Raw genomic sequence first — 115343 nt, forward strand, 5'->3', positions numbered from 1 at the left:
TTTCCAAGCTGTCGACTTGTTTGTCGCTGACTGGCTCATCAATGAGCGTGCCGTCTCTGTCGATAAATAAAATGGGTTGCTGTTTATTCATTAGAGTTCTTTTTCCAATATCGCTTTAAGTGCGTCTAATTCTTGTTCTGAGCCAATACTGATGCGCAGGCAATCTGCAAGTTGTTGTTGCTTTGACTGGTCTCTTATTAATATGTTGTGTTTAAGCAGTAGATCAAACACTTTGTTTTTTTTGCTTGTTCTAAACAACACAAAATTAGCATCAGATGGGAAAACACCTGTGCACCATGTTTGTTGGTTTAGCCACGTCGCTAAACTTTTTCGTAGCTGGTTCGAATCATTAACGCGATATTCCATTTCCATAATGCCTTGTGCATCAAGTGCATGGCTCGCAATTTCGGCAACAGGCGCAGCAATGGGATAGGGCGCGATAACCTTGCTTAACAATTCAATAACTGGAGTATTTGCTAAAGTAAAACCACATCGTAAACCTGCTAAGGCGAACGCTTTTGATAAGGTTCGTAACACGACAAGGTGAGGGTATTGTTCAATGAATTTAGCCATCGTGTGCTCTGGCGCAAACTCAATATAGGCCTCATCAACAACTACGATTGCTTTACCTTCGCTTGCCTCTAACACGGCAATCAGATCTTGTTGCGCTAGCAAGTTACCTGTTGGGTTGCCCGGTGAACATAAAAAGAGCAATTTACACAACGGCAGTTTCTCTATGATATCAGGCACATTCAATTGCCAATTGGCTAAAGGCACTTCTATCACACCGGCGCCGTGGTTTTCTGCTGAAATCGCATACATACCATAGGTAGGTGGACAAATAAGAATATTGTCCTTATAGCTTTCGCAAAAGGTGCGAATCAATAGCTCTATGCCTTCGTCTGCACCACGAGTGGCAAGAATATTTTGTTCTGAGATAGCGGCGTAGTCGCTGTAGGCAGAAATCAAGTTTTTGGGTTGAAAATCGGGGTAACGATTTACGCATTGGCTATTAAGTTGGTAGTGACCATCACCAGGCGATTCGTTGGCATTAAGCCAAATTTTTTCATTGAATACGCCTTCGCCTGCTTGCAGTCTGCGCGCCGATTGATAAGGCACCATGTCGATCAATTCAGCTCTCGCTAATTGCGTGACTTTATTGCTCATTATTAGTCTCCAATCGAATGCTTACTGCGTTTCCGTGTGCGTCTAACCCTTCTGCGTCGGTGAGTTCTAATATACAAGGGGCTATATTTGCTAGGCCTTGTTTACTCAAAGTTTGTACCGTATATCTGCGAGAAAAATCGGCTAATGACAGGCTTGAATATACTTTGGAGTATCCATACGTGGGTAACACATGATTTGTGCCACTAGCGTAGTCTCCAGCAGATTCTGGTGAATAGGCACCTAAGAAAATCGAGCCTGCATTGCGTAATTGGCCGATTAATTGCTGCGGCGACTCGGTTTGAACAATTAAGTGCTCTGGCCCATAACTATTAGAAACTTCAACAGACTCTTGGAGCGACTGTGTTTTAATGTAGCGGGCATGAGTCAGCGCCTGTGCCGCAATATCTTTGCGAGATAAACGCGTCAGTTGTTTACTTATGGCAGCTTGTGTTTGTTCGATTAAACGCTGGCTTTCACTCACCAGAATAACTTGGCTGTCAGGGCCGTGCTCAGCCTGTGACAGCAGGTCTGCAGCCACAAATTCTGGATTAGCCTTGTCATCTGCAATCACTAAGACTTCACTTGGGCCTGCAGGCATATCAATGGCAAAGCCAGGGATTTGTTGAGACAACTGTTTTTTAGCTTCTGTCACGTATTTGTTGCCGGGGCCAAACACCTTATTAACCGCTTTAATGGTATTTGTACCAAGCGCAAGTGCCGCGATAGCTTGTGCGCCACCTACTGTATAGATCTCGTTTACGTTACAAAGGTTGGCTGCCACAATGATTTCATCAGCAATATTACCGTTTTTATCGGGCGGACAAACCAATACTACACGGTCGCACTGGGCAATCTTTGCGGGTACACCCAGCATGAGTACGGTAGACGGAAGCGGCGCGCTACCGGCAGGAATATACAAACCAACAGACTCAATTGCTTCACTTTTTAGCGTACAAACCACGCCCGGACTCGTTTCTACCGTGATATCACTAAATTGTTGCGCGTTGTGAAAAGCAAATATCTGGTCATAGGCTTGCTGCAGGCTTTGTAAGCGTTTGGCGCTTAAACGGGCTTTTGCTTGTTCTACCTGTTGCTCTGTTATCGCTAATTGCTTAAGCGCTACACCATCAAATTTTTCAGTCAAGGCGAACAAGGCTTGATCACCTTCTTCTTGAACCTTTTCTACAATACTAGCGACTTGCGCTGACAAGATTTCACTACTAGCCAAGACAGGGCGCTGAAGCACGTCTTTTCGTGCATTTTCATCTAGCGCCTGCCATTGCAGCGTGTCATAACTTGGCGTCATCATGTTAACCCATCATCTTTTCTATTGGCATCACAAGGATTGAGTTACATCCCAATGCGTTTAGGGCTTCCATGGTTTCCCAAAAGAAAGTTTCTGTTGCTACAACGTGCACAGCAACTAAATCATCTCTACCAGCTAGAGGTAAAATTGTAGGTGTTTCTTTGCCTGGCATGAGTGCGCTGACTTGCTCTATTTTGTCTTTAGGCGCATGTAACATGATGTACTTACTTTCTTTAGCTTTCATTACGCCCTGAATTCTTGGCAGTAATGTATCTAAAATTGATTGTTTACTTTCACACAAGGCATCTGTTTTTTGAATAAGAGAGGCACGAGACGTAAAAATAGTTTCTACTTCTTTTAGTCCGTTTGCTTCTAATGTTGCCCCTGTCGAGACTAAATCACATATACCGTCAGCTATACCAACGCGAGGTGCGACTTCTACTGAGCCTTTTAGCAAGCAAAATTCCATATCAAGATTGTTTGCTTTTGCCCAGCGCGACAATAGCTGTGGGTAGGTTGTTGCAAAGCGCAAACCTTGAAGCGACTCGATACCCGTATAATTAAATTCATCTGGCATGGCGAGAGATAACCGGCAACTACCAAAGTTTAATCCAGTGTTTTTTTCATATTGATAGTTGTTGCCCATCAGCTGTCGCTCGAGCGCCGACTCTTCTAATGTATTGTCACCAACGATACCTAGGTCACACACGCCGTCCATCACTAGACCAGGAATGTCACTGGAGCGCACACGCATGATGTCTATGGGCATGTTAGCTACGTGAGCGAGCAGTCTTCTATCCGCCACATTTAATTTCAATCCACAACGTTTTAATAACGCCATGGTGTCATCGCTTAAGCGTCCCGATTTTTGTATCGCAATTCTTAGTCTTGCTTCCGTTGTCATAATTAATGTCCAAATTAAGTAAAATAAAACCCCCGAAGAGAGACTCTTTCGGGGGTTCTAATACTTTTCATAACACCGCTGAAAGAGTCATAACCCCTCAGCGAACAAACCTGAGCGGCTAATCCGAATGATGATGATGTAAATGGATAATGCTTAGGTTTTGCTGTGTCATAAATATTCCTAATTGTTTCTGTGTTACGTATTCGTTACTTGCTACTAACAATAATAAGAACGAATCAATAATACAAGAATAATGTATTCTTTATTTATAGCCATTAGTTATAAAAGCGAGTAATAAATAATCAGTCGATATCTTTTATTAAAAGCTACGGGAATACCTATCGTATTAGTTTGCACTTGATACGTATCATCGTCTCGATTAGATTAGTTGTTGTCTGCAGTTTTTCGATTTTATCTCAAGATGAGCTCTATAAAAAAAGCGTTCTTAAAAAATGGGCTCTTGGCGAAACACCTCCCTGATTTTGTGCCGAGGCATGAACAAGTCGCGATGGCACAAGCGGTGCAATCAGCGATTGATTCTCATACCGATTTGATTGTTGAAGCGGGCACAGGAGTAGGGAAGACCTTTGCTTATCTATTGCCTGTTTTATCCTCACTAGCTCAAAATAAATCTGATGGATACTTCAAAAAAGTAGTAATTTCTACGGGCACCAAAGCATTGCAGGAGCAACTTTTTTACAAAGACTTGCCCCGTCTCATGCCGCTTTTTCCTGAAGGGATTACCATGGCCATGCTAAAGGGGCGGAATAACTATTTGTGCATTCATAAATTTGAGCAATTTGAACACACAAGGGGAACCTTGGATGCGCAACAATTAAATGAACTTGTCGCACTAAAGCAATGGAGCGTGCAAACAGATACGGGCGATTTTGCTGAAATAGAACAGCAAAAGGGCGACAACTCTCTACAACAGTCTTTCACGGCAAGGCAAGAGTACTGCAGTGGCAAGGCATGCGCCGACTTCGAACGCTGTTACTTAAAAAAGGCGCGAGATAAGGCTCAACAAGCTGATATCGTTATTGTAAATCATCATTTGTATTTTGCTGATATCCAGGTTAAACAAGCTGGCTTTTCGTCTGTCGTTGATAGTATGGATTTGGTGGTGTTTGATGAAGCTCATCAATTACCCAATGTTGCCCAACATGCTTTTAGTGAATCTATCTCCTCGTGGCATATGATGTACTTTGGTCAATCCTTGCTTGATTTTAGTCAGTTGCTTTCAGCCGATACTCGCCAGTTATTTGCTGCGGCAAATACATTACGTCTTCAGTCTGTAGAGCTTAGGGCATATTTTCCTGCGCAAGGTGACAATGGACTTTGGCAGGATGAGCCTTTGCTTAGCAGCGCTATAGATGCATTGACTAACTTAGGTTCAACGCTGGCACAGCTAAAAGAAATTTTGCTTTTGCTCAGGGAATTAAATGACGATGTTGCGCCTTTTCTCTCAATTCTCGAACAATTAGAATTAAACGTTGGCTTGTTTTTGACAAAGCCACGAAAGGGGGTGTTTTCATGGTTTCAATGCACTAAAAATCACGTAGTTTTGCGACAAACGCCGCTTGATATTGCCCACTTATTTAATGATTGGCTTGCCAACATTCAAACAACGAATGTATTTACGTCGGCAACGTTGAGTGTAGAAAATAACCTAAATTATTTTACCCGATTGCTGGGACTGAAAGACGCTAAAGAACTTGTGCTTAATAGCCCATTTGATTTTCAGCAACAAAGTTTACTGTATGTCCCAAGGCATATTCCTGCCATCGAAGATGATCGCAGAGCACAAGCTATCGCAGCCTTATTGCTGGAGATGACAAATGAGACTTTAGGAGGTTGTCTCGCGTTATTTACCAGCTACAAAATGCTCTATCGCGTTGCCGAGATTCTCGATGAACAAGGAGCAGGTTTTTTAATTCAAGGACAGCAAAGCAAACAAGATATACTGACAGCGTTTAGGCAAAAGCAAGAGAGCATTTTGCTAGCGACGGCAAGCTTTTGGGAGGGTGTCGATATTAGAGGCGATGCGTTAAGCTGTGTTATGATAGATAAATTGCCATTTACTTCACCTGCTGACCCCAAATTGCAAGGCCAGTTATTGTTCGCACAATCTACCCAGGACAATATTTTTGAAAGCCTTCAATTACCGCAAGCAGTGATGGCATTAAAGCAAGGAGCAGGGCGCTTAATTCGCCATGAATTAGATCGTGGTTTATTGATAGTTTGCGATGATAGACTAGTTACTAAACCTTATGGGCAGTCTTTTTTGGCAAGCCTACCCAATATGCGCAGAACTCGATGTTTAGACAAAGCGAAACAATTTATTTCGCGTGTTGATGTTAAAGAGAAAGATATTGAACCTATTAGCAATTGATACTTCTACAGAGGCAGGCTCTGTAGCCTTGACCGTAAATGAGCAAATATTCAGTGATTTTGAGCTGTGTCCGCAATCACACAGTGTACTTATATTGCCTATGGTTGATAAATTGATTAAACAAGCAGATTGCACCTTATCGCAATTCGACGGGCTAGTGTTTGGACGAGGTCCCGGTAGTTTCACCGGTGTACGTATAGGTATTGGTGTGGCTCAAGGGTTGGCCTATTCAGCAGAGTTGCCTGTATATGGCGTATCTACGCTACAGGCCATGGCGCAACAAGCATACCGCCTACACAATAAGAAAAGAGTATTAGCCGCCATTGATGCGCGCATGGCTGAAATATATGTTGGCTTGTTTGAATGTGATGATGCCGGAGTAATGCAGCCACTATCGCCAGAGGTCAATATAAAACCCGAGGATATTGCCGCATTGATAGAACAGCACAATGGCGAATTTTATGGCGTCGGCACTGGGTTTGAGACGTATCAAACATTACTCCAATCATTTGTCAGCAATACCACGTTTGACGTGCTGTATCCTAATGCTCTTGATATGCTAACGTTGGCAAAAACACCGATGGAAAATGGTGAAGGGGTTGATGCTGAAAATGCGCAGCCTGTTTATGTGCGCGACACTATTTCTTGGAAAAAATTGCCCGGCAGAGAATAACTATTAGACGTAAGAAGGTAGTAGATGATGAATAGACAGGTTAAATGGATGTTATTGGTCTCCACGCTAGCATTAGTAGGCTGCGCGGGTATTCCAGATAAACTCGTTGTTGCTGATGAATATAGTTTAACACCATATCGTCAGCTAGATGGCGCGACTCCTGCTATTTATGGCCAAGAAGCCAGATGGGGCGGCGTAATAGCGGCAATAAATGTTAAAGAATCTACCACAGAGCTAGAAGTAGTTAATTTTCCTTTGTCATCTTCAACACGCCCACAAAAAGACAAAGAAACGCTAGGGCGTTTTAAACTAACGTTTACTGGTTTACTCGACCCTATGGTTTATAAAGTAGGACGTTCAATAACTGCCTTGGGCACATTGTCAGGTGTTGAATCGGGTAAAATAGGTGAATTTCCGTATCAATTTCCTGTGCTACAAGCAAACTATGTTCACCTATGGAAAGACGTCAATAAAATAGATATGCGCGTGAGGCAGGATCCTTATTGGTATAATTCAGGCTTTTGGCCATATTATCCACCATACTACTATCGACCTTACCCTCGCACAGTTGTTGTTAGTGGTGAATCAAAAATACACTTGCCACCCAGAAATATTAGTAAAACAGCAGAAAAATAATGGGCATTAAAGAGCAAAGCTTTCATTTGGCTGACGGGCTGGCACTTAGTGCACTAGTTACTGGCGAAGAGACTGGTGAAGTAACCCTATGTCTTCACGGGTGGTTAGATAATGCAGCAAGCTTTTTACCTCTGCTTAAACATCTCAGTCAGCCCTATGTGGTTGCAATAGATTGGCCAGGTCATGGAAAATCGTCTCATAAATCGCTGGATAACCAATATCATTTTGTTGATTACATCGAAACCCTATATCAATTATGCCAAGGTAATCATTGGCAAAAAATTAATGTAATTGGGCACTCTATGGGTGCAATGATTGCTACTGCTTTTGCTGCGGCATTTCCTGAAAAGGTCAATAGATTGGTATTAATTGACGCGCTAGGGTTTGTTTGTGCAAAAGAAGAAGAGGCTACAGCGCTACTAAGAGATGGCATTAAAAGCCGTGAGAAAAGGCGTAAAAAGCAGAAAACCTATTATCAAAACAAAGAAGAAGCGATAGAGGCTCGTGTGGCGGTGTCTGATTTGCAGAAAAATACCGCTGCATTAATCGTGGAAAGGTCCTTAGCACAAGACGAAAATGGTATCTATTTTCAAAACGATGCAAAATTAAGAAATAAATCCTTGATCAGATTATCAATGAAGCAGGCGAAGCAACTAGTTTCTGACGTTAAATGTTCTACACTACTTATCAAAGGTGATAAAGGAATGGATATGGTAAATAAAGGTATCGTATTGTTTGCAGACACCTTTTCGCAGTTAGATATAATCTCTTTGTCTGGAGGTCACCATGTACATATGGAGCAGCCAAAAGAGACAGCAGAGGCAATAAACAATTTTTTTACAATTTAGCTTTTTTAAGGATTTTAGATACAAAAAGCTAGGATTTTGATTAAAAATATGGAATTATTCGGAACTTTCGAGTAAAAACTCAAGTTTTGTATGTTTAATAATCATTAGTAAAGATTGGTAAAAATACAAAGTTTTCAGTATGAATAAAGTGACGTTGCGGCATAGATATAATAACAATCGCATGCGTTGTAAAAATAAGAATGTCTTGGAGGAGATGCACTGTGGAAAAAATTTGGCTTGAGAAAAGTTATCCACCTGGTGTTCCGTTTGAAATTGACCCGGATAAATATCAGTCATTGGCTGCTTTGTTCGATAAGTATGTCGAACAATACGCAGATAAAACCGCCTTTATCAATATGGGCGTTGAAATAAGTTATCAAGAATTAGCAGAGCAAGCTCGCGGTTTCGCTGCATATTTGCAAAATGATTTAGGCCTTAAGAAGGGTGATCGATTCGCTATTATGGTGCCAAATACTTTGCAGTATCCTATTGCATTATTCGGTGCATTAATCGCAGGTCTAACGGTGGTTAATGTAAACCCACTTTATACGGCGAGAGAACTTGAGCATCAATTAAATGATGCCGGCGTAAAAGCAATGTTAATCATCGAAAACTTCGCTCATACGCTAGAGCAAGTTATCGATAAAACGCCAGTAGAACATGTAATCTTAACGTCTCTTGGCGATAGATTAGGCACTGCGAAAGGCGCTATCGTTAATTTTGTTGTGAAATACATCAAAAAAATGGTGCCTAAGTTTTCACTTAAAGGCACAACGCGTTTTAATAAAGCATTAGCTAAGGGCTTAACGCAACAATATACGCCAGTGGATATTAGCGGTGAAGATTACGCTTTCTTGCAATATACCGGTGGTACTACGGGTCTTTCAAAGGGTGCAATACTGACGCACCGCAACTTAGTTGCAAATCTAGAGCAAGCTAAAGCAGCGATATTGCCATTACTTAATGAAGGGGAAGAGTTGGTTGTTACCGCATTACCGCTCTATCATATCTTTGCATTAACAGCGAACTGTCTAACCTTTATTACGTTAGGCGGTACCAACCTACTTATTACCAATCCTCGCGATATGCCTAACTTTGTTAAAGAATTATCAAAGTATAAGTTCACTGCAATTACTGGTGTTAATACCTTATTTAATGGTTTGCTAAACACTCCAGGCTTTAAAGATTTGGATTTCAGTGCGTTAAAGATGTCGCTAGGTGGTGGTATGGCTGTACAACGTCCGGTGGCGGAAAGATGGCAGCAAGTCACTGGCACGCGACTGTTAGAAGGCTACGGCTTAACTGAATGTTCGCCGATGGTGTCATTGAGTCCATACAATCTTGCAGGCTACGACGGGACTATTGGTATCCCAGCATCTAGCACTGACGTGAAGATCATGCGAGAAGATGGTACTGAAGCTGATATTGGCGAATCGGGCGAAATGTGGGTCTATGGTCCGCAAGTAATGAAGGGCTATTACAACCGTCCTGACGCTACTGCTGAAGTCATCAAAGACGGTTGGTTAGCAACAGGTGATGTCGCATGTATGGATGACAGAGGCTACTTCAAAATTGTTGATCGCAAAAAGGACATGATTATTGTTTCTGGCTTCAATGTATTTCCAAATGAAATCGAAGAAGTCATCATGATGCATGAAGGCGTGCTTGAAGCAGCAGCGATTGGTGTTCCACATGAAGTGTCAGGTGAGATTGTTAAAGTGTTTATCGTGGTTAAAGAAGATCACGAAGTGACTGAAAAAGCACTTATCGAGCACTGTCGTGAAAACTTAACAAACTACAAAGTACCAAAGTTAGTTGAGTTTAAAGATGAACTACCAAAAACAAATGTTGGTAAGATTTTGCGTCGCGAACTTCGCTAAGCAACTTTAGTATTCAAAAAAAGCGCCTAATGGCGCTTTTTTTATAGGTGAAACAAAAGTTGTTACTTGTGTTAATTAAACGGCGAAGTATCTTTGTCTGCAACTCGAAGCTCGAAGCTCGAAGCCCGCGAGCTTGCGCTATTGTGCTTTTAAGACTTCACCATTAATGTCAGCACTATCATCAGACATCAAATAGACATATAACGGCATAATATCTAGTGGCGTTGCAAGAGTTTCTTTGTCTTCTGCAGGGTAGGCACTAGCACGCATGCTCGTGCGAGTAGCACCAGGATTAATCGCATTGCAGCGCAGATTGCTAGCCTCATATTCGTCAGCAATAATTTGCATCATACTTTCGGTAGCAAATTTTGACATTGAATAAGCACCCCAAAAAGCGCGACCTTTATTACCAACACCCGAAGAGGTGAAAACTAAAGAGGCTTTTGGCGCAAGTTTAAGTGCTGGCAAGATCCCTTGAGCGAGTAAAAACTGCGCTTTAACATTAACTTGCATTACTTCGTCAAAGATTTGCTCATGTATTTGGCTGAAAGGTGTTAGTTCGCCAAGCATTGACGCATTAAGCAGAGCGCCGTCTAATTGACCAAATTGCTCAACAATCGTTTGACCCATATCGATGTAGTGCTGCTTAGTCGCGCCTTTTAAATCAAGCGGAACAATTGCAGGCTCTGGTCCACCTTGAGCAATAATCTCGTCATACACTTGCTCTAGCTTGTTCACTGTGCGTCCGAGTAGTATAACGGTTGCACCTAGTTGACTATATGTTAGCGCCGCTTGCTTACCGATACCGTCGCCGGCACCTGTGATAAGGATTGTTTTACCTGTTAAACAATTTTCTTCGTATTGATATTCAAACATCGTGTTTTATTACTAAATAAAAGTAGTGCAATTCTACTCTTCTTAAGCTGCGCTGACGAGTGCAATTTGTCGCTAAAATAATCAATAGTCGTAATTTTTGTTATGAAAATGCAAAAAAATGTAGCGCTTTTCGGGAAGTTGGGTTAACGTTGACTGGTCTTACTAGTTAACAAGTCTCTTACTATAAAGAACCAGTTCATTGTTTGAACAGTAATAAATTTAGAGACTAGCAGTTGGGGAGAAATGATGAGAAAGCTAGCTTTAAGCCTCGCTATCCTTACATCACTTGGTCTAAGTGGTTGTGATAGTGAATCTATAGAAGACGTAAAAAATGATGTAGAACAGAACGGTCCTGTTGTTGAAACAGTGAAAGCTCGTGTTTTATTTGATCCTTCGAACGGTGTTGTTTCCGTTCCTAATGACCTTTTATTTTCTGGCACAACAGACGGAACGTTAAACCTTCCAGTTGCTGATCCAACTGATGTAAGTGACCCTTTCGTTGCGCTAAGTGCACTTGATGGTTGGTCTACAACTAATCCGTGGGTGATGGACTTTGATTTTCCAGAAGGTCTAAGCCTAGACGGTAGTACGGTATTTAGTACTAGAGGATTACGCATTTTTGAAGCAAAAATGGGTGGTGATCCTGGCTGTGAAGACGTAACCCGTGGTTTAGCCTGTCAAATCGTAGGTGAACTAACTTACTCTGAAGATTTTGTTACGCAAAAATCAGGTAATAGCATTTTAGTTGCACCGATGAAGCCACTAAAGGCAAAAACATCTTACATCTTGGTGATGACAGATCATTTAGCAGATTCAAATGGTAACTCTATTGAACCATCTGTGACCTATGGTTTGGTTCGTCAAGATATCAACACGCATCCATTAGCAACGCCTGATCAGCTTCAACTGCAAGGCTTAGTTAATAGCTTCGAGGCAGCTGTTGTGTCTGCTGGTGTTGAAAAAGATTCAATTATTTACACTGCTGCTATTACCACGCAATCAACAACAGATAGTTTGTTTGCACTTAAAGGTATTATGGCGCAGCAAATGGCAGCATTGAGCGCAGGTGATACAACTGCTATTTCGCCAATTTATGTTCAAGATACTGGCCTAACAGCGGCTGATGCCCTTGCTGGTCGTATTCCAGCTGAACTTGTCGGTTTATATTCAGCGGCGAAGCTTTATGGCGGTCAAGTTGAATTGCCTTACTATTTAGGTGTTCAAGACACTTCATCTATGGAAGCTGCTCAAGCAACTGCATTAAATTCTGTAACGGTTCCTTGGAAAGCGAAATGTGACTCAGGTGCAATGTTAGCAGCTGCGTCAGCGGCAGGTGCGGTACCGGCTGATCCGGTATCTCAAAACGACGCTGAGTGTATGGCATTTGGTTTACGTGATATCGGTATTGATGCTGAGCGCAACATTACTAAGTTCAACCCAATTCCAGCTAAAACAGCTGACATGAACGTTGAAGTATTGATGACAATTCCTGATGTGGCAACAGCAAATGCTGTTCGTGGCGCGTTAGGTATTCCAGGTGCTATTGCAAAACCTGATAGTGGTTGGCCGATTGTTATTCTTCAACACGGTATTACTTCACGTAAAGAAGACATGCTTGCGTTAACAGGTATGTTATCAATCAATGGTATTGCATCTATTGCTATCGACCAACCGATGCACGGTTCACGTGGCTTTGATGTAAACTTCGACGGCACAGACGACATTAACGCGTCAACAGTAACGCCAATCCACTACATGAACCTTGCTGCGCTGCTAAATACGCGTGACAACTTACGTCAAAGTGCGATTGATTTACTAGGCCTACGTGCTCGTTTAGCTTACATGATTGATGCAGGTGCATTAGCGCCATTTGGTGAAATTGATGCGACTAATGTTCACTCATTAGGTATTTCTTTAGGTGCCATGACTGCAATTAACTTTGGTGCAATCGCTAATACATCGTTAGCAAGTGTTGTAGGTGAAGAGACTGCGGCAATGATTGACCCAGTGTTTGAATTGAAAACAAACGTGTTGTCAGCGCCAGGTGGTATGCCAGCGAACTTCTTAATTGAATCAGCAGCATTTGGTCCAATTGTTAAGTCGCAGTTAACCTTTGCTCAATCTGCAGATTTCCAAAACTTTGTAGCCTCTGTTCATGACATGGCTGGTGGCGCACCGTCAGATGCGCAATTAGCGCAATACTTTGACTTGTTCTTATCTGCGTTAACGCCAGAGCAAATCGGTGCGATTGAATCAGTATTCTTACAATTTGCCTTCGCAGCGCAAACAGTGACGGATTCTGGTGACCCAGTTAACCATTTACAATTGCATGCGGCGTCTGGTATTCCAACATTGCTACAACAGATTAACGGTGACACGGTAATTCCAAATACAGTATCAACAGCACCATTTGGTGGTACTGAAGGTGCAATTGCTTTACTTGGTCTTCCAAACATCACTGAGCTAACGCAAAGTGCTGAAGGTCCAGTATCAGGTGCTATTCGTATAGACAATGGTAGCCATGGTTCACTTGCTGACCCAACAGCTAATGCAGCGTTGACACAAGATATGCAAATGCAGGCAATCGGTTACATTCTTTCAAATGGCCGTATGATTTCAGTCAGCGACACTATGTTTGCTAACTAATCAGCCAAGACATTTTAAAAGCCCTTCTCGTAAGGGCTTTTTTTTACCCAAAAATAAAAAAACAACAACAATTACAACAGGAAAACAGTATGAGAACAAAAAAACTGTTGCCACTCTTTGTGGCTTTAGGACTTGTCGGCTGTGATGGTGCAGACGCGCCAGAACCCAAATTTTTTGAGCAACCCCAATTACCCGTAATTACGGATACTGGCTTAAAAGCCTTTGATCCAGACGGGGTATTGTCTGCTGATATCAAATACACCAGCTATGGTGTGCCGCATATTACCGCTGATAATTTGCAGAGTTTAGGCTTTGGTTCAGGTTACGCTTACGCCAAAGAGAATGCCTGCATTTTACTCGACCAAATGGTTAAAGTGCACAGCGAGCGCAGTAAATATTTTGGTCCAGATAAAGTGTTAGGTTCAGGTGATAATGGCAACTTGATTTCAGATTTTGGTCACCTTGCCATGCGCGTGATGGAAGATGCCGAATCATTGTATCCGTCGCTTTCGGATAACACTAAAGCCTTGTTAGAAGGGTATTCTGTTGGTTTTAACCAATATATGACAGAAGTAGGTACAGACGGATTGGCACCAGAGTGTGCGGGGCAACCATGGGTTGCGCCTATTGATCCAGTCTCTATGCTTGCTTATGTATTTTCAACATCGCAAATGGCGAGTAGTTTAGAATTTTTATCTTTAGCGTTCTTAGCTAATCCTGGTAATGGCGGCGAATATCTGCCATACGTTGGCACGCGAGGAAAGTCAGCGAATGTGTCTAGTGCAGAAGCTAATGACATTAACTTAAATTTCACTAACACCTACAAAGAAATGAATGAATTTAAAGTTGATTTAGGTCATTTAGGTTCAAACGGTTGGGGTGTTGGTAAAGAAGCAACGGCAAACGGCAAAGGTATTGTTTTAGCCAATCCTCATTTTCCATTTACAGGTCACCTAAGATTTTTCCAAACTCACCTTACTATTCCAGGTCAACTGGATGTAGCCGGTGCCGGCCTGCAGGGTTTACCTGGTATTGTAAACATTGGTTTTAATCAGCACCTTGCTTGGACGCATACAGTGTCAACATCGCGTCGTTTTGTTGTATATCAATTGCTACTAGATAGTGAAAACCCAATGCAATATATCGTCGATGACGAAAAACGAGACATTGAAAAGCGTACTTACTATGTAGAAGTTAACGCTGGCAGTACATCTATCGTGCTAGGAAAAGACTTTTTCTATAGCCATCATGGCTTAATGATTGAAACACCTGCGTCAATGAACTTCCTTGATTGGACAGAATCAAAGGCTTATACGCTGCGAGATTCTGCAGAGAAGAATCTTGATTTGATAGACCATTGGTTAGCAATGAATATGGCGACCAACCTAGAAGAATTCCAGCAAGCGTTTAAAGACTACGATGGCATTCCATGGACAAACACTATGTACGCTGATGATCAAGGTAATGCATTCTACATTGACAAGACGCGTGTACTAAACCTTAGTGATGCAGCAATGCAAGCTATGCGCACTGACCCTGTGTTAGTCGGCACAAGACAACTTGCGGGTTTTGATATATTGCCTGGTCATTTATCATTGTTTGAACCAGATGGTTTGAATAGCTATGAACAAGCGCCTAAGTTACTCCGTGATGACTACGTGCAAAACTCAAATAACAGTTATTGGACAACCAATGCAAACGAGCTATTAACCGGATACTCTCTGCTTTATGGTGACGATGTCGCACCTATTACTTATCGTAGCCGCATGGGGTTAACCCTTGTTGAAGAGTTAGTTAACGCTAAAGACGTTACACCGGAGCAAGTTGAGGCGGCGCTATTGAGTAACCGTGCTTATCTTGGTGAAGCCGTTTTAGCGGACTTGTTGACTCAATGTCAGGCACAAGGCTCTACACCTGTTGTCATTAAAGATAGCAATAACCTAGATGTCTCTGTTGATATCAGTGCAGGTTGTGCCGCACTAGGTCAATGGGACGGGTTAATGAACAAGGACAGTATTGGTGGACACGTGTTTAGAGAATTCTCGATGCAGTTTAATGCCAATGTTCACTTCACAACACCGTTTGATCCAACAGATCCAATTAACACGCCTAATAACTTAGCAACAGACGGCAGCGCACTAATGGCACTGGCAGCGGCAATCAAAACCATTGAGAGTGCAGGGTTACCGTTAGATGCCACTATGGGCGATGTCCAGTTTACTGAAAAAACGTTACCTAATGGTACGGCGCAGGGAGTTAAGTTCCCATGGGCTGGCGCGAAAAACCAAGAAGGTGGTTTTAATGTGTTTGCCGATGCTAGGTTAGATGACACGCTGTATCCAATTCATCAATACCCAGCGGCAATCGATATCACTCGTGGCGCACCAGCGCGCTCAGGTTTAACCACTGAGGGTTACCATATCAATTATGGTTCTAGCTGGATGTTTGTTGTTGGCTTTACCGATGAAGGTCCTAAAGCACGCGGTATTCTGAGTTACTCACAATCTGCGGATACTTCATCGGTACACAATACCGATCAAAACCAATTGTATTCAGATACATCAGGTTTTAGACCACTGTTGTTTACTGCAGAAGAGATAGAAGCTGATTTACAACAAGAAATCACTGTAGTGTCTCAATAAATTTTTACACTTTATTTGATGTAAAGCCCTCATTAGAGGGCTTTTTTATTGGTTTTACCGTCAATTCATGTAAAAATTTGGCTATCTGTACTAAAACACTTAGGAGTTAGTGTTGGAATTTTTATATGAATATGGACTTTTTCTAGCAAAAGTCGTTACGTTTGTTCTAGCAATCGTCATTATTATTGGTGTAGCAGCAGCCTCTGCGATGAAGCAAAAGCATAAAAAAGGCGAGCTTGAAATCACCGATTTGTCAGAACAAATTGAAGATACTCAGCGTGATATCAATCATCAATTACTGTCAAAAGAAGCGCTGAAAGCTGAAGAAAAATCAGCGAAAGAAGATGAAAAAGCCAAAGCAAAAGCGGCCAAAAAATCAGGTGAAAGAGAAGAAGACAGCAAAGCACGCATGTTTGTGCTTGATTTTAAAGGCAGCATAGATGCTAAAGAAGTTGCGTCCTTACGTGAAGAAGTTTCAGCTGTTTTAGCCGTTGCCAAGCCAGAAGATGAAGTGTTCGTTCGTTTAGAGTCGGGTGGTGGCATGGTTCACGGATATGGCCTAGCGAGTTCACAACTTGATCGTATTCGTCAAAAGGCTATTCCTTTAACGGTGTCTGTTGATAAAGTCGCAGCGAGTGGTGGTTATATGATGGCTTGCGTTGCTAATCAAATAATCTCAGCGCCTTTTGCTATTTTGGGATCAATAGGTGTTATCGCTCAGTTACCTAATTTTAATAAAATATTGAAAAAGAACGATATAGAATTTGAGCAACTAACGGCAGGTGAATTTAAGCGAACGTTAACGATGTTCGGCGAAAACACCGATAAAGGTCGCGAAAAGTTCATAGAAGAACTTGAAGAAACGCACCAATTATTCAAAGATTTTGTGACTGAGCATAGACCTTCGCTAAATATTTCAGAAGTGGCGACAGGTGAACATTGGTTTGGCACTAAAGCGTTATCTTTGGGTCTAGTTGATGCCATTCAAACAAGTGATGATTATATTTTTGAAGCAGCTAAAGATAAAAAAGTTGTCGCGATTAAATATGTCACTAAAAAAGGACTCGCTGAGAAATTTGGTAAGGCCGCATCTTTATCTTTTGACGCAGTGGTCAATAAAGTGTGGCAAAGTAACCGCCAGTTTCCGAGTTAATGGACGCACAGTTTTGGCATGATGTTTGGCACCGTGATTCTCTTGGTTTTCATCAAGACACGGTGCATCCTTTATTAAGTCAGCAACTGACTAAATACCTTCCTGATGCCAATAGCCATATTCTAGTGCCACTATGTGGCAAATCCTTAGACATGCTGTTTCTAGCACAGCGACATCAAGTCACTGGTATTGAGCTAAGTGACATAGCATGTCGCGACTTTTTCAAAGAAAACAAACTCGCTTATAGCACTGACAATCATGGGCCGTTTAAGCGCTATAGCAGTGAAAAGATAGTGTTGCTGCAAGGTGACTTCTTTGAGGCGGGTAGACAGTGGCTGAGCGGCGACTTTCCACAATATAACTATGTGTATGACCGAGCGGCGCTTATAGCCTTGCCAAAGCATATGCAGCAAGATTATGTTGATAAACTTATACAGCTATTGCAACCCGGGGATCAGATTCTTCTTATTACACTAGAGTATCCTGACAACGAGCTACAAGGGCCGCCATTTTCAGTTACTGAAGAACGGGTGTCAGAATTATTTTTAAACCATAAAGTATTAAAAATTAGTCAGACATCATTGCCTGATGGCGTGTTTGCGCGTCGCAGGTTCAATGTGTCCTATTTAAAAGAAACAGCTTATCTCATTACCGTAAACGCATAAAAAAAGCCGCTAAATAGCGGCTTTTTGTTATTGGTTTATCAGATTACACTTTTGACTTTTTTAAATGATGAAAATCAATATCTTCGTCTTTTTTAGCCGCGTCTCTGTCATTGAACACTTGCTCATCGAAACCATCGACACTTTTGCCAACAATCACCGACACCATGCTATCACCGGTAACATTTACAGCGGTTCTTGTCATATCAAGTAGTCTGTCTACACCGATAATCAAGGCAATACCTTCAACAGGTAGGCCCACTTGGTTTAGTACCATGGCTAACATGATCAAACCAACACCTGGTACACCTGCTGTGCCAATAGACGCTAAGGTCGCCGTTAGAATCACCATTAAGTAGTCTGTAATGGTTAGGTCGACATTAAACACTTGTGCGATAAATACCGTGGCAACACCTTGCATAATAGCGGTGCCATCCATGTTTATTGTTGCACCCAGCGGTACGGTAAAAGAGGCGATAGAGTTTTTAACGCCCATTTTTTTAGTTACCGTTTCAAGCGTAACCGGAATAGTCGCATTTGAACTTGAGGTAGAAAATGCAAAAATTGCTGTTTCTCTCATTTTTCTTAAAAAGATTAACGGATTTAGGCCCGTCAACGCTTTTAATATTACCGGGTAGGTAACTAATGCGTGGATCAGTAGCACCCCGAAAACCACCATAAAGTAATAGGCCAAACTTAGCAGTTCTCCCAATGGCAGATCGGTAAAGGTTTTGGCTAACAAACAAAAAACACCATAAGGCGCCAAGTTCATTAAAATGGTAACAAGGCGCATGATCACTTCGTTTAGATCTTCAAAAACAGCCGCTACGCGTTCGCCAGCTTCACCTGATAGTGCCATTGCGATACCAAAGAGTAACGCAAACACGATGATTTGTAGCATATTACCTTCAGTAAAGGCCGCGAAAGGGTTGCTTGGGAACATGTCTATAAATACCTTAGCAAGAGACGGCGCCTCTTTTGCTGTATAGGTTGCATCTGAGGTCATATTGACACCTTCACCCGGTGCAATAAGGATAGCGATAGTCATGGCTAAGCTGATAGCAATAGCGGTTGTTATTAGATAGAGTCCAACGGCTCTACCACCGATTTGACCGAGCTTTGAGGTGTCGCTAATGGAACAGGTACCACAAATAAGCGATACAAATACCAGTGGGACAACGAGCATCTTTAAGCTTGAGATAAATATTTGCCCACCAACTTCAAAGAAGAAATCGACAAACACGCCTCGAATTGAAAAATCGAAGAAATAGAGCGGGATAATTAGATCACCATCTTTTGGCAGAATCCATTGCAGTAGGCCACCAGCGGAAATACCGGCGACCATACCAATGATGATGCGAGCGGTTAAACTCATGGGTTTCTTTTCAGTCATGTTGCTTTTATTTATTTTAATGTTGCATTTATTATAGTGCTATTGTTGCTATTTGTTTGTTCAGACTCAAGATTTATTTATAGCATCAAGCAAGAAGGCAGAAATTTCACCGGCATGTTGCAGCGTTGTGTCAGTGTTTTCTATACCTTTGCCGGTACTGTCGGTAAACGGTGCAATTTCCATCATATCTGCGCCAGTAATTGGATAGCGCGCGTTTAGCACCTCTAGTATTGTTAACGCCTGTTGTGGTGTCATACCATCTGGTTCAGGCGTGCCTGTAGCTGATGCAAATTGTTGATCTAGCGCGTCAATGTCAAAACTCACGTAAAGTTCGTCAACGTTATCGCTGTCTAGTTGCGTCAATATCTGCTGGGCAATTTCATGTGCACCTAATTCGTTGATTTCTTGCGCCCAGTATTGCACGACACCAAACGTATCTTGCCAATGAGACTTAGGTCTGCCACTTGAGCGAATACCTAACTGAATAAGATGATTTGGCGCAGGAAGGTCTTCTAATATATGTGTGCACCAACTGCCAAAACATAAATCAATGCCAAGACGCTCTTTTAGTAAGTCGGTATGCGCATCGAAATGGATTATCGCAACTTTCTTACCTTGTGCTTTTTTTGCTTGTAAGTAGGGTTTAGTCAGTGCGTAGCTAATAGAGTGGTCGCCGCCTATACCAAACAGGCCTTTGCCTGGGAATTGGTCATAAAAACTGGTCGCTATGTCTTCGGTGATGGTTAGCGGACTCACGGCATAATCGTTATCGGTATCGCCATATAGTGCTTTCTTACAATTGTTGATAGTGGCGGTGTTAAGGTATTTGTCATGTAACAAATGTGGAATGACTCGCACATCACCCAGATCGAAATATTGATCGTAACCGTATTGTTCAACAAGGTGGGTTCTTAAAAACAATGGGCCCCAGTTGGCACCGCGCAATATGCCGCCGCCGCAATCACTTGCTATACCCAATATGACGGCATTACCGCTGTCGGCTAATTTAGGAAGTTGTTGTTGCCATATTTGTTCAACATAGGTTAGTTCAGTTTCTTGAAAAAGTGCCTGATGTAAAACAGCTTTTCTTTCTTTTGCGGTGTTTACGGTGAATACACCATTTCCGGGAGGACATAAACAGGCTTGAAATTGTTCAATATAGGCCATATTAATTTGACTCATATACATTCCTTTACAATGCTTAGTACGCAAACTGTGTTGTAATTTATTGGTTTAAAGCCTTTTATTTTTGCGCTAACTTCTATTATAGTGTCGCCGCTAAAAAGGCCGACGCATTATATAGAAATAGTAGGTAAGGTTAAATAAGTGCTTGTCAGATAGGCATTTTATAGATATACCTAAAAAAGAAGGGTACAGCATAACTATCCAAAATAGTCGCAAGGTTAATGCAATATGTGTTATTCAGCGGCATTTTTATGCGCTATAAAAAGACAAAATTTTTTTTAAATTTTTTCACTCTCGCAGTGAATGAAAGCAGGAAATTAAATTAAAATGGCAAAATCTCTGGTTATCGTAGAGTCACCAGCTAAAGCTAAAACCATTAACAAATATCTTGGTAAAGACTACATCGTTAAATCGAGCGTGGGTCATATTCGTGATCTTCCAACGAGCGGCACAGGCAAAAAAGTACCTGCAAAATCGCCTGCAGAAGTCAGAAAAATGTCGCCAGAACAAAAAGCGAAGTACAAAGCCAAGCGAGACAAGCAGGCGCTTGTTAATCGCATGGGTATAGATCCTGAAAAAGACTGGAAAGCGACATACCAAGTATTACCTGGCAAAGAAAAAGTCGTTGCCGAATTGAAAAAAATAGCCGCAGATGCTGAATACGTCTATCTCGCAACCGATTTGGATAGAGAAGGGGAAGCAATCGCTTGGCATTTAAAAGAGATCATCGGTGGTGATGACAGCAAATTTAAACGCGTCGTTTTTAATGAAATAACCAAGAACGCAATCCAACAGGCGTTCTCTGCGCCGACAGAACTGTCTATGCCGGGTGTTAATGCACAACAAGCAAGACGTTTTCTAGATCGCGTTGTTGGTTTTATGCTAAGCCCATTGCTATGGAAGAAAGTTGCCAGAGGTTTATCTGCTGGTCGCGTTCAGTCTGTGGCGGTTAAGCTTGTGGTAGAAAAAGAACGCGAAATTAAGGCGTTTAATCCTGAAGAATATTGGGAAATCGAAGCGTTAACAAAAGATACCGATGGCAGTGACTTGTTATTGGATCTTGCTAGAGAAAACGGTAAAACGTTTAAAGCGACCAATGAAGCACAAGCTTCAGCAGCAGTAGCTGCCTTGCAACAAGCAAATTATCAAGTAACAAAACGTGAAGACAAACCTTCGAAAAGTTCACCTTCAGCACCGTTTATTACATCTACTTTGCAACAAGCCGCAAGTACACGCTTGGGCTTTGGTGTAAAACGCACCATGAGCCTTGCTCAGCGCCTTTATGAAGCGGGTCATATCACCTATATGCGTACTGACTCAACTAACTTGAGTAAAGACGCCGTAGAGGCGTGTCGTCAGTACATCGGCAGTAATTTCGGTGAAAACTATTTACCAGATACAGCTAAGGTATATGGTGCAAAAAGCAATGCGCAAGAAGCGCATGAGGCCATTCGTCCATCAGATGTTAACCGTGAAGCGGCATTTCTTGATGGTATGGAAGCTGACGCTAAGAAGTTATATGAATTGATTTGGCGTCAGTTTGTCGCCTGTCAAATGACAGCAGCACGCTACACAGTGTCTACGTTAACTGTGGGTGCAGGTAACTTTGAGCTCAGAGCTAAAGGTCGCGTAATGCAGTTTGACGGTTGGACTAAAGTTCATCCACAACTTTCACGTGGCGATAAAGACAAGCAGTTACCTGATCTAGCGGTAGGCAGTGTCTTGAACTTACAAAGCGTTACGCCTTCTCAACATTTTACCAAGCCACCAGCACGCTTTGGTGAAGCGTCGCTTGTTAAAGAGCTAGAAAAACGTTCCATTGGACGTCCTTCTACTTATGCCTCGATCATTTCTACTATCCAAGATAGAGGCTATGTCAGGCTTGAGAAGAAACGCTTTTATGCTGAAAAAATGGGTGAAATCGTTACCGATAGTTTATCTGCAAGTTTTACTAATTTAATGAGTTATGACTTTACCGCCAATATGGAGCAATATCTTGATGAGATTGCCGGTGGAAAACTTGTTTGGAAAGATGTACTCAACGACTTTTACAAAGACTTTACTGGCCGATTAGCAAAAGCTGATCACAGCAAGGAAGAGGGCGGTATGCCGGGTAATGAACCGGTATTAACAGATATTGATTGCCCAACTTGTGGTCGTAAAATGGGTATAAGAACAGCCTCTACAGGTGTGTTTTTAGGATGTTCAGGTTACGCTTTGCCTCCGAAAGAACGTTGTACAACAACAATGAATCTTACGCCTGGTGAAGAAGCGGTAAGTGTGCTTGCAGAAGATCAAGAAACAGAAGCGTTGCGTGCAATGCATCGTTGTCCAAAATGTTCTACAGCGATGGACAGTTACTTGATTGATGAACACCGTAAATTGCATGTGTGTGGTAACAACCCACAATGTGATGGCTTCGAGTTAGAGAAGGGTACCTTTAAAATCAAAGGGTATGACGGCCCTGTGCTCGAATGTGATCGTTGTGGCAGTGAAATGCAACTTAAGAATGGTCGCTTTGGCAAGTACTTCGATTGTACCAACAGCGAGTGTAAGAATACGCGTAAGCTGTTAGCTAATGGTGAAGCAGCGCCACCTAAAGAAGATCCGGTTCACCTACCAGAGCTTCCGTGTGAAAAATCAGATGCGTATTTTGTGTTACGCGATGGTGCTTCTGGTATCTTTATGGCAGCAAGTTCGTTCCCTCGCTCACGCGAAACGAGAGCGCCAAAAGTTGCAGAATTGCAGCGTTTTAGAGATAGAATTTCATCTAAATTTTACTATTTAGCAGATGCTCCAGCGAAAGATCCAGAGGGTAATGAAGCGGTAATTCGTTATAGCCGTAAAACCAAAGAGCAATATGTCATGACGGAAGTCAATGGCAAAGCAACGGGTTGGGTAGCTAAGTTTGTGGACGGCAAATGGGTTGAAGAACAAACTAAAAAGAAAGCGCCTGCCAAAAAGAAAAAATAAACGTCAGCTTTAAGTAGACAAAACGCCACATCATGTGGCGTTTTTTATGTAAATTCTATTTCATCTAAGGCTTTACGGGCGGTTGCAATAGTACAGTTGGTTTTTATCACCAATTCGTTCACCGTGATACCTTGATTCATCCGTGCGATTTCCAATATGGCTTGGTAATTGAGTTCGCCATACTGTTTTTGTAGGTGTTTTACTAACCATAACCAGCTGCCTTCACCTGCAGTTTCAATCACTGCGATAATTGCTTGCAGTTGTTCAAAGGTAGCGGTGAGCTGCCAATTTCTCGAACGACCTATGCGTTGCAACTCTGCTCCTTGTCCACGTATTAGCGCTTTTATCGCATACGCCTTCATGCAGCGACGCAAAAAAGAGGGTAAGACAATGGTTCGAGGCGCTGATAGCGTCATACGGGTAATATAATTTCGCAAAAAAGGTTAGTGTAACTAATTTAGTTAAAAAGCGGTAGCATCGTTAATAAACTGCTTAAAAGATAAAAATGTGCACAAATATCCAACTTTTTTAAAAATCATATGGAATATATTTTCATTTAAGTATATATTTTTGGCATAAGTAAAATAACTCACCAAAATCATGAAACTGCAACAACTGAGATATATCGTAGAAGTTCTCAATAATAACCTTAACGTTTCAGCGACTGCTGAAAGTTTGTTTACCTCGCAACCTGGCATTAGTAAACAAGTTCGTATGTTAGAAGACGAACTTGGTATACAAATTTTTGGTCGTAGTGGTAAGCATTTGACTCATGTTACCTCTGCGGGTCAGGAAGTCATTAATATTGCCACAGAGATATTATCGAAAGTTGAAGCAATCAAAGCTGTTGCGCGTGAACATACCCAGCCAGATGAAGGTAAGCTTCGAATCGCAACCACACATACCCAAGCGCGTTACGCACTGCCAGATATTATTCAGGGCTTTATTAAAAAGTTTCCGAAAGTATCGCTGCATATGTATCAGGGTACACCTACACAAATCAGTGATGCTGCAGCTAAAGGCGAGGCGGATTTCGCTATCGCAACCGAATCATTGCACTTGTACAACGATTTGATCATGCTGCCTTGTTATCACTGGAATCGCAGTATTATCGTGCGTAAAGACCATCCGCTTGCCAAAATGAAAGATATAACTATCGAAGATGTAGCGCAGTATGCGCTTGTGACATACGTGTTCGGTTTCACTGGTCGCTCTGAATTAGATGCAGCGTTTAATAATGCAGGCTTAGAACCTAAAATTGCCTTTACTGCGACGGATGCAGACGTGATCAAAACCTACGTAAGATTAGGCGTGGGTATTGGCGTGATTGCGACCATGGCGGTAGACCCAAGAATAGACAGTGACCTTGTTGTTATCGACGCGAAGCACTTGTTTGCGTCTAGCACGACTAAGATAGGATTTAGACGTGGTACCTTCCTAAGAAGCTACATGTTTGATTTCTTAGAGCGCTTCGCGCCACATTTGACACGTGATAGAGTAACGCGTGCAGTGTTGCTTAAAAACAACAATGAAATCGATGAAATGTTTGAAGGAATAGACTTACCGGTAAGGTAATGCTGTTGCGAACAATAGTAAAAACGGGACCTTAGGTCCCGTTTTTGTTTGCGTATTACGCCATCAAAGAATGTACTTGGTTAACACTCGATAATATTAACCGCTAAACCACCTCTAGAGGTTTCTTTATATTTAGTCTTCATATCGTTACCCGTATCCCACATGGTTTTTATGACCTTATCTAACGATACTTTTTGCTGACCCGTGCCTCTTAACGCTAAGCGTGAAGCGTTGATTGCTTTTACTGCCCCCATTGCATTGCGCTCAATACAAGGGACTTGTACAAGACCGCCTACCGGATCACAGGTTAAGCCTAAATTGTGTTCCATACCTATTTCGGCGGCACATTCTACTTGGCAGGGGCTTCCGCCCATTAATTCGGTAAGTGCACCTGCGGCCATAGAGCAAGCGACACCAACTTCTGCTTGGCAGCCGCCCTCAGCACCCGAAATAGTGGCATTGGTTTTATATAAAATGCCTATCGCTGCAGCGGTTAGTAAATAACGAATACAATCCTCGTCAGTTACCGGTCGGATAAATTTATCGTAGTAACACAGTACCGCTGGAATAATCCCAGCAGCACCATTAGTAGGCGCTGTAACTACTCGAGAACCAGCAGCATTCTCTTCATTAACAGCTAACGCAAACAAGTTGACCCAGTCCATTGCTGTTAGCGGGTCAGCCGTTTTTTCTACGCTTAACGAACGGTACAATGAAGGGGCTCTGCGTTTTACTTTTAAACCGCCAGGCAATATGCCTTCCGTTTTCATACCACGATCAACACAATCGCGCATAGCGTGCCAAATTGAAATAAGTCCGACTCTTATGTCTTCTTCAGAAGCAAGACATTTTTCGTTTTCTAACATAATGGTACTAATGCTTAAGCCTTTAGCATTGGCACAGGTTAATAACTCGTCTGCGCTAGAAAATACGTGTGGACGTTTTACGTTAAGATGCAGTGATAATGCTTTGTCTTTTTCACGATCGAAATCTTCTTCTTTAACAATAAAGCCGCCACCAATTGAATAGTAGGTTTGCTGCATCAATAGGGTATCGTCACGATAAGCAAAAATCGTCATCGCATTAGCATGTGCAGGAAGCGTTTTTCTACGGTGAAAAACAATCGCGCCTTTCTTTGGAAAACTGGTAGCTTTTTCGCCATCAAGCAAGAGTGTTTCTGATTGCTCAACTTGTGCCAAAATAGCGTCAATATGATCGCATGCAATGGTTTCAGGCGTTTCACCAGATAAACCAAGGATGACGGCCTTGCCTGTACCATGGCCAATGCCGGTTTGACCAAGTGAGCCAAACAATTCTGTTTTTACTTGTGTTGTTTCGTCAAACAGTCCTGCTTCTTTTAACTGCTGAGTAAACAATTTTGCTGCGCGCATAGGTCCAACTGTATGGGAGCTGGAGGGGCCTATACCAATAGAAAACATATCAAATACGCTAATCATCGCTTATTCCGAACAAACTACGAAGTTTGTGTTTGCTGTTGTATTATCTTCGGTGAATTCTACTATAAACACTTATATAGTTAAATGCTTAAATGTAAATATAGGTTAGTCTAATTGTGCTATTAAGTCAGCAATGATGGCGGCGGTTGCGCCCCATATGTTGTACTGTTGGTAGGGCATAAAGAGCACGTTGTGGGTTTTCTTGTTGCGTTCAAACGGCACAGCGACGTGATTTGTTCGATCTAGAAAGTGGCTGAAAGGCACGTAAAATACTTCAGCGACTTCATTTGGGTCGATCACTATGGTGGGTTTTTGTTTTAACAATGCGACGATAGGTGAAACAATAAAACCGGTAATGGTATCGTAAGGGGCTAGCTGACCAATGATCTCTATTTTGTCTGCTTCGATGCCAGTTTCTTCTTCAGTTTCCCGCAATGCTGTCGCCACTGAATCAATGTCGCTAGGCTCTACTTTACCGCCAGGAAAGCTAATTTGTCCTGCATGGTGTTTTAAATGCGTTGCTCTTTTGGTTAGCAATAAATGAAGCTGATCGTTTTCTTCGTAAAGCGCAACTAAAACGGCTGCAGGGCGCCTATTGCCTTCGAAGGTAAAGGTCGTTGCTTTTTTTTGTGTAGTTCTGAGTAAAAATTTTTGTTTGAATTCCTGCTTATTCACACGCTAACCTAATCTTCTCGTTGTAGTACAGGCAATATTTTTGCCACTTTATCAAACGTTTCTTGATACTCAGCGTCAAGTTCAGAGTCAGCGACTAGGCCACCACCAGCCCAACAATATAGTATGTTGTTGTCGCATACCAGTGTGCGGATAGAAATATTGGTATCCATATTGCCACAACTTGAAATATAGCCAATAGCACCACAATAGACGCTGCGGCGATGCGGTTCAAGCGCTTCGATAATTTCCATTGCTCTTATTTTTGGGGCGCCGGTAATCGAACCGCCAGGAAAACAGGCCCTAAGTAAATCGGTACAATCTGTGTTTGGCATTAATTTACCGACAACAACACTGACTAAATGATGTACAGCAGGAAAGCTTTCTATCGAAAATAAAGCCGGCACATCGACCGAATGAGGTTCACACACTTTACTAATATCATTCCGTAGCAAATCCACAATCATTAAGTTTTCAGCTCTGTCTTTGCTCGCTTGCTGAAGCGCCTTTGCATTTGCCGCATCTTGAACAGGGTCGCTGTCTCTTGGGCGAGTACCTTTGATGGGTTTAGTTTCTACGTTGCCATTTTCTACCTGTAAAAAGCGTTCTGGAGAAATACTGAGCACACAACCGCTATCTAAGCGAATAAAAGCGCCAAACGGTGCTTTATTCTGTTCTCTAAGGCGCAAATAAGCGGCATATTCATCACCTGCATATTGTGCGCTAAATCGTTGCGCCAGATTAATTTGATAACAATCCCCAGAGCGCAAAAATTGCTGTACTTGCTTAAATTTGTCGGCATATTGTTCAGCACTCATGTTAGATTGCCAAGCAGTGCTAAGGGAAAACTCTCCGCGTTTTGCGCCTTGCTGCACACGTTGCTCAATACGCGCTTGAATATCCGTAATGGCATCACTTGGGGCTAGCAAATAGTATTGCTTAGCGTGTTGATCATACACGATGGCATTACTATAAAATGCAACCGCCATATCTGGCAGGTTAATGTCTCGCTCTGCTATGTTTGGAATGCGTTCGAAACGGCGTCCCAAGTCATAACTAAAATAGCCAACGGCTCCGGTTGTAAAGGGGAGCTCTTGGCATAATATTTCTGTATTAGAAAATAGCTGCTTTCTAATAGTTGCGAGCACTAATAGCGGGTCATCATCGCAATCAAAGGTATCGCCATTTTGCGTTGTGATAGACGTTGTTTTATCTTCAGTGGTAACGGTGACAAGCGGATCCCAAACCATTATTTGATAGCGGCTGTTTACGTGTGCAGCGCTGGAAGAATCTAGCCACATGGACCAAGGGATATGTTGAATATGCGCAAATACTTCTTCACTTGCCAAACCATCAAGTTTGGTGAGCGGTTTTATTGCAATATCAGCTACTGGAGACAGGTGTGAAAATTCATTCATTTATTCGGCGCTGGCCTTAATCTTAAAACTGTGATGGCACATCATGCAATGCTTTGCCCATTCGATCTGGAGCATAGTTTAACACCCTCAAATAAATTTGCTGATGATTGCGCATTAGCCCCTAGCTACCTTACGTAAGGCAAGGTATCATAATGCCAAATTTATAACTTTCAACATGAGATTGAAAGTAAATTAAAAATGAGACAGGTATGAATACGATCAAACAACAGGATTTTATTGATTCTATTGCAGATGCGCTGCAATACATTTCCTATTATCACCCGTTAGACTATATCCAAGCGTTAGAGAAAGCTTACAACAAAGAAGAAAGCCAAGCGGCTAAAGATGCCATTGCACAAATTCTTATAAACTCACGCATGTCAGCTACAGGCAAACGTCCTATTTGCCAAGACACTGGTATTGTGACCTGTTTTGTAAAAATAGGTATGCAAGTACAGTGGGACAAAACAGACATGACGGTGCAACAAATGGTAGATGAAGGCACTCGTCGCGCCTATATGAATCCAGAGAATCCGCTACGAGCGTCAATTGTTGCTGATCCTGCCGGTAAACGTGTTAACACTAAAGATAATACGCCATCTGTTGTTCACATAGATATGGTGGCAGGTGACGAAATTGAAGTTATGGTTGCTGCCAAAGGTGGTGGTAGTGAAAATAAAACTAAAATGGTGATGTTAAACCCAAGTGATTCTATTGCTGACTGGGTTGTAGAAACATTGCCAAAAATGGGGGCAGGTTGGTGTCCACCAGGCATGTTAGGTATAGGCGTGGGTGGCACGGCTGAAAAAGCAGGTGTACTAGCTAAAGAAAGCTTAATGGACCCTGTTGATATTCAAGAACTGATTGATCGTGGTCCACGAGACGCCGAAGAAGAATTACGCTTAGAAATTTATGAAAAAGTAAACAAACTAGGTATTGGAGCACAAGGCTTAGGTGGTTTAACTACAGTTGTTGACGTGAAGATTAAATCGGCACCTACACATGCGGCCTCAAAACCAGTTGTTATGATTCCAAACTGCGCGGCGACGAGACACGTTCACTTTCATTTAAATGGTAGTGGTCCGGCTAACCTCACACCGCCTAAATTGGAAGAGTGGCCAGATATCACCTGGGAAGTTGGTGAGAACGTTCGTCGCGTGAATGTTAACGATCTAACGCCTGCAGATATAGCAGAGTGGAAAACAGGTGAAACTGTATTGCTTTCTGGCAAGATTTTAACGGGTAGAGACGCGGCGCATAAGCGTATTCAGCAATTGCTTGAATCTGGTGAAGGCTTGCCAGAAGGCGTTGACTTTACCAATAAGTTTATTTACTACGTTGGTCCGGTTGACGCAGTAGGTGATGAAGCTGTTGGTCCTGCGGGTCCAACTACTGCAACACGAATGGATAAGTTTACTGACATGATGCTATCGGAAACTGGTTTACTTGGTACCATAGGTAAAGCTGAAAGGGGACCTGCTACAGTTGAAAGCATTAAAAACCATAAATCAGTTTATTTGATGGCGGTAGGTGGTGCAGCCTACTTAGTATCAAAAGCGATAAAAAGCGCTAAAGTCATCGCATTTGAAGATTTAGGTATGGAAGCTATTTACGAATTCGATGTTGAAGATATGCCAGTAACCGTTGCCGTGGACAGTACGGGTGAATCGGCACACGTAACCGGTCCTGCAATATGGCAAGCGAAAATAGAAGAGCTTGATGCTAAAATGCAAAGCTAAAATGAAGACAATGAAAAAGGCGCAATAAGCGCCTTTTTTTATGGCAAAACTCAACCAAGAGCTCTTTTAAAGTTGCGCTATTTTTGCTTTAATAACTGAACATATTTACAGTATAAAAAGAAGACCATGGACATGGCGCTAACTCAGTCTCAGTTTTTTCTCATTGCTTGTATCGCCTTTGCAATTATTTTATTGGTGTTATTAATCACCTTGTTTGCTGCTCGCAAAAACAATCAGTATTTACTCGCGCAACAAAACGACAAAGAAACTCAGTTGCAAGTGTTGCAACAGGCTTTTACTCAACTGCAGCAGACTCAACAATCTATCTTGTCGAGCCAACAAGCGTTAAAACCTGTGGTTGAAAATCAGTTGGCGGATTTAACGATAAAACTTCTAAGACAGGGCAGTGATCAGCAACAGCAACAGCACGCCAATCAAAGTAAGGCGCTTGACCAAATCATTGACCATTTGTCTAAAGCTACGCAAGCAAACCGTGAGGAATTGTCTAAGTCAATGCATGCTAGCAGTGAACAGATGGCGAAACGCATAGACAGCTTAACGCAATCTACGGACAAACGATTACAAGATATTAGTGGTCAAGTCGAAAAACGTTTGGCAGACGGTTTTGAAAAAACCACCAAAACATTTAATGACATTTTAAAGCGTTTGGCACTCATTGATGACGCTCAGAAAAAGATTACGGAGCTATCATCCAATGTTGTTAGCTTACAAGAAGTGTTGGCAGACAAACGCTCTCGCGGTGCTTTTGGCGAGGTCCAACTTAATGCCTTAATTCGTAATGTCTTACCAGAGCAGCATTTCTCTTTGCAGCACACCTTATCGAATAGCAAAATAGCCGACTGCATTTTGTTTTTACCAGAGCCTACAGGTAACGTTGTTATCGACTCAAAATTCCCATTAGAAAGCTTTCGCACGATGACAGATAACAGTTTAGGCGATAGCGATAGGAAGGTGGCTGAACGTCAATTTAAAGCGGATATTAAAAAACACATCAATGATATTAGTGATAAGTACATTATTGAGGGTGAAACAGCCGATGGCGCGATTATGTTTATCCCGGCAGAGGCTATTTTTGCAGAAATTCATGCACATCAGGCTGAACTAGTCGAGTTTGCAAATAACAAACGCGTATGGCTTGCCTCGCCAACCACGTTAATGGCTATTCTTACCACCGCTAGGAGTGTGTTAAAGGACGAGGCGACGCGCAAGCAAATTCATATTATTCAGGCTCACCTTTCAACTTTGTCTGCCGACTTTGGTCGTTTTAGAACGCGCTTTAATAATTTGGCCAAACATATCGACCAAGCAGCGTCGGATGTAAAACAAATTCATACCTCGGCTGACAAGATAAGCTCTCGCTTTGAAAAAATCGAAAAAGTCGAATTAGACAATGACGAAGACAAACCACTAATTGGCGAATAAAGCTAATTTATACGACGGCCCAATGGGCCGTTTTTTATTTGCACATATGCACAATCATTTCTATGCTTTTGTTAATACTAGGGATTGTTGATCTTTGATGTTCTATATTGTTTGAACTATTTTCTCTCCAATTACAGTTTGGAGTGAAAGTGTTTGGGCGTAACAGTCATGGCTAGGTTGGTGTAAGCGCACATCCTCCAAATCAAAAACAAAGGTCAATGCCTCATAGATAAATCAATCAGTTGCTTAACGTAATTGCAAGTCGTATTTGGCAAGCAACGCTGGAAAGAGTAGGAATAAGGTGGCAAAACCTTTACGTATCAACCCAGCGCTTAGAAACGGTTTTAAGTTAGACGATGTTTTGGTCCTGCCAAATGCAGGCACCGTCATTCACGCCGGAAAAAGCGAACATTTAGCACCGAAAGCAATGGAGGTGCTTTTAGTGATGTGCTCAAATCAAGGCGAGCTTATAGCGACGGAAGATTTGTTGTTGTTTGGTTGGGGCAGTAGCACGGCCAATAGGGCAAATCTAACCCATGTAATTAGTGATATTCGACATGCGTTAGATGACCATAAAGAATGTCCTGAGTTTATCCAAACGATTACGCGTAAAGGCTATCGCGTGATAGCGCATTTAGGCAAAATAGATGAAGATGTAAAGAAAGCTGAATTAGAATCACTGCCTGCATCAACTGCCGACACGCCGTGGCGATTTTCCATTGCCTTATTAAAAAATTCTAATTTATTGCAGGTAGCCGCCGCGTTTGTGATAGCCACTTGGCTCATAATCCAGGTAATTTCTATCGTTTTTCCGATATTCAATGTACCGGAATGGGGCTCGCAACTGGTGATGTTGCTTCTGATAGTAGGTTTTCCATTGATTTTGCTTATTGTTTGGTTAAAAGAAATAGGACGCAAACGTCAGTTACTAAAGAAAAACCATAAAAGCTATCGCAAGGCATTCGTTATAAAACAGCTGTCTTTTGAAATTACATTGATAGGTTTACTTTCTGTCATAGGCGGGTTTCTGTCATTTCATTTAGTCGATGATATAAATCTTGACGAAGTAGAGCCAATAGCCGAAATGGAAGTACGCCAAGAGGTCAAAATGAATGATCGCCTGATCATGGTGAGTCCTTTTACTTTTAGTAACGATGAAAGTCTGCCAAGTTATTTTCAAACAACCTTGTACGATGAACTATTACACATTATGTCTCGTCAGCAGGCGTATGATTTTGTCTCTAAACACGCCGTTGAACAGAAAAGCGATGATACGACGTTACTTGCCTACGCCAAAAAACTTGGCGCTAGGTATCTTTTTGATGCTAAGTTCAATGTCAAAGAGGAGCAGTTTACCGCCTTGCTTTCGATGACGGACGTACTTACTGCAAAACAAGTGTGGACCCATAAATTCGACACTCAAGGCGAAAGCCTTTTAAGCAATCAAAATGCTTTGTTTGAAACTATAGGTCATGGATTGTCATATCTATCTAATAGCAGTATTGGCGGCAGTAAGCTCGCATTATCTACGCGCAGTTTTATAGCTTATGAAGCATACATGCGTGGGCAAACAGCGCTCGCTCAACCTAGATCCGACAATGTGCTAAATACAGCCAAAGAACAATTCTTAGAAGCGTTAACTAATGATGCAAACTTTAGTGAAGCTAGGGCGGGGCTTTGTAAAACCTACCTCAATTTATACTCACTGACAAAACAAGTAGAGTACTTTGATACTAGTCGAGCTATTTGCAGTGGTATATCTAATGAAAAAGTGATTGCTGTTGAAGGGGATATCGCCCTCGGCAACTTATATAACATCAGTGGTGATTACGACAAAGCGAAAAACCAATTTTTGAAGGCGCTGAAAGTCAATGATCACAATGTTGAGGCATTAAGGGGTATTTCGGTAGCGTATCAAGAAAGTGGAGAATTTGTTGAGGCGGAGCGGTATATCAATTTAGCTATTAGTGTAGAACCGGGTGATTGGAAAAACTATAGTAGTTTGGGCAAACTCTATATGGATAACAATGCTGTTGATAAAGCGATTAGGACCTTTGAAATAGCTACGATGTTAAAGCCCGATTATGAAGAAGCATATAACGAACTAGGTTACGCTTACTACTATAAAGAAGATATAACGTCTGCTGTTTACAATTGGAAGAAAGCGTTTGATATGAAGCCTAGTTCGAGCTTAGCGTCAAATTTAGGGTCAGCATTGTTCTTAGAAGGGGATTTTGCTGGCGCCGAATCTTATTATCTACAGGCAACGAATATAAGGCCTGCTGATCCTGTTCTTTGGGCTAACTTGGGAGATTCTCAAAAGTATATGAAAAATATAGAACAGGCACATAGCTCGTTTAATAAATCATTAGAGTTAATTGAACAACAATTGCAGGTGAACGATAAAGATTTGAGTTTGAAAAGTTTAAAATCTCGCGTGTTATCAGAGGTGCAAGAATGCAAACAAGCGACAGGTTTGAGCGCAGAGTTAAACGCATTAAATAGCATTGACCCAGTTTTGTACTATGATTTAACCATTGTTGCCTTAAACTGCAACAACACGGAAAGTGCTAAAAACATGATGACTAGAGCCATTGAGCTTGGATATCCAAAAGATTCTTTGGAAAACGACATTCAATTTGAAGCACTTTTTACTAAATAACAAAAAACAATAAATCAAGGATAAACTCATGGAACGTTTAAACGCCCTGCAAGGGGTTTCAATACTACGAGTGTTATCACTGACTATTTTAATGTTGTTGGTTAGTTTTAGCGTTCGCTCGTCCTCAGATGACTTTGTCATCAATTTAACACCTGACGCGAGTGACAGTTGCAAAGTCTCTCTTTCCAATTCAGAAGGAAATGACTGTGATGCGAACCAATGTGGCTCCGATAATGCTTGTATATGTTTGGCAAAAGGAGATCATGTGAAATGGAAAATGCCGGAAGGAAACCACACAAAATTTAAATTGAAATTTACCACTGATAACCCGCTGAAAGACAATTGTGGTAAAAATTTCAAAAAGGATAAGCATAAGTGTGTTGTAAAAAGTGACGTGTCTGTTGGCCAGGTTTTTGTTTATGACGTTGTTATGGAAGGATGTGGACAAGGGACAGACCCTAGGATAATTATCAGAAGTCGAAATTAAATATATTGTTTAAACGGCCGTAAAGGCCGTTTTTTACATTAGGCGATTAAAAACAAAAAGTCGCTATGCTATAGTGCTTTGAAAAATAATTAAAACTAACGAGAATACTCGTTTAAAGTGCTGGTAGTTTCGCATGAATGTCATCTTTCGCCTTAAACCGCTTGTTTTTCATCTTTTCTTTATTGCGCTCGTGGTGTTCGCTATTGAATATAGTGAACATATTTGGACTCAGTATTTTACCGCCGTTAAATCTACTGCGCTGATTCTTACTGGCATAGCCATCATCTTAGCTGTGCAGTTTAACCATAGCCGCTTAGGATGGTTGTCACTTGTATTAGCGCTTTATGCTATAAATCAAGATTATCAATTTCTCGCGCTTTCGTTGGCACAGCAGCAAGTCTTTCTATTGCTATTTCTAGCTTGTATTGCCTTTGTTGCCGACAGAGGCGTGTATTCCATACATACTTTATATCGCGTAGCACTTGTAGCCGCGTTATACGGCGCCAGCTTCTTTTATCCGGCATTGTTATCTTATTTAGGCACAGTGCCGCCATTACCTATGATTGTGTTGGCTGCGCTGGTATTCACTTTGCTTATCGTAAGAACAGCTTTGTCGCCTAATCATAGCCATATGGCGTTTGTTTCTTTGCTCGTGGTGCTAGTATTGCAAGAGATGCACTTTGTGCAACTTGAGCGCTACAGTTTGTTGTTGGTCAGCAGTGTTTATTTTGTAGTGGTAATCTTGATAGAAAGCTATCTTTTGGCCTATCGCGACGAATTAACAAAGATACCAACGCGCAGAGCGTTAAAGCAGTTATCGTTGGCATTGGGTAACAAATATACACTCGCGATGTTAGATATTGACCACTTTAAAAAGTTTAATGATACCTACGGCCATGATATTGGCGACCAAGTATTGAAGTTGGTGGCAACGCAACTCACCAAAGTGCGCGCAGGGGGCAAGTGCTTTAGGTATGGTGGCGAAGAGTTTACAGTGGTGTTTCCAGGTAAAGACAAAGAAATCGCCATTGCTGAACTAGAGCGCTTACGCCAAGCTATTCAAGATTACAAAATGGTAATTCGCCAGCCGGTACGAAAAAGTAAAGATGCGCGTGGAAAAGCAAAAACAAAACAAAAGACAGTGTCGATTACAATTTCAATAGGCGTTTGCCAAAAGGGGGCGAAGCAAACCTTTGATCAAGTCATGAAGGTTGCTGATGAAGCCTTGTATAGAGCCAAGAAAAAAGGGCGAAACAAGGTAAGCGAATAGTAAAAAAAACCAGCCATCAGGCTGGTTTTTTATTGGTTAATTCTCGTTAAAAGGCGACGTTGTAAAACACAACACTAATTAAGATAGGACAAATAAACTTAATATAGTAACTGAGTAGTCGAAGCGAGGTATGTGCTTGTAATGTTGCTTGATCTGTTAGTTTGTTACCGCGTTTCCACAGCCAACCCACAACAACGAAATAAAACAAACAAGACAGTGGTTGTAAAATGGTTGTTAGGCCCTGAATAATCAGACCGAAGATAGCTTCGAAATTTAAAATGATAATACTGCTCGCTGTAAATACCACAGCTGATACCATCCAGGTCGCTTTATTACGAGGGATATCCTTTGATTCAACTAGATAAGCCACAGGTACTTCTGTAGAGCTTATGGTAGAGGTCAATGCGGCAATAGAAAGTAACGCAAAAAAGGTAAAAGCGACTAATAGCCCGATACTGCCTAAACTTTCAAATAGCGTCGGTAATATGGAAAAAATCAGTTGTCCTTCACCAATTAGGTGGTTATCGACAAACACCTGTTGACCAGCATGCTGAGCCACAAACAGCGCAGGAATAATAAGTAAACCGGCTAAGATGGCTATCGATGTATCAAGTAAGGTAATTGAGGCGACCAGCTTGCCTATATCTTTCCCTTTCGCCATGTATGAGCCATAAACCATCATACCGCCAACCCCGATAGACAGAGAAAAGAATGCTTGTCCCATCGCAGATACAATTAGATCTGGTTCAGTTACTCTACTAAAGTCTGGAATTAAATAAACTTTTAAACCTTCCATTGCACCAGGTTGCTGCAGAATATACACGATCAACGCTATCATCATCACTAATAACATCGGCATTAATCGAGTAGACCATTTTTCGATACCCGCACTCACACCTTGGTGAATAATGGCAGCACCTAGCAAAATAAATATTGGCGTAAACAAGAAATTTCGAGCACTGCTATCTGTTGCTAACCATTGCGCAATATCATCAAAGCCAAGCAGCTGAAACAAGGGACTTAATGCATGTGACAGCATCCAGCCCGCAACGATAGTATAAAAGCTTAGCATCATGATGGCGCCGCACAGGCCAGCAATTCCGCCATAGCGTCCAAGTTTACTTTGTGTTGCTTCTTCTAGGGCAGCGACAGGGTTCTTTTGCGCCTGATTACCTATGTATACCTCAGCATATAAAGCTGGTAGTGCTAATAATATGGTTACCACTAAATAAACGAATAAAAATGCGCCACCGCCATTATTGGCAGCATTAGTCGGAAACGCCCAAATGTTTCCGAGTCCTATCGCAGACCCTGCTGCGGCTAATATAAACCCTAGTCGGGAATGAAATGCGTCTCTAGATGCCATTTAACTGATGATCTTTTTTTAGTTTGCTAGAGAGTAACGTACCTCATCAGCATTGTGAATGCGTTTTTAATGTTTAATGAGTTTAATTTGACTATTTACAATAATTTAACATTTACGGAGTATTATGGTTATACTGGTATACGAAATATATCTTATTTCTATAGCTTAAAGGGAAATCAAGGGAGAAGTGCGATGAAAAAGTTATTAATTGCTTCTATTGCAGCAATGTCACTATCAGGATACGCGCAAGCGGATACTATCGGTTTTGAAGTTGGTCTAGAATACTGGGCAGCTAAAATTGGTGGAACCAGCGATGGCGCTGATTTTGGCGATGTATTTGACGATAAAAACAACACACTCATATACGGTGCGCTAGAGCACCCAGTGCCTATTATTCCAAATGTGTTACTTAATTTAAACCAAGTCAATATTGGTAGTAGTGCTGATATAAATTTTAACGACCTTATTTTGTACTACGAAGTACTAGACAATTGGTTCGAGCTTGATTTGGGTGTCGGTGCGCGATTTTACGACGGTTCGTTTGCAGGTATTGACTCAGGGTTAGATCCAACCATGTACATTGCTTACGGTAAAGGTCAATTCAATCTTCCTGTTACCGGCTTATCTGCAGGCGTTGCTGCTACATTAGGTAGTGGCGATGGCGGTGACACTAGTGACGTAAAAGCCTACTTGCGCTGGGAAACCTCTATTGGCTTAGGTGTATCGGGTGGCTATCGTTACCTCTCTAATAAAATTGATGTAGGAAGCGTTATTAGTGGTGATGCAGAGCCAGATTTTAGTGGCTTGTATTTAGGCGCTTTCTTCCATTTTTAAACAACAAAATTTGAATGATAAAAAGGCGCTTTTTAGCGCCTTTTTTATTTGTTCATACTTTCTTACGTTTTTTGATTGAATATCTTTTAGAACGGGTTAAGATCTTGCGTCACGATTCATGCATTACCATAGGTTTTTTCATATGCTGCAGTTTGCCATAGTACCGGTTACACCTTTTCAGCAAAATTGTACTATTTTTTGGTGCGATCAAACTCAAAAGGCGGCGATAGTCGACCCAGGCGGCGATTTCGATAAGATAAAAGCAAAGATTGACGAGTTAAATGTTACGGTAGAGAAAGTGTTACTTACTCACGCACATATTGATCACGCAGGTGCAACAAAAGATGTTGCACAGCACTACAACGTTGAAATTGAAGGCCCGCATAAAGAAGATACCTTTTGGATCGATTTGATCCCGATGCAAAAAGAGCGCTTTGGCTTTTCTCATGCAGAGCACTTTGAACCAACGCGATTTTTAGATCAAGGGGATACGGTAACCGTAGGCAACGAAACTCTTGAAGTGTATTTTTGTCCAGGGCATACGCCAGGTCATGTTATTTTCTTTAGTCGTGACGCTAAACTGGCGCAAGTAGGGGACGTGTTGTTCAGAGGCTCTATCGGTCGTACAGACTTTCCTAGAGGCGACCACGCACAACTAATTAGCTCTATAAGAGAAAACCTATTTCCGCTTGGCGACGATGTACGCTTTATTCCAGGTCACGGGCCTATGAGCACCTTTGGCGAAGAGCGCAGAACAAATCCATTTGTTGGGGATGCAGCTAGATAATATGTCTGAAGTAGCAACGACCTTTGTCAGCAGCTGGAGTACACGTTTAAGAAAAATTGATAATAGTCGAATTTTTCAAAGTGTTGTTATAGCTGTTATTTTATTGTCTGCGCTGTTAATAGGCGCAAAAACCCATAACCTTTCTCCAAAAGCCATAGCTGTGCTGTCTGCATTAGATTTTGCAGTCACCGTATTCTTTGTCTTTGAAATTTCTATTCGATTTTTAGCCACAGAAAACAAAAAAGCATTTTTTAAAAATGGTTGGAATATTTTCGATACCATTATTGTAATTGGCAGCCTGATCCCAACCGGTGGCCAAGGCGTGTTGCTTGCAAGGTTATTACGCGTTTTTCGTGTGTTACGACTGGTATCTATGATTCCCGAGCTGAGGTTGTTGATTAACGCCTTGCTCAAAGCAATACCGCGCATGGGCTATATTGCATTATTGATGTTCGTCATCTTCTACATATACGCTGCTATTGGCAGTATGCTATTTGAACACATAAATAGTGTGCTTTGGGGCGACGTATCCATTGCCATGTTAACCCTGTTTCGTGTTGCAACCTTTGAGGATTGGACTGACGTCATGTACGAAACCATGGCCGTATATCCGATCAGTTGGATATTCTACTTAAGCTTTATTTTTCTAACCGCATTCATTTTCTTAAACATGATGGTGGGCACTATTTTAGACGTAATGAATGAAGAGCATAACGCCTCTAGAGCTGCTGCGCATGGTGAGTCAGAGGAAGGTGGGGAACCCGCTAGTCGAGCGCAGATAGAAAAATTAGAGCAAGAATTGGCCGAAATAAAAGCGCTACTGAAACAAAGTCGCTAGTTTCAATTATTGCTTTCACACATCTCAGATAAAAAAGCCAGAAGTTAACGCTTCTGGCTTTTTTAATTTATTTCTTCTGCCAAGTCACTTCGGCGAGTTGATTTGTCGCGGTTTGGTGAATGATGAGTCCTTTGTTACCCATGCGCATGTGGCGAATCAAACCGGTATAAACGCCTTCTTTACTTGGGAGTTGCCAGCTTTGCATTGTTTCGCTCGCTAAATCAAAACGAATGAGTGTTTCTGGACGTTTAGCTGATTCATTGAACCATATAGCGCCGTCAGCATATTCGATGGCGTATGGATGGCTGTCTGCGCCACTAGGATTGTCCCATTCGGTAATTTCTTTCGTTTTTGGATTGTATCGGCCCAATTTGCCTAGACCAGAATTCACATAAAACACCATGTCGTCAGGCGTTATTGCAAGTCGGCGAGCGTGCGTCTTTTGGCCGGGGAGTTTGATCTCGTTCAGCGCCATGGTTTGCTTGTTTACCTCAATCAAGCAATTACTACCATTGCAAGAGACCCATGGCGTACCTTGAGAATCTAGTTTTATACCATATGGGCGGGAGCGGGGAGTGGGTAAAGTGACAAGTTTGATGTCACCATTTGTTGGATCTAGTCTTCCAATCATATTGCTATGTTGCAGTGTAAACCAAAAAATACCTTGCTTATCAAACACGCCAGTATGTGGGTCTTTTGCGCGTTCATCAGGCATGTTAAATACCTTAAATGATTCTGTTTCTAGATCTAGATATCCAACCGTACCGTTTTTATTACCAAGGAACCAAGGCGTTAAATTTGCATCTAGCGACACACTATGCGGGTAAGTGCCTTTTGGCAACATATACTCTTTCATTTCACCCGTGTTTGGATCGAGTCTGCCTAAAATGTTACCCCATTGGCCAACCCACCAAATTACACCATCTTTACCTTGCACAGGATCTCTTGCACGTTGGCCTAAAGTTGGTACTTGCCAATATTTAAATTGTAATTGGTAGTCGCCATTTACCACCTTAGAAATGCGCTTTTCATTGATTGGATAGGTTTGGCTAAGCTGATTGGTTAGCTCATCAACAAGTGATTTATTATCAGATAAATCGACCATATAGCTAATCAACGACTGCCAATGGGCTTTGCTGTAACCAGAACTGCGTTCCATGTTGCGAGTGCTATGACACGCTGTACACAGCTGTTTTACTAGTTGATCATTGTTATCTGCTAGCGTATCTGGCGTAGTGAATAATATTGCCAGGGGCAGCGCTGTTAGCCCACTGCGTTTTATTATTGATAGTAGTTTCATAGCTTTCTCTTTAACAAAGGTTAAATCCGCATTCGTAATTATTCGTATTGAAATACATCCGAGATGGCAACACCAAATGTATCTGCAATCTTAAACGCCACTTCAAGTGAAGGGGAATATTTTCCTTTTTCAATGGCGACAACCGTTTGTCTTGAAACACCTATGGTTTCGGCTAACTGTTGTTGCGTCATCTCTTGCGCATTGAAGCGCAGCGTTCTTATCGTATTTTTAATCGATTTGGTCATATTAAAAACCTCTACGATAATAGAACAATTGTGTGGCATATTTGCATATTTCTGCGACCAAAAACCCACAAACTAAGATATTTAACACACTGTAGATACTGTCTACGCCTGGTAACATAATGGCGTTGTCAGTCATTTGATGACCTTTCCATGTAATAAATATGGCAATATATACTGCACCTATAAGCACGCCATAACCAACCCTTATCGCTTTTAGTGAAAACAAATTGTCTCGTTCATCACTGCCTTGATCAGCTTCCTTGGCATTTACTATCGCCAAAATAATGCCAACAAGTATCTCTAAGAAAACTGACATCAATACCACTTTTACAAACAGTCCTGACAATACGTCTTCGTTCAGCGTTTGGTTTGTAATGTTGACATAAAGCCCTGATAGAAAGGTATATAAAATATAAATTGCTATTAGGCATGATCCCCAAATAGTTTTTTCTTTGTATGACATGTTAGACTCCGTGTTAAAAATATTTGACATTTGTAAGTGTAACCATAATTTTTAGTGTGTCAAATATTTTTAACATGGAGTCTGTAATAACATACATCCGTTACTTTTAATGTGATCGCAAATCAAGGATAATACGATAACTATTTTCAGGAATACCTCATGCGACTCGATAAATACATTTGTAAAAGTACCGAACTTTCAAGAAATGAAGCAAAAAAGCTGCTAAAAAGCGGTAAAGTTACACTTAATGGTGCTGTAGAGAAAGTGCCGACTGTTAAAGTGGCTGAAACGGATAGGGTTGCCATAGAGGGCTTCAACCTGTCTGTGCGTGATACACGTTATATTATGATGTACAAACCATTGGATACGATTTGTTCAAATAAAGATGAATTGTACCCATCGATTCTTAATTTCTTGGATATAGACAAAGCATTCGATTTAAATATCGCCGGTCGTCTCGATGCAGATACCACGGGTTTAGTGTTGTTGACAGACGATGGAGTTTGGATGCACAACATTATTTCACCAAAAAAGTTATGTCCTAAACGCTATCGTGTATGGCTAGATGAGCCACTCGTTGCTGATGCTGAAGAATCATTTAAGCGAGGTATTCAATTGCGCGGTGAAAATCAGCTTACCAAACCTGCTACGTTAGAAAGAATAAGCGACAGCGAGGTGCTGTTGACCATTATTGAGGGTAAATATCATCAAGTGAAACGTATGTTTGCAGCATTGGGTAATCACGTTAATGCTTTGCATCGCGAACAAATAGGTGAGATCGTACTTGATATCGATCTAGAGCCAGGTGAGTGGCGAGCATTAACCGAGCAAGAAATTGCTAGCGTTAGTTAAATAACTTCATCACAACTTGTTGTTTTTCATTATCGTTTATCGCTTCGATTTTGCATTGGTGAAAATCAGCGATAAGCTTTGCAATGTATAGGCCCAGTCCTAAATGTGGTGTAGTTTCGTCTCTTGATTTTCGCATTGATACCATGGAATCAAAAATCCGAGACTGCATTTCTTCAGGTAACAACGGACCTTTGTTGGCAATAAGTAACTCAAAGTGTTGCTTGTTTACATTTAGCGTTATGTCAATTTGTTTGTCTTCGCTAAATTCCACCGCGTTGGTAATAATTTTGTCTAGCAGCTGAGCTATGTGGTCGGCACTACCATTAAGCACGATCGGCTGGTCGCTTAATTGTGTATTGAAAGTGATATCTGGATAAATTTGCTTGTATGCTTGCCCACAGCTGGCAATAACGTCATTTAAAATAAAGTTTTGTTTATCGCTGCGCTGTAATAGCTTTTCAAGCCTAGTTGCTTCGCTCATATTGTTAAAGATTTTATCAAGCCGCTTAACCCCTTCTTGAGCGCGCACCATGTAGGTTTTACTGTCTTCAGGTAGAGGCTGAATAGCAAGGTTATCCAGCGACGTTTTTACTACCGCGATAGGTGTTTTTAATTCATGCGAAAGCCGAGCACTCATGTTTTCTAGATAGTGGTTGTATTGCGATAAGTTTTGCACCAACTCTGAAAACTCACGTGAAAGATCGCCAATTTCATCAGACGCTTTGCTTGGCGTTATTTGGTGTTTGATTTTGCCATGTTCATCTATCGCGTTTTTCGCTTGTTTGTTTAATGAGCGTATTCGCGCAGAAATTCGCGATGCAAAAATGAAAAAGACAAACATGCCAACAAGCATGATCAATAACATAGCTGTAAACAATTTCTCTAAGGCCTGATTTCTAACAGTCCTTATACCGTTGGTGGTTTCTTCAACAACGACAGCGCCGTTAACCTTATTGTCAAGGTAGATGGGATAGGCAGCAGACAAAATCACCGCTTTATTATCATTGGTTAATCGCCATTGTGATTGCGCGTTGCCAGATAATGCACTGTCAACATGTTCACCATGAAGGTTTTGCGCATCATAAAGTTGGTCAATAAAGTCTCCTGACGGCTTAGTCAGCACTTTATAGTAAAGTGGGTGCAACCACGTTTTTACAAATCGTTGCCAGGCACTGTCTTTCTCTGCAATTCGGTTGTTTCCCCATACACCAGGCGCTTCTTTTATATTGCCACTAGATGCCAATACGCGATGATGCTTGTCTACCACCCAGATGGCGCTATTGCTGTAACTTAGGCCTTTTACAATGCGTTCTATTTCTGGAGAGGGCACCAAAATTGTGCCTAAAGTGTTTGGCGCAGCCGGATCGGCGCTGCCTACGCTTGCCTTTATATCGCCATAGGGCTGATCGACGTCATGCCATGCAAAGGCGATATTGTCGCCAATGCGGTCTAAGGGAATGCGAAGTTCAACATTATAGCCTTGAGGTGTTTCCAACCAGTGTCCTTGAATATAATTTGCGGGCTCAGGCCATGGACTATCTTCTGATACAACAAATGCATCTATCCACCCAGGAGCCTTATTGCTAATGATACTTTTAATAAAGGTTCCATCCGGCTGTATAAAAGAAAGGGCAAGGTGATCATTTTTCGTGATTGCTCGGCTGTTTGCTGCGCGATAGATCGTTTTGTCATCAATAACATTAAAAAAGAGATAGAGATACTGGCCATATTTACCTACCGCCGCATTAAAATGCAGACTTAATGCTTGTTGAGATACTGGCGCAGAAATTTGATTGTCCACCCCATAATAGTGGGACTTGTCATTAAAATGAGGCCAATCTATGGCTAGTCCATCTAAGTTGATAGCCTGCGTGATTTGATAACCGTATAGGTCTTTACCTTTTTCTACGCTTGGTAGGAAACTTGCTTGATTGTTAAATAAATTAGGTCTTTCGTGTAAGCTTGTTGCCAACGCTCTAGCGGTAGCTACTAAGGTTTTTTCTTGACCAAACCTTAGGTATTTCTCCATTTCCCATACATACTTGTAACCTAACCAGGGAATGGAAAATAGTAGCGTTGAAAGCAGCAGTAATTTACTTCGTAAACCTAACTTAAATGACATTACTGGTCCTTCTGCAGCTCATTACCAGCAGTATCGTGCCATCGGTAACCCATACCATAAATGGATTCTATGCAATCAAAGTTGTCATCCAACTTTAAAAATTTTTTACGAATGCGCTTTACGTGAGAAGTAATAGTACTGTCATCTACAAATATCTTGGCGTCATCCATAAGTTGCTGTCGGCTTTTTACATGACCTGGCACTTTAGCAAGCGAATGAATCATCCAAAATTCGGTAATGGTGATATCAACGGTGGTATCTTGCCAATGCACGGTCATGCGCTGAGCATCAATAGTCAGGTCACCAATTTGTACAATATGATCAGTTTCGGCAGGTTTGTTTAGTAACTCATGGCGTCGAAATATGGCAGCAATACGCGCTGTTAAATGCGGCATACTGATATCTTTTGTTAAATAATCATCTGCGCCCATGCGCAAACCACTAACAGTATCAAAATCATTGTCTCTTGCCGTTAAAAAGATGATAGCGACATGCTGCGACTGATTGCGTAGCCATTGGCATAATTTAAAACCGCCATCGTAATCATCTTGCAATCCAATATCTAAAATAACTAGATGGGGTAGCTGTAAACTAAAGGCGGCACAAGCACTGTCTCTATTGGCATAGGTTTGCACCTGGTAGCCCTGTTGCCGCAACAAGGCGGCATAATTTTCTCTAATAGCGGCTTCATCTTCAACAATAGCTATTCGTTTACTCATAATCGTTACAGTGACAACATATTTGCTCTAAATATATCGTTTTTTGACCTTTATTAAAGGAAATAATTCAAATTGCCATAATTTGTCATTTTTTATAGCTGCATTGCCTTAATCGGCACGAACTAATGCCTTTTTTATTGTGCTTAATAGTATTGAAATCAATAACATTGAAGGTAAAACAAATGAAAACTCTTAATACATTAACGCTTCTAGCAACATTGTCTGTATTTACTACTACTGTTTATGCAGACCAACAAAATTTCGTGGTAGACAATGGACAATTGGTTAAAAGTGAATCACTGAAAAAAGAAGAAAACATTAACTCGTCGATTGGCTTTGGCGGTGGTGCGGTTGTTGGTGCGGTTATCGGCGGACCTGTCGGTGCAGTAATTGGCGGTATAGCTGGCTCGCTTATCGCAGTGCATTACAACACCAATGAAGAAGCTGAGCTTGTCAGTCAGCAACTTGTTGAAGAGACAGAGCAACATCACATTGAAATGATTGCGCTTAACAACAAACTTAATAAAGCAGAGCAGAATTACCAACAAGAATTACTACTGTTAAGCCAACAATACCAAGAAGTAGAGCAGCTACAAGCTGAAAACTTGCTGCTTAGCCTACAATTCAGCACGGGTTCAAGCCAAATAAAGCCGCATTATCACGAGCAACTATCTGCTTTAGCCAATATTTTGACACGTGCTGATTCTATGAAAATTGATTTAAGCGGTTTTACCGATTTGCAAGGTGATGAAGCCGCTAATGAAGTGCTGTCATGGCAACGCGTTGATGCGGTAAAACAAGCATTAACATCTTTGGGCATCAATGAAGATCGCATTACTACCTCGGCTTTCGGTGAACAGCGTCCTGTTGTCGCTAGCCAAGAGAATGAGATCAGTTTTTATGACCGTCGTGTAGTGATTAAGCTGCTTCCTAACCAATCACAAACGGCCAAATTAGAGGAGGGCACTGACTTATAATCTAATCTTTTCAATCAATGCTATTTTCAGCCGGCTTATGCCGGCTTTTTTAGTTGCGAACAAAGATAAAGTTTGCTTTGCTTACAAAGTAATCAAATTAATGCATAAAAAAGGAAACTCAATGCGTCGCTTTTCTATTTTGTTTGTACTTATCTTTGTTACTGCTGCTTGCACTGAGCAGCAATCAGATACTCACACGCCTTCCAACGTAAAACTCATGCATGGCGGTACGATTTATACCATGGAGGAGGGTTCACCCACGGCGGAAGTGGTTGTTTATGAAGGGGCTGACATTTTGTTTGTTGGCGACAAAGCGGCGGCGATGCAAAATTATCCTAATGCTGAGCAGATTGACTTACAAGGCAATACCTTGATGCCAGGATTTATTGAGCAGCATATGCACCCATTTTTAGGGGCGTTAACATTACGAATGGTCGTTATTGCTCCTGAAACATGGGAAATCCCAGGAAAAACTTGGCCAGCTGCTGTCGACGGGAAAGACTACATGAACAAACTTGTTGCAGCAGAAGCGGCAATGGAAGACCCAAATGAAATCATGTGGAGTTGGGGCTATAACAATTTTTTCCACGGAGAACTTAATAGGGAAATGCTAGATAACATTAGCATGACTCGTCCGATAGCCGTTTGGCACAGGAGTTGTCACGAGTTTTATTTCAACACGGCGGCAATCAAGCACTTTAACCTTAATCAAGACGATATAAATAAACTAGGCAAACAAGTCATTGAGCAATCCGACCTTGATAAAGGACACTTTTATGAAGGTGGCGCGCTTGTTTATTTGTTACCTATTATATTTCCTGAGCTTGCTAGCCCTGAGCGCATGGAAGCGGGACTTAAGCAGATGGTAACCATGTTGCAACGCAAAGGTGTCACTGCGTACATGGAACCAGGCGCATTTATCGCGCCGGGCAGTGATAAACTCTATTTGGATATCCTTGGCGACAAAGATACGCCAATGTATAGCTATTTTGTGCCGGAAACAAAAACGCCTTATGTAAAATTTGGCAAGGACGGTCTTTTAGAGGCGGTAGAAGCATCAAAACAAATATTCCCTAGTAGCGGAAAAATTCGATTTTTAGATAAGCAGATTAAAATTTTGGCCGATGGAGCCATAATCTCCCAATTAATGATGATGAAAGAAGGCTATTTGGATGGTCATGAAGGAGAGTGGATACAGGCTCCAGGGGACATTGAAGATATTACCGAAGTGTTTTGGAAAGAAGGCTATCAAATACATGTTCACGTAAATGGCGACCTTGGCCTAGAAAAGGTGTTGGATATCTTTAGTAAACGTATGGATGAATATCCTCGCAAAGACCATCGCAGTATTATTGTGCATTTTGCTAACTCCACCGAGCAACAAGTGGCTGAAATCAAACAGCTAGGGTTGCTGGTCTCGGCTAATCCATATTATGTGACCGGATTTTCTGAGCGTTTTGGTGAAGTAGGCTTAGGTGAAGAAAGAGCACATGCCATGGTTCGATTAGCACAAGTGGAAAAGGCCGGCATTTCAACCACACTACATTCTGACTTGCCCATGGCACCATCCGATCCGCTTTATTTAGCTTGGTCTGCTGCAACAAGAATGACTAATTCAGGCAATGTTATTCGACCAGAGTTGGCGCTATCTCGGGAAGCGGCGCTCAAGGCAATAACTATTGAAGCTGCCTATTCTTGGCGGATGGAAGACCAACTTGGTAGTCTAAAAGCCGGTAAGATCGCTAATTTTACCATTCTAGAAAAAGACCCTTATCAAGTGCCATTAGCGCAACTGAAAGATATCGCTGTTGTATCAACCGTTTTTGAAGGTAAGATTTATTCGGTACTGGAGTAATATTGTGTTGTTTAAACCGTTCAAACAAAGTTTATATGCCGCTGTAATAGGTTCGTTCCTCATTACAGCAGTTATTACTGTGTGGGCTTATATTGAAAATCCAGGCCAAGTATTTAAGAGTGATCAACATAGCAATAAAACATTGTTGATTGATACGGCGTTGAGTTGGTTTTGGCCGCTTGCCTTGTTTATTTTCGGTGTGGTTTATGTGGTGCTTTTAACTAAATATATACTGGACGCAAAATATAGCCGCAAAGAATAAGAATAGCTGCTGTTAAAAGCAAAGGAGTACATTATTAAATCGCTATCTCGCTTACAACTCGCGCTTATTAGTGTTGAAATAGTGCTATTTTTCTTACCCTTGGTAGCCTTACTGCTTTTAGGTCTATATTACTCACCTAGTACATTAACCCATGCCTTTTCAGGGAACGTCGCCGCGATAGGACAATTATGTTTACTTATCTTTGGCCTGTTAGGTATTGCAGGTGTGTTTGCTTTACTAAAAGCTATCTTTAGCTATCGTTCGCTAGTTCAATTGCGCACGCTAAAGTTTCTGTTAAGCGCAGCGGTTACCGCTATTATTGGCGTAACAATATTGAGTGCAATACCTGTGTTTAACTGGGATAGCCTTGTACTGCTGCTACCGCTTCTAGCGCTATTACACTTGTATATATTGGCCAAACGAAGAGGGCTATCTAGCGAAAATCACGCTGATATGGTGGCAAAGAGTTAATCAAATCTTTGCCATAGCGTTTTGTTTTAACACGCTTATCCATCAAGGTAATTACCCCAGTATCGGTTTCATTTCTAAGTAAGCGACCTGTCGCTTGCACAAGTTTTTTAGAAGTTTCAGGTACAGTAATAGACATAAATGGATTACCACCTTTCGCCGTGACATATTCTGCATGGGCTTCTTCCACGGGAGAGGTAGGAACGGCAAAAGGTAACTTGGTTATGATCAAATGCGTTAAGTACTTACCGGGTAAATCTAGCCCTTCAGAAAAGCTCTGTGTGCCAAACACAATACTGGATTTATCCTTGTCACAAAGCGCTTTGTGTTTTTCTAGTATCGCCTGACGAGACAGTTTTCCTTGCACCAACATATTGAAATCGTGTTTTAATGCAAAGGCGACTTGTTCCATCTGCCAATAGGAAGAAAACAGTACAAGGGTCGCTTTATCTTGTTTGAGTAAGCTAGGTAGTTTCTCTATCAACTCATCGGTGAAGGCATCACTGGATGGCTCATTGCGCATCTCAGGTACCGTTAAGCGCGCATTGTTTGTATAGTCGAAAGGGGAGTTAACTGCTTGATACTGGCTGCCGTCATTAGTGCTTAGCCCCGCTTCTCGTCTAAAATGATCAAATGAGTTTAAGGCTCGCAATGTGGCAGAGCAGATTACAGCGCCTTCACATTGTGACCACAAATTGTCTTCCAACATAAAACCTACTTCGATAGGTGAAGCAGAAACTAAATAATCTTGTCGCTTTCCTTCTACTACTGATAACCAGCGAGCAAGCGGAGCGCCTTTTTCACTGTCTGTTTTTGCGTACATGTGCCACAAGTGTTGAAAGCTTTCTAACCGCTGCGCATAGAAACCACTTTCAGACAATAAGGGTTCTGCTAGGTATAGTTGCACTTCACCTTCTTTTACATGCTCCATTAATAAGTTATAGAGCTTGTTTATGTGGTTTATTGCTTTCTTGGAGACCTCTGCTAAATCAGTCGCATAGTTTTTAATTGTTTTAGGCACTAAGCCGTGTTCGAATCGATAAGTGAGCTCATCGCCTTTATGTGCATTGGGAAAATAGGATTGTTTGTTATTCTCAATAAAGGTTAACAGCTTCTGCATATCAGCCAATAACTCCTGGCAAAGATCTGCTAAGTTAACCGATGGCGATACTGCTGATTGGCTTTTTATTAGTTTCGCAATCTTGTCACCGCATGGGGCGACTTTGCTTAGCCAGTCTATAGAGCCCTTTACCGATACATTCCCGCTTGAGTGATCTCGCGTGACTTTAGGCAGGTGATGGCCTTCATCAATTATGTAAAAGCAGTCTTCTGGCGCAGGAAGAATTTTGCCGCCACCGAGCTCTAAATCAGCTAATAACAAACTATGGTTTATCACCAGTACATCAGCTTCGTCCATAGCATCACGTGCTTTGTGAAACGGACAATGAGTGTGTTCCGCTAAATGACGTAAACAGCTATGCTTGTCGCTTTGAATGGACTGCCATAGGTTGCGAGGCACTGTATCTTTCCAGCTGTCTATATCGCCTTGCCACGAGCCTTCTTTAAGCGCAGAATGCATCGCTTTTAGCATGGCTAAGTCGCTTTCTTGTGGCTTTTCAGCAAAGGTAAAGCCAGCTTGAGGCTCATCAGATTGGGTCGCCGCCAATTTTTGCGCACAGACGTAGCGTTGCCTGCCTTTAACTAAAGAAAAGTTGAAATCTAAGCCCGAATATTGCTTTAAAAAGGGTAGGTCTTTGTCTACTAACTGTTCTTGTAGAGCAACTGTAGCGGTTGAAATACAGACCTTTTTTTCACGGGATAAGGCAAGTGGGATAGCACCAAGACAGTACGCTAACGATTTACCTGTTCCTGTACCGGCTTCAATTGTGATTATTTTGCGCGTTTTATCGTATTCGCCGGCGAGTGTTTTTGCGATTTCAGCAATAAGAAAACCTTGTTGTTTACGCGGATGAAAATTATCTAGATTGTCGCCGATAGCTTTGTAAGCACCGCGTATAACTGTTTTTATTTTATCGCTAAGCATGCCTTGCCGTTTTATTTGCAGATTAAATCATTTAAACTGCTGTATATATTATCAGTTATTATGCGCAATTACATGAGTTATTTGCCTATTTCAGGTGTTATTTTAACAAAACATGCAAGAGATACACGCCAAGGCATAGAGTTGTCTTATTGGGTCAAAAGTCACGACCAGGTGTATCACGTTTGCGTACCTGAACAAGAGGCTATATTTTTCATAGAATCGCACCAACTTGCGCAAGTAAAAAAGGCCTTATCATCACAAAACGTCATCAATTATCGGGCAAGTGGGCTGGCGTTAAAAACCTTTAATCAAACCCCAGTTCATGGCGTTTACTTTAAGTACTTACGGGATTTTTATAGCGCTCGCGATGTCTTAAAGGCGCAGGGTATCAAATGCTATGAAGATGATATCCGCTGTGAAGAACGCTTTTTAATGGAGCGGTTTATTACCTCTCAGGTTTCCTTTGTAGGAGAACTCAAACAGCTCAATGGTTATACCAAAGTTGAACACGCAAAATGTAAACCAGCCGATAAGGATTTCACGTTGCCCGATATCAATATGGTGTCAGTTGATATTGAATGTGACGTATCTGGGCAACTCTATTCGATTGGTCTTTATAGTGATTCCTTTCAATGCGTCTATATGATTGGTAATGGCGATTTACCTGAACATCAAAAAGCGCCTGCATTTATAGAATGGTGCGATAACGAGAAAGCCTTGTTATCTGCCTTTATTGATTATCTTAGCGACGAAGATCCAGACATACTGATAGGCTGGAATGTCGTGGGTTTTGATATGCAAGTATTGCAGAAGCGATATGACTTTAATGATATTCCTTTTAGCATCAACAGAGACGGTAGCGTTGGGCGTTGGCGAAAAAACGCCAACAGTGAACAAAAATTTTTTGATATTGCCGGTCGCGTTGTTTTAGATGGCATCGATGGTTTAAAAACAGCAACCTACAGTTTCCCCAGCTTTTCATTAGAAAATGTGTCAAACACGCTTTTGGGCATTGGAAAGAAGGTTGAAGATGCCGACAATCGATTACAAGAAATTATTGATAATTTTCATCATAACAAAATCGCATTAGCTGAATACAACCTAGAAGATTGCAGGCTAGTTTGGCTTATCTTTGAAAAAACCCAGTTACTGTCATTCTCTTTACTGCGTGCTCAGTTAACTGGATTAGCAATAGATCGTATCGGTGGATCAGTCGCAGCCTTTACAAATTTGTATCTACCGAAATTGCATAGAGCTGGCTACATAGCACCTAATTTGGGTGATGGACATAGTGATTTAGTCTCGCCAGGTGGCTATGTGATGGATTCTATCCCAGGGCTCTATAAAAACGTGCTAGTGCTAGATTTTAAAAGCTTGTACCCAAGTATTATTCGAACCTTTAATATCGATCCAATGGGCATGGTAGAGGGGGCATTATCACCTGATTCAGCGATTGAAGCGTTTGATGGTGCCATGTTTTCACGAGACAAGCATTTCTTACCCGCTATTATTCAGTCGCTTTGGGCTGAACGAGATATTGCTAAAAAACAAAACGATGGCGCATTGTCACAAGCAATAAAAATCATCATGAATTCTTTTTATGGCGTGCTAGGTTCTAACGGTTGTCGCTTTTTTGATCCTCGACTATCTGGCGCTATAACAAAACGGGGTCACGAGATACTAAAAACCACCAAGCAGTGGATACAGGACAAAGGCTATACAGTTATTTATGGTGATACCGACTCTATTTTTGTTCATATCGGCGATGAGGCAGATAGCAAACAAGCCAAAGACATAGGTTTAACGTTGCAAGGCTACATCAATGAGCAGTGGCGAGGTGATCTTAAACAACGATTTGCCATAGACAGCGCTTTGGAAATTGAATTCGAAACACATTTCACAACGTTTTTAATGCCTACTGTACGCGGCACTGACATTGGCACCAAAAAGCGTTATGCAGGGCTAGTTACACGAAAGGGGAAAGAAGAACTGGTATTTAAAGGGCTTGAAAATGTTCGTACCGATTGGACACAGCTAGCCAAAGATTTTCAATATGAGCTTTATCACCGCGTTTTTCATCAGCAAGCAGTAGATCAGTTTGTTTTAGAAACTGTAGAAAAAACAATGGCAGGCGAACTTGATGACAAGTTGGTTTATCGCAAGCGTTTACGCCGCAAACTGTCTCATTATGTTAAAAACGTGCCACCACATGTCAAAGCCGCACGTTGGGCTGATGCGATCAATGAAAAAGAAGGGAAGTCCCTGCAGTATCAAAACCGTGGCTGGATAGAATACGTGTTAACCGTAAATGGGCCACAAACCCTAAAATATCGCAATGCACCTATCGATTATACCTTGTACATTGAACGGCAGTTAAAAGCTGTTGCTGATGGCATCTTGCCGTTTATCGGAAAGTCGTTCGATGAAATCACCGATAATCAGCTTAAGTTATTTAGTTAAAATATAAAAAACCTCACTGTAGAGGTTTGTTTCTCTACTAATTCCTTGTATAACAAGGACAACTAGTTAATAAATTGAATGAATATGAGCAAAAAAGAAACGGTGTACGTAAGTGCAGGGCGCAAGCCACAGTGGACGCGTGGTCTAGTGAACCCACCCGTTGAACGTGCTTCAACGGTAGTGTTTGACTCGGTCGAACAGATGAAACATGCCGTCGCGAATAAGTCTAAACAAGTGTTGTATTATGGACGCCGCGGCACCACAACAAACTTTGCTTTCTGTGACGCAATGGCTGAAATAGAAGGCGGTGCAGGTTGTTATGTCTATCCAAGTGGCACTGCTGCTATAACCACCGCCATGCTGGCGTTTTTAAAAAGTGGTGACCATGTATTGATGGTAGATAACGCTTACGAGCCAACGCGTGCATTTTGTCAAAATGTATTAAAGGGCTTTAATATTGATGTCACCTATTACGACCCTTTAATTGGTGCAGGAATAGAGGCGTTAATACAAGAGAATACCAAAATCGTATTTCTTGAATCTCCAGGTTCTTTAACCATGGAAGTGCAAGACGTTCCTGCTATTGCAGAGGTTGCACACAAACATAATTGTGTGGTGATGCTCGATAATACGTGGGGCGCAGGCGTTAACTTTAAGCCTTTTGATTATGGAGTTGATGTTTCCGTACAAGCGGCAACCAAGTATATTGTGGGTCATTCCGATGTCATGCTTGGAACGGCAACAGCAAACGAAAAGCACTGGCCGGTATTGAGAGAGAAAAGCTATACCCTTGGTATGTGTGCCTCGCCAGATGATTTATACCTTGCGATGCGCGGTATCAGAACCTTGGGCGTGCGTTTGCAGCAGCATCAAGAAAGTGCTCTAAAGATTGCTCGTTGGTTGGAATCCAGAGAAGAAGTAGAAACAATATTGCATCCAGCGTTTAGTTCTTGCCCAGGGCATGAGATGTTTACACGCGACTTTACCGGTTCTAATGGCTTATTCTCATTTGTATTGAGCAAAGGTAATCAGGCAGGTATTACTGCCATGCTCGATGGTATGTCTCATTTTAAAATGGGCTATTCCTGGGGTGGATTTGAAAGCCTTATCTTAGCTGTTAATAGCGTGCAATCGATGCGAACAGTGACTACTTGGCCTTATGAACATGCGCTTATTCGTTTGCATGTAGGATTAGAAAATGTGGACGATCTAATCGCAGACTTAAGTGCGGGCTTTGACCGATTAAATGCAGCACTTTAACGGTGCGAACGAAAAAAAAGGCGGATTTTATCCGCCTTTTTTAGTTGCTTTTAATCAAATGAAATGAGGTTTGTCGGCCGTTTAGATACCACACGCCAGATTCATCAAAAAATGCATCCTCTTCCAACATAATTCGAATTTCTTTACCCCATTCTTTTAAATACACCGCATTGTTCAGTTCAATTGAATAGGCTGTATTCAAGTGTAATGGGTAATCACCATCGCCTGGGACACCTTGCTGGGCATCCCACATGCCTAGCGTTGTGCCTGCGCCGTGGCCATGAAAACCAATAGGATGGGTGTATATCGTAGGCTTTAACCCTTGAGCGATTGCTTCGGATCTTGCTTTCGCCAGAATTTCATTGCCGGTTACACCTTCAGCAAAAAGATCAGTAAAGATATCTTGTAGTTGGTTTGCTTTGCTTAATGCTTCGTTTAAGTAGTCAGGTGCTGACGTTTCTCCCTGTTTAAGCACATAGGCGTGTTGTTGTGTATCTGTATTAAGTCGCAAATAGGTAATACCGAAATCAACATGGAGTAAATCACCGGGTCTTACAACGTTGTCTGTGTCTTTATTGGTAAACGTCGTTTCATGATCAAATGCCTGATTGTCTGCGCGCTGAATTGATACACTTGGATGAAACCACGCTTGAAGTTTCAATTCACGAACTCGCTCTCGGTACCACCAAGCAATATCATCGGTTGTTGTTACGCCCGGTGTAACAACTTTGTTTGAAAAACCTTCAGCGATAATGGCATGGGCGAGGGCTACGATATCCTTGTATTGTTCTACTTCGGGCTTAATTCGTTGCTCAAGCCAAGCAATTGCCAAAGGCTCTGAAGATACAAGTTTATTTTCCATATCCTTAGGTAAAGCCTGTTTAAGCTGTTCAAAATCTGTAACAACTAAACCATCTGCATGCGCCCATATTTGCGATTGGTTGATGCCAATTTTTTCGGGGTTATGCTGCTTTAATAAAGATACTAATGCTTGCCATTGGTCGTCTTGAGTCGACTTATCCCAAGCCTTGGTAAAAACACTACCCACATTGTATGGGGCGACAGCATAGGCTTGTAATTGGCCAGAATCCTCTAAAACGAATAAAAATATGGTCGTTCTTCGTGCAGATAACCATGTTGCTGGTAGAAATGTCTTTAAAATTGGGTCTTCATTGTATTCTCGGCTGATCAAAAGCCATGCATCTATGCCGGTTTTCTTCATTAAAGACGGGAGTAATGTTTGAACTCGCTGCGCTGTCATGTCATCTATAAACTGCGCTCTATCTTTCATTGATAAGACTTGGCTTTCGAGTGCATCACTGTCAGGTTTCAATGCCACAGATTGCGTTTTTTCTGAACATCCGAGTAGTGCTAGCGCGCAAATGACACCGCAAAAAGGCTTAAAATTCATGCCGCTTTACTCTCTAATTAGTTGAAACAAAATCTTTGCCATGTCGGTATTGTCTTTAGCACCAGCAAATTGCGTTGCAGAGTGGCCAAACGCGTATACAGGTACGTCTGCAGCCGTATGGCCAGACGACGTCCATCCAGTATTTGAACGTAAATCGATAATCGATTTGATTGTTTTTGACAGCTCTCTTGTGCGTTTTTGTCCTTTCAATGTAGGCGACAACATAGTTTGCGCTCTGTTGATTAGTTTTATTTCGTCACGCGTTAACTCTGAGCCGAATAAAGCGGTAATGTCGTCAGTTGATAGTCGCTGGCTTAAAAATGCATCGGCTATTTTATCCGCAGACGCAGTGACTTGTTTTACTTGATCAGGGTTCCATGCATAGTCACCATCTCTTGCTAGCGACATACCACCGGTTTCATGATCAGCGGTTAGCACTACCAAGGTGTTTGGATGCTGTTTTACATAACCTTCGAGCAGCTCTATTGTCTTGGCTAAGTCATGCATTTCCGCCATTGCCGCAGCGATATCATTGCCATGTCCAGCCCAGTCTACTTGGCTTGCTTCAACCAGTAAAAAGTAGCCTTTATCATTTTTTAAATGTTTAAGCGCTGTTCCTGTGAGTTTTGCTAATCGGGTCGGGTTATTATCATCGATAGCGAACGGCAAGCCTTTATCTGCAAACAATCCTAGCAGTGGCTTTGTTTTGTTTGTGCTATCGAGTTGCTCGTATGCATCTATATATTGAAAGCCCTTTGCTTTAAACTCTGCAACTAAATTTCTGTCATCGCGAATGAAATAAGCCCAGCCACCACCAAGCATGACATCTGCATTAATACCATTGTCAATGTATTGATCGGCAATCGCATTGTAGTTGCGCCTGTGTTCATTGTGCGCCATGTATGATGCTGGTGTCGCATGATTAATCTGCGACGTTACCACGATACCCGTTTTTTTACCTTGTTTCTTGGCGGCAACCAATACTGATTCAAGTGGTTTTTTGTTAATATCGACGCCAATAGCGCCATTATATGTTTTTACCCCTGTAGCAAGTGCTGTAGCGCTTGCAGCAGAGTCAGTGACATATCCAGACACCTTATGAGGGTAGGTGGAGTTACTGCCAACTAGGTATTTATCAAACACCGTTGTTTCAACCATAGGCGTATTTGGGTTGTCCATATAGTATCGGTAAGCTGCTACATAATTAGGTCCCATGCCGTCAGCCACAACCATGATGATATTTTGCGGTTTTTCTGCTGAGAAAGCAGGAAATACTATCAACGCGCCTAAGAGTGAAATGCGCACACGTTTTAAAAGAGAAGTCATATTAACCTTTTATTTTGTGATATTGATGTCTACCCAAACCAATTTATGATCGGAGGACGTTTTTCTATTTTTGATCAGCGCGTCATATTTTTCACCTTTTTGAGGCCAAAATACGCCAGAAGAAACTACTTTTAAGCCAAAACTGCTGGGTAAAACATAGTCCACACGCATTTTCCAACTTGCTGTATGCGTTTTAGCATAAGGGTTTTGAGGTGCATTCTGCACTGCGCCTAAGCTTTTAGGTTCAGTGTCATTTACTTTTGTATCGTTGAGCAGGTTTCTAATGGCATCTTGCCTTGAATCACCTTCTGCTGGGGAACTGTTTAAGTCGCCCATGATGACAAAGCGGCTATTGGGTTTTAATCCGCCAAACTGACTTTTGTCATCATAAATATAGGTTGAACGATTAGTGTCGATGTAGTCATGCCAAAAACGAATTTCATCATGGTTACGCTTACCATTACGATCTTCTTTTCCATCAAAAACTGGCGGTGTAGGGTGGCTTGCTAACACGTGTACCTTTTCGTCATCAATTTTGATGGGGATATCCCAATGAGATTTCGATGACAGGCGAAGTTTATTCCAGGTGGCGTCTGCATACCAAGGCGTACCATCCTCATTCATTGGCATTAATGCATTTGGCATGTCTTTCCATTTAAACAGCTGAAAGGTTCGAATGTGTTCGGTATCAATAGGATATTTAGACAATAACAACATACCGAAATGACCAGGAAAATAACCAAAGCCTTGCGTATTTGCAGGTGGCTTCGCCGTTTTATCGCCGTTGTCTATCAATACGCCAGTATTGACTGGCCCTTGAAAAAAATACGGATAGTTTAAGCCATTTGCCTTAAGTAGCTCGCTGAACAACACTTGGTTTTTTTTACCAAAAACGCCATTGTCAAACTCGTTGATCAAAATGACATCCGGCTGCTTAATTGAAATGATTTTAACAATATTTTTTACTTGCTGGGCAGGTGATGATAAGGCGTTGTTTAACGATTGCTGCAAAATCAACTGGCTTTGATTTCTGTCTGTGTAATTAAGCGCTTCTAGGCTTGCATTAAACGTTGCAAATCTTATGGTATCTGCTGCGTTTGTCGTTGCAACTAAACTGCTCGCTAGTATTGTAGAAATAATGATGTGTTTAATGTTCATGTTGAGCTATTCCGCAGCCTTTTAAAACCATATTTGTTAAAAATCTTGTTACCGCTTTCTCGTCTTTCTCTTCAAATTCAGCTTGGTTTAGTACTGTTAAGATCTGGGTTTCAAAGTCAGCATAATGTTGGGTTGAAGACCAAATCAAAAAAATGAGCTGAGTTGGGTCGATGTCATCCATTTGGCCTTCATCAATCCAGCGCTGAAAAATACTGGCTTTTTCTCGCACCCATTGTCTCAAATATGAGCGAGCAAACTCTTTAAGGTGCTGCGCTCCTTGGATAATTTCCAGCGCATATATCTTTGAGGCTTCTGGCGCTGTGAAAGACATGCGTACCTTAGAGGCAATAAATTTCTCTATTGCAATGGCAGGGCCGTCTTCATAAAGAATGTCACCAATGCCTTCATCCCACATCTCTAGGGTGCTCTCTAATACTGCATGATAAAGCGCCTCTTTGTTTTTGTAATAATAAAGCACGTTGGCTTTAGGTAGACCACTTCGCTGAGATATTTGTTGTACGCTGGCGCCTTTGTATCCGTTTAAAACAAATTCAGTCCTGGCAGCGTCTAAAATAATTAACTTATTTTTTGCGCGTAGTTGATCTTGTTTGTTAGATTTTTTCTGTTCTGACATTAGGTCTGAAAGTTTCACTTAGGTTTTGCTGTGTTTTACCAGTAATAATTGAAGCTGTCACCCTTGTTTGATTAATTTTTTATTAAAATAAGGGTGCTTTACCGGAAGAAACAACCTATTCAGTACGCTACAGCCGGCAACCATGCTGTTTTTCACTGTTTTGTGATTTTTTGCTAGGTCAATAGGTTAATAAATGAAAAATATTAACCTGTTGGCTTTGTTTTGTGTTTTATAAAATATTGAATAAAAACAATTGTTTACGGTGTTTATGTGTGTGTTCTTGACCATATGGTCAGGTTTTATTGTTTATAGTTATTAAAAATAAGATTTATAAAAAATAAAATTATAAAGAAGTCTGATTTGGTTAAATAGTATACATTATTGTGTTTAAGTTATTGTTTTTAATGGTTAATAGTATAACTGTAACTGCATTGTTAAATCGAAATAAAGCTAGTCTTTAACATCTTCTTCTAATTTATGTAATGAAAATGAAACTAATCTCTGATGTAATAAAATTCGAAGTATAAAAATAAAGTAAAGCTAAATTAAAAAATAGCTCATGCTCACAATACTCTTTTAAGGGATCAAAACATGAAATCACAAGCTTTTTCACGTGTTGCAACCGCTGTTGTTTTTGCACTAGGTATGTCTAGTGTCGCAATGGCGAATACGACAACATCAGCTATTAAAGGTCAAGTTCAGGGGCCAAATGGCAATCCTGCCGCTGGGACTACGGTTATTATCACCCATGTACCTTCTGGAACATCAAAAACTGCTACTGTAAACGAATCGGGTATTTTTACCGCTAAAGGTTTAAGGGTAGGTGGCCCTTATCGCGTAGAATTAGATTCTGATACGTTTGAGGACAAAGACGTTAATGATGTTTACTTAACTTTAGGCGAAACATATTCATTAAATGTTTCTTTAGAATCCTCTGAAGATATTGAAACCATTCAGGTGACAGGTACAGCGTTAAGCACATTTGCAAGCGGTTCGAGTCCTTCTGCTCATTTTGGGAGAGAAGAGCTTGAGACACTGCCTGCAATAAACCGAGATATAAAAGATATTGTTCGCGTCGATCCGCGTATTTATATTGATGAAAGTCGTTCTGACGCTATCCATTGTGGTGGTGGTAACCCAAGGTTTAACAGTTTAACGTTAGACGGCGCACGTATGAATGATAACTTTGGCTTGAACAGCAACGGTTACCCGACGGTACGTGTACCTTTTTCTTTTGATTCAATTGAACAGGTTTCAGTAGAACTTGCGCCTTACGATGTAAATTACGGGAGTTTTACAGCGTGTAATATCAATGCAGTATCTAAGTCAGGTACAAATGAAGTCCATGGTGGTTTCTTCTACGACTATACAAATGACTCAATGAAAGGTGACTCTGTCAACGGTGAAGATATAGATCTCGGTTCATTTAGTGAAAAGCGCTATGGCTTTAATGTGGGTTTCCCAATTCTTAAAGACAAGGTATTTGGCTTTGTTTCATATGAAAAACTAGAAGGTGTACAAATCTTTAGTTATGGCCCTTTTGGTAACGATGTTTCGCAAGCGGATCTAGACCGAGTGCTGACAGCAAGCCAGGATGTTTATGGTTATGATGCTGGTGGAATGCCTGGAAGTATGCCTGTTGAAGATGAAAAGTTTCTTGTTAAGTTAGACTGGAATATCAACGATAGCCATCGTGTTGATTTTGTATATAACTACAATGATGGTTTTGAGCTATCACAATCAGATGCTGATGGCGATGAGCTGTCACTTGATAGCCATTTTTATGAGCGAGGCGCTAAACTCACATCTATGGTAGCGGCCTTATATTCTGATTGGACGGATAACTTCTCTACATCAATCAGTATCGGCAAGATGAAACTTGATAATCGCCAGATATCACTAGACGCAGCCAGTGGTTTCGGTGAAGTTCAAATTGATCAAGGTGGTTCAACTATATACTTGGGTCCAGATGATTCTCGCCAAAGTAATAAACTGTATTGGGACAACAAAACGTTCAAATTTTCAGGTAACTATTACTTAGAAGATCACACTCTTACATTTGGTTATGAGTATGAATCACTAACAGCATTCAACTTGTTTATGCAACATACGCAAGGTGAATTCAGATTTGACTCAATTGAAGATTTTGAAAATGGACACGCAGATCGTATTTATTATAACAATTCTGCTGGTACTAATATTCCTGAAGATGCTAGCCAAGAGTTTACATACGACGTTCATACATTCTTCATCCAGGATGAATATACTTTTACAGATATTGATGCAACCTTGATGTTTGGTGTGCGCTACGACATGTACACGAGCTCAGATCAACCAAGATATAACCAAAACTTTTTTGACCGTTATGGCTTTGCGAACAATTCAACCTTTGACGGTGTCTCGTTGCTACAACCGCGTGTAGGTTTTAATTGGGCTGTAAACGATAATCTAAACGTGAGAGCTGGTTTTGGTCTTTACTCTGGTGGTAATCCAAACGTATGGTTATCAAACTCTTATTCAAACGATGGATTGGTGCAAATAGGTTTGCGTGAATTTAACGTTAACTTAGTTCAAACACCTGATGGTAAAGTTGACTTGTTTGCAAACCAATGGACAGATCCTGGTACGCCAATTTTTGGCATCCCACAAGCCATGTATGATGAAATAGCGTCTATTCCTGAAGCGGGTGGTGACGGTTCAGTAAACGCTGTGGATCCAAATTTTGAAGTTCCTTCTGAATGGAAGTACTCAATTGGTGCAACATACATTACCGATGACGGTTATAGCTTCACAGCGGATATTTTAATGAATAGACGTGTCGACTCGGCAATGATCAGAGATGCTGGTATCCAGTACTCAGGTGATACCGCGCCAGATGGGCGTCCATTATTTGAATCACCACTAGGTCGCACGGGTGACTTCGTGTTAACCAATAGTGATAAAGATGGCAAATCTACTATCGTTTCATTTGGTATGAACAAAGAATGGGATTTTGGTCTTAACGCGACATTTGGTTACTCTTACACTACGTCTGAAGATGCTAACCCTATGACAAGTTCAGTAGCAGGATCGAACTATTCGAACTTTGCAACTATAGACCCATCAGCACCTAGTATTGCAACTTCTGATTATGAAGTGCCACACCGTTTAACCATGGTTCTTTCATACTCTGTGAATTTAATTTCGAACCTTGATACTACGGTTAGTTTATTTGGTCAGTCTAGCGCAGGTAGACCTTATTCATATACATTTTCTCGTTCTGACAGAGCATTCGGTGATAGTAACTGGAACGGCTCACGTCAATTGTTATACGTGCCGACTGAAAATGACCCTAACGTAGTTTACGACCCAGGCTTTGACCAAGCTGCGTTCAATGCATTTATCGCCGAAGAAGGATTGGCTCGCGGTGGCATTCAAAAACGTAACGACCATTATTCAGATTGGTGGACAACATTCGATTTAAAACTTAATCAGGAGCTTCCGGGCTTTATGGATGGGCATAAATCGAATGTTTATCTAACCATCAAGAATATCGGTAATATGCTAAATGATGAGTGGGGCGTGTTAACGAAAGGAGCGTTTGTTGGTAATAGAATGGTTGGTGCAAGTATTAATGACCAAGGACAATATGTATTTGAATCGTTTAATGACGGTAACCAAGAGTTAACAGTTGAACGTGATACATCATTGTGGGAAATGAGAGTTGGTATTAAGTACGACTTTTAAGCCCTAAATAGAGAAATAAAAAGCCACGCATTTAGCGTGGCTTTTTTTTGTTAAATTATTGTTATACTGATAGTTAAATCATCACATTGCACAGGTAGATTATGTCAAAAGAATTGGCACATTTTGCAGCACAAGCATGTTCTAATGCGTACGCTCGATATAGCAAGTTTACTGTTGGTGCTGCAGTAAAAACATCCGATGGAACGGTATTTCAAGGGTGTAATGTAGAGAATGCAAGTTACGGATTAACGGTTTGTGCAGAGCGCAATGCAATAGCCAGTGCTATTGTTGCAGGTTTTAGAGACCTTGAAACCATTGCTATTTACACCGCGCAAAATGACTTAACGCCACCTTGCGGTGCGTGCCGGCAAGTTATCGCAGAGTTTTTTAAGCCTGAAGCGATTGTAACTGCGCACAATCACAAAGGTGAGTCGGTAACATGGACGGTAGAGTCGCTTCTGCCAGACGCTTTTACGCCTATCAATTTAGACAATGCGGATAAGGAATGAACATGTTGCTACCGCAAGAAATTATCAGACTAAAACGTGACAACCAAGTACTGGATGAACAAGTCATTAAGCAGTTTGTAGCGGGATTAGCCGATGGTGGCTTTAGCGATGCGCAAGCTGGTGCAATGGCGATGGCAATTTATCATCAAGGTCTAAATACACAAGAAACGATTACTTTAACCCAATGTATGCGAGATTCCGGTACTGTGCTTACTTGGGACGATGTAGACAAACCTATTATCGATAAACATTCTACAGGTGGTGTAGGAGACAAAGTAAGCTTTATGTTAGCAGCTATCGTTGCCGCATGTGGCGCAGCTGTGCCAATGATTTCAGGACGCGGTTTAGGGCATACAGGAGGTACTGCAGACAAACTGGAAAGTATCGCGAATTTTAATGTTATGCCATCGATAAGTCAGTTTAAGCAGCTTGTCAAAGATATCGGTGTGTCTATTATTTCTCAGACAAACGACCTAGCACCAGCGGATAAACGTTTATACGGCATTCGTGATGTTACCGCGACGGTAGAATCAATACCTTTAATCACCGCGTCAATCCTTTCTAAAAAGCTAGCCGCTGGACTGGATGTATTAACTATGGATGTTAAGGTAGGCAATGGCGCTATGATGAATAATATTGCAGATGCGCGTGCACTTGCTAAAAGTATTGTTAATGTTGCAACAGGCGCCGGCGTAAAAACACAAGCAATCATCACCGATATGAACCAAGTGTTAGGCGATAGCGCTGGAAACGCGCTAGAAATGGCAGAGACAGCCGATTACCTTACCGGTGTCTATAGAGATCCACGTTTGCATCAAGTGGTGTGTGCATTGGCCAAATCCATGCTGATTCATGGGCAATTGGCAAAAGACGAAGATGACGCACATAAACAGGTCGATAGGGCGTTATGCACCGGCTTGGCGGCAGAGCGCTTTGATAAGATGGTCCACGCAATGCAAGGACCAAGTAACTTTATCGAACAGCCATGGAAGCACATGCAGCAAGCAAATGTGATCAAAGATATTGTCGCACCACGTTCAGGATATATCGCTAATGTAGATACTCGTGCTATTGGAATGGCAGTGGTTGCTTTAGGTGGCGGTAGACAATTTCCAGGGCAAGCAATCGATCATAGTGTGGGATTCGATCGAATAGCGCCGCTTTCAGAATATCTAGAAAAGGGAAGTGTTATCGCTCGTGTCCATGCCGCTAATGAAGATATGGCCATGCAGGCAGTTAACGCTTATCTAAACGCCATTGAATTGTGTGATAGAGCTGTTGAACCTTCTCCGGTTATATACGAGTATATATAGCGATTATAGGTGTTATACAGTACCAAAAAGTTTATCGCCGGCATCGCCTAAACCGGGCAGTATATAACCTTGCTCGTTAAGCCTGTCGTCAATCTGAGCAACGAATATGTCGATATCAGGGTGGGCACTTTCTAGCGCGCTCACACCTTCTGGAGCAGCCACTAAAAACAGCGCAACAATATGTTTGCACTGCGACTGTTTCAACAAATTGATCGTTGCAATGGCACTACCGCCGGTTGCTAGCATAGGGTCGACCACAATTGCCATTCTATCGGTAATATCTGGCACTAAGTTTTCGTAATAACTTTCAGGCTGCAACGTTTGTTCGTTTCGCGCAAGCCCAACAACCGACACTTTAGCGCATGGTAGTACAGATAGAGCGCCATCTAGCATACCCAAACCGGCGCGCAGTATTGGGACTATGGTGGGTTGTTTTGTTGCGATAATAGGTGCGTTGATGGTGCCAGACCAACACTGCATCGGTGTTTGTTTCAGGGGCAAAGTTTTGGTTGCTTCGTACATTAACAAACTACCAATTTCTTGGGTTAACGCTCTAAAGTCTTTTGTGGTGATGCCTGCGTCTCTTAATAAGCTCACTTTATGCTTAACCAATGGATGACTGCTTTCTACTACTGCCATGACGCCCCCTATAAATTATGTTTTTTGATCCCAAACTAAGGCTTTGAAATGCTTTCTGCACAAGGCTTCATACTTTTCATTGCCGCCAACTTCTATTTGTTGACCACCTGTAATTGCTTCACCATCTTCATTTACTCGAATGACAAAATTTGCTTTTCTACCACAATGACAAATTGTTTTTAACTCAACAAGCTTATCCGCCCATGCGAGCAGGGCAGCACTACCACTGAAGGTTTCACCCATAAAATCGGTTCTTATCCCGTATGCTAAAACAGGTATAGAGAGGTGATCAACGACATCGGTCAATTGCTTTACTTGTGATTTTGATAAGAACTGGGCTTCATCAATTAACACACAATCGAGCTTTTTCAATTGATGTGCTGTTGCTATCTCGTGATACAAATCAGACGTTTTATTGAACAATGCGGCGTCGGCACTAATGCCGAGTCGAGAAGCAACTTTGCCTTTTTCAAATCTATCATCTATTTCGGCTGTGTAAATCAGCGTATGTTGCCCGCGTTCTCTATAATTGTAAGAGGACTGTAGTAAATGCGTTGATTTACCAGCATTCATTGAAGAATAGTAAAAATACAACTGCGCCATTGTAGTTAGTACGCTCCTTGCTCTGGCGCATCGAGATCATGCCCCAAACTTATCAATAAGTTATTAAGCAAGCTACTTGCACCAAACCTAAAATGTGCTGCAGTTATCCATTCTTCGCCTAAAATTCGCGATGCTAATGATAAGTAGGCTTTAGTATCTTCTAAATTTTTTACACCACCGGCTGGTTTAAATCCAACTGAAGTGTTTTTCTCTGCAATAACTTGTAGCATGATTTCTGCCGCTTCTAAGGTGGCATTTGTTGCAACTTTACCGGTAGATGTTTTGATAAAGTCAGCGCCAGCATCAATCGCAAGTTCACTTGCGCTTTTAATCAGGGTGGGCGAGGATAATTCGCCGGTCTCAAGGATAACTTTTAGTAACGCGTTACCTTTACAGGCACCTTTAACAGCACTAATCATCTCGCTTGCAAGCTTTGTATTACCTGCAATAAAGGCTTTATAAGGAAATACTAAATCAATTTCGTCTGCGCCATAAGCAATTGCAGCTTTTGCTTCCGCTACGGCAATGTCTATATCATCATTACCATGTGGAAAGTTGATTACTGTAGCAATATTGATATGTGGCGTTTCTTGCGCGAATAATTGCTTTCTTGCGTAAGGAATATATCTTGGGTAGATACAAATGGCGGCCGTGTTTCCTGCCGCTGATTTCGCTTGTTTACATAAGGTAATAATGTCCTCAACAGATTCGTTATCTGTTAAAGATGTTAAATCCATTAATGCAATACCAAGCTGAGCGTAATTTGTGTCGTTCATACGTAACCTATAAGGAAATGAAGATGCCAGCAATAGTTGCACTCATTAAGTTAGCGAGCGTTGCTGCCAACATAGCTTTAATACCTAATTGAGCGATGTCACCACGTCTAGATGGCGCCATAGAACCAATACCACCTAAAAGGATGGCTATTGATGACAAGTTGGCAAAACCGCACAATGCAAACGTAATGATGGCCTGCGAGTGCGCCGACAATGTTTCTTTTATCTCAACAAAATTGACATAGGCGAAAAATTCATTGACCACGACCTTTTGCCCGATAAAGCTACCCGCTTGAACCATTTCATCACCCGAAATACCAATAAGGAAAGCGAGTGGGGCGAATAGATAGCCTAATATTTGCTGAATCGATAAATCATCGTGACCAAACCAGCCACCAATACCGCCAATAATCATATTCAATAGCGCGATAAGCGCAATAAAGGCCAGCAGCATAGCGCCTACATTTAACGCTAACTTTAGTCCATCCGTTGCACCAGTTGCTGCCGCATCAATCACATTTGCAGGTTTGTTCTCATTGTCTTCGGCAATATCTTTATCTTGGTCAACAATTTTGTCTTGGTCGACTTCAGGCATAATGATTTTTGCCATCAATAGGCCTCCAGGGGCCGCCATGAATGAGGCAGCGATCAAGTATTTTAACTCTACGCCAAGTCCGGCATAGCCCGCTAATACAGAACCAGCAACAGAAGCTAAACCACCCACCATGATGGCGAATAGCTCTGAGCGTGTCATATTGGCAATATAAGGCCTAACCACCAATGGCGCTTCTGTTTGGCCAACAAAGATATTCGCTGTCGCTGATAACGACTCTGGGCGAGATGTACCCAATAGCTTTTGGATACCACCACCAATAAGTCTGATCACCCATTGCATGATGCCAAGATAATATAAAACCGCGATTAATGAAGAGAAGAAGATAATGACTGGCAGAACGCGTACGGCAAATACAAAGCCAACGCCGTTTTCGAACATGGCATCTGTGCCTAAACCACCAAAGAGGAAGTTAATCCCTTCTTTTGCACTGTCGATGACTTGTTGTACGCCGTTAGACATACCTTGTAATACATCTTTACCAAACGGCACATAAAGCACAAAAGCGCCTAAAGCAAGTTGCAGCAAAAAAGCAAAACCTACGGTACGCCAGTTGATGGATTTTTTATGTGCTGACAAGGCCCAAGCGATAGCAAGTAGTATCACTATGCCAATGAAACCTCTAAATACGTGTAATTCCATTCGCTATTCCTTTAAATGTTTTTGTAATATTTGATGAATATTCGCTTTTACCACATCTAGCGCGATTCTATTTTTACCGCCTCGAGTAATCACAAGGTCCGCCCATTGCTTTGAAGGTTCTACAAATTGATAGAACATTGGTCTGACAGTGCTCAAATATTGTTTTGTTACCGAATCTACTGAACGTCCGCGCTCATTAACATCTCTTGAAATTCGGCGTAATAGACAAATATCCAGCGGTGTATCCATATAAATTTTGATATCGAATCGGTCTCGAAGGTCGGGGTTATTGAGCAGTAATATGCCCTCAACTAAAATGATGCGCTTAGGTGATATAGCCGTAGTTTCGTCAGTTCTTGTATGCGTTTTGTAGCAATATTGGGGTACTTCCACCGCTTCGTTGTTACACAGCGCGGTTATGTGCTGGCTCAACAATTCGTGTTCAAACGCATTAGGGTGGTCATAATTTGTATTTTCGCGCTCAGCTAACGCTAAATGAGACTGATCTCTGTAGTACGCATCTTCATTGATAATCACAATACCTTCTTCGCCAAGCTCATCAATGAGCTCTCGGTAGATGGTTTTGGCAAATAATGTTTTACCGGATGCAGAGGCGCCTGCAATAGCAATGACTGTTGGTTTCCAATTTGGCACGTTTTTTCTCTTCTTTGTCAGCCAAAGATTTAATAAAATGTTAAATTACCATGAGTTTAGCAAGTTCTGATAAAAATTAATTATAATTAAGGCAATTATTTAGCGAATTATTATCGCTTGCTCGATTTTTATCCAAATAACACAGTGAGTTCAAAATGACCCGTGCAATTATTTTAGTCTTAGATAGCTTTGGTATCGGTTACGCACCCGATGCTGAAAAATTCGGTGATGTCGGTGCCAACACCTTTGCCCACTTAGCACAACGATTTGAACAGGCGCATGGGCGTCAAATAGCTTTACCAAACCTTGTTAGATTGGGCTTGTTAGATGCGGCGAATCAAGCCGGCGAAACCGTTAGCGCACAAAATAGTGAACAAAGGCAGGGCGCTTATGGCTATATGGCTGAGCTAAGCTCTGGTAAAGATACACCAAGTGGTCATTGGGAAATGGCAGGTGTACCTGTGTTGTTTGACTGGGGCTACTTTACTGATCTAAATCATAGCTTTTCAGCAGATCTCATGGATAACATCAATCAAAAAACCGGGTTTAGTGGTATGTTGGGTAATTGTCATGCATCGGGTACTGAAATCATTGCCCGCCTAGGCGAGGAACATATTAAGTCAGGGTTACCGATCTGCTACACCTCTGCCGATAGTGTTTTTCAAGTTGCGGCTCATGAAGAGCATTTTGGCCTCGATAATCTCTATGCCTATTGTGAAACGGTGCGCCAAATTTTAGATGATATGGAATTAAATATAGGCCGCGTCATTGCTCGCCCGTTTGTTGGCGAATCGCCAGATACCTTTGTTCGTACAGGCAATAGACGCGACTACTCCGTGTTACCGCCTTCAGCAACCGTGCTTGAAAAACTTGAGCAAAGTGGTGGTCATGTGATCAGCGTGGGCAAAATAGCAGATATTTTCGCTCATCAAGGCATTTCTGAGAAAACAAAAGCGACGGGTATTGATGCCTTAGTTGATGCCACGGTAGAGCATATTAAAACAGCCAAGGACAACAGTTTGATTTTTACTAATTTAGTAAACTTCGACCAAGACTTTGGCCATAGACGAAATGCGGTGGGTTATGGTGAAGCATTAGAGGCGTTTGATGCCATATTGCCTAATGTAATAGCGGCAATGGGGGAGCAGGATATTCTGTTCTTGACCGCCGATCACGGCTGTGACCCAACTTGGCAGGGTAGCGACCATACCCGAGAATATGTGCCTGTTTTAGCCTATCACCACAATATTGATTCAGTTAATTTAGGCGAGCGTACTAGTTTTGCTGATTTAGGGCAAACCATTGCTGATATTTTTTCACTTGAGGCAATGAAATACGGAAAAAGTTTTAAAAATGAGTTAAACTTCGCCGAAAATTAGAGTAACCCCAGTTACTTTTATAAAAGTTTACAAATATTCTAAAATCAGTCCACGGGAGAAACAAATGGACCTTTTTAAACGAAAGGCGCTATCGATTGGTGTTCAATCTGCGCTAGTCGCCAGTGCATTCGCACTTCCACAAGCTATTGCCGCAGATGAAGCTTCAGCTGAAGATAACGGCAAACTTGAAGTTATTGAAGTAACGGCGCGTAAACGTGTTGAAAATGTGCAAGATGTACCGGTATCAGTATCTGCTTTACAAGGTGAAAACCTAGAAGCTTATGGCAGTGCAGCGCAAGATATTCGTTTTCTAAATGCTAAAATTCCAAGCTTGTCGGTAGAGTCGTCTTTTGGCCGTACTTTCCCACGTTTTTATATGCGCGGTTTAGGTAACAGCGATTTTGATTTAAATGCCTCACAACCTGTTTCACTCGTGATGGATGAGGTTGTACAAGAAAATCCTATCTTAAAAGGTTTCCCTGTTTTTGATGTTGAGCGTGTTGAAGCGCTTCGCGGCCCACAAGGTACATTGTTTGGTCGAAACACTCCAGCAGGCTTGGTTAAGTTTGATTCAGTAAAACCAACACAAGAACTAGATGGTTATGCGTCTCTAGGTTACGGTTCATACGGCACAATTGATTTTGATGGTGCAGTAGGTACGGGCATTACTGACAACCTATCTTTCCGTGCGTCTATGTTGTACCAAACGCGTGATGACTACATCGATAACGTAGCACCTGGGTTTGAACAAGAAAACGTTCTAGGTGGCTATGATGAAACAGCAGCGCGTCTACAATTTTTATATGAAGATGGTGGATTTTCTGCCCTTGTTAATTTCCACACGCGTAACCTAGACGGTAAGCCTATTGTATTTAGAGCAAACGTTATTGATGCTGGCACTAATAACATTGCTGACTACTACGATGAAGATACTGTAATGCACGATGCTGCATCTCGTGCGATTCAAAATGTAGATACACAAGGCGGTAGCTTAAAGTTAGAATATGATGCGGGTGAGCTTGTTTATACCTCAATCACGGGTTTTGAAAGTGCTGAAATCTACTCTCAAGCTGATGTTGACGGTGGTTACGGCGCGTCTTTCTTACCACCAGAGTTAATGGGTCCCGGTTTAATCTTATTCCCAGCTGAAAGTGCTGATGCGATTCCAGATCATTCACAGTTCACACAAGAGTTTCGTATATCAAGTGCTTATGCAGGCAAGTTTAACTTCCAAACAGGTTTATTCTTCTTCTCTGAAGATCTAACAATCGATAGTTATAGCTTCGATACCTTAGCTGCTGGTGCGCAAAATGGTTTTGCAACTCAAAACCAAAAAACAACAGCATGGGCATTGTTTGGTAGTGCTGATTACCAATTATCAGAAAAATTAAAGCTTACAGCGGGTCTTCGTTATTCAAATGACGAAAAAGACTTTGTTGCGGAAAGACTACAAGGTCCATTTGGTTCGGGTACTGCTATGGGTACAGCAAACCCTAGTGATTCACACGTAAGCTGGGATTTAAGTGCTGTTTATAGCCTTAATGATGAAATGAATCTTTTTGCACGTATTGCTAACGGATTTAGAGCACCTAGTATCCAAGGTCGTATTCTATTCGGTGACGTAGTAACCGTTGCAGACTCTGAAACGATCAACTCGATTGAAACCGGTATCAAGTCTGACATTTTAGACGGCCGTGGTCGCTTCAACGCAACGGTTTATTACTACCAAATGGATAACCAGCAATTAACGGCTGTAGGTGGTGATGCAAACTTTAACCAACTAATCAATGCTGACCAAACCACAGGTTATGGTTTAGAAATTGATTCAGAGTTTGTTGTTGCAGAAAACTTCTTTGTTACAGCAAACATGAGTTACAACAGCACTGAAATCTCAGATAGCGATTTAGCTGTAGCAGTATGTGCTCAATGTACAGTAACTGATCCGCTAAACGGTAATGGCTTAGCAATATTAGATGGTAATAGCTTACCTCATTCGCCAGAACTGATCGCAAACTTAACGGCACGTTACAGCTATGAGATTGGTGCAGGGCAGTTGTTTGTCTACACAGATTGGTCATATCGCAGCGAAATTGACTTCTTCCTATACAAATCAGTTGAATTTGAAGGCAAGCCATTATTAGAAGGTGGCCTGCGCGGTGGTTATCAGTGGGAAACAGATAGCAACGAATGGGAAGTGGCATTATTTGCTCGCAACATTACTGACGAGCAAGTGGTTATCGGTGGTGTCGACTTCAATAACCTAACAGGTATGATTAACGAAGGTCGCTTTGTAGGCGCTGAAGTTAAAGTATCATTCTTCTAAACAGATGATTGAAACTAAAAAGCCAACCTGTCGGTTGGCTTTTTTTATGCTTAAAGAATACTCTCTAGCGTAAGTTCCATCATATCTTTGAATGTGGTCTCACGTTCATCTGCAGTGGTTTGCTCGCCTGTTTTAATGTGATCACTTACCGTGAGTACCGTAAGTGCTTTCTTACCGTACTCAGCGGCGACTCCATATAATCCGGCAGCTTCCATTTCAACCGCTAGAATGCCATGGTTTTCCATGGTCGTGAACATCTCTGGCTGAGGGGTGTAAAACAAATCAGCAGTAAATATATTGCCAACGTGCACAGATTGTCCCAGTTTTTCCGCTGTTTCTACCACTTTACGTGCTAAACCAAAATCACCTGTTGCTGCAAAGTCTACGTTATTGAATCGTTGGCGATTAACGTTTGAATCTGTACTTGCGCCAATACCAACAATGACGTCGCGCACTCGAATTTCATCTTTTACAGCGCCACAAGAGCCAATACGAATAATGTTTTCAACACCATAGTCTTTGTAAAGTTCAGTCGCATAGATAGAGATAGACGGTATACCCATGCCCGATCCCATTACAGAGATACGCTTGCCCTTATAGGTGCCCGTATAGCCAAACATATTTCTTACACGAGTGACGCATTTTGCATCTTCAAGAAAGTTCTCTGCGATGTATTTCGCTCGAAGCGGGTCGCCGGGCATTAAAACTGTTTCAGCGAAATCACCTGGGTTAGCTTCAATATGAGGAGTAGCCATTAATATTCCTTAAATTATAAAAGTAAAGTTACTCAGTAAGTTTCTAGCCAGCGAAGGCGCTTCTATCAAGGATGTTTTACTGAACCTAGGGTTAATTTGTTTAACTAAAAAACTTTTCTGCTATCCATTGGTACCCTTGAGCACCTAAATAAATACCAACAATACCAGCAATGCCTGACAATACAGGTGGCGCTGGAATAGGTAATTTTATCGCAGAAAAAAGAACACCGACAATCAGGCCGGCCAATAATGCAAGTAACACTTCTGTCATTATGACTTCCTTAAACGTTTTGCTATGAATTATCTTTGTCTATCCTAGTACAGCTCAATTTCCTTAGCTAGGTTTCTTGGTTTTTGCATTAATGTTTGTTTTTCATGTTCCGATAAGAATGCCACAGACAGGCTATTATTTTGAAGCTGTTCAAAGGCATCTTTATCAAGGTTTAGCCACTGTTTTGCTTGTTTGTATTCATGTACAAGCTCAATACCAGAAACCGCTGGGTCGTCGGTATTTAAACACGCCTTAATACCATTTTCTAAAAACACAGGTAGCGGGTGTTGGGTTAGGTCAGTAATGGTACCTGTTTGAAAATTTGAGGTTAAACATGACTCAATAGCAATGTCGTTTTCTGCCATAAATGTCATTAATTTTTGGTCTGTAGCTGCCGCCACACCGTGTCCTATCCTTTGCGCGCCTAACTGTGTAATGGCTTGCCATACACTGTCACTACCTGCTGCTTCACCAGCATGAACCGTAATGGCTAAATCAAGCTTTCTTGCTTTATCAAACAAAGGTGTAAATAGGCTACCTGGTTTGTTTAACTCGTCACCGGCTAAATCAATAGCAACAAAGGCATCACGGTGGCTCAATATGGCATTCAACTCTTGCTCACATTTTTGGTAGCCAAAGGTTCTACTCATAATGCCAATTAAATTGCACTCAACAGGAAAAGCTTTTTTGCCTTGTTCTACGCCATCAATGACTGCGGCAACAACATCTGAGGGATTTAAGTGGTGATTCATTGCCATATAAAGCGGCGAAAAGCGAAGCTCTGCGTAGTCTATGCCTGCATTGTAAGCATCTTCAATGTTTTCGTAGGCTACGCGTTTTACGTCATCAAGGTCTTTTAATACAGCAACACCCCAATCAAGCTTAGCCAGAAAGGCAAGTAGGTCAGGTTCGCTTTTTTGAATTTGCACATGTGGTAAAAATGAGTCGATATCGTTAGCTGGCAATTCAATACCATTTTTTTGCGCTAGTGCCCAAATAGTGCGTGGCCGAATATTGCCATCTAAATGCCGATGAAGATCGAGTAAAGGTAAATAGCTGTGCATGATACAACTCTAAAACAGACAATCTTTCTATTATAACAGCGCTTTAAACATAGGTTAAATTTTCACGGTGATATTTTACGTGAAAAAGGTAATACAAATAGATGTTTGTATCGATAGATCAGCACGATATAAATTATTAAAAAATTTAGTTGCTTAAGGCAGGAAAACACTGATAGATTAGCTCGGTCGCAATAACCCAAGGAATAGTGAGTCAAGCTTAAATTCCAAAGCAATTTAGAAGAGAAAAACATGTTTTACCAAACCGATGATGTTCGTATAAATCAAATTAAAGAATTACTTCCACCAGTCGCTTTATTGGAGCGATTTCCTGCGTCAGAAAATGCAGCGGAAGTAGTATTTCAAGGTAGACAAGCTATCTCTAATATCTTGCAAGGGAAAGATGACAGGTTACTTGTTGTTATTGGTCCATGCTCTATACATGACCCTGTTGCAGCTATCGAGTATGGGCAACGCTTGGTAGCGTTGCGCGAGAAATACAAAGAAAACCTTGAAATTGTCATGCGCGTCTACTTTGAAAAGCCGCGTACAACTGTAGGCTGGAAGGGACTGATTAATGACCCTTACATGGATGGTAGCTTTAAGATTAATGATGGTTTGCGCATTGGTAGAAAACTACTGTTAGATCTTAATGAGCTCGGCTTACCAACAGCGGGCGAATTCCTCGATATGATAACGCCGCAGTATATGGCTGATTTTATGTGTTGGGGCGCTATTGGCGCTCGAACAACAGAAAGCCAGGTGCATAGAGAGCTAGCGTCAGGCTTATCCTGTCCAGTTGGCTTTAAAAATGGTACCGATGGCACCACTAAGGTTGCTGTTGATGCAATCGGCGCAGCCAGCGCTTCACATCACTTTTTATCGGTCACTAAATACGGCCACTCCGCTATCGTTGAAACAAGTGGTAATCCTGATTGTCATATCATTCTGCGTGGCGGCAATAAGCTGACTAACTATGACGCGGACAGCGTTGCCGAAATATCGGATAGCTTGGTTAACGCGAAGCTTAACAATAAGTTAATGATAGATTTTAGTCATGCCAACTCACAGAAGAAATTTGAAAACCAAATGAAGGTCTGTGACGATGTAAGCCAGCAAATTGCCTCAGGCAATAAAGCTATTTTCGGTGTCATGGTCGAAAGTCACTTGGTAGAAGGGCGTCAGGATATGGTCGATGGCGTAGCAAAAACCTATGGTCAAAGTATCACCGATGCCTGCATTGGCTGGCAAGATACTGAAACCTTGCTAGCAACATTAAATGATGCGGTTGCTAAGCGTTAAATTTGTTTTCTCAAAAGCCATTGGGTTATTTGTATGGCAATAACATGAGTAAAATCACAATGGCTTTAGTGAACATTAAATCGGTGGCATTTTTTGTAATAACGGTATCTCTGTTAGCCAATATATACTTGATTAGTTTGGTTCAAAAACAAGAGGTAACCACAAGCAAATCATTTGTTATTATTGATAAAAATGAGCTGCGGTGTATTGAAACAGCCAAGAGAACAACATTTGACAAGCATCAAATTCTAGGACCTGACTATTTAAGTAATAGCTACGCTGTTTTATTGCCAGATATCAAGACTAATCAAGATTTTACTGTTGAATATAGTAGCTGTTTTTATGGAAATAAAAGTGTGGCAACCTCGATAGGCGATTTGCAATATGAAATTGATTTTTATCGTCAAACTCAAGGTGTAAATCACTTTGGTGTCTTTAAGTCACCCTACAATGATAATTATTACTTGTACACGAAACCTTCGTTTATAAACGACTTTGAGTGATGCGGTTGCTACGAGAAAATAGAGACACAAAAAAGCCACTTTTCAGTGGCTTTTTTTTAAATCGCTTTCAATTGATTTTCCTTGGTATACACATAGCCATACTTAGCTACTGTCTGCAGTAATTCTGCCTTTGATAGTTCATAGAAAGCGCATAACTCGTTTAACGATGAAAACTGATTCCTTAATTTCATATTAATCAAGCTCACCATTACTGCTGGCTCCATACTTAACTTAAGCATGTGCTAACCGTTGTCCTTCTTGCTCTTTTAACTGCCATACTTTTTCATGGAAGTAGTAAGCCACTGTGTTTATTGCGGGTTCTATGGTTGCCACTAAGCCACCAACCAAGATGTCGCCTGTAAGCGCGTAAGCAACGGAAAATGCCACAGTAAAGTGTGTTATAGCAAACGTAGTTGTCTTCTTCATGACTTAGCCTATGTAATTCGATAAGTTGCTAAGCAGTATAACGAGATAATTTAAATAGCAAAAATAGGTTTAAAAGATTGGTGTAATAGTTATATTCGATTAACGCTAACGACCTTTGAGTTTTTTTGCAGTTTGTTGTGTGCGTTTGTAATATTTGCCTAGCGCTTTGTCATCGGCGCGCTTTTGCGCCATAGTCGCGCTATTTCTTTGTTCTTCACGCAGCAATTTAAAGTAATTATTGAGTCTACGTTCGTCTATTTCACCGTCTTGCAGCGCTTGTTGCACTTTACAGCCTGGCTCATTGCTGTGTGAGCAGTTTACAAACTTACAACTAGCAGCCAAACGCGCGATATCAGCAAATGTTGTTTCAATCCCTTCTTGGCTATCAACCAATTGAATTTCGCGCATCCCTGGCGTATCTAAAAGCCAAGCACCACCAGGTAATTTAACTAGTGCTCGGGATGTAGTAGTGTGACGACCTTTACTATCATCTTCACGGATACCGCCCGTTTTTTGGCTAAATGATTGTGTTAACGTATTGGTTAGGGTTGATTTTCCGACACCCGATGAACCAAGAAGAACGGCGGTATTGCCCGGTTGCAACCAGGGCAACAATTGCTCTACGTCGCTACTATCAAGACAATTAATCACAAAAACATGTTCTACCGAGGCTAGGGCATGGACGCTAGCTAAGTTTTGTTGATAGTCACTCACTAGATCAGCTTTGGTCAGCAAAACCACAGTATCAACATGAGCTTCATTCCCTAATGCCAAAAAACGCTCTAATCGACTTAGATTAAAATCGTTGTTGAGTGACATCATCACAAATGCAGTATTTACATTAGCTGCAATGTGCTGCTTCTCTAATTTTGATCCTGGCGCCTTTCGAGCAAATGATGATTGTCGTTCAAGCAAAGCTACATAATGATTATCTTTATCAAGTAACAGCCAATCACCGACAACAATAGCTGGCATATTTGGTGTAATGGGTATCACCACGTCATCTTCACCCGTGAACGCAATAAGCTGGCTTCTATGTTGCGCTATAACGCGGGCACCAACGTTTTGTTCAAACTGTTCAAAGTCTAACTGTTGTTGAAAAAAGGGCGTCCAACCCAGTGGTGTAAGTAATGAGTAATCGATCATATTGTGCGCTTAACTAAACTTTTTGTTGCCAATCTAGCGTATTAACTATTAATTTAACTATACGCCAATTTAGGAAAATATCTAAAAATCATGAATTTAAAGCTTTCATCGACGCAATTGAGTATGCTCCTACTACTATGCTTGAGCCTATTCGGCTGCCAAAATGCGGATGCAAAAGGAGAGTCTGTTACCTACAAAGGTATTGTTGCGACTTACTTTGCAGCAGACGCGCCTGTGACTGAGCGCGTGGTGTTGGTCTTTGGTGGCAGTGGCGGTGGGATATACACAGCAAATCGTATGGCTAACACCTTTTCAAAATCTGGTGTTAATGCGATGGCGGTCGCCTATTTTGGCGTACAAGGTCTGCCACAACAATTGGCAAATATTGATTTAAACTATTTTGAAAAAGCTTTTGAATATGTAGTAAGTAAAAAAGGGATTTCAAGAGAGAAGATAGCGTTAATGGGCATATCAAGAGGTGCTGAATTAGCACTACTCTTAGGATCAACCTATCAGATAGGCCCTGTAGTAGCTTATGCTCCTAGCTCAGTGTTATGGGGACCATGTTGCAATGACTTTCCCTCTGGTACGGTAGGGTGGCAATACAACGAAAAGCCCTTACCACATGCTCGACAATTGCCGTATCAACAACCAAATGAAAATGAATATCATGGCACGCCGCAATTTATGAAAAGTCTTCAAGGGCAGGATTTAAGCGCCGCAACAATCAAGGTGGAAAACATACCCAGAGGCATAATACTCGTAAGTGGCGAAGACGATCAGCTTTGGCCTTCAACTTTTATGGCTAACCAAATCATGGATAGACTACATGCTAAGCAGTACAAGTATCCGTTCAAGCATTTAAGTTATGAAGGAGCAGGGCACGTAATATCCCCTGGTGCTAGGAGTAACATTCAGCGAAGCACGCTAGCCAATGGCTACGTCATTATCATGGGCGGAAGCAGCGCAGCTAATGCGAAAGCGCAACAAGATAGTTGGCCACAAGTGATCGAATTTATAAGCAGTAAACAATTAATGGAGTGACAAAAAAGTCACATTAAGGTCTGTTTTAGATGCTGCCTGCTTTGCATTTGGGCAATTGCTCGCGTGACGCTTTAAACCTGTAATAGTTTAGTTCTTTAGTCTTAACATCAGAAACAACGTCACCTGTATCGTGATCTTGTATCCAAATAGAGATTGATTTACCTTTCAATTCACGATTAAGCATATAACGCTTGCCAGATGATAAATTGACGTCAAATTTCACATAGGCGACGCGCAAACTGTTTGGCGTATCAGGTTTATATATACTTGCTTTAACCCACAACAAATGATTACCACCAGGGTAACGTCGAGGACCAAACTACGAAGTAACTTTCTTTTTATGGCATAACAAATGTATAAGTTCGATTGGAGAGCTAACTTCCCGCGAAAAATTTTCAAAGTAAAAATGTTGTTCTTGATTCTTTATAGACAAAGGAATTGCATGGTTTTGAAACAAAAACGTAGACGCCACGACGAACACTAAAAATACCGTAGAAACTTTCATCAGGCACTCCTTTGATTTTGTATGATTCAAATACATACTAACGACTTATATTCGTCTTAATTTTGTGAACGCACTTTTCTGTGTAATACTGCTTAACAGTCTAAAATATAAGCAGAAAAAAGGGTTAGTGCAATCTTATGGAAAATACAAAAGTAAATTCATTATTATTTGTTTGTATGGGAAATATCTGTCGCTCGCCTACAGCTGAAGCGGTTTTTAGACACAAAGCGCAGGAACAAAATGTTGAACTAACCATAGATTCTGCCGGTACCATAGCGTCTCATCGCGGTGAAAAGCCCGACAGACGGAGCCAAAAAGCGGGCATTGCTAGAGGTTATAGTTTTGACGGTATTAGAGCGAGGCAAGCTGTAGCGCAAGACTTTTACGATTTTGACATGATCCTTGCGATGGACAAGTACAATGTCGAGGAGTTAAAGAAAATAGCGCCAGAAGGATTAGCTCATAAAATAACTTTGTTCTGTGAATTTGCTAAAAACTACAAAGATGATGAAGTGCCAGATCCTTATTATGGCGGCGCGAAAGGATTTGAGTTTGTACTAGATTTAATAGAAGACGCTAGCGACGGCTTATTAGCGTCACTAGCGTCATAAAAAACATGCCAGCTTAACCATGTTAGGCTGGCCGTTTTATTACTTTTGTGTTACTTGATAAACAGTAACAGTACCGCTTACTTCGTTACCCACAATTAATAAGGCTTCACCATTTGGACTATTTTGTTGTTCAACAAAATAAATCGACTCAGGTCCTAAATCGCCAGCAAGATCAGCATTGGCACAATCCATACCTTCCGTGACATCACAGGGGTTGCTAAGATCATCATCTAATTCGTAACTTACGGTGTAGTCTCTGTTGTTAAAATACTGCACAAAACGGGCGTCAAAAGGACTGGTTACGTCATAAACGAAGAATTCACTTGAGCGCTCTAAGCCAATAAAACTGTAGGTTTTATCTCCTATTGTGCCTATAGCTAACGCTTCTGGTTCGCCACCTTTGTCGTCAGAACGATTGTCACCCTTATTTTCTGTGTGTGTACTGTTAAAGTTATTGCCTAAAACAGCCGCGGCGATTTTTTCAAAGTCATCACCAGAATCAAACACTAAGTTGCCATGTTGATCCCAAATAGAAAACGATCTCGCGCCATAGGCATACAAGGCCTCGTAAACACCATTGTTATCGGCATCGCCCATCGCAGTTGTTACTTTTAGTCGGCCAAGACCGTCACTGCCACCTGTTTCATCATATAAGCGTTGTAATGCATCGCTCAATGTTAGGTTAAGTTCGTCAGGGTCAATGATATCTTTAACGCGAACTTCTTCAGAGTAACCATCGTAGTCTCTCGCATCGCCTTCGTTTGCGCTGACGATAAAACTCGAACCTTGCCATTGGTACGTCGCAATAGTGTCTGGCTGATACATGCCATAAACATTGTTTAAACGTCTAAAGGAGGGGATTTCATCCTTGTTTGTATAGTCGATGTCAAAGTCGCCCCAATGCTTGTAGCCAAGCGGTTTTATTTCGATAGTGCCATTGTCTATATCGATACGCCCAATAGCATTGTTTTCTTGAAAAGAGACATAAGCGGTTTTACTGTCGTGAGCAACTGCTATGTATTCTGGCTCCAAACTTTGGGCTAGTGTAGTCCCCGCAGGACCTGCAAGCTTAAGTCCTGCATTGATTAATAAACCCTTGCGCTTGTCATCAGTGTCATAATCTGTTGCAGCGAGTAGATCGGAACTAAACACAATATCGCTGGTTAAATTAATCGTGCTAGCTTCTTTTGCTATAACGCCATCTGCAATATCGATAACACTAATACTACCTTCAGGGTCATTGCTGTAATCACTATTGGGTTCACCTTCATTGGCAACCAACACATAGTTGCCATTTGGCGCAAATGTCACCATGTCGGGTAAAGGGCCAACGGCTACTGCGTGCATAAAACTGCCTTGACCAGCATCGTCTAACTCGTAGAAAAGCACCGCACCTTTGTCTTGTTTGGTGCTCGCTGCAACAGCAATTGCTAGTACATTGCCATGTATTGCAATTGAATTCGCGCCGCCTAAGGTCATTTTTTCATTGCTATTACCTACAACAACATCAACTTCAGCGGCAAAGGTAAACTGTTGCGATGAAAGGGTGCTGGCACTTGTTGGATTGGCAATAGACTCATTTGGTAAATTGGCAAGAGAAATCACTTCAATGGCATTTTGATCACCATTCACTGCAAAAGCTGATTGTGAAGCTTGGTGGAACTGGACAATCTCAGCAGCACTTTTACCTAAAACTTCTTCATCACCCGTTTTAAATCGACCGACAATAGCAATATCCAATTGTGGACTACCATTCTTACCATCAATGCCATTAATACCATTAACGCCGTCGATACCCGCTTGACCGTCTAAGCCATCATCGCCATCACAAGCGGTGAGGGCAAAAACAGCACTTAATGCTAAGGCAATTATCTTCTTGTTATACATGTTTATTCCTTAAATTGTTAAAAACACCAAAAAGGTAAAGAAATAAAATGAAGGTTAGGTGACAAAAAAGGGAAAGTTTTTTTACCGTTTAATGGCAAAACGATGAACATAAAAAAAGGTTAGCCAAGCTAACCTTTTTATAAATTTCGCATGCTGATGTGCGTTAAGCTGTTGCTAAAGTCGCTAACAGTTTTTCTGTTTCTTCAAGGTCAATACAAGCATCTGTAATGCTTTGACCATAGTTTAGTGGTGTATCGGGCAATACTTTTTGATTACCTTCTTTGATAAAGCTTTCAATCATCACTCCGCAAACGCCTGTTTGGCCTTGCGATATTTGCTCAGCAAGCGACTGCGCCACTAAAATTTGCTTGGTATGATCTTTAAAGCTATTGCCATGGCTACAATCAACCATAATGCGCGTGTTAATGTCAGCAAGCTTTAAAGCTTTAAAAGTACGCTCTACGTCTTCAGGATAAAAGTTTGGGCTTTTACCGCCACGAAGGATTACGTGGGCGTGTGGGTTACCGTGCGTTTGATAAATACACATTTGGCCTGATTTATCTGGCGAATAAAGTACATGAGGCACACTAGATGCTTTAATGGCATCAATTGCTATTTGGATGTTGCCATCAGTACCATTTTTGAAGCCCACAGGACAAGACAATGCCGAAGCAAGTTCTCTGTGCACCTGGCTCTCTGTTGTACGAGCACCGATAGCTCCCCAACTAATAAGATCTGAAATATATTGACCGGTGACCATATCGAGAAATTCTGTTGCCGCAGGCAGACCAAGCTTATTAATTTCAAGCAGTAATTTACGGGCCAGCACTAAGCCTTTGGCGACGTTAAATGACTTGTCTAAATCAGGATCACTTATTAAGCCTTTCCAACCAACAGTTGTGCGTGGCTTTTCAAAATAAACGCGCATGGTGATAAACAGTTTATCAGCATACTTTTCTTGTAGTGGCTTAAGGCGTTTTGCATAGTCAATTGCTGCGTCAACGTCATGGATTGAGCAAGGGCCTACAACAACTAATAAGCGATCGTCTTTACCAGTAATAATGTTTTCAATGGTCTTGCGACTCTCAAGAATAAAATTAGCCGTGTCTTCAGACAAAGGTATCTCTTGAGCCAACTGTGCTGGCGTCGCTAAATGATCAATTAACGAGGTTCTTAACTCGTCTGTTTTAATGCTCATGTAAGGCAGTGAGTCCTCTATGTACGTATACATTGATTAAGTTGCGCTAATATAGTGCAAATAGCGCCTAAATGAAATAAAACAGACGAATAAATCGATAGATTCAAGGGTTATATATAAGCAAGAATTGTTACCAGATATCAGAAATTAGTATTTATGACGTTTGATACCCGTTTCAGTTAGAATTTTGGCGCTTATTTCTTCAATACTCAAATGAGTAGTATTAAGGAATTTTAACCGTTCTTTTTTGTACAGCTTTTCGACTTCTCTAAGTTCCATTCTACATTGTCTTGCAGAGCTGTATTTGCTATTGGCCATCCGGCCACCACGTATTTCAATTAAGCGCTGTGCATCAATGGTTAAGCCAAATAACTTTTTCTTATGCGCTTTTAAAAAAGGGGGCAGGCGTAGCTCATCCATATCATCATCTGTAAACGGGTAGTTGGCTACTTTCACGCCGTATTGCAAAGCTAGGTAAAGGGAAGTCGGCGTTTTACCAGAGCGAGAGACTCCAACAAGTATAATATCGGCATGCTCATAGTTGTTTACGTTGGCGCCATCGTCATTAACAAGGGCATAATTAACTGCATCAATTCGGTGGTCGTAAGAGTTTTCGTGAATACTATGCGTCCTGTGTGTTTTTGGAACGGCTTGTATACCTAGTGCTTGTTCTAATGGCGATACAAAATGCTCTAGAAAATTATAAATAAGTGCATCGGAAGCGTCGATGATTTGCTTTAACTCCTCATCAACAAAGGTATAGAACACGATAGGCTTCTCGCCGGATTCTTTAAAGGCTTTATTGAGTTTGGTTTTTACTTCTTCAGCCTTTTCTTTGTTTTCAACAAATGAAATGGTGTGTTGGCTGAACGACATCGGGAACATAGACAACAATGCATGACCAAAAACTTCCGCGGTTATGGCGGTACCATCGGATATAAAAAAAGCTGATCTCATAAGGAGTTATACGTATATACGGTTGCGTGTAAACATATTAGCGCAAGCAAAAGTAAATAAAAATAGAATTTACACTGAAAATTTACAAAATGACTTTCAGTTTGCTGCGCTCGCGTTGTACAATTGCGCCGTCGTTTAAGTTTGGCGCTTGCGGCAAAATAAACTACATTGAAATAAACACGTAATCATTCCTATTGGAGAAATACGGTGCAGGAAAATATCCTTTGGTATCAGCAGCTTGGCATGAATGATGTTGAGCGCGTAGGTGGTAAAAACGCGTCTTTGGGCGAGATGATTTCAAATCTAGCTAACATGGGCGTACAAGTACCAGGTGGTTTTGCAACAACAGCACATGCGTTTAACGAGTTTTTAGAGCAAAGTGGTCTAAACGCAAAAATTTACGAATTACTTAATGCCTTAGACGTAGACGATGTAAACGCCCTTGCAAAATGCGGTACAACAATACGTCAATGGATCATCGATACGCCATTTTTGCCGCATATGCTGCAAGATTTGGAACAAGCTTATAACGAGCTAGCAGGTGAGTTTGGCGAGCAAGCGTCATTTGCCGTGCGCTCTTCTGCTACAGCCGAAGACATGCCAGATGCTTCGTTTGCAGGCCAACAAGAAACTTTCCTGAACGTTAAAGGCCTAGATGCCGTGCTTACAGCTGTTAAGCATGTGTTTGCATCTTTATTTAATGATAGAGCGATTTCTTACCGCGTTCACCAAGGTTACGACCACGAAGGTGTTGCGTTGTCAGCTGGCATTCAACGTATGGTGCGAAGCGATATTGCATCGTCAGGAGTGATGTTTTCGATTGATACGGAATCAGGCTTTGAAGATGTTGTTTTCATTACATCAAGCTATGGCCTTGGCGAAATGGTAGTGCAAGGTGCTGTTAATCCTGACGAATTTTACGTACACAAACCAACATTAGCAGCAGGCAAACCGTCTGTAGTGCGCCGTAACTTGGGCAGTAAAGCGATAAAAATGGTCTATGCCGATACCCAAGAGCACGGTAAACAAGTAGAAATTATTGATGTAGATTCAGCATTATCTAATCAATTTTCACTGTCTGATGCTGAAGTTGAGGCGTTGGCAAAACAAGCCGTTATCATCGCTGAGCATTACGGACGCCCTATGGATATCGAATGGGCCAAAGACGGTTTAGATGGTCAGTTATATATCGTGCAAGCGCGCCCTGAAACCGTTAAAAGTCGTGAAAGTGCCAATGTAATGGAACAATTTCAATTACAAGGCAGTGCGGACATTATTTGTGAAGGTCGCTCGATTGGTCACAAAATTGGTGCAGGTACAGCAAAAGTACTTGATTCGTTGTCGGACATGGACAAAATCCAAGAAGGTGACGTGTTAGTAACCGACATGACCGATCCTGATTGGGAACCTATTATGAAACGCGCCTCTGCCATTGTTACTAATCGTGGCGGTAGAACGTGTCATGCAGCGATTATTGCGCGTGAAATGGGTATTCCAGCCGTTGTAGGTTGTGGTGATGCGACGAGCAAAATTAAGCACGGCGATGAGGTTACCGTAAGCTGCGCAGAGGGTGATACCGGTTTTATTTATAACGGTAAGCTAGATTTCTCCGTTACCACATCTGAAATAGATTCAATGCCAGAAATCCCGTTCAAAATAATGATGAACGTTGGTAACCCAGACCGAGCTTTTGGTTTTGCAAAATTGCCTCACGCAGGTATTGGCTTGGCGCGTCTTGAATTTATTATCAATAAAATGATTGGCGTGCATCCTAAGGCACTCCTTAACTACGATCAGCAAACGAGTGATGTAAAAGAAGAAATAGATGACATCATCGCAGGATATGAAAGTCCTGTTGAATTCTACATCGCTAAACTGACAGAAGGTATTTCGACACTTGCAGCGGCTTACGCGCCAGAAAAAGTGATCGTGCGTATGTCTGATTTTAAATCGAATGAATACGCCAACTTAGTTGGTGGAGATGTTTACGAGCCTGACGAAGAAAACCCAATGATAGGTTATCGCGGTGCTGCTCGTTATATTTCTGAAGACTTTAGAGATTGTTTTGCATTGGAATGTGAAGCGATCAAGCGCGTACGCAACGTAATGGGCCTTACAAATGTAGAGATTATGATCCCATTTGTAAGAACCTTAGAAGAAGGTCAAGCGGTTATCGATATCCTCGAAAGCTTCGGGCTGAAACGTGGTGAGAATGGTTTACGCGTTATCATGATGTGTGAATTGCCATCAAACGCGCTACTTGCTGATGAGTTTTTAGATATCTTTGACGGTTTCTCTATTGGTTCAAATGATTTAACGCAATTAACCCTGGGTTTAGATAGAGACTCTGGTTTGATCGCGCATTTGTTTGACGAAAGAAACCCAGCCATTAAAAAGCTTTTAGCCATGGCTATTAAGGCCTGTAAAGCGCGTGGTAAATACGTTGGTATATGTGGTCAGGGACCTTCTGATCACGAAGATTTCGCCGCATGGTTGGTAGAACAGGGGATTGACAGTGTTTCTCTTAATCCTGACACCGTATTGTCTACTTGGTTGTACTTAGCGGATAAGTACAGCGCATAGCACAGCGTTAATACGTTATAGCAACATAAAAGCCTAAGAATTAAAAAGTTCTTAGGCTTTTTTTTTCAACCACACTCTTTGTAAAAAATGCATGATATACTCATGCTAATTTACAGCTTTTACCTGATAGTTTCGTTTTATCTATGTTACCTAAGTTAGACGCAAAGGCGCTGGTTGCGCCAAAATATCTTGCTTTTGCAGATGCGCTCACCAATGCTAATTTTAGCGGCGATATACATACTCAGTATAGCGCCAGACTTGCTGTTGCAACCGATAATAGTGTTTATCAAAAATTACCTCAGTTAGTTATTTTACCGCGCTCGATAGAAGACGTAACGCTGGCAACGCGTATTGCAAGCGAAGCACGATTTAATGATATTAAGTTTAGTGCAAGAGGAGGCGGTACAGGGACCAACGGACAAAGCTTAACGCCAGGCATTGTCATGGATTTATCAAAATACATGAACAATATTTTGGAAATCAATGTTGAGGAAAATTGGGTTAGAGTCCAGGCGGGCGTTGTAAAAGATCAGTTAAACGACTTTTTAAAGCCTCACGGTTTCTTTTTCTCGCCGGATTTATCAACCAGTAATCGAGCCACTATTGGCGGTATGGTCAATACCGATGCATCAGGTCAAGGCTCTTTAGTGTATGGCAAGACTTCTGATCATGTACTCGGTTTAACTAGTGTGCTTGCTAATGGTGACGTATTAGAAACAAACAAACTGCCAATCGATGACGCTAAAGCGTTAGCAAAAGAGCGCTCTAGCTTAGGTCGTATCACCAATCAGGTGCTAACAACTTGTCTCGACAATAGACAAAAAATTCTCGAAAAATTCCCCCGTCTGAATCGCTTTTTAACCGGGTATGATTTAGAAAATGTGTTTGATGATGAACTTAGCACGTTTGATCTTAGCAGAGTGATTACGGGCTCTGAAGGCTCTTTGGCTGTTGTTTGCGAGGCAAAACTCAATCTAACCCCCATTGCTACATATAAAACGCTTGTGAACGTTAAATATGACAGTTTTGATTCAGCACTACGACATGCGCCGCAGCTTGTTGCAGCAAATGCCACTTCTGTTGAAACCATCGATAGTAAAGTATTGAACCTAGCGCGAGAAGATATTATTTGGCATTCCGTTTCTGATTTAATCAAGCCGGTACCCAACCAAGTCATGGATGGTATCAATATGGTTGAATACAACAGCGAAAATGAAGCCGATATCGCAGATAAAATTGCTGCCTTGGAAGCACGACTCAATCAAGATATTGAGCAAGGCAAGGGCGTTATTGGTTATCAAATCACATCGGACAAAGCGAGTATTCTAAAGCTGTACGCAATGCGTAAAAAAGCCGTTGGCTTGCTCGGTAATGTTGCCGGTAACAAAAAGCCTATCGCTTTTGCAGAAGATACCGCTGTACCACCAGAACAATTAGCAGACTTTATTGCTGAGTTTAGAGCACTGCTCGACAGTCACGGTTTAGATTATGGCATGTTTGGTCATGTCGATGCAGGTGTACTTCATGTGCGTCCAGCTATGGATATGTGCGACCCCGAGCAAGAGGCACTGTTGCGCGACGTGTCAGATCAAGTGGTTGCATTAACCGCAAAATACGGCGGCTTGATGTGGGGCGAACATGGTAAAGGTTATCGCAGCGAATATGGACCTGAGTTTTTTGGTGAAGAATTGTTTTTAGAACTGAGGAAAGTGAAAGCTGCCTTCGATCCCCTAAATAAAATGAACCCAGGTAAAATTTGTACGCCAATAGACTCAAATGAACAACTTGTCAGTGTTGACGATACCAAACGGGGCTATTTTGATAGACAAATACCGGTGCAAGTAAAAGAGGCGTTTCCAGCGCCGATGAATTGTAACGGTAACGGATTATGCTTTAACTATGATGTTAACAGTCCTATGTGTCCATCAAGTAAAGTAACGCGCGATAGACGCCATAGCCCGAAAGGTAGGGCGGGCTTAATGCGTGAATGGCTTCGCCTGGCAGAAAATGTCGGCGTTGACCTTTATGCGTTAGAAGATCAAAAACGTTTTTCTATCAGAGCATTGCTTTCAAAAGCCAAAGTTAGTTGGCTTGGTGATAACAAAGGCGATTTTTCACATGAAGTTATGGATGCTATGAAAGGTTGTTTGGCTTGTAAGGCGTGTGCAAGTCAATGTCCAATCAAGGTCGATGTCCCTGACTTTAGAGCTAAGTTTATAAATTTCTATCACAGCAGATACTTTAGACCTGCCACCGATCATTTAGTGGCAAGTGTCGAAACTATGGCGCCGTTAATGGCTAAACTGCCTAAATTTACAAACGCTGTTTTGTCTAGCCGACTTTATCAGGGCTTTTCAAAACGAGCGCTAGGTTATGTGGATACACCGCTGCTGTCGGTGCCTACGTTGAACGAACAGGTTGCAGAATTAAACATCGACACGTTTAATCTAGACTCGCTGTCTCAACTCAGTGATGAAAGCCGGCAGCAATACGTTGCGGTTGTACAAGATCCATTTACATCATTTTATGATGCTAATGTCGTTGTCGCGCTAATCAAAACTATTGCTGCTTTGGGCTTTAAACCACTATTGTTACCGTTTAAGCCCAATGGCAAACCACAGCATGTTAAAGGCTTTTTATCGACATTTGCCAAAACAGCACAATCAAGTGCAGACTTCCTTAATAAAGTCGCGGAACTTGATATACCGCTAGTTGGCGTGGATGCTTCTTTGGTGCTGTGCTATCGAGATGAATATAACCAGATACTCGGCGACAAGCGCGGTGCATTTAATGTGCTTGTTAGTCACGAGTGGTTACATCAACAACTGCAACAAATACCGTCGAAGCAGGGGAATGAATCACCATACTATTTGTTTGCACATTGTACAGAAAAAACGGCATTGGCAACGTCAGAAAGCCAATGGCAAGGTGTTTTTGAACAGGCTGGATTAGCCTTAAATAAAGTTGCTGTTGGTTGCTGCGGCATGGCGGGTACATATGGGCACGAGGCGGTGAATCAAAGTAATTCAAAATCGCTGTTTGATATGAGCTGGCAGCCAAAACTTGAATCACTAGCAAGTGACCGCGTTTTAGCAACAGGGTTTTCATGCCGTAGCCAAGTTAAACGTTATACAAAAAACAGAGCGCAACATCCAATTGAAGTGCTCGCCAATTGGCTAACACAATAAAATAAAAAAGCCCGCTTTAGCGGGCTTTTTTAATCTTTGCTATATCTGCTTGCTTAAAGCTTATCTTTGCCACCAGCAGCGATGATAGCGCGCGCCATATCATCAGCTACTTCACCAGTAGGGCGGTCTTGCTGGTCAGCTTGCTCAAACACGTTAAGCAACGTTTGATAGATTTCTTCGACTTTATTTGTCGCTTTGTCTGCGCAGTAATCATTTTCAAATGACACATTTATAATGCCGCCAGCATTAATTACATAATCTGGTGCGTATAAAATGCCACGAGATTTTAACGCGAGATCATGCTTTGGCTCAGCCAATTGATTGTTTGCACAGCCAGCAACAATTGACGCTTTGATACGATCTATCGTGCTGTCATTAATTGTCGCGCCTAAAGCACATGGTGCGTAAATGTCGACATCTTGATCGTAGATTTCATTCAAACCCACAACTTGCGCGTCGAATTCTGCTGCAACTTTGTCTAGTGCTTCTTGATTTAAATCCGTTACCACAAGTTTTGCGCCAGCTTTATGCAGATGTTCACATAAGAAATAACCAACGCTACCTAAACCTTGGATAGAGACCTTTAAACCAGCTAAATCGTCACGCCCAAGCTTATGTTTAACTGCAGCCTTGATACCTAAAAATGTACCTAGTGCGGTGAAAGGCGCCGGGTTACCACTTTTACCTTCTGTGCCTGTTACATAGTCAGTTACAGTATTGGCAATTGCAATATCTTTGGTTGTGATGTTAACGTCTTCAGCACTGTAATAGCGACCGCTCAAGCCATTTAGTGCATTACCAAAGGCTTTGAATAGGGTTTCATTTTTATCTGTTTTTGCATTGCCGATAATAACCGACTTACCGCCGCCCATTTCAAGACCTGCCATTGCATTTTTATAGGTCATGCCTTTTGAAAGGCGAAGCACGTCAACTAATGCCTCTTCATCGGAAGCGTAGTCCCACATTCGGCAACCACCTACGGCAGGACCTAATTTTGTGCTATGCACTGCAATAATAGCTTTAAGTCCGCTCTCTTTGTCTGAGCAAAAAACAACTTGTTCATGATTGTCAAAATCAACTAAGTCAAAAAACGCCACTGCGCTCACTCCACTAATGTTTAGTACATAAAGGTTGTACATTGAATTTAGGCGCAAGATAGCAAAACGGCTACCCCTTAGCTAGCGCATTACAAAATTCTGACAGTAAAAAGTGTTAATAAAAAAATACAGTCTGATATCATTGGCGCAAGATTATTAAAGTGGTAGTTATCATCATGGAAAAAGCATTAACTGAACAAGAGCAACAAGATTGGGTTCGAGATCATTATCAAGCGGCAGTAAAGTATTTAGCAGAAAAAGGCTTGATTACCGAAAGCGTTGTATTAGAACAAAGCCGTTACTTAATCCCTTTAATGGCGGTGTGGAAATTGAAATTATCAGATCAAAGCTATTTGTGGGTAGTTAATGGTGACGTACCAACCGATCATGTTGAAGAAAACGTGGCAGACTCTGCTCGTGGCGTTGTCCGCCATTTTAGCCTGAAGTGGCAAATGCAAGCTGAAGAGCTTTATGCGCAAGACGATAAAACACAAACCGAATTCGCAGATTACTTGGTCAGTAGAGCAGAGGGCCTGTATCAGTTACACAATGATGAGCAGCTTTGGGGCTAATGGTTTAAGTAGTATTTAGCTATTCTAGGACGAGAGACATTGCAGGCCATTTTTTGTTTCGGCAGGCCTGCTTCCATGTATACATGACCAACTGGTTTGAAGCCTTTCTGGTTAAAGTGTTGGACCTTGTCGAGCGGACTATTGATTGAAACGCTTTGCAGCTCCATCCGCTTCGCAATTTTCAATAATTCTTTTAAAACTAAGAAATCAAGTTTTGCACGGCGATATTCAGGCACGACTGCTATGCGGCCAATTTCGCCGTCGGGTAAAATCCTTCCAGTAGCGACAGGTAATTGTGAACGATCTTCACAAACGAGCAGGTGAGCAGCGTTTCTATCTTGAACGTCAAATTCGACATGTTTTGGTATGCGTTGCTCAACAACAAAAACACGCTCGCGCACTTCTTTTAAAAGTGGAGCAGCGTGTTCCCAGTGAACTCGGCAAACGGTGAAAGACATAACTTAATCAATGTACCAATATCCCTTATTAAGTACATTAGTTAACAATTGTTTATTTTTCAAACAATCGCAGTGATATTTAGCTGTTTCAGTCGATATCTGTTGTTTTTTAGCAAACATTTCAACAAAACCAGGGTAAACACCGCTAATATCGAAACAATCACCATTAATAAACAATGAATCAGAATCCTCAATGTACAGCACTTTTAAGCCATTAATCGGTGTAAGTACAAGTTCCTCTTCTGAAAATAGATCATCAAGGATAGTGTCGTCTATCGGTTGCGCAGGAATGAGTAACTCTTGTGCATGGTGTGATTGCGTAAGTACGCTACCAATAAAGGTTTTAAACAACGCATCATCGTTTACTTGCGACAACATAAAATCCCTTAACTTGCCAACGTCAGCTTTGCTTAATTGACTATCATTCTGTTGCAGTGTCCGGCCTTTATCACCAAAGCGCGTTTCAGCGCGATTCTCGTCAATAAGTTTGTCAGCAAATGCAGACCAAAGGTCTTGGCCAGACGGTGCCTGAAAGCCAACAGAAAAATTCATCGCGTTATCTAGGGCGATGCCGTTATGCGGATGATTAGGGGGTATATATAATATATCTCCAGCTTCTGTAATTTCGTCAATCACAGCATTGAAAGCTGACACTTGCTTCAAATCCTCATGAGGCAATATGGTTTGTAGATTATTATCTGGCAGCCCAACTTGCCATCTTCTCTGTCCGCTGCCTTGAATGATAAACACATCATATTGGTCTAGGTGAGGTCCAACGCCACCACCAGGTGTACTAAAGCTGACCATGACATCGTCAATACGCCATCTTGGTATAAAGTTAAAGGCATTGATTAAGCTGTCTGTTTCACTAGACCAATTGTTTACCGCTTGAACCAATAAGGTCCAGTTGTCTTCGCCTAAATCAGCAAAGTCTTCAAATGGTCCGTGCTTTACTTGCCAGTTGCTATTGCCGTCATGAGAAACGATTCGACTTTCTATATGCGATTCCATCGCTAAACCAGCAAGTTCATTGGCGTCTATGGTATCAGTGAATGATGCAAAGCCACCTTTTATCAGTAACGGCTTTGTTTGCCAATATTCTTGAAGAAATAACTCAGGGGTTAGTTTATCCCAAGCAATAGTGTGCATAGTTGCTCCTACAAAAAAGAAGGCCGAAGCCTTCTTTTTATTGATTCTTTAGTGTCAGTGTAGCTTATTTCAAGTCATCGATAAACGCGATGGCACGACCAATATAGCTAGCTGGCGTCATCTCTTTCAATGCGGCTTTTTCTGCTTCTGGTAGTGCTAATGTATCAACGAATGCACGCATAGAATCACCGTCTACACGTTTACCACGAGTTAACTCTTTAAGCTTCTCGTATGGCTTCTCAATACCGTAACGACGCATTACGGTTTGGATTGGCTCCGCAAGTACTTCCCAGTTTTGATCAAGTTCATCAAGTAAGCTTTGCTCGTTTACTTGCAGCTTAGAGATACCTTTGCGTGTTGCTTGGTATGCAATTAACGAGTGACCAAAGCCAACACCTAACGTACGTAATACCGTTGAGTCTGTTAAATCACGTTGCCAGCGAGATACTGGAAGCTTTTGTGCTAGGTGAGTGAACAACGCATTGGCAATACCTAGGTTACCTTCAGAGTTTTCAAAATCGATAGGATTTACTTTATGTGGCATTGTTGAAGAGCCAATTTCACCTGCAACTGTTTTTTGCTTGAAGTGGCCTAAAGCAATGTAACCCCAAATATCACGATCAAAGTCAATCAAAATGGTGTTAAAGCGAGCAACCGCGTCAAATAGCTCCGCAATATAGTCATGTGGTTCAATTTGCGTTGTGAATGCGTTCCAAGTAACGCCTAACGAGGTAACAAATTGCTCAGAAAATGCATGCCAATCAACGTTAGGGTAGGCGCTGATGTGGGCGTTATAGTTACCTACAGCACCGTTGATCTTGCCAAGTAACTCTACGTTAGCGATTTGGTCACGTTGACGTTGCAAACGCACATAAACGTTGGCCATTTCTTTACCAAGTGTTGAAGGTGAAGCAGGCTGACCGTGTGTACGGCTCATCATAGGCACTGTTTTGTATTCAACAGCAAGTGCTTTTATGTCAGCTAAAATATCGTCAAGCATAGGTAGTAATACTTGCTCACGACACTCTTTAAGCATCAATGCATGAGATAAATTGTTGATGTCTTCTGACGTACAAGCAAAATGGATAAATTCAGTAACGGCATTTAGTTCAGCACTATCTGCAACTTTTTCTTTTAAGAAATACTCAACCGCTTTAACGTCGTGATTAGTTGTTGCTTCAATCGTTTTAACGCGAGCAGCATCTTCTTCATTGAAGTTTGCAACAATGGCATCTAATACCTTGTTTGCTTCATCACTAAACGCTGGAACTTCTTCAATGTCGGCTGTTTCAGCTAGTTTTTGTAACCAGCGTACTTCTACGGTTACACGATATTTTATCAGACCAAATTCACTGAAGATTGGGCGAAGGTCTTTCGTTTTACTGCCGTATCGACCATCAACTGGTGATACTGCGCTTAAAGCTGAAAGTTCCATAGTGTGTTATTCCTATAAAGTTAAGTTAATTTGTTAAAAGTTCTTCGGCACATGCCACCATTTTGGCACGTGAAAACAATATGTTTCTTCTTTTACCACCGAGTTGTCGCCACAACACGGCAGCGCGCAGGCCAGCAAGCAATAGGGCTCTTATTTTATATTGGTTGCTTGGTTGTTTAAGTAGTTCGGGGTTACCCAATACTTGAATAGGCGCTGATAACGGACTGATCACATCGCTATAGATGCTAGCGAGACTAGCCACTAATGTTTCGTCGGTTATATCAAAATGAGCAAGTTGACGTTCACATTGTGCTATACGTTCGCCTAATGTCGCTAACGCTTTTGGATTTTTATTTAATTTTCTTTCTAGTGCAATGAGGCTCATGATGTAGCGAGCAATTTCTGTTTCTTTTGATTTGCTCTCTGTGCCGAGTTGTTCAATAACCACTTGTAAACCTAACGTCAGGTTATGCATGTCAGATCCATAAACCGCTAACGGATTTTCAGGTGACGTTTCCATAATTGACTTAAGCATCAACTCCAGCGACGGTTGATCTATGGTGCCAACGCGCGCAACCTGCTGCACAAGCTTGGCGCTTTGGCAGATTGCGGCAAAAGTAAATACTTGATGTTGTAATTTCATTATCGGATTAATGTATCTATGATGCCGCCACCTAAGCAAACATCTCCTTGGTAAAAGACAACTGATTGTCCCGGTGTTACCGCTGCTTGGTCTTGATCAAACATCACCTTATACTCGCCATTGTCTAAAGGCGAAACGGTACAAGCTACATCTTGTTGGCGATAGCGCGTTTTTACTGTGCACTTAATATCATCTTCAAGTTCAAGGCGGTCGACCCAATGTAATTGGTTAGCCACTAAGCCTTTTGAAAACAGGCGAGGGTGTTTGTTACCTTGGCCGACAATAAGCACATTACGTTTTAAGTCTTTTTCTACCACATACCATGGTTCTTCACCTGCATTAGCTAATCCACCAATGCGTAGACCTTTACGTTGACCAAGTGTGTGGTACATCAAACCGTCATGCTCTCCAACAACTTCACCTTCTGCAGATTCTATTTTGCCAGGTTGTGCTGGTAGGTATTGCGCTAAAAAGTCTTTAAACTTACGTTCGCCTATAAAACAAATACCAGTTGAATCCTTTTTGTCAGCCGTTACAAGGCCCGCTTGCTCTGCTATCTGCCTAACGATTGGTTTTTCAATATGACCCACTGGAAAAAGCGTTTGTCCCAGTTGCTTTTCGTCTAGGGTGTAGAGGAAGTAACTTTGATCTTTGTTGTTGTCATCGCCACGAATCATCTTCCAATGTCCATCGCGCAACTCGCGCTGAACATAGTGACCCGTCGCAATATAATCTGCGCCTAGATCTTCACAGGCAAACTCTAGGAAAGCTTTAAATTTGATTTCCTTGTTACACATGATATCTGGATTTGGCGTACGACCGGCTTTATATTCTTCAAGAAAGTATTCGAATACGTTATCCCAATACTCAGTCGCAAAATTAATCGTATGAAGTTTGATGCCCAGCTTTTCACACACTTTTTGAGCATCTTCTAGATCCACTGCAGCGGCACAATATTCGTCAGTATCGTCTTCTTCCCAGTTTTTCATAAACAAACCTTCCACCTGATATCCTTGCTGTTGCAGCAAATAAGCAGAAACGGAAGAGTCTACACCGCCAGACATACCGACAATAACACGGATATCTTCTGGTTTTTTGTCGCCTTGAGGGCCACTAACTGATTTAAGCACTAACGCTGGATCTAAATTCATCACACCACGACTTCGATAAAAATGGGCGCGAATTATATCACGCATTTTAGTTGCGGTTAAACAGTTATTTCCATTGAATATTGTTGTTCTTTGTAACGACAGTGAGTTAACGATTGAAGCTGAATTTTTACGTGCATTGATTTACCTTTTTGCTTGGTGACTCAGCTGTTGCTATGACTTTTTGTAATGCGCTTTTTATGCATAATAAATGGCAGCCTTTAAGCTCCACGGGCTTATACTTCTAGCGCAGTTACAAGTTTGATTTAATCAAAGATAAAGGAGCCTTTTGTCCGCTTAAAAAGTCTTCAATACAATCTAACACCATAGCGCTTCTCAACTGGTGTTTTTTCGCTTTAATTTCTTCATATGTAAGCCAGTGACAAGCAATGATTTCGTCATCTTGGGGCTGTGTTTCAAAGGTTTCACTTACGTCAAAAACGAAGGTAAACCTAAGAAAATAAAGGGTTAGCTCGGGGCGGTGAAAATAATAGATGCCTAAAAAGTAGTCGGGCAGTAGCGCTAGTCCAGTTTCTTCTTTAAGCTCTCGCTGCATTGCGCTTTGAATGTCTTCATTCGCTTCGATATGACCTGCTGGCTGGTTATAAACAACTTGGCCATTTTCAAGCTCTTCAACCAGTAAAAATTTTCCCTGACAATGTACAACAGCCGCTACCGTTGCATTGGGTTTGAATTGGCTATCGCCGTGGTCATGTTGGGCTTTATTCATGTGTTGCCTTAACAATTTTGTACTCACCGTTGGCAATGTTATCTATGCTCCAACGGCCTATTTTATATCGAATCAGTCTTAACGTAGGGAAACCAATATTGGCAGTCATTCTTCTTACTTGCCTATTTCGTCCTTCAACTATCGTAATTGAAAGCCACGTTGTTGGAATATTGGCACGCTCTCGAATAGGCGGATTCCTTGGCCAAACCTTAGGCTCGTCAATAATCTCCACTATAGCGGGTAGGGTTGGTCCATCTTTGAGCGTAACCCCTGTTCTTAGTTTCGCTATATCTTGCTGTGTTGGACTACCTTCTACTTGTACCCAGTAGGTTTTCTTCGTCTTTTTACCTGGCGAGGTTAACTTGTGTTGCAATACGCCGTCGTTGGTTAATAGCAAAAGCCCTTCAGAATCACGATCGAGTCTCCCTGCTGCATATACGTCCTTAACGGGAATATAGTTTGCAAGCGTTTCTCTGTTTTTATCGTCGGTAAATTGACTCAGTACATTGAACGGTTTATTGAACAATACAATTTTTCGATCAGCTAGAGCTGGTCGTACCTTTTCAGTCGATGGGCGCCTAAACCGCCTAGTTGTGGACTTCTTCAACGATTATTCCAAATTAAAAGTTATCAAGTATATGAATAAGCTATTTTAATGCGCTTTGAATTCCTATACTATCTGCGCGCAATAATTTTTTTACCCTTCGTCTTAGACCCTTCGTCACTTGACAAAAATGCGTAGATTATTGACATAACAATTGCAGAGAGAAACGCCAACATTTGTCTGGCACCGGTTAGGTTTTGAAAAAAAACAACCAGTTTAGGAATAACAATGAGCAAAGATAAAGCCACTATTATTTACACGATTACTGATGAAGCGCCAGCGCTTGCAACGCAATCATTACTTCCAATTATTCAAGCATACACAGCATCGTCAGATATTGCTGTAGACACGCGTGATATTTCATTAGCGGGTCGTATTATTGCCAACTTTCCAAAATACTTAACTGAAGAGCAACGTATTTCTGATGCGTTAGCTGAGTTAGGGGATATGGCTAAAACTCCGGAAGCGAACATTATTAAATTGCCGAACATCAGTGCGTCAATTCCTCAAATGAAGGCTGCAATCAAAGAATTACAGGATAAAGGTTACGCGTTACCTGATTATCCAGAAGAGCCGCAAAACGAAGCAGAAGCGTCAATTAAGTACACCTATGACAAAATTAAAGGTAGTGCGGTTAACCCGGTATTACGCGAAGGTAACTCAGACAGACGAGCACCAGCTTCGGTTAAACAATACGCTAGAAAAAACCCTCATAGCATGGGTGCATGGTCAGCAGATTCAACATCACATGTAGCTAGCATGAGCGATGGTGATTTCTATTCAAGCGAACAATCAACAACTATTGCTGGTGAGCAATCAGTTAACATTGAATTTGTAGCGCAAGATGGCACGGTAACAACGCTAAAAGAAAACATTGCATTACAAGACAAAGAAATTATTGATGCGTCTGTGATGAATAAAGCTAAGTTAGTTGAGTTCTTTGAAGCAGAAACTGAAAAAGCGAAAAACGAAGATGTATTGCTTTCTTTGCATATGAAAGCAACCATGATGAAAGTATCTGATCCGGTTATTTTTGGTCATGCCGTAAAAGTCTACTATGCATCAGTATTTGAGAAGCATGCCGAAACATTTGAACAACTAGGTGTAGATGCCAACAACGGTATTGGCGACGTTTACACTAAAATAGCGCGTCTAAGTGATGAAAAACGCGCTGAAATAGAAGCTGATTTACAAGCTGTTTATGACAGCCGTCCACCGTTAGCTATGGTTGATTCAGACAAAGGCATTACTAACTTGCATGTACCAAGTGATGTAATCATTGATGCATCAATGCCTGCGGCTATCCGTTCTTCTGGTCAAATGTGGGGACCAGATGGCAAGCAAAAAGACACTAAATACATGATCCCAGATCGTAACTATGCTGGTGTATACCAAGCAGTTATCGAGTTCTGTAAGGAACATGGCGCATTTGATCCGACAACGATGGGTACAGTGCCTAATGTTGGTTTGATGGCTCAAAAAGCACAGGAGTATGGCTCGCACGACAAGACATTTATTCTTGATGCTGCAGGTACAGTGCGTGTTGTAAATGGCGCTGGTGACGCACTATTGTCGCATGATGTAGAAGCAGGTGATATCTGGCGTATGTGTCAAGTAAAAGACGCGCCGATTAAAGATTGGGTTAAATTGGCTGTTAACCGTGCTCGTTTAAGTGAAACACCAGCGGTATTTTGGTTAGATGAGAACAGAGCGCATGATGCGCAACTTATCAAAAAGGTAAACGAATATTTACCAATGTTTGATACTGATGGTTTAGATTTACGCATTCTTACGCCTGTTGAAGCGACTAAGTTCTCGCTTACTCGTATTAAGGATGGTAAAGACACTATCTCGGTAACGGGTAATGTACTCCGTGACTACTTAACAGATTTATTCCCAATCCTAGAGCTTGGTACGAGTGCAAAAATGCTTTCAATTGTGCCATTGATGAATGGTGGGGGTTTATTTGAAACAGGCGCCGGTGGTAGTGCTCCTAAGCATGTTCAACAATTTGAGAAAGAAAACCACTTACGTTGGGATTCATTAGGTGAATTCCTAGCGCTAGCTGCGTCTCTTGAACACCTTAGCAATACTCAAGGTGTTACTAAAGCTAAAGTACTTGCTGATGCACTAGATAAAGCAACAGGTGAGTTCCTAGACAGTAATAAGTCTCCGTCGCGCAAAGTAGGGGAGCTAGACAACCGTGGTAGTCATTTCTATCTTGCTATGTATTGGGCGCAAGCATTAGCTACACAAGCTGAAGATAGCGAGCTTCAAGCTACGTTTGCACCAGTTGCACAAGCACTTGTTAACCAAGAAGCTAAGATTGTGGCTGAACTAAACGATGCACAAGGTCCTGCTCAAGATATCGCAGGTTATTATGCACCAGACCAAGCCCTAGCGAGCAAGGCAATGAGACCGAGTGAAACATTAAATACGATTTTAGCAAGTCTGCTATAACTAACGTATTTAAACGTTCTAATAAAACAAAAAGGCCGACGGAAGTCGGCCTTTTTTTGTGCTGTTTAACCTTAGTACATTCTGACAGTTTTGCCATTTATTCTAATGATGTTCACTATTAAGCTAAATTGATTAGCGTGATATCCCTATTTTTATTAAGGTAATCGCAGGTGTTTAACTAACTCAAATCCAAAAATTTTGTTTCAGGTCAAATGCCTATCAAGATTTGATTAGCTATAGTCAAGTATAGCTAAGCAGTAAAATCAATAACGTTTGTTAGTTCGAGTAGGAGATACATAATGAGCAGCAACATTACGATACCACAAGACGGTCAAGCCATTACCTTAGAAGATGGCAAGTTAACTGTACCTAATTTCCCTATTATTCCTTTTATCGAAGGCGATGGTATTGGTGTCGATGTAACACCAGTAATGATAGATGTGGTAAACGCTGCGGTCACTAAAGCCTATAACAACGAACGCGCTATTCGCTGGATGGAAGTGTATGCCGGTGAAAAAGCAACGCAAGTATATGACGGCGAAACCTGGTTACCTGAAGAAACATTAGCCATGTTTGAACAATATAAGGTGGGCATTAAAGGTCCACTAACCACGCCAGTGGGTACCGGTATGCGATCCTTAAATGTTGCTATAAGACAATTGCTTGATTTATATGTGTGTTTACGTCCCGTGCAATGGTTTACTGGCGTACCAAGCCCAGTAAAACAACCACAAGAAGTCGATATGGTGATTTTTCGCGAAAATTCAGAAGATATCTATGCGGGTATTGAATATCAGGCAGGCACCGCAGAAGCTGATAAACTGATTTCGTTTCTGCAACAAGAAATGGGCGTACAAAGTATCCGTTTTGATCAAGACTGCGGTATTGGTATAAAACCGGTATCTAAGGAAGGTTCGTATCGATTAGTACGTCAAGCGATACAATATGCGATAGACAACGATCGTGAATCCGTTACCCTTGTGCACAAAGGTAACATAATGAAGTATACCGAAGGCGCATTTAAACAATGGGGTTACGAGGTTGCGAAACAAGAGTTTGGTGCCAAGTTGTTTAACGGTGGTCCGTGGCTGTCGTTGACCAACCCTAAAACGGGTAAAGAGATCATCATTAAAGACGTAATTGCCGACGCAATGCTGCAACAAATATTGCTACGTCCAGCGGAGTTTAGCGTAATAGCAACCCTAAACTTAAATGGTGATTACTTGTCAGATGCACTGGCTGCGCAAGTAGGTGGTATTGGAATAGCGCCAGGGGCAAATCTAAACGATAAAGTGGCGGTGTTTGAAGCGACTCATGGCACAGCGCCTAAATATGCCGGACAAAACAAGGTTAATCCGGGGTCTGTTATCTTGTCTGCTGAGATGATGTTAAGGCATATGGGCTGGTTAGAAGCTGCTGATTTGCTGATCAAAGGAATGAGTGGGGCAATTGCTGCTAAAACAGTTACCTATGATTTTGAACGCTTGATGGATGATGCAACGCTAGTCACTAGTTCGGAATTTGGCGAAGCGATTATTAATCATATGTAGTCAGCTTGTGTTCTGGTAGTACCAGATCATTCAAACCAAAAAAAACACAGCCTAGCTGTGTTTTTTACGTTTATTCCTTTCTAAAAAGGAATACAGTAAATTCGTTACTCGTCCGACTCTACTTCTGTTGGCGTTATACTCGCCGCGTGATGTCCTTTTGGTCCTTCGTTTAACTCATAAGTCACATCTTGACCCGCTTTCAGTGTACGATATCCATCCATTTGAATCGTAGAGTAGTGCGCGAAAATATCCTCGCCACCATCCGATGGGCGGATGAAACCGAACCCTTTAGCATTGTTAAACCATTTAACGGTACCGTGAGCCATACTTCTACTTCCTTCTATATCCTTCAGTAAACCCTCATGCTCCCAAACAAGCATACCCGTAGTTGTGACAAAATTGCCACTTATCAAATCCTAGGCAATTTAAAAAATTAGTCAAGCATCATTTCACATTTTTTTAACAAGTGTAGCGATTTGTAGCAATTTATCTTTAAAAAAACCGTGTTTGCTCTTGAAAAGCATCTTGTGAGTCTATAGAAATAAAGTATGTAAAAACGTTATTGTCGCTTTGTTTGGCCAAAAATATTTCATAGAATAAGACAAGCAAAATTTGTGGCAGAGTCTATTATAGAGATATGAGCGGTAATAAAGAGCTTTCTGATCATACTGAGTTAGTCAAAGAGCGTATAGAACAACAGGTTAAGAAGCCTCCAATGTATAATGTTGTGCTTCTAAACGACGATTATACGCCAATGGATTTTGTTGTTGATGTGTTGTGCAAGTTTTTTAATATGAACTCAGATCAAGCAACAGACGTAATGCTTACTATACATTATGAAGGTAAAGGGAAGTGCGGTACCTACACTGCTGAAGTTGCCGAAATGAAGGTCAATCAAGTAAGCAGGTATGCAAAATCTCATCAACACCCATTACGCTGTTCCATGGAACAAGCCTAATGAAGCTGTTATTAACGTGTAAGAAGTGGAGTGATTAATGCTAAATAAAGACTTAGAAGTTTCGTTAAATGTAGCATTTCGAAAAGCGAAAGAGTCTCGTCATGAGTTTATGACGGTAGAGCATCTTCTATTGGCGCTGTTAGACAACCCATCTTCTAACGACGCGCTGTCGGCGTGTGGAGCCGATATGCACAAACTCCGTACAGACCTTGAACAATTTATTGGTGAAACAACACCTGTCATTCCTGAAGGTGACGAAGAAAGAGAAACGCAGCCAACGCTTGGATTCCAACGCGTATTGCAACGTGCGGTCTTTCACGTACAGTCATCAGGTAAAAGTGAAGTTACCGGCTCCAATGTACTGGTCGCTATTTTTAGTGAACAGGAGTCGCAAGCAGCTTATTTCTTGAAAAAGTCAGATATTAGTCGACTAGATATCGTTAACTATATTTCTCATGGCATCAGTAAACCTGACGAAGAAACAGTGCATGAAGACGTCAGGCCAACAGAGCAAGAAGAACCGCGCACGATAGAAAACTTTGCGGTTAACCTCAATGAAGAGGCGTTAAAAGGCAATATCGATCCATTGATTGGTCGCCAAGATGAAATGGAGCGTACCTTGCAGGTACTGTCTCGCCGTCGCAAAAACAATCCTTTATATGTTGGTGAAGCTGGTGTTGGTAAAACAGCTATCGCAGAGGGTTTAGCTAACTTAATCGTGTCGGATGAAGCGCCAGTGTTCTTGCAAGAAGCGACCATTTATTCGCTGGATATGGGCGCATTACTTGCAGGAACTAAATACCGAGGCGATTTTGAAAAACGCTTTAAGTCATTACTTAAAGATTTAGAAAAAGATAAGAAAGCCATACTGTTTATTGATGAAATCCACACCATTATCGGTGCAGGTGCTGCCTCTGGCGGTATGATGGATGCATCAAATTTGATTAAACCTTTGCTGTCTGCGGGTAAACTTCGCTGTATTGGTTCAACTACCTATCAGGAATACCAAAGCATTTTTGAAAAGGATAGGGCATTGGCGCGTCGCTTCCAGAAAATCGACGTGACAGAACCTAGCGTTGAAGACACAACCAAGATTTTGCATGGCTTAAAAGAAAAGTATGAAGCCCATCACGGCATCAAATATACTGCTAATGCTTTACACGCGGCAGCACAGCTTGCCGATAAGTATATTAATGAACGCTTTTTGCCAGACAAAGCCATCGATATAATCGACGAAGCCGGTGCTAAACAGCAACTGGTGAGTGAGTCTAAGCGCAAGAAACAAATTAACAATAATGATATTGAGGCTATTGTCGCTAAAATGGCGCGTATTCCTGAGAAATCAGTATCGTCATCTGAGTTAGATGGCCTTAAAACGTTAGACAGAAACCTGAAATTGGTTGTGTTTGGCCAAGATCACGCAATTGAAGAGTTGTGCAGTGTTATCCGTTTATCTCGCGCAGGTTTAGGTAATGATGAAAAGCCGGTAGGCTCGTTCATTTTTGCAGGACCTACAGGTGTTGGTAAAACGGAAGTAACGCAACAGTTAGCTAAACTAATGGGCGTGGAGTTGCTTCGCTTTGATATGTCTGAGTATATGGAGAAGCATGCCGTTAGTCGTTTAATTGGTGCACCACCAGGTTATGTTGGTTATGAGCAGGGTGGTTTGTTAACCGATGCTGTAATTAAGCATCCTCACGCTGTTGTATTGCTCGACGAAATTGAAAAAGCACATAGCGATGTTTATAACATTCTTCTGCAAGTAATGGATCACGGTACTTTAACCGATAACAACGGTCGTAAAGCAGATTTCCGTAATGTCATTTTGGTGTTAACCACGAATGCTGGTGTTGCTGAAACACAACGCAAATCAATTGGCTTTAAGCAACAAGACCACAGCTTTGATGCCAAAGACGAAATCAATCGCGTGTTCTCACCTGAATTTAGAAACCGTTTGGATAACATCGTTTGGTTTAATCACTTATCTGACGAAGTTATCGCGCAAGTGGTAGATAAATTTATCGTAGAACTGCAGGCACAGCTTGATGAAAAAGGTGTGTCGCTTGAGTTGACCAAAGAAGCTAAGCGTTGGTTAGCACAACATGGTTATGATAAAGCGATGGGTGCACGTCCAATGGCGCGCTTAATTCAAGAGCAACTTAAGAAGCCGCTTGCCCATGAACTCTTATTCGGTGATCTAACTAAAGGTGGTATTGCTAAGATCAGTGTCAAGAGCGACAAACTATGTGTAACCTGCGAGCAGAAAAAGCCATTGCTCGAAGAGCACTCTTAAGACAATAAAAAAAGCCCTGCAGTTGCAGGGCTTTTTTTATGAAAGACTATTATCTTGCACGGAAAATAATGCGGCCTTTAGACAAATCGTAAGGTGTTAATTCAACCGTTACTTTATCGCCTGTTAGGATACGAATGTAGTTTTTACGCATTTTACCTGAAATATGAGCTGTCACAACGTGACCGTTTTCAAGTTCAACACGGAACATAGTATTTGGTAAGGTCTCTAACACCGTACCTTGCATTTCAATATTTTCTTCTTTCGCCATAGGGCGTTAAACCTCTAAAAAGTGTTGTGTGCAATAAAACTGCGCAGATCATGCCCAATTGCAAAGGCAATGTAAAGCCTAAACGCGTAAATTATCGAGAATTGTTGCCAATTTAGTCAGCTAGAACTGATTAATTATTCTACTTGTGTAATTTGCCACACGTTATCAATGAGCTTTTCATGAGGATAAAACTTTGTTTTGTAGTTCATTTTTTGACAATCGTCGATTTGATAGCCAAGAAAAAGCAGGTCTTTTTGCCAATGATTGGCTAACTTTATTTGCTCAAGAATAGAGTACATGCCAATGCTATTTTTACGATAGTCGGGGTGGTAAAAGGTATAAACTGCAGACAGCGCGTTGTGAAATACATCGGTTACAGCAACAGAGATAAGCGTTGTGTCATCATAGATTTCTAAGAACACGTAATCGCATACATTCGAGTTGATAAAATCGTTAAATTGTTCATATTTTGCAGGGAACATGCTGCCATCTTGATGGAAAGCCTCTATATATTGGCTGTATAGTTCAAAATAGCTATCCTTTAATTCGTGGCTAACTTTAACGGTAAAATGTTTGTTCTTTTTTGCTAAGCGTTTTTGACTCTTGCTAGGCGTAAACTGTTTACACACCACCCGAATAGATTGGCATGCCTTGCAAGCTTCGCAGTGAGGTTTGTAGATAGAACTGCCACTGCGACGGAAGCCATTATGTAAAAGCCATAAGTATTTTTCACTATTGTGGAGCGCTTCATCCACTGCTACCAATAAACGCTCAGATTGCTCTGGCAAGTAATTGCACGGAAAGGTTTTGGTGAGACCGAACTGATAATTCATAGCGCAGATAATACCGGCTGGGTTTGTTTTAGTTTATACCCAAAAAGACTTCTTGCTCAATGGTTAATATGAAATCGTTTGTGGTCGCCAAAGCTCACTGCTAACGGTTTGATTAATGGCGGCGCTTTGTTGATTTAAGAAGTGTTGTCGCGAAATTTCCTGACTGCCCATCGAAGCTAGAAAGTCATTTTGTATTTGGCAATCGATCATATTAATGCCGTGCAATAAAAGATGTTTACTTAGTGCGAAAAGGGCGATTTTTGACGCGTTGGCTTGACTATAAAACATCGATTCACCTGAAAAGTAGCCATTGATAGCAACACCATAAAGTCCACCGACTAGTGCGTCTTCTTGCCATACCTCAATAGAGTGAGCAAACCCTAATTGATGCAGCTGCTCGTATGCTGTAATCATGTCACTTGTTATCCAACTTTCTTCTTGGCGAAAAGGTGCATCAGAACAAGCATCAATAACTTCGCTAAAAGCATTGTTGATGGTGACGGTAAAAGGGCGCTTTCGAATGAACTTTGCTAGGGTACGATTTACATGAATATCTTCGCAATGCAGTATTGCCCGCGGGTTCGGGCTCCACCACATAATTGGATCGCCTTCATTAAACCAAGGAAATACACCGTGCTTGTATGCTGCAATAATGCGCTGCGGTGAAAGATCACCACCTAAGGCAAGTAAACCGTTTGGATCGCTTAACGCGTAATCATGGGAGGGGAATGTCAGGCTTTCATCGCTGAGCCAATACAAAGCCTGACTTGTCATGGTTATTTAGCCTTTAGCGTCTAAATAACGTTCTGCATCTAATGCCGCCATACAACCAGAGCCGGCAGAAGTGATAGCTTGACGATAAATATGGTCAGCAACGTCACCCGCAGCAAAAACACCTTCAATGCTAGTTTGCGTAGCATTGCCTTGTGTACCGCTTTCGATCGTTAAATAACCATCTTTCATGTCAAGTTGACCTTTGAAGATATCGGTATTTGGTTTATGACCAATCGCAATAAATACACCAGCCACATCAATTTCTTCTGTGCTATCAGACTTCGTATCTTTTAAACGTAGTCCCGTAACACCCATGTTATCGCCTAAGACTTCATCTAATGTTCTGTCTAAGTGCAATACGATGTTACCATTCTCAACCTTGTCCATAAGACGCTGAGTTAAGATTTTTTCACTTCTAAAGGTATCTCTACGGTGGATAAGGTGCACTTCAGATGCGATGTTTGATAAATACAATGCTTCTTCAACAGCCGTATTACCACCACCAACTACAGCAACTTTTTGATTGCGATAGAAGAATCCGTCACAAGTTGCACATGCCGATACACCTTTACCCATAAAGGCTTCTTCAGAAGGTAAACCTAAATACTGCGCAGATGCACCTGTACAAATAATCAATGCGTCACAGGTATATTCGCCACTGTCACCTTTTAATCGGAAAGGGCGCTCAGTTAGTGTCACTTCATTGATATGGTCGAAAACTATTTCAGTTTCAAATTTTTCAGCATGCGCTTGCATACGTTCCATCAACGCCGGACCAGTAAGGTCATCTGCGTCACCAGGCCAGTTTTCTACATCAGTTGTAGTCGTTAATTGACCACCTTGTTGCATGCCTGTGATTAATACTGGGTTCATGTTTGCACGTGCAGCATAAACGGCTGCTGTATAACCCGCTGGGCCAGAACCTAAAATCAATAAAGGGCAATGTCTTACGTCGCTCATTTGCGTCTCCGAAGAAAATATTTAGCTGTATAGTTTGGGGCAATGGTGCGATAACTCAAGTGCAAAAATCAAATTTTTTTATAACTTTTTGTATCGTTTTTTTTACTACCGGTTAATCAAAAAAAAGAGCAGCGAATTGCTGCTCTTATTTCGTTTAAATTTTAAGCGATTTTAGTCATTCAACGCTTTGCTTGCAGGTACATACTCAAAGTTAAGCGCTTCAGCAACGCTTTCACAGGTAATGTGACCATTAATAACATTCAAACCATTAAGTAAGTGCTGGTTATCTAAAAGTGCTTGCTTATAACCTTTGTTTGCCAGTTGGATGATGTAAGGCAAAGTAGCATTGTTAAGTGCAAACGTAGACGTACGTGGTACAGCGCCAGGCATGTTAGCAACACAGTAGTGTACAACATCATCAACGATGTAAGTTGGATCTGCATGCGTGGTTGGCTTAGACGTTTCAATACAACCACCTTGGTCGATAGCCACATCTACAATAGCCGCGCCTGGCTTCATATTGGCAATATGTTCTTTGGTCACTAGCTTAGGTGCTGCCGCGCCAGGGATTAATACGCCACCGATAACAAGGTCAGCTTCCAATACATGCTTTTCTAATGCGTCTGCAGTAGAGTAGATTGCTTTGATTTTGTTGCCAAACTGAGCGTCTAGTTTACGTAAAACGTTAATATTACGGTCAAGTACTACAACATCTGCGCCCATGCCTACAGCCATTTGCGCGGCATTTGCACCAACCATACCACCGCCAATGACAACGACTTTAGCTGGTTCAACGCCAGGTACGCCACCTAACAACATACCGCGACCCGCATTAGATTTCTCTAAAGCTTGTGCACCTGCTTGAATTGACATACGGCCAGCGACTTCACTCATTGGTGCAAGTAGTGGTAAACCACCTTGGTTATCCGTGACTGTTTCATAAGCAATACATACCGCTTTGCTGTCGATAAGATCTTGTGTTTGAGGTAAATCAGGTGCTAAGTGCAGGTATGTGAATAGTATTTGACCTTCACGTAACATCGCTCGTTCAACAGCTTGTGGCTCTTTTACTTTAACGATCATTTCACTTTGAGCGAAAACGTCTTGTGCGGTAGCTAATATCTCAGCACCTGCGTCAATATAATCTTGGTCAGTAAAACCAATACCGATACCTGCTTGTGTTTCCACTAGCACTTTGTGACCGTGGTTGATTAACTCACGTACACTTGCTGGAACCATGCCAACGCGGTATTCGTGGTTTTTAATTTCTTTTGGTACACCAATAATCATAGTTATCTCTCTGTCAGAAAACGTAAAAAGTATAGCACTTTGCTGTAATTTATAAGATGCTAGTATATTGATAATTTAATAGAATATCCTGCTGTAATCCCGCTCCAAACGATATATAATTTCAATATCGGGCAATTTTTAAGAGGAAAGTGTCGTGAAGATGGAAGATAGGCAGTTGGATCGTATAGACAAAAATATTTTAACGGAACTTCAACGAGATGGCAGACTCTCAAATGTAGAGTTGTCCAGACGCGTGGGGTTAAGTCCAACACCTTGTTTGGAAAGAGTAAAACGACTCGAGTTAGACGGATTTATAATGGGCTACAGCGCTCGTTTAAACCCAACTAAACTTGGCGCCGCATTGTTGGTTATCGTAGAAATTACTTTAACAAAAACATCGCCAGACGTGTTTGACGAATTTTCAAAAGCCGTACAAGAAATACCTGTCATTCAAGAGTGTCACTTGGTCTCTGGTGATTTTGATTTTTTGTTGAAAACGCGCGTTGCAGATATGGCTGCGTATCGTGAATTGCTGGGAGATACCTTATTAAGGTTGCCTGCAGTGAGCGAGAGCAGAACTTATGTTGTGATGGAAGAAGTGAAATCTACGGAAAACATTCCAGTAAATATATGATTGTTTGTTGATGCCAAGTATTTATTCATAACCATTTGTCTGGTATTTTAGAGTTAATATTATAAGAAATTCATGGATGTAACATTGTCTTCAGAAACGCATTCTCAACCTAATCAGTTAACCGGCGTACAACGACTGTTAGAAGCAGGTCTGTTGGTCACGACGGTCTTTTCCATGTTTCTCATGCTGGCAATCTATACGTTTGACCCAGCAGATCCTGGTTGGTCTCAAACCGGCTATCAGACACCTATTCGTAATTTAGGCGGCGCGGTAGGTGCCTACCTAAGCGATATGCTATTGAGTGTGTTTGGTTTTTTCGCGTATTTTATTCCGTTTATTATTGCTGTCATGGGTTGGATGTTGTTCCAACGCATCCACGCTTTAATGCAGATAGATTACTTAACGTTGGGGTTAAGAATCATCGGTTTTATCTTGTTCACACTAGGCATTACCGCGTTATTAAGTATGCACTCAGATGACATACATTATTTTAGTGCAGGTGGCATTTTAGGTGATTACACAAGCAGTGCTTTCATACCGTATTTTTCTATTGCCGGCAGTAATCTCTTATTTTTAATGCTGCTAGGCAGTGGTTTTGTGTTACTGACAGGATTCTCGTTTTTAACCTTTATTGATAAAACCGGCGAATATGCCATTAAAGGTGCAATCTACTTGAAGGGTGTGCCAGCTATTATCAAAGAAAAATTTGGTACCGGCGATATTGAACACGATGCGGCCTCAGATAAAGTTAAAATTGAAGCCTATCAAACGCCAATGGTGGAGCAAGAAGAAGTGAAACAAGCATTCACCGCCTTGCAAGAAGCTGACGACGAACAAAGCAAAGAAAGCGTTAGAGCAGTAAAAGAAGAACCGTTTTTAAACATTGACGAATTGCTTAATACGCCAATAGATAAAGAAGACGTGGTTGAAGAAGATGATGACGTTGAAACCGAAGCATTAGCTGATGACGATGTTGTTGAAGAGGTTTCTACTGCTACCAGAACGAAAAAAACAACCGCTAAAACGTCGATGGATAAGTACAAAGGTATGCCTTCCATTGAATTGCTTGATAGAGCGGATAAGAACGAAAACCCTATCAACCAAGAAGAACTTGATCAGGTTAGCCGTTTAGTTGAAGCAAAATTGCTCGACTTCAATGTACAAGCGCAGGTTGTTGCCGTTTATCCAGGCCCAGTCATTACTCGTTTCGAGCTTGACCTAGCGCCGGGTGTGAAAGTCAGCAAAATTTCTAACCTGTCTAAAGATTTGGCTCGAAGTTTATCTGCTATAAGCGTGCGCGTTGTTGAGGTGATTCCAGGTAAATCTGTGATCGGCCTAGAGCTGCCGAATAAGCATCGTGAAATTGTGCACCTCAGTGAAGTTATCGCGTGCGATAAGTTTGCTAAGTCGAAATCGCCATTAACCATGGTTTTAGGTAAGGATATTGCCGGTGACCCTGTGGTGGTTGATCTTGCAAAAATGCCACACCTTTTGGTTGCAGGTACAACAGGTTCGGGTAAATCTGTCGGTGTAAACACCATGATTTTGAGCTTGATGTACAAATCAACGCCAGAAGATGTGCGCCTGATTATGATCGACCCTAAGATGCTTGAACTATCGGTTTACGAAGGCATTCCACATTTATTAGCAGAAGTGGTTACCGATATGAAAGAGGCCGCTAACGCCCTTAGATGGTGTGTTGGTGAAATGGAGCGTCGCTATAAGCTGATGTCTGCCATGGGTGTGCGTAACTTAAAAGGCTTCAATCAAAAAGTTGAACAAGCAATAAAAGCAGGGCAGCCATTAACTGATCCGTTGTGGAAACCAGGCGAAAGTATGGATGAAACGGCGCCAGAGTTAACTAAATTGCCTGCTATTGTTGTGGTTGTTGACGAATTTGCCGACATGATGATGATTGTTGGTAAAAAAGTCGAAGAGCTTATTGCTCGTATAGCGCAAAAGGCACGTGCCGCTGGGATTCACTTGGTGCTTGCAACACAAAGACCCTCTGTGGATGTTATTACGGGTTTAATCAAAGCTAATATTCCAACGCGTATTGCGTTTCAAGTGAGCTCAAGAATCGACTCGCGCACTATCTTAGACCAACAGGGGGCAGAACAATTGCTTGGCCAAGGTGATATGCTTTATCTACCACCAGGTAGTGGTGTACCAACCCGTGTCCATGGCGCCTTTGTTGACGATCACGAGGTTCATGCCGTGGTTAGTGATTGGAAATCTCGTGGTGAGCCTAATTACCTGGATGAAATTTTATCTGGCGAAAGCGAACAAGAAATTTTGTTACCTGGTGAGCAGCCTGAAAATGGCGAATCTGAGCTTGACGCGCTGTACGATGAGGCGGTTATGTTTGTGACAGAAAGTCGCAGAGTGTCTATTTCAAGTGTGCAACGTAAGTTCCGTATCGGTTATAACCGCGCTGCTCGTATCGTAGAAGAAATGCAAATGCAGGGTGTTGTAAGCTCACCTGGTCATAACGGTGCTAGAGAAGTGTTAGCACCACCACCCGTAAAAGATTAAGAGGTATTTATGGAGTTTATGCGTCATGCACGCCAAAGTTGTCGCGGCGTTATGTTGGCATGTTTGTTTGTTCCTATGGGCGCTTTAGCAGACGCTAAGCAAGATCTTATGGAAAAGCTTGCGTCACTTAAAAGTTTGCAAGCGAGCTTTTCTCAAACCATTCTTGACGAAGAGCAAAATGCGCTACAATCCTCTACCGGTGAACTATCGCTCGCCCAGCCAAACAAAGCATTGTGGCACGTGCAGTCGCCAGATGAGTCTATGATTATTTCAAATGGCGAAAATATTTGGTTTTACGATCCGTTTATTGAACAAGTCACCATTTTTGATTACCAAACCTCAGTGGTGGATACGCCGATATTACTGTTAACATCAACAGACGACGCGTTATGGCAGAAGTATGACATTACTAGCACTGCCAGTGAAACATATGTCGTCACATCAAAAGAACAACAATCTCAGGTGGTGTCGTTAACGCTTAATTTTAACGGTCAAGAGTTGGTTGGATTTGCTTTATTGGATGCTACCGGGCAACGCAGTGTTGTTACGCTCTCGAACGTGAGAAAAAATCATAAAATGAAGATGGACAAATTTGATTTTATTGTACCGGAAGATACCTTTATAGATGACCAACGATAATCAAAATTTTAGTTTTGGCTTTAATGACGAAGCCACGCATGATGCGTTGCCGTTAGCTGCTAAACTGCGTCCACAAACCATCGCAGAGTATTCTGGACAAACCCATATCTTATCAGCTGACATGCCGCTTCGAGTGGCAATAGAGCAAGGACAGCCGCAGTCAGTGATTTTTTGGGGCCCGCCGGGCACAGGTAAAACCACGCTTGCTGAAATTATCGCGAAACATGCCAATGCTGAAATTATTCGTTTGTCAGCTGTCACCGCTGGTGTAAAAGATGTACGTGGTGCAATAGAACAAGCAACGCACAACCTAACGATACTAAATAAAAGAACGGTCTTATTTATTGATGAAGTCCATCGGTTTAACAAAAGCCAACAAGATGCGTTCCTACCTTTTATTGAAGATGGCACCATCATTTTTGTTGGCGCGACTACTGAAAATCCTGCGTTTGAATTAAATCGTGCAATCATTTCAAGAACCCGCGTCTATCGTTTAAACAAATTAGACGATGACGCATTAATGCAAGTGCTCGCAAGAGCCAAGCAGTATTATGATGAACAATCGCTGTCGTTGCAGTTAGAAAAGACAGCCGAGCACACGCTTATCAACCTCGCTGACGGTGACGCTAGGCGCTTGTTAAACCTACTTGAAGGTGCTGTCGAAGCGTTGGCATCTGCTAGCGAAGCAAACATCACATCGGCTTTATTGGAGCAAGTAGCAGGCGATAAGGTAGCGATGTACGATAAGGGCGGCGACGCTTTTTACGATCTCATTAGCGCTTTTCATAAATCGGTGCGCGGGTCAGATGCTGATGCGGCGCTATATTGGTATGCGCGCATTCTCGTTGCTGGAGGCGATCCTCTCTATGTTGCGCGCAGACTATTGGCTATTGCCAGTGAAGACGTCGGTAATGCCGATCCAAGAGCCATGCAAATTGCGATCAATGCTTGGGATACATTTTCCCGTGTCGGGCCTGCAGAAGGAGAGCGAGCCATAGCGCAAGCAACGGTCTATTTGGCGTTAGCGCCAAAAAGCAATGCGGTCTATAGTGCCTTTAAACAAGCATTAGCGCTGGCACAGCAGTCAAATGGCTTAGATGTACCTAAACACCTTAAAAATGCCACTAGCAGCATCACCAAGGAGTTAGGCCATGGCCAAAGTTACCGCTATGCTCATAATGAAGAAAATGCCTTTGCCGCCGGCGAATGTTATTTTCCTGAGGAATTAAAACATACTAGGCTTTATCATCCGGTTGACAGAGGGCTGGAAAAACAACTAAAACAGAAGCTAGAATTTTTACAAACACTAAACGAGGAAAGTGATGAGCAACGCTATTAGCCACTGGCTGATTTATGTGTATGTCGCTATTGGTGGCGCCGCAGGTGCCAGTCTCCGTTTTTTTGTCTCTGAAATAATGTTACATTTCTTCGGAAAGGGCTTTCCTTTTGCCACCTTGACCGTTAATATCACGGGCTCATTAATCATGGGTATCTTATATGGCATGCTCGAACAGGGTATAATTGAGCCATCACCGACGAAAACCCTGCTTACGATTGGCTTTCTCGGTGCATTAACAACGTTTTCAACGTTTTCATTAGATACATTTTTATTGTTCCAAGAAGGGCAAACAATAAAAGCCATACTAAATGTATTTTTAAATGTGGTGCTGTGCATTGGCGCAGCAGCAATAGGACTTTTTGTCGTAACAACTAGATAGACACGTGATAAACAATGCTTGATCCAAAACTTTTACGTTCAGATATAGAAACTACTGCACAGGCGCTAGCAAAGCGCGGTGTTGAATTAGATGTCGCTAAATTAACTGCTTTAGAAGAGTCTAGAAAAGCAATTCAAGTTAAAACGCAAGAATTGCAATCGGAGCGTAACACGCGTTCAAAATCAATTGGTCAAGCAAAAGCACGTGGTGAAGACATTCAGCCATTACTTGCCGAGGTGAGCGAGTTAGGTGACAAGCTAGAAGCAGCCAAGCAAGAACAAAATGATGTATTGGCAGAAATCAACGCGATTGCTTCAGCGATCCCTAATTTAGTCCATGAATCAGTACCAGCAGGTGATAGCGAAGACGACAACGTAGAAGTACGTCGTTGGGGTACACCGAAAACATTTGATTTTGACGTAAAAGATCATGTTGATTTAGCGGCAGCATTAGATAAAGGCTTAGACTTTGAAAGCGGCGCAAAACTTGCGGGTACGCGCTTTGCTGTAATGCGTGGTCATATCGCTAAATTACATCGTGC

At 41.7% G+C, this 115343-nt stretch carries 99 protein-coding genes and 1 other annotated feature (2 of these 100 only partly in view); of the genes, 48 read left to right on the forward strand and 51 right to left on the reverse strand.

Annotated elements, in window-relative coordinates; genetic code table 11:
* The 4 genes in view from hisB to hisG are tightly spaced (at most 4 nt apart) and all read right to left on the reverse strand, a layout consistent with a single transcriptional unit that may run on beyond the window.
* On the reverse strand, positions 1-91 hold the 5' portion of the coding sequence (gene hisB / locus QUD85_RS06970) for a bifunctional histidinol-phosphatase/imidazoleglycerol-phosphate dehydratase HisB (RefSeq protein ID WP_093328951.1). The gene continues 983 nt to the left of window position 1, outside the view; the window shows 91 of its 1074 coding nt (coding positions 1-91); the start codon lies at positions 89-91; the stop codon falls past the left edge of the window.
* A complete protein-coding gene (hisC, locus tag QUD85_RS06975; RefSeq protein ID WP_093328949.1) occupies positions 91-1167 on the reverse strand; it encodes a histidinol-phosphate transaminase in 1077 nt (358 codons plus the stop codon). Before hisC ends, hisB begins: the two co-directional genes overlap by 1 nt.
* Positions 1157-2473, reverse strand: coding sequence for a histidinol dehydrogenase (gene hisD, locus QUD85_RS06980; protein WP_093329106.1), 1317 nt, complete (start codon positions 2471-2473; stop codon positions 1157-1159). The genes hisC and hisD overlap by 11 nt, the downstream gene beginning before the upstream one ends.
* Before the next feature lie 4 nt (positions 2474-2477).
* Positions 2478-3377: an ATP phosphoribosyltransferase gene (gene hisG / locus QUD85_RS06985; RefSeq protein WP_093328948.1), complete on the reverse strand. Its 900-nt coding sequence runs from the start codon at positions 3375-3377 to the stop codon at positions 2478-2480.
* A 20-nt stretch (positions 3378-3397) separates the two neighbouring features.
* Positions 3398-3517 (reverse strand) — a sequence feature (His leader region).
* Positions 3518-3837: 320 nt separating this feature from the next.
* On the opposite strand from hisG, the gene QUD85_RS06990 reads away from it, so the two are divergent.
* The 5 genes from QUD85_RS06990 to fadD all read left to right on the forward strand — a co-directional run bounded on the left by QUD85_RS06990 (position 3838) and on the right by fadD (position 9806).
* The gene (locus QUD85_RS06990; protein ID WP_177168874.1) at positions 3838-5769 is read left to right on the forward strand and encodes an ATP-dependent DNA helicase; all 1932 of its coding nucleotides are present in this window, start codon (positions 3838-3840) and stop codon (positions 5767-5769) included.
* Complete coding sequence (gene tsaB, locus QUD85_RS06995) at positions 5750-6442, forward strand: tRNA (adenosine(37)-N6)-threonylcarbamoyltransferase complex dimerization subunit type 1 TsaB (RefSeq protein ID WP_093328945.1); 693 nt, start codon at positions 5750-5752, stop codon at positions 6440-6442. Before QUD85_RS06990 ends, tsaB begins: the two co-directional genes overlap by 20 nt.
* A gap of 24 nt (positions 6443-6466) precedes the next feature.
* A complete protein-coding gene (locus tag QUD85_RS07000; RefSeq protein ID WP_093328943.1) occupies positions 6467-7078 on the forward strand; it encodes a Slp family lipoprotein in 612 nt (203 codons plus the stop codon).
* Positions 7078-7926: an alpha/beta fold hydrolase gene (locus QUD85_RS07005; protein ID WP_093328942.1), complete on the forward strand. Its 849-nt coding sequence runs from the start codon at positions 7078-7080 to the stop codon at positions 7924-7926. The genes QUD85_RS07000 and QUD85_RS07005 overlap by 1 nt, the downstream gene beginning before the upstream one ends.
* A gap of 221 nt (positions 7927-8147) precedes the next feature.
* Positions 8148-9806, forward strand: coding sequence for a long-chain-fatty-acid--CoA ligase FadD (gene fadD, locus QUD85_RS07010; RefSeq protein ID WP_093328940.1), 1659 nt, complete (start codon positions 8148-8150; stop codon positions 9804-9806).
* Between the two features lie 138 nt (positions 9807-9944).
* On the opposite strand, the gene QUD85_RS07015 is transcribed toward fadD, so the two are convergent.
* The gene (locus QUD85_RS07015) at positions 9945-10682 is read right to left on the reverse strand and encodes a YciK family oxidoreductase (protein ID WP_093328939.1); all 738 of its coding nucleotides are present in this window, start codon (positions 10680-10682) and stop codon (positions 9945-9947) included.
* A 246-nt stretch (positions 10683-10928) separates the two neighbouring features.
* On the opposite strand from QUD85_RS07015, the gene QUD85_RS07020 reads away from it, so the two are divergent.
* From QUD85_RS07020 to QUD85_RS07035, 4 genes are all read left to right on the forward strand, one after another.
* Entirely contained in the window at positions 10929-13328 is a 2400-nt protein-coding gene (locus QUD85_RS07020) for a VolA/Pla-1 family phospholipase (protein ID WP_177168873.1), read from the forward strand.
* A gap of 89 nt (positions 13329-13417) precedes the next feature.
* Positions 13418-15970, forward strand: coding sequence for a penicillin acylase family protein (locus QUD85_RS07025; protein WP_093328936.1), 2553 nt, complete (start codon positions 13418-13420; stop codon positions 15968-15970).
* A 112-nt stretch (positions 15971-16082) separates the two neighbouring features.
* The gene (gene sohB / locus QUD85_RS07030) at positions 16083-17123 is read left to right on the forward strand and encodes a protease SohB (RefSeq protein WP_093328934.1); all 1041 of its coding nucleotides are present in this window, start codon (positions 16083-16085) and stop codon (positions 17121-17123) included.
* Complete coding sequence (locus QUD85_RS07035; protein WP_093328933.1) at positions 17123-17788, forward strand: thiopurine S-methyltransferase; 666 nt, start codon at positions 17123-17125, stop codon at positions 17786-17788. The genes sohB and QUD85_RS07035 overlap by 1 nt, the downstream gene beginning before the upstream one ends.
* 43 nt (positions 17789-17831) lie before the next feature.
* Here QUD85_RS07035 and QUD85_RS07040 read toward each other — a convergent pair whose 3' ends face one another.
* Complete coding sequence (locus tag QUD85_RS07040) at positions 17832-19178, reverse strand: dicarboxylate/amino acid:cation symporter (protein WP_093328931.1); 1347 nt, start codon at positions 19176-19178, stop codon at positions 17832-17834.
* 66 nt (positions 19179-19244) lie between these two features.
* Positions 19245-20360, reverse strand: coding sequence for an arginase family protein (locus QUD85_RS07045; protein WP_093328929.1), 1116 nt, complete (start codon positions 20358-20360; stop codon positions 19245-19247).
* A gap of 330 nt (positions 20361-20690) precedes the next feature.
* Between QUD85_RS07045 and topA the strand changes: the two genes are divergently transcribed.
* Positions 20691-23336 carry a type I DNA topoisomerase gene (topA, locus tag QUD85_RS07050; RefSeq protein ID WP_093328928.1) on the forward strand — a complete coding sequence of 882 codons (2646 nt, stop codon included), beginning with the start codon at positions 20691-20693 and terminating at the stop codon, positions 23334-23336.
* Between the two features lie 44 nt (positions 23337-23380).
* On the opposite strand, the gene QUD85_RS07055 is transcribed toward topA, so the two are convergent.
* Positions 23381-23698 (reverse strand): ribosome recycling factor family protein, encoded by a 318-nt coding sequence (locus QUD85_RS07055; protein WP_245732097.1) that lies wholly within the window; start codon positions 23696-23698, stop codon positions 23381-23383.
* A gap of 238 nt (positions 23699-23936) precedes the next feature.
* On the opposite strand from QUD85_RS07055, the gene cysB reads away from it, so the two are divergent.
* Positions 23937-24911 carry an HTH-type transcriptional regulator CysB gene (cysB, locus tag QUD85_RS07060; protein WP_093328925.1) on the forward strand — a complete coding sequence of 325 codons (975 nt, stop codon included), beginning with the start codon at positions 23937-23939 and terminating at the stop codon, positions 24909-24911.
* Positions 24912-24991: 80 nt separating this feature from the next.
* Here cysB and QUD85_RS07065 read toward each other — a convergent pair whose 3' ends face one another.
* From QUD85_RS07065 to pabB, 3 genes are all read right to left on the reverse strand, one after another.
* A complete protein-coding gene (locus tag QUD85_RS07065) occupies positions 24992-26368 on the reverse strand; it encodes an L-serine ammonia-lyase (RefSeq protein ID WP_093328923.1) in 1377 nt (458 codons plus the stop codon).
* Between the two features lie 105 nt (positions 26369-26473).
* The gene (locus QUD85_RS07070) at positions 26474-27043 is read right to left on the reverse strand and encodes a CoA pyrophosphatase (protein WP_093328922.1); all 570 of its coding nucleotides are present in this window, start codon (positions 27041-27043) and stop codon (positions 26474-26476) included.
* A gap of 8 nt (positions 27044-27051) precedes the next feature.
* Entirely contained in the window at positions 27052-28458 is a 1407-nt protein-coding gene (gene pabB, locus QUD85_RS07075) for an aminodeoxychorismate synthase component I (protein ID WP_093328920.1), read from the reverse strand.
* Between the two features lie 209 nt (positions 28459-28667).
* On the opposite strand from pabB, the gene QUD85_RS07080 reads away from it, so the two are divergent.
* The 5 genes from QUD85_RS07080 (at position 28668) to QUD85_RS07100 (ending at position 36059) form a co-directional block, all read left to right on the forward strand.
* Positions 28668-30197: a fumarate hydratase gene (locus QUD85_RS07080; RefSeq protein WP_093328919.1), complete on the forward strand. Its 1530-nt coding sequence runs from the start codon at positions 28668-28670 to the stop codon at positions 30195-30197.
* A gap of 132 nt (positions 30198-30329) precedes the next feature.
* Positions 30330-31640 (forward strand): DNA recombination protein RmuC, encoded by a 1311-nt coding sequence (locus tag QUD85_RS07085; protein ID WP_245732096.1) that lies wholly within the window; start codon positions 30330-30332, stop codon positions 31638-31640.
* Between the two features lie 301 nt (positions 31641-31941).
* Positions 31942-34302, forward strand: coding sequence for a tetratricopeptide repeat protein (locus QUD85_RS07090; protein WP_093328916.1), 2361 nt, complete (start codon positions 31942-31944; stop codon positions 34300-34302).
* 28 nt (positions 34303-34330) lie between these two features.
* Positions 34331-34789, forward strand: coding sequence for a hypothetical protein (locus tag QUD85_RS07095; RefSeq protein WP_093328915.1), 459 nt, complete (start codon positions 34331-34333; stop codon positions 34787-34789).
* Positions 34790-34922: 133 nt separating this feature from the next.
* A complete protein-coding gene (locus tag QUD85_RS07100) occupies positions 34923-36059 on the forward strand; it encodes a GGDEF domain-containing protein (RefSeq protein ID WP_093328914.1) in 1137 nt (378 codons plus the stop codon).
* 46 nt (positions 36060-36105) lie between these two features.
* On the opposite strand, the gene QUD85_RS07105 is transcribed toward QUD85_RS07100, so the two are convergent.
* Complete coding sequence (locus QUD85_RS07105; RefSeq protein WP_093328912.1) at positions 36106-37425, reverse strand: sodium-dependent transporter; 1320 nt, start codon at positions 37423-37425, stop codon at positions 36106-36108.
* A gap of 192 nt (positions 37426-37617) precedes the next feature.
* Here QUD85_RS07105 and QUD85_RS07110 point away from each other — a divergent pair, with 192 nt between their 5' ends.
* From QUD85_RS07110 to QUD85_RS07120, 3 genes are all read left to right on the forward strand, one after another.
* Complete coding sequence (locus QUD85_RS07110; RefSeq protein ID WP_177168872.1) at positions 37618-38259, forward strand: TIGR04219 family outer membrane beta-barrel protein; 642 nt, start codon at positions 37618-37620, stop codon at positions 38257-38259.
* 145 nt (positions 38260-38404) lie between these two features.
* Positions 38405-39046 (forward strand): MBL fold metallo-hydrolase, encoded by a 642-nt coding sequence (locus QUD85_RS07115; RefSeq protein WP_177168878.1) that lies wholly within the window; start codon positions 38405-38407, stop codon positions 39044-39046.
* A 1-nt stretch (position 39047) separates the two neighbouring features.
* Positions 39048-39884, forward strand: a complete 837-nt coding sequence (locus QUD85_RS07120) for an ion transporter (protein ID WP_093329104.1) — start codon at positions 39048-39050, stop codon at positions 39882-39884.
* Between the two features lie 67 nt (positions 39885-39951).
* Here the strand turns inward: QUD85_RS07120 and QUD85_RS07125 are convergent, their stop codons facing one another.
* The 3 genes from QUD85_RS07125 to QUD85_RS07135 are packed head-to-tail and all read right to left on the reverse strand — an operon-like array spanning position 39952 to position 41892.
* A complete protein-coding gene (locus QUD85_RS07125; protein ID WP_093328909.1) occupies positions 39952-41184 on the reverse strand; it encodes a Vgb family protein in 1233 nt (410 codons plus the stop codon).
* 38 nt (positions 41185-41222) lie between these two features.
* Positions 41223-41429 (reverse strand): helix-turn-helix transcriptional regulator, encoded by a 207-nt coding sequence (locus QUD85_RS07130; RefSeq protein WP_093328908.1) that lies wholly within the window; start codon positions 41427-41429, stop codon positions 41223-41225.
* A 1-nt stretch (position 41430) separates the two neighbouring features.
* Complete coding sequence (locus tag QUD85_RS07135; protein ID WP_093328906.1) at positions 41431-41892, reverse strand: hypothetical protein; 462 nt, start codon at positions 41890-41892, stop codon at positions 41431-41433.
* A 159-nt stretch (positions 41893-42051) separates the two neighbouring features.
* Between QUD85_RS07135 and QUD85_RS07140 the strand changes: the two genes are divergently transcribed.
* Positions 42052-42744 carry a pseudouridine synthase gene (locus QUD85_RS07140; protein WP_093328905.1) on the forward strand — a complete coding sequence of 231 codons (693 nt, stop codon included), beginning with the start codon at positions 42052-42054 and terminating at the stop codon, positions 42742-42744.
* Here the strand turns inward: QUD85_RS07140 and pdsS are convergent.
* Positions 42737-44866, reverse strand: coding sequence for a proteobacterial dedicated sortase system histidine kinase (gene pdsS, locus QUD85_RS07145; RefSeq protein WP_093328903.1), 2130 nt, complete (start codon positions 44864-44866; stop codon positions 42737-42739). The genes QUD85_RS07140 and pdsS overlap by 8 nt on opposite strands.
* On the reverse strand, positions 44866-45585 hold the full coding sequence (gene pdsR, locus QUD85_RS07150) for a proteobacterial dedicated sortase system response regulator (RefSeq protein WP_093328902.1): 720 nt from the start codon (positions 45583-45585) through the stop codon (positions 44866-44868). Before pdsR ends, pdsS begins: the two co-directional genes overlap by 1 nt.
* A gap of 182 nt (positions 45586-45767) precedes the next feature.
* Here pdsR and pdsO point away from each other — a divergent pair, with 182 nt between their 5' ends.
* The 4 genes from pdsO (at position 45768) to QUD85_RS07170 (ending at position 49150) form a co-directional block, all read left to right on the forward strand.
* Positions 45768-46562 carry a sortase-associated OmpA-like protein PdsO gene (gene pdsO, locus QUD85_RS07155; RefSeq protein ID WP_177168871.1) on the forward strand — a complete coding sequence of 265 codons (795 nt, stop codon included), beginning with the start codon at positions 45768-45770 and terminating at the stop codon, positions 46560-46562.
* A gap of 121 nt (positions 46563-46683) precedes the next feature.
* Positions 46684-48417: an amidohydrolase gene (locus QUD85_RS07160; protein ID WP_093329103.1), complete on the forward strand. Its 1734-nt coding sequence runs from the start codon at positions 46684-46686 to the stop codon at positions 48415-48417.
* A gap of 4 nt (positions 48418-48421) precedes the next feature.
* Positions 48422-48679, forward strand: a complete 258-nt coding sequence (locus QUD85_RS07165) for a hypothetical protein (RefSeq protein WP_093328899.1) — start codon at positions 48422-48424, stop codon at positions 48677-48679.
* An 81-nt stretch (positions 48680-48760) separates the two neighbouring features.
* Positions 48761-49150, forward strand: a complete 390-nt coding sequence (locus QUD85_RS07170) for a hypothetical protein (protein WP_093328897.1) — start codon at positions 48761-48763, stop codon at positions 49148-49150.
* On the opposite strand, the gene dinG is transcribed toward QUD85_RS07170, so the two are convergent.
* Entirely contained in the window at positions 49113-51191 is a 2079-nt protein-coding gene (gene dinG / locus QUD85_RS07175; protein ID WP_093328896.1) for an ATP-dependent DNA helicase DinG, read from the reverse strand. The genes QUD85_RS07170 and dinG overlap by 38 nt on opposite strands.
* A gap of 72 nt (positions 51192-51263) precedes the next feature.
* Between dinG and QUD85_RS07180 the strand changes: the two genes are divergently transcribed.
* Positions 51264-53651: a DNA polymerase II gene (locus tag QUD85_RS07180; RefSeq protein ID WP_093328894.1), complete on the forward strand. Its 2388-nt coding sequence runs from the start codon at positions 51264-51266 to the stop codon at positions 53649-53651.
* Between the two features lie 84 nt (positions 53652-53735).
* Positions 53736-54911: a cystathionine beta-lyase gene (locus QUD85_RS07185; protein ID WP_093328892.1), complete on the forward strand. Its 1176-nt coding sequence runs from the start codon at positions 53736-53738 to the stop codon at positions 54909-54911.
* A 40-nt stretch (positions 54912-54951) separates the two neighbouring features.
* On the opposite strand, the gene QUD85_RS07190 is transcribed toward QUD85_RS07185, so the two are convergent.
* Genes QUD85_RS07190 through QUD85_RS07205 form a run of 4 tightly spaced genes read right to left on the reverse strand, consistent with a single transcriptional unit; the run spans position 54952 to position 59440 of the window.
* On the reverse strand, positions 54952-56322 hold the full coding sequence (locus QUD85_RS07190) for a M24 family metallopeptidase (protein WP_093328891.1): 1371 nt from the start codon (positions 56320-56322) through the stop codon (positions 54952-54954).
* 6 nt (positions 56323-56328) lie between these two features.
* Complete coding sequence (locus QUD85_RS07195; protein ID WP_093328889.1) at positions 56329-57648, reverse strand: alkaline phosphatase; 1320 nt, start codon at positions 57646-57648, stop codon at positions 56329-56331.
* A 9-nt stretch (positions 57649-57657) separates the two neighbouring features.
* Entirely contained in the window at positions 57658-58806 is a 1149-nt protein-coding gene (locus QUD85_RS07200; protein ID WP_093328887.1) for an endonuclease/exonuclease/phosphatase family protein, read from the reverse strand.
* Positions 58796-59440, reverse strand: coding sequence for a TetR/AcrR family transcriptional regulator (locus QUD85_RS07205; protein ID WP_093329101.1), 645 nt, complete (start codon positions 59438-59440; stop codon positions 58796-58798). The genes QUD85_RS07200 and QUD85_RS07205 overlap by 11 nt, the downstream gene beginning before the upstream one ends.
* 591 nt (positions 59441-60031) lie before the next feature.
* Between QUD85_RS07205 and QUD85_RS07210 the strand changes: the two genes are divergently transcribed.
* The 3 genes from QUD85_RS07210 to deoA all read left to right on the forward strand — a co-directional run bounded on the left by QUD85_RS07210 (position 60032) and on the right by deoA (position 64988).
* Positions 60032-63166 (forward strand): TonB-dependent receptor, encoded by a 3135-nt coding sequence (locus QUD85_RS07210; RefSeq protein WP_093328886.1) that lies wholly within the window; start codon positions 60032-60034, stop codon positions 63164-63166.
* Between the two features lie 101 nt (positions 63167-63267).
* Positions 63268-63675: a cytidine deaminase gene (cdd, locus tag QUD85_RS07215; protein WP_093328884.1), complete on the forward strand. Its 408-nt coding sequence runs from the start codon at positions 63268-63270 to the stop codon at positions 63673-63675.
* A 2-nt stretch (positions 63676-63677) separates the two neighbouring features.
* Positions 63678-64988: a thymidine phosphorylase gene (gene deoA / locus QUD85_RS07220; RefSeq protein ID WP_218139588.1), complete on the forward strand. Its 1311-nt coding sequence runs from the start codon at positions 63678-63680 to the stop codon at positions 64986-64988.
* 12 nt (positions 64989-65000) lie between these two features.
* On the opposite strand, the gene upp is transcribed toward deoA, so the two are convergent.
* Genes upp through udk form a run of 5 tightly spaced genes read right to left on the reverse strand, consistent with a single transcriptional unit; the run spans position 65001 to position 68936 of the window.
* Entirely contained in the window at positions 65001-65627 is a 627-nt protein-coding gene (gene upp, locus QUD85_RS07225) for a uracil phosphoribosyltransferase (protein WP_093328880.1), read from the reverse strand.
* 15 nt (positions 65628-65642) lie between these two features.
* Positions 65643-66230: a thymidine kinase gene (locus QUD85_RS07230; protein WP_093328878.1), complete on the reverse strand. Its 588-nt coding sequence runs from the start codon at positions 66228-66230 to the stop codon at positions 65643-65645.
* A 5-nt stretch (positions 66231-66235) separates the two neighbouring features.
* Positions 66236-67006: a deoxyribose-phosphate aldolase gene (gene deoC, locus QUD85_RS07235; protein ID WP_093328876.1), complete on the reverse strand. Its 771-nt coding sequence runs from the start codon at positions 67004-67006 to the stop codon at positions 66236-66238.
* A 7-nt stretch (positions 67007-67013) separates the two neighbouring features.
* Positions 67014-68261, reverse strand: coding sequence for a NupC/NupG family nucleoside CNT transporter (locus tag QUD85_RS07240; RefSeq protein ID WP_093328874.1), 1248 nt, complete (start codon positions 68259-68261; stop codon positions 67014-67016).
* A 3-nt stretch (positions 68262-68264) separates the two neighbouring features.
* Positions 68265-68936 carry a uridine kinase gene (udk, locus tag QUD85_RS07245; RefSeq protein WP_143047941.1) on the reverse strand — a complete coding sequence of 224 codons (672 nt, stop codon included), beginning with the start codon at positions 68934-68936 and terminating at the stop codon, positions 68265-68267.
* Positions 68937-69070: 134 nt separating this feature from the next.
* On the opposite strand from udk, the gene QUD85_RS07250 reads away from it, so the two are divergent.
* Together QUD85_RS07250 and QUD85_RS07255 are read left to right on the forward strand one after the other, a co-directional pair.
* Entirely contained in the window at positions 69071-70294 is a 1224-nt protein-coding gene (locus QUD85_RS07250; RefSeq protein WP_093328870.1) for a phosphopentomutase, read from the forward strand.
* Between the two features lie 64 nt (positions 70295-70358).
* Positions 70359-72617 carry a TonB-dependent receptor gene (locus QUD85_RS07255; RefSeq protein ID WP_093328869.1) on the forward strand — a complete coding sequence of 753 codons (2259 nt, stop codon included), beginning with the start codon at positions 70359-70361 and terminating at the stop codon, positions 72615-72617.
* A gap of 50 nt (positions 72618-72667) precedes the next feature.
* On the opposite strand, the gene deoD is transcribed toward QUD85_RS07255, so the two are convergent.
* From deoD to add, 3 genes are all read right to left on the reverse strand, one after another.
* Positions 72668-73372 carry a purine-nucleoside phosphorylase gene (deoD, locus tag QUD85_RS07260; RefSeq protein ID WP_093328867.1) on the reverse strand — a complete coding sequence of 235 codons (705 nt, stop codon included), beginning with the start codon at positions 73370-73372 and terminating at the stop codon, positions 72668-72670.
* A gap of 100 nt (positions 73373-73472) precedes the next feature.
* Entirely contained in the window at positions 73473-73643 is a 171-nt protein-coding gene (locus QUD85_RS07265) for a XapX domain-containing protein (protein WP_093328866.1), read from the reverse strand.
* Positions 73644-73687: 44 nt separating this feature from the next.
* The gene (add, locus tag QUD85_RS07270; RefSeq protein WP_322787114.1) at positions 73688-74707 is read right to left on the reverse strand and encodes an adenosine deaminase; all 1020 of its coding nucleotides are present in this window, start codon (positions 74705-74707) and stop codon (positions 73688-73690) included.
* Positions 74708-74956: 249 nt separating this feature from the next.
* On the opposite strand from add, the gene aroG reads away from it, so the two are divergent.
* Together aroG and QUD85_RS07280 are read left to right on the forward strand one after the other, a co-directional pair.
* Positions 74957-76006, forward strand: coding sequence for a 3-deoxy-7-phosphoheptulonate synthase AroG (gene aroG / locus QUD85_RS07275; protein ID WP_093328863.1), 1050 nt, complete (start codon positions 74957-74959; stop codon positions 76004-76006).
* 44 nt (positions 76007-76050) lie between these two features.
* Positions 76051-76509: a hypothetical protein gene (locus QUD85_RS07280; protein ID WP_143047940.1), complete on the forward strand. Its 459-nt coding sequence runs from the start codon at positions 76051-76053 to the stop codon at positions 76507-76509.
* Between the two features lie 56 nt (positions 76510-76565).
* Here the strand turns inward: QUD85_RS07280 and QUD85_RS07285 are convergent, their stop codons facing one another.
* From QUD85_RS07285 to rsgA, 3 genes are all read right to left on the reverse strand, one after another.
* Positions 76566-76748: a DUF4250 domain-containing protein gene (locus QUD85_RS07285; RefSeq protein ID WP_093328860.1), complete on the reverse strand. Its 183-nt coding sequence runs from the start codon at positions 76746-76748 to the stop codon at positions 76566-76568.
* Complete coding sequence (locus tag QUD85_RS07290) at positions 76741-76935, reverse strand: DUF2061 domain-containing protein (RefSeq protein WP_093328859.1); 195 nt, start codon at positions 76933-76935, stop codon at positions 76741-76743. The genes QUD85_RS07285 and QUD85_RS07290 overlap by 8 nt, the downstream gene beginning before the upstream one ends.
* 105 nt (positions 76936-77040) lie before the next feature.
* Positions 77041-78081, reverse strand: a complete 1041-nt coding sequence (gene rsgA, locus QUD85_RS07295; protein WP_093328857.1) for a ribosome small subunit-dependent GTPase A — start codon at positions 78079-78081, stop codon at positions 77041-77043.
* Positions 78082-78204: 123 nt separating this feature from the next.
* On the opposite strand from rsgA, the gene QUD85_RS07300 reads away from it, so the two are divergent.
* Positions 78205-79125, forward strand: a complete 921-nt coding sequence (locus tag QUD85_RS07300) for an acyl-CoA thioester hydrolase/BAAT C-terminal domain-containing protein (protein WP_177168870.1) — start codon at positions 78205-78207, stop codon at positions 79123-79125.
* A gap of 25 nt (positions 79126-79150) precedes the next feature.
* Here the strand turns inward: QUD85_RS07300 and QUD85_RS07305 are convergent, their stop codons facing one another.
* Entirely contained in the window at positions 79151-79411 is a 261-nt protein-coding gene (locus QUD85_RS07305; RefSeq protein WP_093328853.1) for a hypothetical protein, read from the reverse strand.
* A gap of 356 nt (positions 79412-79767) precedes the next feature.
* Here QUD85_RS07305 and QUD85_RS07310 point away from each other — a divergent pair, with 356 nt between their 5' ends.
* Positions 79768-80241 (forward strand): low molecular weight protein-tyrosine-phosphatase, encoded by a 474-nt coding sequence (locus QUD85_RS07310; RefSeq protein WP_245732094.1) that lies wholly within the window; start codon positions 79768-79770, stop codon positions 80239-80241.
* Between the two features lie 39 nt (positions 80242-80280).
* On the opposite strand, the gene QUD85_RS07315 is transcribed toward QUD85_RS07310, so the two are convergent.
* The 3 genes from QUD85_RS07315 to ppsR all read right to left on the reverse strand — a co-directional run bounded on the left by QUD85_RS07315 (position 80281) and on the right by ppsR (position 84283).
* Positions 80281-82128, reverse strand: a complete 1848-nt coding sequence (locus QUD85_RS07315) for a choice-of-anchor I family protein (RefSeq protein ID WP_093328852.1) — start codon at positions 82126-82128, stop codon at positions 80281-80283.
* Positions 82129-82291: 163 nt separating this feature from the next.
* Positions 82292-83326 carry a 3-deoxy-7-phosphoheptulonate synthase gene (locus tag QUD85_RS07320; RefSeq protein WP_093328850.1) on the reverse strand — a complete coding sequence of 345 codons (1035 nt, stop codon included), beginning with the start codon at positions 83324-83326 and terminating at the stop codon, positions 82292-82294.
* Between the two features lie 147 nt (positions 83327-83473).
* The gene (ppsR, locus tag QUD85_RS07325) at positions 83474-84283 is read right to left on the reverse strand and encodes a posphoenolpyruvate synthetase regulatory kinase/phosphorylase PpsR (protein ID WP_093328849.1); all 810 of its coding nucleotides are present in this window, start codon (positions 84281-84283) and stop codon (positions 83474-83476) included.
* Positions 84284-84490: 207 nt separating this feature from the next.
* Between ppsR and ppsA the strand changes: the two genes are divergently transcribed.
* Both ppsA and ydiJ read left to right on the forward strand, forming a co-directional pair.
* Positions 84491-86866: a phosphoenolpyruvate synthase gene (ppsA, locus tag QUD85_RS07330; protein ID WP_093328848.1), complete on the forward strand. Its 2376-nt coding sequence runs from the start codon at positions 84491-84493 to the stop codon at positions 86864-86866.
* A 143-nt stretch (positions 86867-87009) separates the two neighbouring features.
* Positions 87010-90054 carry a D-2-hydroxyglutarate dehydrogenase YdiJ gene (ydiJ, locus tag QUD85_RS07335; RefSeq protein ID WP_093328846.1) on the forward strand — a complete coding sequence of 1015 codons (3045 nt, stop codon included), beginning with the start codon at positions 87010-87012 and terminating at the stop codon, positions 90052-90054.
* Between the two features lie 53 nt (positions 90055-90107).
* On the opposite strand, the gene QUD85_RS07340 is transcribed toward ydiJ, so the two are convergent.
* The gene (locus QUD85_RS07340) at positions 90108-91151 is read right to left on the reverse strand and encodes a Leu/Phe/Val dehydrogenase (RefSeq protein WP_093329098.1); all 1044 of its coding nucleotides are present in this window, start codon (positions 91149-91151) and stop codon (positions 90108-90110) included.
* 161 nt (positions 91152-91312) lie between these two features.
* Here QUD85_RS07340 and QUD85_RS07345 point away from each other — a divergent pair, with 161 nt between their 5' ends.
* Entirely contained in the window at positions 91313-91723 is a 411-nt protein-coding gene (locus QUD85_RS07345) for a DUF4826 family protein (protein WP_245732093.1), read from the forward strand.
* On the opposite strand, the gene QUD85_RS07350 is transcribed toward QUD85_RS07345, so the two are convergent.
* The 7 genes from QUD85_RS07350 to QUD85_RS07380 all read right to left on the reverse strand — a co-directional run bounded on the left by QUD85_RS07350 (position 91720) and on the right by QUD85_RS07380 (position 97893).
* Positions 91720-92181 (reverse strand): GNAT family N-acetyltransferase, encoded by a 462-nt coding sequence (locus QUD85_RS07350; protein ID WP_093328843.1) that lies wholly within the window; start codon positions 92179-92181, stop codon positions 91720-91722. The genes QUD85_RS07345 and QUD85_RS07350 overlap by 4 nt on opposite strands.
* A gap of 3 nt (positions 92182-92184) precedes the next feature.
* Positions 92185-93330, reverse strand: coding sequence for a cupin domain-containing protein (locus QUD85_RS07355; RefSeq protein ID WP_093328842.1), 1146 nt, complete (start codon positions 93328-93330; stop codon positions 92185-92187).
* Between the two features lie 64 nt (positions 93331-93394).
* Positions 93395-94765, reverse strand: a complete 1371-nt coding sequence (gene purB / locus QUD85_RS07360) for an adenylosuccinate lyase (RefSeq protein ID WP_093328840.1) — start codon at positions 94763-94765, stop codon at positions 93395-93397.
* 25 nt (positions 94766-94790) lie between these two features.
* On the reverse strand, positions 94791-95408 hold the full coding sequence (gene hflD, locus QUD85_RS07365; RefSeq protein WP_093328839.1) for a high frequency lysogenization protein HflD: 618 nt from the start codon (positions 95406-95408) through the stop codon (positions 94791-94793).
* On the reverse strand, positions 95408-96559 hold the full coding sequence (gene mnmA, locus QUD85_RS07370; protein ID WP_093329096.1) for a tRNA 2-thiouridine(34) synthase MnmA: 1152 nt from the start codon (positions 96557-96559) through the stop codon (positions 95408-95410). The genes hflD and mnmA overlap by 1 nt, the downstream gene beginning before the upstream one ends.
* Positions 96560-96809: 250 nt before the next feature.
* On the reverse strand, positions 96810-97286 hold the full coding sequence (locus tag QUD85_RS07375) for an NUDIX hydrolase (RefSeq protein ID WP_093328837.1): 477 nt from the start codon (positions 97284-97286) through the stop codon (positions 96810-96812).
* Positions 97279-97893: a pseudouridine synthase gene (locus tag QUD85_RS07380; RefSeq protein ID WP_093328835.1), complete on the reverse strand. Its 615-nt coding sequence runs from the start codon at positions 97891-97893 to the stop codon at positions 97279-97281. The genes QUD85_RS07375 and QUD85_RS07380 overlap by 8 nt, the downstream gene beginning before the upstream one ends.
* A gap of 225 nt (positions 97894-98118) precedes the next feature.
* On the opposite strand from QUD85_RS07380, the gene QUD85_RS07385 reads away from it, so the two are divergent.
* Entirely contained in the window at positions 98119-100350 is a 2232-nt protein-coding gene (locus QUD85_RS07385) for an NADP-dependent isocitrate dehydrogenase (protein ID WP_093328833.1), read from the forward strand.
* Between the two features lie 299 nt (positions 100351-100649).
* A complete protein-coding gene (gene icd, locus QUD85_RS07390; RefSeq protein ID WP_093328831.1) occupies positions 100650-101900 on the forward strand; it encodes an NADP-dependent isocitrate dehydrogenase in 1251 nt (416 codons plus the stop codon).
* A gap of 104 nt (positions 101901-102004) precedes the next feature.
* Here icd and cspD read toward each other — a convergent pair whose 3' ends face one another.
* Positions 102005-102226: a cold shock domain-containing protein CspD gene (gene cspD / locus QUD85_RS07395; RefSeq protein ID WP_093329095.1), complete on the reverse strand. Its 222-nt coding sequence runs from the start codon at positions 102224-102226 to the stop codon at positions 102005-102007.
* Between the two features lie 311 nt (positions 102227-102537).
* On the opposite strand from cspD, the gene clpS reads away from it, so the two are divergent.
* Both clpS and clpA read left to right on the forward strand, forming a co-directional pair.
* Positions 102538-102858, forward strand: a complete 321-nt coding sequence (gene clpS, locus QUD85_RS07400) for an ATP-dependent Clp protease adapter ClpS (RefSeq protein ID WP_093328830.1) — start codon at positions 102538-102540, stop codon at positions 102856-102858.
* A 37-nt stretch (positions 102859-102895) separates the two neighbouring features.
* A complete protein-coding gene (clpA, locus tag QUD85_RS07405) occupies positions 102896-105151 on the forward strand; it encodes an ATP-dependent Clp protease ATP-binding subunit ClpA (RefSeq protein WP_093328828.1) in 2256 nt (751 codons plus the stop codon).
* A gap of 49 nt (positions 105152-105200) precedes the next feature.
* Here the strand turns inward: clpA and infA are convergent, their stop codons facing one another.
* From infA to ald, 5 genes are all read right to left on the reverse strand, one after another.
* Positions 105201-105419: a translation initiation factor IF-1 gene (gene infA / locus QUD85_RS07410; RefSeq protein ID WP_093328826.1), complete on the reverse strand. Its 219-nt coding sequence runs from the start codon at positions 105417-105419 to the stop codon at positions 105201-105203.
* A 134-nt stretch (positions 105420-105553) separates the two neighbouring features.
* The gene (locus tag QUD85_RS07415; RefSeq protein WP_245732092.1) at positions 105554-106252 is read right to left on the reverse strand and encodes an arginyltransferase; all 699 of its coding nucleotides are present in this window, start codon (positions 106250-106252) and stop codon (positions 105554-105556) included.
* A gap of 63 nt (positions 106253-106315) precedes the next feature.
* On the reverse strand, positions 106316-107026 hold the full coding sequence (gene aat / locus QUD85_RS07420) for a leucyl/phenylalanyl-tRNA--protein transferase (protein ID WP_093328822.1): 711 nt from the start codon (positions 107024-107026) through the stop codon (positions 106316-106318).
* A 6-nt stretch (positions 107027-107032) separates the two neighbouring features.
* Positions 107033-107986 carry a thioredoxin-disulfide reductase gene (trxB, locus tag QUD85_RS07425; RefSeq protein WP_093328821.1) on the reverse strand — a complete coding sequence of 318 codons (954 nt, stop codon included), beginning with the start codon at positions 107984-107986 and terminating at the stop codon, positions 107033-107035.
* Between the two features lie 171 nt (positions 107987-108157).
* Positions 108158-109276, reverse strand: a complete 1119-nt coding sequence (gene ald, locus QUD85_RS07430) for an alanine dehydrogenase (protein WP_093328819.1) — start codon at positions 109274-109276, stop codon at positions 108158-108160.
* Positions 109277-109436: 160 nt separating this feature from the next.
* Between ald and lrp the strand changes: the two genes are divergently transcribed.
* From lrp to serS, 6 genes are all read left to right on the forward strand, one after another.
* A complete protein-coding gene (gene lrp / locus QUD85_RS07435; RefSeq protein ID WP_093328817.1) occupies positions 109437-109910 on the forward strand; it encodes a leucine-responsive transcriptional regulator Lrp in 474 nt (157 codons plus the stop codon).
* A 72-nt stretch (positions 109911-109982) separates the two neighbouring features.
* Complete coding sequence (locus tag QUD85_RS15265) at positions 109983-112445, forward strand: DNA translocase FtsK (RefSeq protein ID WP_093328815.1); 2463 nt, start codon at positions 109983-109985, stop codon at positions 112443-112445.
* Between the two features lie 9 nt (positions 112446-112454).
* Complete coding sequence (gene lolA, locus QUD85_RS07450) at positions 112455-113084, forward strand: outer membrane lipoprotein chaperone LolA (RefSeq protein ID WP_093328814.1); 630 nt, start codon at positions 112455-112457, stop codon at positions 113082-113084.
* Positions 113071-114423, forward strand: a complete 1353-nt coding sequence (locus QUD85_RS07455; RefSeq protein ID WP_093328812.1) for a replication-associated recombination protein A — start codon at positions 113071-113073, stop codon at positions 114421-114423. Before lolA ends, QUD85_RS07455 begins: the two co-directional genes overlap by 14 nt.
* Positions 114407-114802: a fluoride efflux transporter CrcB gene (gene crcB / locus QUD85_RS07460; RefSeq protein WP_093328811.1), complete on the forward strand. Its 396-nt coding sequence runs from the start codon at positions 114407-114409 to the stop codon at positions 114800-114802. The genes QUD85_RS07455 and crcB overlap by 17 nt, the downstream gene beginning before the upstream one ends.
* Positions 114803-114816: 14 nt before the next feature.
* Positions 114817-115343, forward strand: partial view of a serine--tRNA ligase gene (gene serS, locus QUD85_RS07465; protein WP_093328809.1) — the start only. The gene runs 760 nt beyond the window's last position; the window shows 527 of its 1287 coding nt (coding positions 1-527); the start codon lies at positions 114817-114819; the stop codon falls past the right edge of the window.

The organism is Thalassotalea agarivorans, assembly GCF_030295955.1.
Lineage (GTDB): Bacteria > Pseudomonadota > Gammaproteobacteria > Enterobacterales > Alteromonadaceae > Thalassotalea_D > Thalassotalea_D agarivorans.

Excerpts from the sequence above, each read along its gene's own strand:
- hisC (WP_093328949.1), bottom strand. The coding sequence starts at position 1,167 with ATGAGCAATAAAGTCACGCAATTAGCGAGAGCTGAATTGATCGACATG.
- hisD (WP_093329106.1), bottom strand. The coding sequence starts at position 2,473 with ATGACGCCAAGTTATGACACGCTGCAATGGCAGGCGCTAGATGAAAAT.
- hisG (WP_093328948.1), bottom strand. The coding sequence starts at position 3,377 with ATGACAACGGAAGCAAGACTAAGAATTGCGATACAAAAATCGGGACGC.
- QUD85_RS07000 (WP_093328943.1), top strand. The coding sequence starts at position 6,467 with ATGATGAATAGACAGGTTAAATGGATGTTATTGGTCTCCACGCTAGCA.
- QUD85_RS07005 (WP_093328942.1), top strand. The coding sequence starts at position 7,078 with ATGGGCATTAAAGAGCAAAGCTTTCATTTGGCTGACGGGCTGGCACTT.
- QUD85_RS07015 (WP_093328939.1), bottom strand. The coding sequence starts at position 10,682 with ATGTTTGAATATCAATACGAAGAAAATTGTTTAACAGGTAAAACAATC.
- QUD85_RS07020 (WP_177168873.1), top strand. The coding sequence starts at position 10,929 with ATGAGAAAGCTAGCTTTAAGCCTCGCTATCCTTACATCACTTGGTCTA.
- QUD85_RS07025 (WP_093328936.1), top strand. The coding sequence starts at position 13,418 with ATGAGAACAAAAAAACTGTTGCCACTCTTTGTGGCTTTAGGACTTGTC.
- QUD85_RS07035 (WP_093328933.1), top strand. The coding sequence starts at position 17,123 with ATGGACGCACAGTTTTGGCATGATGTTTGGCACCGTGATTCTCTTGGT.
- QUD85_RS07040 (WP_093328931.1), bottom strand. The coding sequence starts at position 19,178 with ATGACTGAAAAGAAACCCATGAGTTTAACCGCTCGCATCATCATTGGT.
- QUD85_RS07045 (WP_093328929.1), bottom strand. The coding sequence starts at position 20,360 with ATGAGTCAAATTAATATGGCCTATATTGAACAATTTCAAGCCTGTTTA.
- topA (WP_093328928.1), top strand. The coding sequence starts at position 20,691 with ATGGCAAAATCTCTGGTTATCGTAGAGTCACCAGCTAAAGCTAAAACC.
- QUD85_RS07055 (WP_245732097.1), bottom strand. The coding sequence starts at position 23,698 with ATGAAGGCGTATGCGATAAAAGCGCTAATACGTGGACAAGGAGCAGAG.
- cysB (WP_093328925.1), top strand. The coding sequence starts at position 23,937 with ATGAAACTGCAACAACTGAGATATATCGTAGAAGTTCTCAATAATAAC.
- QUD85_RS07065 (WP_093328923.1), bottom strand. The coding sequence starts at position 26,368 with ATGATTAGCGTATTTGATATGTTTTCTATTGGTATAGGCCCCTCCAGC.
- pabB (WP_093328920.1), bottom strand. The coding sequence starts at position 28,458 with ATGAATGAATTTTCACACCTGTCTCCAGTAGCTGATATTGCAATAAAA.
- QUD85_RS07080 (WP_093328919.1), top strand. The coding sequence starts at position 28,668 with ATGAATACGATCAAACAACAGGATTTTATTGATTCTATTGCAGATGCG.
- QUD85_RS07085 (WP_245732096.1), top strand. The coding sequence starts at position 30,330 with ATGGCGCTAACTCAGTCTCAGTTTTTTCTCATTGCTTGTATCGCCTTT.
- QUD85_RS07095 (WP_093328915.1), top strand. The coding sequence starts at position 34,331 with ATGGAACGTTTAAACGCCCTGCAAGGGGTTTCAATACTACGAGTGTTA.
- QUD85_RS07100 (WP_093328914.1), top strand. The coding sequence starts at position 34,923 with ATGAATGTCATCTTTCGCCTTAAACCGCTTGTTTTTCATCTTTTCTTT.
- QUD85_RS07105 (WP_093328912.1), bottom strand. The coding sequence starts at position 37,425 with ATGGCATCTAGAGACGCATTTCATTCCCGACTAGGGTTTATATTAGCC.
- QUD85_RS07110 (WP_177168872.1), top strand. The coding sequence starts at position 37,618 with ATGAAAAAGTTATTAATTGCTTCTATTGCAGCAATGTCACTATCAGGA.
- QUD85_RS07120 (WP_093329104.1), top strand. The coding sequence starts at position 39,048 with ATGTCTGAAGTAGCAACGACCTTTGTCAGCAGCTGGAGTACACGTTTA.
- QUD85_RS07125 (WP_093328909.1), bottom strand. The coding sequence starts at position 41,184 with ATGAAACTACTATCAATAATAAAACGCAGTGGGCTAACAGCGCTGCCC.
- QUD85_RS07130 (WP_093328908.1), bottom strand. The coding sequence starts at position 41,429 with ATGACCAAATCGATTAAAAATACGATAAGAACGCTGCGCTTCAATGCG.
- QUD85_RS07135 (WP_093328906.1), bottom strand. The coding sequence starts at position 41,892 with ATGTCATACAAAGAAAAAACTATTTGGGGATCATGCCTAATAGCAATT.
- QUD85_RS07140 (WP_093328905.1), top strand. The coding sequence starts at position 42,052 with ATGCGACTCGATAAATACATTTGTAAAAGTACCGAACTTTCAAGAAAT.
- pdsS (WP_093328903.1), bottom strand. The coding sequence starts at position 44,866 with ATGTCATTTAAGTTAGGTTTACGAAGTAAATTACTGCTGCTTTCAACG.
- pdsR (WP_093328902.1), bottom strand. The coding sequence starts at position 45,585 with ATGAGTAAACGAATAGCTATTGTTGAAGATGAAGCCGCTATTAGAGAA.
- pdsO (WP_177168871.1), top strand. The coding sequence starts at position 45,768 with ATGAAAACTCTTAATACATTAACGCTTCTAGCAACATTGTCTGTATTT.
- QUD85_RS07160 (WP_093329103.1), top strand. The coding sequence starts at position 46,684 with ATGCGTCGCTTTTCTATTTTGTTTGTACTTATCTTTGTTACTGCTGCT.
- dinG (WP_093328896.1), bottom strand. The coding sequence starts at position 51,191 with ATGCTTAGCGATAAAATAAAAACAGTTATACGCGGTGCTTACAAAGCT.
- QUD85_RS07180 (WP_093328894.1), top strand. The coding sequence starts at position 51,264 with ATGAGTTATTTGCCTATTTCAGGTGTTATTTTAACAAAACATGCAAGA.
- QUD85_RS07185 (WP_093328892.1), top strand. The coding sequence starts at position 53,736 with ATGAGCAAAAAAGAAACGGTGTACGTAAGTGCAGGGCGCAAGCCACAG.
- QUD85_RS07190 (WP_093328891.1), bottom strand. The coding sequence starts at position 56,322 with ATGAATTTTAAGCCTTTTTGCGGTGTCATTTGCGCGCTAGCACTACTC.
- QUD85_RS07195 (WP_093328889.1), bottom strand. The coding sequence starts at position 57,648 with ATGACTTCTCTTTTAAAACGTGTGCGCATTTCACTCTTAGGCGCGTTG.
- QUD85_RS07200 (WP_093328887.1), bottom strand. The coding sequence starts at position 58,806 with ATGAACATTAAACACATCATTATTTCTACAATACTAGCGAGCAGTTTA.
- QUD85_RS07205 (WP_093329101.1), bottom strand. The coding sequence starts at position 59,440 with ATGTCAGAACAGAAAAAATCTAACAAACAAGATCAACTACGCGCAAAA.
- QUD85_RS07210 (WP_093328886.1), top strand. The coding sequence starts at position 60,032 with ATGAAATCACAAGCTTTTTCACGTGTTGCAACCGCTGTTGTTTTTGCA.
- cdd (WP_093328884.1), top strand. The coding sequence starts at position 63,268 with ATGTCAAAAGAATTGGCACATTTTGCAGCACAAGCATGTTCTAATGCG.
- deoA (WP_218139588.1), top strand. The coding sequence starts at position 63,678 with ATGTTGCTACCGCAAGAAATTATCAGACTAAAACGTGACAACCAAGTA.
- upp (WP_093328880.1), bottom strand. The coding sequence starts at position 65,627 with ATGGCAGTAGTAGAAAGCAGTCATCCATTGGTTAAGCATAAAGTGAGC.
- QUD85_RS07230 (WP_093328878.1), bottom strand. The coding sequence starts at position 66,230 with ATGGCGCAGTTGTATTTTTACTATTCTTCAATGAATGCTGGTAAATCA.
- deoC (WP_093328876.1), bottom strand. The coding sequence starts at position 67,006 with ATGAACGACACAAATTACGCTCAGCTTGGTATTGCATTAATGGATTTA.
- QUD85_RS07240 (WP_093328874.1), bottom strand. The coding sequence starts at position 68,261 with ATGGAATTACACGTATTTAGAGGTTTCATTGGCATAGTGATACTACTT.
- QUD85_RS07250 (WP_093328870.1), top strand. The coding sequence starts at position 69,071 with ATGACCCGTGCAATTATTTTAGTCTTAGATAGCTTTGGTATCGGTTAC.
- QUD85_RS07255 (WP_093328869.1), top strand. The coding sequence starts at position 70,359 with ATGGACCTTTTTAAACGAAAGGCGCTATCGATTGGTGTTCAATCTGCG.
- deoD (WP_093328867.1), bottom strand. The coding sequence starts at position 73,372 with ATGGCTACTCCTCATATTGAAGCTAACCCAGGTGATTTCGCTGAAACA.
- QUD85_RS07265 (WP_093328866.1), bottom strand. The coding sequence starts at position 73,643 with ATGACAGAAGTGTTACTTGCATTATTGGCCGGCCTGATTGTCGGTGTT.
- add (WP_322787114.1), bottom strand. The coding sequence starts at position 74,707 with ATGCACAGCTATTTACCTTTACTCGATCTTCATCGGCATTTAGATGGC.
- aroG (WP_093328863.1), top strand. The coding sequence starts at position 74,957 with ATGTTTTACCAAACCGATGATGTTCGTATAAATCAAATTAAAGAATTA.
- QUD85_RS07280 (WP_143047940.1), top strand. The coding sequence starts at position 76,051 with ATGAGTAAAATCACAATGGCTTTAGTGAACATTAAATCGGTGGCATTT.
- QUD85_RS07285 (WP_093328860.1), bottom strand. The coding sequence starts at position 76,748 with ATGCTTAAGTTAAGTATGGAGCCAGCAGTAATGGTGAGCTTGATTAAT.
- QUD85_RS07290 (WP_093328859.1), bottom strand. The coding sequence starts at position 76,935 with ATGAAGAAGACAACTACGTTTGCTATAACACACTTTACTGTGGCATTT.
- rsgA (WP_093328857.1), bottom strand. The coding sequence starts at position 78,081 with ATGATCGATTACTCATTACTTACACCACTGGGTTGGACGCCCTTTTTT.
- QUD85_RS07300 (WP_177168870.1), top strand. The coding sequence starts at position 78,205 with ATGCTCCTACTACTATGCTTGAGCCTATTCGGCTGCCAAAATGCGGAT.
- QUD85_RS07310 (WP_245732094.1), top strand. The coding sequence starts at position 79,768 with ATGGAAAATACAAAAGTAAATTCATTATTATTTGTTTGTATGGGAAAT.
- QUD85_RS07315 (WP_093328852.1), bottom strand. The coding sequence starts at position 82,128 with ATGTATAACAAGAAGATAATTGCCTTAGCATTAAGTGCTGTTTTTGCC.
- QUD85_RS07320 (WP_093328850.1), bottom strand. The coding sequence starts at position 83,326 with ATGAGCATTAAAACAGACGAGTTAAGAACCTCGTTAATTGATCATTTA.
- ppsR (WP_093328849.1), bottom strand. The coding sequence starts at position 84,283 with ATGAGATCAGCTTTTTTTATATCCGATGGTACCGCCATAACCGCGGAA.
- ydiJ (WP_093328846.1), top strand. The coding sequence starts at position 87,010 with ATGTTACCTAAGTTAGACGCAAAGGCGCTGGTTGCGCCAAAATATCTT.
- QUD85_RS07350 (WP_093328843.1), bottom strand. The coding sequence starts at position 92,181 with ATGTCTTTCACCGTTTGCCGAGTTCACTGGGAACACGCTGCTCCACTT.
- QUD85_RS07355 (WP_093328842.1), bottom strand. The coding sequence starts at position 93,330 with ATGCACACTATTGCTTGGGATAAACTAACCCCTGAGTTATTTCTTCAA.
- purB (WP_093328840.1), bottom strand. The coding sequence starts at position 94,765 with ATGGAACTTTCAGCTTTAAGCGCAGTATCACCAGTTGATGGTCGATAC.
- hflD (WP_093328839.1), bottom strand. The coding sequence starts at position 95,408 with ATGAAATTACAACATCAAGTATTTACTTTTGCCGCAATCTGCCAAAGC.
- mnmA (WP_093329096.1), bottom strand. The coding sequence starts at position 96,559 with ATGAATTTAGATCCAGCGTTAGTGCTTAAATCAGTTAGTGGCCCTCAA.
- QUD85_RS07375 (WP_093328837.1), bottom strand. The coding sequence starts at position 97,286 with ATGAATAAAGCCCAACATGACCACGGCGATAGCCAATTCAAACCCAAT.
- QUD85_RS07385 (WP_093328833.1), top strand. The coding sequence starts at position 98,119 with ATGAGCAAAGATAAAGCCACTATTATTTACACGATTACTGATGAAGCG.
- icd (WP_093328831.1), top strand. The coding sequence starts at position 100,650 with ATGAGCAGCAACATTACGATACCACAAGACGGTCAAGCCATTACCTTA.
- cspD (WP_093329095.1), bottom strand. The coding sequence starts at position 102,226 with ATGGCTCACGGTACCGTTAAATGGTTTAACAATGCTAAAGGGTTCGGT.
- clpS (WP_093328830.1), top strand. The coding sequence starts at position 102,538 with ATGAGCGGTAATAAAGAGCTTTCTGATCATACTGAGTTAGTCAAAGAG.
- clpA (WP_093328828.1), top strand. The coding sequence starts at position 102,896 with ATGCTAAATAAAGACTTAGAAGTTTCGTTAAATGTAGCATTTCGAAAA.
- infA (WP_093328826.1), bottom strand. The coding sequence starts at position 105,419 with ATGGCGAAAGAAGAAAATATTGAAATGCAAGGTACGGTGTTAGAGACC.
- QUD85_RS07415 (WP_245732092.1), bottom strand. The coding sequence starts at position 106,252 with ATGAATTATCAGTTCGGTCTCACCAAAACCTTTCCGTGCAATTACTTG.
- aat (WP_093328822.1), bottom strand. The coding sequence starts at position 107,026 with ATGACAAGTCAGGCTTTGTATTGGCTCAGCGATGAAAGCCTGACATTC.
- trxB (WP_093328821.1), bottom strand. The coding sequence starts at position 107,986 with ATGAGCGACGTAAGACATTGCCCTTTATTGATTTTAGGTTCTGGCCCA.
- ald (WP_093328819.1), bottom strand. The coding sequence starts at position 109,276 with ATGATTATTGGTGTACCAAAAGAAATTAAAAACCACGAATACCGCGTT.
- lrp (WP_093328817.1), top strand. The coding sequence starts at position 109,437 with ATGGAAGATAGGCAGTTGGATCGTATAGACAAAAATATTTTAACGGAA.
- QUD85_RS15265 (WP_093328815.1), top strand. The coding sequence starts at position 109,983 with ATGGATGTAACATTGTCTTCAGAAACGCATTCTCAACCTAATCAGTTA.
- lolA (WP_093328814.1), top strand. The coding sequence starts at position 112,455 with ATGGAGTTTATGCGTCATGCACGCCAAAGTTGTCGCGGCGTTATGTTG.
- QUD85_RS07455 (WP_093328812.1), top strand. The coding sequence starts at position 113,071 with ATGACCAACGATAATCAAAATTTTAGTTTTGGCTTTAATGACGAAGCC.
- crcB (WP_093328811.1), top strand. The coding sequence starts at position 114,407 with ATGAGCAACGCTATTAGCCACTGGCTGATTTATGTGTATGTCGCTATT.